Here is a 114,101-nt window from a genome sequence, read left to right as displayed (position 1 = left end):
ACAAGGAGATAGGTGGGATTACTGTGCGCCATCGGGGGCGCGCAGGTTCGGGAGGTGGCCAATGTCGGTCAGGAAACCCGTCAGCAAAGCGGCGAATTTTCCGGGTGCATCGACACAGGGCAAATGGCCAGAGCGGCGCATCAATTCGAACCGGGATCCGGGAATGAGGGCAACGGTTTCGCGCACCAGATCGGGGGGCGTGGAGCCGTCGTGGCCCCCCGCAATGCCAAGGCAGGACAGGCGTAGACCCGAGGTCGGTGTGTAAAAATCCGTTCCCGATATGGCGGCGCAGCACCCCAGATAGCCGCGCGGGTCGGTATCGAGGATGGCGTTGCCCCAACGGGTGGCCTCATCCGTGGCGCGAAATTCGGGAGCGAACCACCGCTCCAATGTCGGCACAACGATGCTTTCCAGACCGCCGTTGCGGATTTGGGTCATGCGGGTGTCCCACACGGCCGGCACGCCAAGTTTGGCGGCGGTGTTGGACAGCACCAACGCGCGGATCTGGTCGAGGCGCTTGATGGCCAGCCCTTGGGCAATCATTCCGCCGATGGAACTGCCGACAAACACCGCATCGCGCACGTTCAGCACGTCGAGCAGGCCTTCGGCGTCGGCAATCAGTTGCCCCATGGAGTAGGGCGCGGGCGGCACGTCGGACTGGCCGTGTCCACGCATGTCATAGCGGATGAGGCGCAACCCGTCAGGCAGGTGCGCAAGGGCCGCATCCCAGACCTCAAGCGTGACCCCCAAGGCATGGGAAAAGACCACCGCAGGGGCATCTTTCGGACCGGTGTCTACGACATTGATTTGGATTCCGTTGACTTCGACGCGCATCGCTTGTCCTGAGTTGGCAATCGTTTGATTGCCCTATTCAGTAGCGGCGCGCGTCGACGCATTCAATGAGCTACGGCAATCATGCCTGAAATTATCAGGCCGCCACCGAGGATCATTCGGGGGGTAAACTTCTCCCCCATGAACAATGCAAAGACGAGCACGAGTGCCGTCTCGACACCCACCAGGATGAGGTACAATTGGCTCATCGAGTTGTTTTTCAGAAGTGCGATCTCGCCAGATGCGGCGAGTGCAAGACCCGCGAGGATGAGTGCGGCTCCTCCCCAAGCGAATTGGATGCCTGAGACGAGTTTCATCCCCATGGTGGCAAGCGCGTAGCTTGACCCGACTAGGATTAAAAGAACGGATTGCGGTACTGCATAGGCAAACATATGGCCTCTTGTTGTTGTTAACGATGGCTCCAATATAACGCTGCGCCGCCGCATTACCTACAAGAATAAAATTCCTATTGCGTGACCCTGACGGCAACCTGAGCCAAAAAGCGCTCAATCACATCGCGGCTCTCGGATTCGTCAAGAAACGGCACATGTCCGCGATCTTTTACCTCGGCGAAAATCATATCGGGGCGGTGGCGTTGCATGTGCGCGGCACAGGCACGGGTCAAGAGATTGGAATTTTCTCCACGCAAAAGGGCAAGTGGCAGCCCGTCAAGCGCGTCAAAAAGCGGCCAGAGATCGGGTGTCTCGCCTGTGGCCCCCGCCGATTCCACGGCGTCACGCAGGCGGGGATCATAGCGCAATGCGAGACGGGTCGGGCCTTCGGTCCATAGGCGGCGTGCGTAGGTCAGCCATGCCTCCCGTGTGACGTTCGGGAATTGTGCGCCAAGGGCGACGGGGAGTTTTTCGGCGGCGTCGGCATAGCTGCGATAGGCACAGGGACGGCCAAGGTAGTCCATAATGTGTGCCAATCCCGCAGGATCCAATTCGGGGCCGATGTCGTTGAGCAGAACCCCCGACAGGCGCGATTTTGCGGTGGCGGCCAACACCATGGCAATCAGCCCGCCGCGCGATGTTCCCAGGATCGCGGCGCGGTCGATGTTCAGGTGATCGAGCAGGGCCAAAGCGTCCGCGCTCTCTTGGGCAATGGTGTAGGTTGCGGGGTCGGTGAAGTCAGAGGCGCCACGGCCACGGCTGTCGAGGCGGATCACCATTGCGCGGTCGGAAAAATGGGTCACGACGGGATCGAAATCATCCATGTTGCGGGTCAGGCCCGCGAGGCACAACAGCGGTGTGCCGCGCCCCTGTACGTCATAGGCAAGGGTGACGCCATCGGCGGTTTGGAATGTGGTGTGTGATGAGGTGGTCAAGTCGCTCTCCTGTGCCGCGCGGACCGCGTGGTCCGATGTGATCAGGCTTGCACGGGCGTGCGGGAGAGGGAAGGCCCTACATCAGGCTATTGAGAAGCCACCATCCGCCCGTGAAGTGAACGCACAGGATAAAGGCGTAGGTGGACATGACCAAAAGGGCTTGGTTCGGGGAGAGCGTTTGAATGTTTTCGCGCCGTTTGTGCAGCAGGCTCTGGATGCCTGCGCCTGCCAGAATGAGCATGGCAATCGATCCGTCTTTGAGCGCAGCGGAGAAAAATGCCGCTGTCATAAAGACGGTGATGAGGGTGCCCATGCGGGGCCAGAAGGCCTCCGAAATGGCGCGTACCACATGGCCGCCGCCAAAGGGAACAAACGGCAACAGCATGATGAAATTGAACGCCCCGAGCATGATCGCTGTGGAGCGGAACACATCCGCGACCGCGGGAAAGGGCGCGGCAAACGTGTGGAACAGGGCGAATGACAACACCATAGGAACAATGGCAATCGCGGGGGCGTAGAGGGCGACATAGCTCTCTTCGAGGGCGGTGTTGAACCGTTCGTCAGATCGCGGGGCGGCAAAATAGGGCAGGGGAACGAGGCGCACGCGGGCGACCTCATGGCCGACAAACCGGCAGGCCATCGCCGCGCCGATTTCATGCAAAAGAACGGCGAAAATGAACGCAAAGCCCATGAGGGGGGAGGTCACGGCGGCGACAACGGCGGTGATGCCAAACCCGACGACGACGCTCACCCCATCAAAACCGGAGGGCTGGATGCGGCCGTTATGGGCTGTAACGCCCTTGAACAAGGGGTAGGAAAACGCCCCCAAGGCCAGAGCAAGCATCAAAAATGACATATAAATCCCCAAGCTTTGCGTGGTTGGCATTCGGTCGAATTTGCGGTCGAAATGTGGCAAGAATGAGGCAAGCCGCACGGAACCTGTTGCCGATACTCTTAAAAACGGAGTGTTTCGAATTGGTTAACAAAAGGCGAAGTTCACGTGGGGTCGGTCGATCAGAGCGGCGGCCGCGTGCATTTGGGGGCCGCGCGCCGATGATCCGCCGGTAGGGGCAAGACAGACGAAAAAGCCCCGCATAAGAGCGGGGCCTGATCGATCGTCTGTGGTTGCAAATCCGGCTTACAGGTTGTCTTCCTGAGGCATGCCGAGAACGTGAAATCCGCCATCGACGCGAATGATCTCGCCTGTCGTGTAGGCCCCGCCATCGGAGTTGAGGTAGACGGCCGTGGCACCAACGGATTCAAGTGTCGCATTGGAGCGCAGCGGTGCGTTTTCCGTGGTGTGGCGGTAGGTTTTGCGCGCACCGCCGATGGCCGCACCGGCAAGGGTTTTCATCGGGCCGGGGGAGATCGCATTGACGCGGATACCTTCGGGGCCGAGGTCGTTGGCGAGGTAGCGTACCGAAGCCTCAAGGGCAGCTTTGGCCACGCCCATGATGTTGTAGTTGGGCGTCACGCGGTTGGAGCCGCCATAGGTCAGCGTGATGAGCGAGCCCCCGTCAGGCATCATCTCGGCGGCACGCTTGGCCACGTCGATGAACGAATGGCACGAGATGTGCAGCGAGTTTTTGAAGTTCTCCACAGAGGTGTCGCGAAACCGCCCCGTCAGCTCGTTCTTGTCCGAATAGGCGATGGCGTGGACGACGAAATCGAGCGTGCCCCATTTGGTTTTGAGCGCGGCAAAGGCCGCGTCCATTTGGTCGGGGTTGGTGACGTCCACGTCGACCATGGTGTCGGAGCCGACACTTTCCGCGAGGGGTTGAAGCCGCTTGCCAAAGGCTTCGCCCTGATAGGTGAACGCCAGTTCCGCGCCCGCTTCGGCACATGATTTCGCAATGCCCCAAGCAATGGAGCGTTCATTCGCAACGCCCATGACGAGCCCGCGTTTGCCTTTGAGAAGATCAGCCATGGTTCAACCCCTTTTTGTGTTGCTGCGTAATTGACCGTTTATAGGGGTAAGGTCAAGTTTTTGGAGCGACCTGACGCATTGAGGCCCGTGGCTTTTCTCCTCCAAAGCGCGCCCGACCGTCAATCTTGCTCCGCGAAGCCCGCGAGCACGCGCAGGGCGTCCATTTCGCGGCCATCGGGGACAAAGAGGTGATCGTGGAAAAAGCCAGAGACAGGGTTCACACCCATGTCGTGTTTTGCAAGCGCGGTTGTGATGCGGGCCAGAAACCCGACGGCCTCAAGGGACGAGTGGATATTCAACGTGATCATGCGGCATGGAAATTCATAGGCCAGACCATGCGCCTCGGCCGCGTCTTTCAACAAGATGAGCGTCGTTCCCTCGGCCTCCCGGAAGACCAGACGGGGGTGAAGCCCGTCGGGAATGACGCCGTCTGAAATTGTCACGAACACATACAAACCGTCACCGAGTTCTGCCGACATGCTTTTCAGGAGCACGTCCAGATTTGCCTCACCCACCATGCTGTCTTCCTTTTGTTAATGCGTTTCAAGACTGATCAGAGCCATGCCGGCCACGAGGCATGCGACACCTGCAACACTTGTCGCAGTCAGGTCCTGCCTGAAGACAATGATCCCGACCACAACGGATCCGACCGACCCGATGCCGGTCCAGATCGGGTATGCGATGCCTAAGGGCAGTGAGCGCATCGACCAAGACAAAGCACCAAGACTGGCGCACATCAATGCAGCGGTTGCGACGAGCACGCCAAGCCTGAAACTCCCCGAAAGGGATTTGAGACCCGCGGCCCATGCCACTTCCAACAGACCAGCGATGAGAAGCGAAATCCACGCCATAGCGACCTCCAACGTATCGGGTCGTCCCGGCAAGCCCGGTTCGCGTCAGGTCGTCCTGATCGGGCGTTGGTCCCTTTTTATCGCGTCGTTCGATTGAGCACAACGGGCGCGTGGTCGCGTGTTGAGGGCGCCCGAACAAAAACGACCGCACCCGAAGGCACGGCCATTTCGTCATTTGTTTGTCTTGCGGATCAGTCGCGGTATTTCGACAGCACCATAGACCCGTTCGTGCCGCCAAAGCCGAAGCTGTTGGTCATGACCGTATCAAGCCCTGCGTTGTCGACGCGGGTTGTGGCAATCTCGCCCGCGTTGATTGCGGGGTCGAGGGTTTCGACGTTGATCGATGGCGCGATGAAATCGTGCTCTAGCATCAACAGGCAATAGGCGGCTTCCTGTGCGCCTGTGGCCCCCTGGCTGTGGCCCGTCATCGATTTGGTGGACGAGATCAACGGCGTGCTGCCGTTGTATGCCTCTAGAGGCCCAAAGACGCGGCGCACGGCCTCGACTTCGCCGACATCGCCCACGGGGGTCGATGTGCCGTGGGCATTGATGTAGCCGACCTTGCGGTCCTCACCGAGGGTCGACAGGGCCACACGCATCGCGCGCTCGCCGCCCTCACCAGAGGGCGCCACCATGTCGGCCCCGTCGGATGTTGCGCCATAGCCCGTGACCTCGGCGTAGATTTTCGCGCCGCGTGCAATGGCGTGGGACAATTCCTCAAGCACGAGGATCGCCCCGCCGCCACCGATGACAAAGCCGTCACGGTTGGCATCGAACGCGCGGGAGGCTTTGGTTGGCGTATCGTTATATTTCGACGACATCGCGCCCATAGCGTCGAACAGGCACGACAGGGTCCAGTCCAACTCTTCGCCGCCACCCGCGAACATCACGTCCTGTTTGCCCATCATGATCTGCTCGGAGGCAGACCCGATGCAGTGCAGGGACGTGGAGCACGCGGAGGTGATCGAATAGTTGATGCCCTTGATCTGGTAGGCCGTGGCGAGGTTGGCCGAAATCGTCGAGCCCATGCATTTTGGTACCGCGAACGGCCCGATGCGTTTGGTGGCGCCCGACGAGAGCGCGGTTTGGTGTGCTGCGAACATCGCGGAGGTGGACGGGCCACCCGAGCCCGCAATCAGACCCGTGCGCGGGTTGATGATGTCGCTCTCTTCCAGACCGGAATCGGCGATTGCCTGTTGCATCGCGATATAGGCATAGGCCGCACCCGGCCCCATGAACCGCAGGGCGCGTTTGTCCACGTGGTCCTTGATGTCGAGTTTGACGTTGCCCGCGATCTGGCTGCGGAACCCGTGCTCGATCATATCCTCATTGGCGGTGATGCCCGATGTCCCTGCCTTGAGCGAGGCGAGAACTTCTTCGGCATTGTTGCCGATGGAGGAGACAACCCCCAGACCTGTAACGACGACGCGACGCATGGCGTGCTCCTTTTATTTGCTTGGCTCGGTTGTAAGGCAGGCGGGGAGGGGCGTGCAAGGGGGGGAGGGGATCCTGATGGGCATGTCCCTCTAAGCCTTAAGCTGTAGCTTTGCGAGCTTGAGGGTAAAATCATACGACAGCGATATCTGTTCGAGCTTTGAGAAACCAACTTTTTCCAACTCGGCAGCCATCGTCATAATGCTGTCAGCAACGTCTTGACGGGCAAACCATCTCTTGGCTTGATCTTGGGACATGCCGGCTTTGAGTGCCGCTTCGTTTGTTGTGGTGACGAGCGATTTCGCCCATTCAGGTTGTTTTATCCATGTGGGGTGCCGCGTGATGCCCTGTTGAATTTTCTCGACCGCGTCCTTTTCGGCGGTCTCATAGCGCCTGCGTGCCTCGTTTACCTTGCCGCGTAAGTACCCGCGGCCTGCGGCTACCATAAAAAAAATCGCGACGAGCGCCACAAATATACCCATTACTCAACTCCTTTGAGAGGCTCACGTTACAGCTATACTTCGGGAGTAAAGCCCGAAATACTGGCACCGTTTTTACAAACTACGCTAATTTATTATATGCAATTAAGTGGTTTGTTGGGCAGCCATCTGGCATTTTTGGCTCAAGCAACTTCTACACCATCCCCTTGTGATAAACCGTGCCATGCCGGTCAGGTTCTCCGTCCCGCCGCGTCCATATCCTTTCGGGTCTTTTTCGCTCGAATGCACGCATCGCGTTGCGCGTGTTGCTTGCGTTATAGTCTCGAAAATATGGCGCATGCGCTTTTGGCCGTTCCTTGTGGCGGCCCTTAAGGCATGTCCCGACACGAAAACAGGAAAGAGGTTCAAGTGACGACAGTCGATAAAAAACCGTCCGATTCCGTGCTCTCAACGGTTCTGGATGTGCTAAGCGAGTATAAGGTCCATCCTGACGCCAAGGTAACGATGGAACACGCCGAAGAGACAACGATTGGTGCGCTTGCGCTCGATAGTCTTGAGGTGTTGCAACTGGCGATGGATATCGATGACGCGCTTGGTGTCGAACTGGACACGGTGGAGTTGCCCCCCGAGGCCACCCTGCGCGATGTGGCCGAGCACTACCATGAGCTGAAAACGCTAAGTGACACCTATGCGTGACGATTTTGAAATACGTGGCGCGGAGGTTGTTGATGTTTTGACATCGCATCTGACGGCCCCGATCGATGCCGAGACAAAGTACACTGAAATCTCCGAGGCAACGGGGGTTGATTTGTCCTATGCGTCTGCGTTTATGGGCAAGCTGCCGGTGTTCATGCGCGATGAAGCGCATAAGGAGCAGCGCCGTCGTTTGGCGGTTTTGCTCGCGCAAAGCCGGCGCGATATGGAGGCCGCGATGTTGGCCTGTCTTGACGACATCGCCCCTGTCTTTCGCGACACGAGTGGCGAAATCGACCTTATGTCTGCCTTGGCCGCGCCCTTGTGGTCGGCGATGACCGACGTCATTTTGTCGGGTCGGGACGATTGCGACTGGATGATTGAGTCCGTGTCGGAATTGCCCGATTTGATGAACCCCGCGTTGTCGTTGCGGCGCCGCAAGGCGCTCGATGGCATGTTGAAAGAGGTGTCTGAAAAGGCGCCAGATCTCCTGTTTACAGCCATGCCGCTTTTGGTGCTGGGGCAGCGTTCGTTTACGGGGTCCATCGCCGCGTCACTGCATCAGGTTGCCGAGCGCAACAGTGGTGAGCGGTGGTGTGATATCGCATTTCCCGAAACCTTGGGCCACTCGGTGATTGAGTCGGCCTATCGCGAGGTTCTCACCGATACCGAAGTTGCGGGGTGCCCTCATAGCGCCGGTACGCGCCTGCGCTGCGTTATTTCGGACAGGGCATATTCCGACGAGTTCAACATCAAAAACCTCTATGGATTTGGAAGCCATTTGTGTCTCGGCAAGCAGATCAGCCAATTCGTGTGGTTTCATATCGGTGAAATGTTGGCCACCAGTGAGATGCGTGTGCGCCCCGGTGCGCTATCCATTGCGCATTTCCGGCCATTCAACATGCCGACCGAGTGCAAAATCGTACAGTCCCGATGATTGATCCCGTCTTGCGTCATTCCGCCGGACAAAAGGCGTTCGTGGAAAACGCCGCGTTCGAAATGGTCCGGCGCAACCGGTTTTCGCGGCGCGAGGCCTATGTGCTTCTCGCGGAACTGGCGCAACACGGATCACCGGCGTTTCCGGTGTTGAGCGATTTCATCCGGCGCAGTGACAATTCTGCGCGGATGACGGCGTTTCACGACACCCTGTGCAAGGACCATCGGGCCACCTCGCACGCCCTCAACGCGGCGCGTGCGGTCGTGACGGACAGTGCGACCGCGTACCTGTTGGACCCCGCGCGTCCCGTGTTTTTCAATTCACACGATGACAGCAAGCCGCTCATTGTCGTGTTTACGACGGCCTATAACAATTTCTACATGTCCAATGCGGTGCTTGCATCTTTGCTGACACAGGCGGGGCATCCGTGCCTTTTCGTGAAAGACCCGAGCGAATACCAGTTCACCACCGGCATTGCGGGGTTTGGCGAGACATGGGACACGTCGATTGACGCTCTCGCCGCGACCTTGCCCCGACTGGCAAAGGGGCGTCCGGTCATTGCCACAGGGTTTTCGTCAAGCGGGTTTTCGGCGGTTCTGGCCGCAATCGCGCTTAAGGCTGATGCCGTTGTCGGGTTCTCCATCCGCAACTCGCTATCCCCCCACAGCGCCCTGCCACGGTCAAGGCTGCTGACGCCCGCGATGTATGATCGCATCCCTGCCGCGCTCAAATGTGACCTCGCCCCCGTCCTTTCCGCCTCTGACACACAGGTGCGCCTGTATTACGGGGCGTTGAACGAGATCGACAAACGCCATGCTCTGTCCCTTTCCCATGTGCCACAGGTTTGTGTGAGCGAGGTCAAGGACACGGGACATACCTCCCCGCGTCCGTTCCTGCACGCAGGCACGTTGGTTGATACGATTGCCGCCGCGACAACCGCTCTGCCCCTTGGGCAAATGGCGCATGGATAAAACGTTTGTTCTGGGCGTGGGCGGGGCCAAATGCGGCACCACATGGCTTTACCACTACCTGTCCGCACTGGAGGGGGCGGATCTTGGAATGCGCAAGGAATACAACGCGCTTTTGAACATCTTTGGCCAGACTGACAGCACGTGGATCACGCGCCGGTCGCGTGTGAAAACGGCTCTCGCGCAGAAAACAGCCAGCCGCAGGTCGCAGGTCGAGCGGCTGCAATCCTCCCTGTGTAATTACGTCGATTACTTTGATGGTCTCCTGTGCAATGGTGCGTCCCTGACCGCCGATATTTCGCCCGCTTACGTCAGGCTTTCGGCTGACCACCTGTCCGAGGTTATCGCGGCGTTTCACGAGCGGGGGATCACCGTGCGGGTGGTTTTGTTATTGCGTAACCCTGTCGAGCGTTTGATTTCCCATGCCAAAATGATTGAGCGGTGGCGCACGATGTCGTCCTTTGCCTCCGTGCGGGACGGGGCGGGACTTGGGGAAATCTTACACCTTGTAGCGCGTGACCCCGTTCTCAATTTCAGTTACCGCCGCGCCGTCGAAACCGTTTTGCGTGCCACGGGCGCGGAGGGGCGGTTCATTTCGGCCATCGAAACGCTCACGACGCCCGAGGGCATCGCACGGCTGTCGGCGGCGTTGAAGACACGCGAAAATACAGGTTTCAAGGATGTGATCGTCAACAAGGGACGTCGTGTCGCACAGGACCAGACCGTCGCTGATGTGTGGCCGTTTTTGCGCGATGCGACACAAGACAGCCGCCTGTTCGGCCTGTCGTATTTCGACGACCCGCGTGTCACGCGCGCATGGGCGTGAGGCGCATAGCGCAGGCCGCACCGCAGTCCCGATCCGTATGGTTTTGCATCGCCCGATCGTCCCGCTGCCCACCGCCACGGTCCGTTGGTTTTGTTCCCCTTTTGACGGTGCCTGCGGCGGGCAAGCGCCAAACCAAACCTGTATCAAAGGCATAGTTTGCCCCTGTCCTGCGCCATGAACCGCGGCGCCGGTTTTGGTGCGTCTTGGTTAATCTGCGCGGCGCGGGCGGGTCATGTTCGTTAACGCGCGGTGAAATCCTGACTGGAAACTAAAGATAGCAAAAGCAATCCCTTAGAACCCGCGGATGTCTTTAGAGCGATATGATGGGCCGTCCTGATTGTGTATTAAGGCTTGCTTAGAATGCACAGTTCGGGACCTAATTCGAGGTCCTCCAATCTGTGAATGCACAAGATACACTAGAGGGAGTTCTCATGCATAGCACGTATAACAAAAAGGCGATCCTCGCGGGATCCGTCGCCACTGCGATGTTCTTCATCGCGGGCGCTGTTTCCGCGGATCCGTTGCCGGATTACACCGTCACACTCGATGGATATATCGAGAGTGGTGTCTCCGTTGACCTTAATTCTGTCAACGAATTGATGGTCGAGGGTGCGCTTGGCGCAACCAACACCGATCTGGTCCAGACCGCCGTATCGCAGCTTGCGAACGCCGCTGCACGCGTGAACGCGGGCGAGGGCCTTTCGATCGATCAGGCTTTTGATTCCGGCACGGAGGATCGTGGTATCGACCTGAACGCGGCCAACCGTGCTACGGCATGGACAACGCAGCTTGACGCCCTGATTGGTGCGTCTCAGGTTGCGATGTCGTCGTTCAACACGGCAGGGTTCGACGTGGTCGCGTCCGAGGACGCAGATGGTCTCGTCTTTGTCGACCAGACATTGTTGAACAGCTCCGCATACGTGATTTCCTCCGGGGATTCGTTCGAATTCAACATGAGCGCGTCCAACGTTCTTGATGCGGCGACCGCCTATGCGGGTACGGCCAAAATCGATAGCGCAGTGGCCAACCCCACGTTTGGCGAATTGATCGACAACCCCGACTACGTCGAGGGTGGTGATCTTGAGGCGCAAATCATCGACGACCGCGAGTTCCTCAATGGCACGCAACAGGCCGTTGTCTCGCTCAACACGCTGTCCGGTACGGCGGGTGCGAATACTCTGATCGAATTCGAGGGTCAGGTTCTCGACACAGAGTCGTTGATCAATGACGACATTGCCGTTCTCGACGATCCGGAGTTCACCCTGTCGGCAAACAACGCGGCATTTGCATTTGCGGCGCGTCCTGCGACGTCCGAATTTGTCGATCCGATGTTGGCAAACGAGCTCAACGATCCGTCGATCGCGAACCTTGATCAGGTTGCTGCGATCCAGTTGAACACCGTGTCTTTGGGCGATGCAGATAGCACCGCCGATTTCACGATGTATAAAAAATACGACTCTTCCTTTGATGACTACAGCGCGGCACAGTTTGCTGATTTCGATAACGATGCGGACGAATTGACCCTTCGCAACGTTGCTGTGGCGACAACCTATCCCGACATCTATGACGAATTCAGCGTCGATGGCCTCGATAGCCCGTGGATGGACGAGCGCCAAACCGGTGTCGGCAACGTCAAGATTGACGATGTCTCGCAAGTTGCCGCTCTGACGGTCAACCGGATTTCCCAAGCAGGCACAGGTGCTCTGGTGCTCAAAAGCGCCAGTGTGGATGCCGTCAGCATGGACGATATCAGCTACACACCGGCCGACTTCGAGCAGTATGTTGGCGATCTGGACTTCGGTGACGACGAGGATCAGGTTCTTGCACCCAACGTGATCGCGGCGATCACGAATGAGGGCGATGCCGAGCTGATCAACGGATCGCAAATCGCGCAGTTCGGCTTTAACGCCATTTCCACTGCCGGCGACCTTCTGAGCTGGAGCGATACGGAGCCCAATTTCTCCGGTATTGATCAGGAGATCAGCGAGGGCGTTGATATCGAAATTGGTGACAACAACCAATCTTACGGTCCCGATTTCGCTCTGAACACCACCCTTGTGGTAAGCGATGACGAGTACGCTGTTGTTGACGGTTTGACCCAAGCAGGCATTCTGTCGTTCAACACGATCAGCGCCGGCGGCAATGCCGATGCCGTTCTGGATCAGGACGCCAGCTATTACCTCGATGTTACCGACCTCAACCTGTTGGATGCCTATGGCGACGAAGGTCTGGCTGTCTCCGGTGTGACGCAAACGGCGTTGATGTCTGCAAACACCCTGAACGTCGCGGAGTCGCTCTATGCGGATGACATGGAGCAATACGACTATAGCGAGAATGATGGCTTTAATTTCAACAGTGCATGGCTTGAAGCCGATGACGAGATGCTGAGCGTTGACGGGTTCGACCAGATTGCACAGGTCAACTCGAACGTCGTGACAGCCGGATCTATCGACGACCATACGGATATCAGTCAAAACAACGACACCGACTATGGCTTCGATGGTATCAACGAAATTGATGTCGATGGTTCTGACGCCGACGAGATCAATGTTGCAGACGTGCTGCAGGCGGCGATCTTCAACTTCAACGGTGTCAATGTCGATGGCGACATCGGTGTGATGGGTGGTGAGGATGTTGGTGTGACGCAAAGCGCTGACGACCTCGACTATTTCATCGTTGACGATGGTCTCAACCGCTTGGAAGCGTATGTGGAGTATGGCGATGTGGCCCTGGCCTCTGTCGACCAGATTGCACAGTTCTCTGTCAACACCCTGTCCTCTGGCAACGTGTACGGCGCGTCTATCGCCCAGGACGTAGATGATCTCGGTGACGACGAAGCCGTGTTCGAGGCGAACACCCTGGTTGCCGAAGCCGACTATCGTGGTGATGCGTCTGTGTCGGACTCGTCGCAAGTGCTGGTGTTGAACCTCAACACCGTTTCTGCGGGTATCGTTTCCGGTACGGTCGTGGTGCAGGATGCCTATGACATCGAGATCGACAGCGATCGTTATTCAATGAACTATGTGCTTGCATCTGCGGATCAGGACCTTGGTGATTTGCGTAACGTCGGTGGGAACGCCTCCATCAATGGTCTGTCCCAGACGCTGTATTCGAATGTGAACAGCGTTTCGGCACAGTCGTTGTCCGGTGTGTCCATCAGTCAGGAAATCGACAGCTACTTCGGCTCCGACCTCGTGAACCTGGCGACGGTTGATAGTGATTGGGGCGTTGCCTCTGCGACCGGCATTGCTCAGACCGCGATCAACCGCGCGAACAGCATCGTCATGTCGAACCTCACCGTCGAATAAACCAATTGTTTCGGGGCCCTGTAACGGGGCCCCGAGTTCATTTTTGCGGGCAGATAGATGATGAACAAAACGCACTTACATACCCTTTGCCGGTCCATCGCGGTCGGTTTGGCATTGTCCACGCTTTCGAGTGTGTCCGTTGCCGGGGATTTTTCAAATCCGACACCGATCTCGACCGACAGCCTTCGGCAGATGGTCAGATCATCGGAAACCACCCGCGTCAGCGCGGGCAGTGGGAGCCTTCCGACATATTATACGCTTGGTGATTATTACGAGCGATATCAGTCAGGAACGGCGTCGGCCAACTCGGTGTTGTCGGGGAACACCATCATTTTGAACGGCGACAACAACACTGTGACGATGACGATGGACAATGTGGATATGACCCAGTCTGCCGATGGCGCCTGTGTGTCCACGACCAATACATATAACGACGCGAGCGGTTCCGACGTTGGTGTCACGACTGACTGCGGATTAGGAACTCCATAATGATTAAACCACTTATGATTGCCACGCTGTGCGCGGGCCTTGCGGCCTGTTCGCCAGCGGTTGAATTCGACCAGACCGCGCCGCCCCAAAATGCGCCTGAAATCCGTGGTCCGATGCCGTATCTGACAACGACACCGGCCAATGCCGCGTTGGAATGCGTGAGAGCGAAACGCTCCAAGGGACAGGATTTGCGTATCGGCGTGGGCGAGGTGACCGATGGCACGGGCGCACGTACCTTTACGGATGGCTCCTCCACCTTGCTGTCGCAGCGCCCTGACATGATGGTCGCTGTTGCGTTGAAAAAATCCGGCGTGCGCGTCATGAACCGTAACGCGACAAAGGTCGCGGAATGGGAACTGGCCCAGTCGATGGAACAGCGTCTGGGTGAGGGGCGTGACGAGATCATCGAAGGCGACAGCTTTAGCTACCGCCCTGTGGTTGCGGGGTCGTTGATCGGCACCACCCATTTTATCACGGGTGCGCTCACTGAAGTGAACTGGAATGTGAATTCCACCGACGAGCGCGCCAATATCGTCGGTGCGTTCAAAGAGAGCAAAGAATACTCGATCAGTGTCGCGATTGACCTGATGGTGACAAACACCAAAACGACAGAAATCGAATTGGCCCGGTCATACACCAAACAAATCGTCGGCAAAGAAGTCAGCCGTGGATTGTTCCGGTTCTTCGAGGTCGACAGCAACGGTGTGTTGGGGCCTTTGGAATTGTTTGACTACAGCTCCGGCGAACAACGCAACGAGCCGCTGCACCGCGCGGTGCGTTGGTTGGTCGATGTTGCCACATACGACATCACATCCACGTTGACGCACACCGAAAAAGCCTGCGCATCCGCGCTTGCCCCCAAGGTCGTGGCCCCCGCCAAACCCGTGACGATCGCCGACGCCGCCACCACCACCGCTGCCGTGGCGCGTCCGATGGTTTCGAAGCGCGACTAATCAGACATTTGGAAATTGACATGAAATTCAAGAACACAACATTTGCACGGGCGGGGATCGCCCTGTTGGTTGCGGCCACCCTTGCAAGCCCGCTTTCGGCCGAACTTCTCAACGGTCCCGCGTCCAAGGCAAAAAGCGACAAGAGCGCGCAGGGCATTCCGAGCTACACCCAGATCACGCGGATTTTCGAAAACTGGAGCCTTCAGTGCCGCGAGAACACATCCGGTTCCGTTTGTTATCTGGAAACCGCTGTGCGTCAGAACGAGCCAAAGGTGCGTGAGATTCTTGTGATGCGCCTGTCTCTCGCGGCGGATGGCGGGCTGCGGGCAAGCATCGTGACGCCGAACCGCGTCAAACTTGACCGTGGGGTCGAGTTGGCCGTGGGCGGTGTGGACTTCAAGGCGCCGTATATGATTTGCGGCCCTGTGAATTGCAACGCATCGCTCCCGTCGCAAGAGACCCTCGCCGAATTGCTCGCCACAAACGATGTCATCGAAACGCAGTTCTACATTCTGGCCCCCGCGGATCAGGGCGGAGAAAAAGGTGTGAAACTTGCGGTGAGCCTCAATGGCATCGCCGATGCACTCGGCCAGTTGCGCGTTTACGCCTCCGAGTGATCATAGAGACGAAAAGGGACCAAATATGAAAAATGTAACACTTCTCGCCCTGTCCCTGACAGGTGTTATGGCAATCTCCGGCTGTACGCGCATCGAGTATTGCGAGGAAATTTCCGCCCCCTATGTAAAGGCGCAAAATACCTACAATAAATTCGAGGTCGACGCCGAAGAGTGCGTGATGCGCCCCGAGCCTGTCGTGCTTGAAGATAGCGATGAGGAGACGCCCGCGCCGCGTGATTCCACGCCTGCCGCGCCCCGTAGTTTCCCCGAATTGGGGCAACCTGCCACGTTGGACAGCAGCGTTTACTAAGATACGACCCGAGCGCGGGGGCGTTGGTTCAACGGCCCCGCCCTGCGGGCGCTTTGCGTCCGCCGGCCGGACCGGCACGTCACAACGGTCTGACAGACCGCGACGAACCTGCGGCGTCACTCAGCACACATATAAACGAAATTCACGTTCGACCTCTGTCGAATGCTTACACATTACGGATGGGTTAAATGGAGACGGATCAATACGCCACCAAGCACGAGTTCAATTTCGGATTGGACCTTCTCAAGGCCACCAAAACATATAGCGCCAAGCCGTCTTTTGTCCTGACGGAGGCGCAGGTGCCGTTCGCGAAAATGGGACGCCTGATGGTCCTGTTTGCCCTGCACCTGCATGCCAAAGGGGTCAAACGTGGCTCGCTTGTGTCCTTGAGCTCGATGGATGCCGTCACCCATTTCGCCATGTTCGGCGCGGTATCGTTGTTGGGCGGGGTTTCGGTCTGGGGGACCCAGGCGGCGTTGCGGTCAAATCTGAAGATTGCCTTTAAAGTCCACGCCCGCAAGATGGATACCCCTGTCACAAAGACCGAAATCCGGGTGGACGAAAGTTGGTCACGTCTGCCCGAGGGTGTCACCGATGTGTCGGGGCTCGCGTTCAAGGGGTATCCATCGCCTGACGCACCGGCCATGATTTACCAAACCTCGGGATCGAGTGGCACGCCCAAGTTTCTCGTTGGCACGGCAAAGAATGTCACCGACCGGATCTGGGCGCGCTTTGCGCTTGATATGGCGGCCCCCGAGCGCCAGTTGCTGTTGACGCCCGTGGGGGCGCATATGTTCCTGACCGAAACGGCACGCAGCTTTGTCGTCGGGGCGCAAACCTCGGTGGGTCTGCCGCCTGAGGTGGCGTTCGCCAGAAAGATAGATCGCGTGTTCGGGAGCCCGCGACAATTGGAGACCTGGTTGGGGGCCTATATTCCGGGTACGGGCGAAAAGCTCAAGATGGCCTACTCAACAGGGGCGGAAACCCAAGTCCCTGCGCGGCGCCGGTTGCTTGAGTGCTTCGACACGGTCCGGATCGGCTATGGCTCGGCAGAGCTTGGCGCGGCTGTCTGCGGGCACCTGATCGACGCGACGACAGTTGGCGACCGGACGGTCGGGCGCATTCTGCGCGGTGCCTCCGTCGAGATTGTGGACGAAAACGATGTCCCGCTACCGGTTGGCGAAGAGGGGATGATCCGTGCGAAGGCGCCCACGATGGTGTCTCGCTATCTCGGGGATGCGGCCCGAACCGCCAAAGTGTTTCGCGACGGGTGGGTCTATTCGGGTGATATCGGGCGGATCACGGATAACGGCTGTCTGGAACTGGTCGGGCGACAGGATCACCGCATGAACTTCGGCGGCATGAAGTTGGATGCGCTGACCCTCGAACGGATCGTGTCACAGGTGGCGGGCGTGGTTGAATGTGCGTGTTTTTCCTACGGCGAGGCGGATCATATCTCGGCGCGCCTTGGTCTGGCTGTGGTGTCTGATGACACCGTCCCGCAGTCTGATCTCATCGAGAGCATTTCCCGTGAATGCAGCACACGGATGGGGCCGTTTGCCGTCCCGTCCGAGATCTTGTTCCTCGATGAAATGCCCCTTGGAGCAACCGGAAAACTGCAGCGTGCCGTGCTGCCAACTCTTGTGGGGACCAAACAATGACCGATCGCCTCTCTCGCGCTGTTAAAACCTTTGCGTGCTCTGCAGTGTTTTGTGCGCTGTTGTCTCAGGCGGCGGCTGCCGATGTTACCATTCAGGTCGGATACGGACCCGGTGGTGCGACCGATGTCTATTCCCGTATTGCCAGTCGCCATTTGTCGAAATACTTGCCCGGCACACCCGATGTTAACGTGGTCAATGTCCCCGGCGCCGGCGGCAAGCGTTTGTTGAAAATGGCCCATGCGGCGTCCGAAACCGATGGATCGGTTATCTATGCCGTCGGTTTCACTGTCGTGACGCGCACGGTTATGCAAGACAGCTTTGATGGCAACGAGATTGCGAAACTCAGCCCGCTTGGATCTTTCGGGCGCGATTTTCCGTTCTGTTGGAGCGCCAAAAACGTCGCACCACTGGATCGCGCCGCATTGGTGGCCCCCGGGACGAAATACGGTGCGACCGGCAAAGGCAGTTCCACCTACGCGCTGCCGATGGGGATCAAACAGGCGCTTGGCGCCGACTTCAATATCGTGCTTGGCTACAGTGGCGCGGCTGAAGTGTTTGCTGCTCTGGAACGCAACGAAGTCGATCTGGTCTGTGGTGTGGATCCCACCAACCCCGACCAGTTCCGGGTTGCGGCAAGTTTCACGCGGGAGGGTCTTGATCCGGCCCCCGCATACCCTGTGATCCTCGATATGATCGAGGATGACGCCTCTGTCGAATTGATCACGGCGCTGACGGATCAGACCTATCCCTCCATCCCGTTTTTTGTGGCCGCACAGACCGGCGCAGACACGCTCGCGCTCTATCGTGAGGCGTTTCAAAAGCTGTTGGTTGATCCGGAGTTTCTCACGGATATGGCGGCGACAAAGTTGGACCTGAACCCGCTTGCGGCGGTGGAACTGGATGCGCTGATCGACAGTTACGCCACAATGGATGAAGCGCTGCGTGACCGTATCATTGCGCTGACAGAGTGACCCTGTCGGGCCGCCGTCATGGACTATGTGTTTCTCGCCCTCGCGGAAGTGGCCGACCCGTTCCGGATGGCAATGCTTTTCGCGGGGGTCGTGATCGGTCTTGTTGTCGGTGTTGTCCCGGGCATCGGCGGGGTGTTCGGACTGACGCTTTTGCTCCCTTTGAGTTATGCCCTTGATCCCTATAGCGCGTTTGCGTTGTTGTTGGGGGTGTCGGCCGTCACCACCACATCCGACACCATTCCCGCCGTTCTCATGGGGATTCCGGGGACGGTGGGGGCCGTGACCACGGTTCTGGACGGCCATCCGATGGCAAAGGCGGGGCAGGGCAATCGGGCGCTTGGGGCGGCGTTTGCGTCCTCCGTCATTGGCGGGCTGTTCGGCGCGGGCGTTCTGATTGCCTGCTTGCCGGTCCTGCACCCGCTGCTTTTGCTGCTGCACACGGCGGACTTTTTTGCGGTCAGTTGTGTCGGGCTTGTTCTGGTGGCCTCGGTATCGACGGCCAACCGGCTCAAGGGCTTTGTCGCACTGCTCATCGGCCTGTTGGCGTCCTTTGTGGGTCTTGATCCGGTGACGGCGACCGAACGCATGACCTTTGACACCCTGTATTTGTGGGACGGGTTTGCCACGGGGGCGGTGTTTCTGGGGCTGTTTGCCGTGCCGGAACTCATCGCCCTACTGGAGCGCGGCGGGTTGCCCAACGTGCCGGTGAAAACCTCGCGCTCGGAATTGCTCGGGGGGGCGGGTGAGGCACTCCGGCATTGGCGGGTCATCGTGAGGTCGAGCGCGATCGGCGCGGTGATCGGCGCGGTTCCGGGGGTTGGCGTGACGGTTATCGACTGGATTGTCTACCGGTTGGAAGAGGGGTGGGGACGGCGTGCGGGCGAGCCCCGTTTCGGCGAGGGCAATATCCGCGGTGTGATCGCGCCCGAAAGTGCGAACAATGCCAAGGAGGGTGGTTATCTGATCCCCACACTTGCGATGGGGGTCCCCGGATCGGCAACAATGGCGATTTTGCTCGGCGCGTTTATGATCCACGGCCTGACCCCGGGTCCCGATATGTTGGGGGTCAACCTGCCGGTTACGATCTCATTTGTGTTCTATATCGCAATCGCCAATATCCTCGGTGCGGCATTGTGTTTTGCCTTTGTGCCGCAACTGTCCGTTATCGCACGTATTTCCGCGCCGACATTGGTGTCGGTTTTACTGGCCGTCGTCACGCTTGCCGCGTTCCAGTCCCGCAACGACCTTGGTGATTTTGTGGTCTTTGTCGGGGCCGCTTTGTTGGGGAATGTGATGCGGCTGAACGGTTGGCCGCGCCTTGTGTTGGCGCTCGGGTTCGTGTTGGGCGGTGTGGTCGAGCGGTATTTTTTCCTTGCGTGGCAAGCGGAAGGTCCGGCCATCATGTTGCGACCGAGCGTTATCGTGACGGTGGTTTTGTCACTGCTTTTGATCTCCGGCTTTGCCAGAACGCCCAAGCGTCAGGCGCCGCCGCCCCCGCCCACAACGGCACAGACGACACCGCGGGCAGGGTCTTCGGCGGCAGATGTCGTGATGTCCGTGTTCTTTTTGCTGTGCTCTGTCGGGGTTATCGCGAGCCTGCGGACCGCCCCGTTCGAGGCACGGATGTTTCCCGTCGGGGTGGCGGGCCTGTGCGGTGTGATCTCGCTTTACAGTGCTGTGGTGTGCCGGCCGCGGCGGCGAGGGTGCCGCGCAGGTGGGGCAAAGTTGCCTGATCCCGTGCAATCCGCGCACTGGTCGCTACGCGTCTTTGCCTGTGTGGGGATGACGATCGGACTGGTGTATTTGGTTGGCCCGTTCACAGGTGTGTTCGTTGGCGTTTTCCTGTCCGGAATTGTGATGGATGGACGCGCCAGTGTGTCCGTTCTGCGCGCGGGGATCGCGACCGCATTGATTTATGTGCTGTTCCAATACATCGCCCACACGTTATGGCCCACCCCCCTGTTTTATAGGTGAGACGAGATGACAACGAGTCCTGATCCCCGCATGCCAAACGCGACAGGGCGCAACTCCGGCGCCCCTGCGCCCGCTGCGCCGTCTGCCAAAATCGTGTTTGCCGCCGGTTTGGCCGCATTCCGAAAGAGCGGAGTGGAGGGGGCTCTGGCCTATTTCGACGCGCTCGATCCCGTTGCACTGAAACGGTTCGCGGCCGTGCCTCCCGCTTACAAACTGGCCCTTCTGGCCCGGTTCGCGCTCGCTCAATGCCCCGAAACGGCATTGGTTCTTGCGAACAATGCCATCGAGCGGGACGTGACCTGTGTCGATGGTTGGTTGAGCGCAGGTGTGGCGCAACACCGGCTCGGCCTTGTCGAGGGGGCGACCAACGCCCTCAAGATTGTCGGCCAATCGCCAACCGCCAAGGCACAGCAAAAAGTCGAGGCGGGCTATCTCCTTGCGCAGCTTGGCGATCACGACCTCGGGTGGTCCGTGGCTTATCCTGCGTTTGTGGCGCTCGGGCGTCCGCTCGCGCAGGCGCCCTTGATCTTGTATATCGCGCAGCAGGTTGCCGAATGGCCGGTGTGTGACGAGATCACGCAACAGTTGTCACACGCCTATGCGCAGGGGCGGTTTGACGAGGCCGGCGAAACGCCGCGCACCCATCTGAACTGGTGTGCAAACGAGGCGTGGAATGCAAAAGTCATCGCGGCCCACGGGCGCCGGAAAACACCCGGTCACGGCGGAGCACCCTGTGCCACGACACCCGCCCCCTTGGCAGGGCGCAGGTTGCGTGTCGCCTATATGTCCGCCGATTTCCGCGAACACCCCATGTCGCGGTGGGTCAAGGGACTGTTTCGCCACCATGATCGCGCACAGGTCGAGTTGTTTTTGTATTGCACGGGCGTGGATGACGGATCCCGGCTCAGGCGGGAAGTTTTGAGCACGACGGAGCATCGCTACAGTTTGGCCAATCTGACGGATGCGGATGCGGCACGGCTGATCAAGTCACACCGGATTGACGTGCTGATTGATCTGACGGGGGCCACGCGCGGGTCGAGGTTGAACATTTTGAGCTACCGCCCCGCGCCCGTGCAAATCCATTACATCGGATTGCCCGGAACATCGGGATCGCCCTATGTCGATTATGTGGTGGCGGATGACTATCTGGTGCCGCAGTCCTCGAACCCGATCTATCCCGAAAAACTGATCCGTCTAAGCCAGACGTATCAGGTCAATGACTATGCCGCGATCCTGCGACCCGCCGCCCCGACGCGTGCCTCACAACGGCTCCCCCCCGCTCCGTGTAAGGTGATGGGGATGTTCAACGGTCACGAGAAAATCAGTGCGCAGGTTTGGGACGTCTGGATGCAAATCATGCAAGAGGCGCCCGATGCGGTGTTGTGGATGTTGGACCCCGGTCCCGCGGTGCAGCAAAAACTGCGTACGCGGTGCGCCGACAGCGGTGTCGACGCCGCACGTTTGGTGTTTGCGCCGAAGGTGCCACAGGCCGGACATCTGGCGCGTTTGGCGCTATGTGATGTCATGCTTGATCCTTGGCCATACTGTGGCCACACGACAACGAGCGATGCCCTGTTCATGGGGGTTCCCGTGGTCACGCTTGAGGGGACAAATTTCGCAAGCAGGGTGAGCGGGAGCCTGTTGCGCAGTCTCGGTTTGTCCCGATTGATTGCCAAAACAATCCCCGAATATGTGGCGATGAATGTCGGGTTTTTGACAGGGTCAGACACTGTGGCCGGCGTCGAAACGCTGCTTGGCGATGGCGGGATGATGTCGGGCCTGTATGACACCGCAACAAAGGCGCAGGAGCTCGAAGCGGCATATCGTGCGGCATATGCGTGCGCCTGTCGGGGTGAGACACCGCAGCATATCGATGCGGCACGCGTGCGTTTGACAGACTTTTGCGGGTCGAAGGGGGAGGTGTAAGCAGGCGCGCGGGGCGGGGGAGGGCGGCAAGGGCCGCCGTCGTGCCAGAGCGCCATACAAAAACGGCGAAGCTTTCGCCTCGCCGTATTCCAGTGTGATCCGCAGGTTGCCCTTAGCTTTCGGACAACGCGACCTTCATATCCTTGACCATATAGATCACTTCGCCGTCGGCCTCGACGATGCCGTCCGCCACGCCCATGGTCAGGCGGCGGGTTTGCATCGCTTTGGTGAAGTCGATTTTGTAGGTCAGCATTTTGCGGTCAGGACGCACCATGCCGGTCAGTTTGACTTCGCCCACGCCAAGCGCATAGCCACGCCCCTGCCACCCGCGCCACCCGAGGTTGAACCCCGTGAGCTGCCACAGGCCGTCAAGGCCAAGACAGCCGGGCATGATCGGGTTGCCGGGGAAGTGGCAGTCAAAGAACCACAGGTCGGGCGTGATATCGAACTCGGCCACGATGTGACCCTTGCCGTGGGTGCCACCATCGGCGGATACCTCGGTGATGCGGTCCATCATCAACATGGGGGGGGCGGGGAGTTGGGCATTGCCCTCCCCGAACAGCTCGCCGCGGGCGCATTTCAAGAGGTCGTCTTTGTCAAAGCTCGTAGGGTAATCGGCCATTAGGCGTGCCTTTCTGTCGGTCTTTTTATAGGTCCTGTTCCATTTACCATTGCCTTTGGGGGCCGCGCAAGGGCGGGAGATCGGGGACGTGACCGGCCGCATTGCGGGTGGTCTTTGGGAAACTCATTGAAAAAGGGGGGCAAAAGCCTTTATATTGGTTGGCAATGTGACAGAACGCGAGCCAACATGACCCAAACGACTGACATTCAGATCCAGCGCGGCGAAGCGTGGCTGTCCACCGCCGATGTGCGACCGACACGTCAGCGTGTGGCCTTGGCGACCTTGTTGGTGGGGGATGGCCACGACAGTCATGTGACGGCCGAGAGCCTGTTTGCCGCCGTTTGCGAGGCCGGTGAAAAAGTGTCGCTTGCCACGGTGTATAACACGTTGCGGGCCTTTTGTGCGGCGGGCCTGATGCAAGAGGTCACCGTGGATGGAACGCGCTCGTATTTCGACACCAACATGACCGAGCACCCGCATTTCTTTTGGGAAAAATCGGGCGAGTTGACCGATGCCCCCGCCGATCAACTCGAAATTACCCGCCTGCCGGAGCCACCCGCAGGGATGGAGATTGCCTCTGTCGACGTGGTGATCCGTTTGCGCGCCAAATCCAGCTGACCCGCCTTTTTTTATATGTCGCGACCTTGGCAAGCTGTGGCTTGGCCGCACCGGCATGGGCGCAGGGGGCTGTTCCGCTGTTCTTTGTCGACGCACCGGGGGCGCAGACCTTTTCGATCTCCTTTACCGAGCGCCAGTTCAACGCAGATGAGGTCTGGTTTGTGACCGGCACCTGCCGCGATACGCCTGACCCCGCGCCTGTCTATGTCACTCCGTTGGAATTGGATGCGGAGCTCAAGGTCTTCTTGTCGCGCTACCGGTTCACCGCCGTGCGCAGCGTGTGCATCGTGAACCAAGAGGCCGCGCCGCCCGCGTTTTGGGCCGCTTATGAGAAAACGCAGGAGCAAAAGTGATGGATGTGTTTGTGGGCGAGGACGGGCAGACCCGTTGCGCATGGTGTGCGGCGCATCCCGAGTATGTGCGCTACCATGACGAGGAATGGGGCTATCCCGTCACCGATGATGTGCGGCTGTTCGAGAAAATCTGTCTCGAGGGGTTCCAGTCGGGGCTGTCGTGGTGGACCATTTTGCAAAAGCGCGAGAATTTCCGCGCTGCCTTTGCGGGGTTTGATATCCATAAAGTGGCGGCGTTTGATGAGGCTGATGTGGCGCGCCTGTTGAATGATGCGGGGATTGTGCGCCATCGGGGCAAGATCAATGCCGCGATCAACAATGCCGCCCGTGCAATCGAGGTGACGGCAGAGTTCGGATCACTTGCCGCATATTTCTGGTCGTTCGAACCCACCGCGGCACAGCAATTTGCGGAAAAGGGCGGTGAGTTTTTTGCCGCAACGACCGCGACGTCCATCCGTCTGTCCAAGGACCTCAAGAAACGCGGTTGGGCCTTCGTCGGGCCGACCACCTGTTATGCCTTTATGCAGGCGATGGGGATGGTCAATGATCACGCGGACACCTGTGTCAGCCATGCCAAATCCGAGCGCACCCGCGCCGGTCTGTCCCGCCCCGCACCCGCCTAGCGCGTCAGCAGACAGGCCAGGCCGCGCAACCAGACACGGATCGCGGCGGCGGTGCCATTGGCGTCGAACCGGTCAAGGCTGTCGCGCGTCCATTGGCTTTCCAGTGCGGCAAGCCACGCATCGCGTTCGGCGGCTTTGTCGGCGGGCAGGGGCAGGGCGCGTGCCGCCCCTAACAGTTGGCGCAGATCCTGAATGTCGCGCATGATGCGAAAGGCGTGCATCATCGGTCCGGTCAGCTTGGGGACATCGCGCCACGATTGACCGAATATGGCCGTCACGCGCTGTCCTGCGCCCAGACAGTCATAGGCAATGCAGCCCGCGTACCCGCGTGCCGCCAGATCGGCGTGGATGGTGCAGCGATGTTGATCGAGGTGCTTGCACCCCTCTCCGGCGTCTTTGTCATGGGCAAAGTACTCCCCCTTGTCAAAGGCGAAGGCGATACAGCACAGGGCGGCGCAATTGGTGCAATCCGGGGCGAAATCGTCGGAACTCATGGGAGGGTTGTCCCCTCCCGCGCCCTGTCTGTCAAAACAAAAGGCGGTCCGCATTGCTGCGCACCGCCTCTTTTGTCGGATTTTGTCGACTGTGTGTGGTCGGGGCTTAGGCCACGATCTCCACCAGTTCGATGTCAAAGGTCAGATCTTCGCCGGCCAGACGGTGGTTGGCGTCGAGGACAACTTCGTCGTCGGAGACGCTGACAACCGTCACGGGGACAACCTGTCCTTCGGGAGATTGCATTTGAAGTTGCAGGCCAACCTCAAGCGGAATTTCGGCGGGGATCTGTGCGCGGGGCACCGCTTGTTGTGCTTCGTCGTGGCGCGGGCCATAGGCCTCGAGGGCTTCGGCGACGATGGTTTTCTTTTCACCGACGGCCATGCCGGGCAGGTGTTTGTCCATCCCCGGGATGATCTGGCCGGAGCCGACTTCGAACTCGAGCGGGTCGCGCCCCTGCGAGCTATCGAAAACGGTGCCGTCTTTGAGGGTGCCAGTGTAGTGGATGCGAACCTTGTCGCCGGATTTAACTTCGCTCATATTGAATTCTTTCGTGCCGAGGTGGGTTTTGAGGGTGCCGTGTGCGACCCTCTACGATTGCGGCACAAGATAGGGACTGGGGCTGTGATGTAAAGGCGTGCGCGGGGAAAGGTTTTTCCGGTGCATAGCGACGTGGCGGGATGTGCGCCCTGCGCGTGCAGATGCATCCACGGCTTTGCCTCGACGGACGACCGTTAAAACCACTGCCCCGGTTCGATGAGGCCAAGCGACAAAAGCTGTTGGCTGTGCCATTTGAATTCGGTCGAATTGTGCCACATGAACGTATCGATATCAAAGGTCGACCCTGCGTTTGCCTTGAGCGCCTTGGCGGTGCGAAACGATCCGATCGCCGCCGTGATGTTGTTGTGCCACGGGCAGGCGTAGGTGTTGTATTCCTCGTCATTGAACAGGTGTGTTTCGGACAGCTCCAATCCCTTTTTCGCCTGAAAGAGTGACATGCGGTCGATGCGGCGGCGGCTTGGCTCTACGTGCTCTTCGTAACGCCAACGCAAGCCGCCAAAGAAATCGAGTTGCCGGTCTTTTGGCCCGTCCTTGCCATTGCGCCCCAACGCATAATAGCCCGAACGGTCAAGGTGGGCATCTTCCAACGAGACCGCGGTGGGGGTGTCCCACAGATTGCCCGCGTAGAGATCAATCACGTAGCTCAACATCGCGCCACGGCGTTCCTCGGTATGGAACGTCAACAGGTCGCCGATGGTGCGTGTCTCGCAAAACGGGAAAAACAGGTATTCGGCATTGTAGCAGTAATAGAACCAAATATCAGGGGCGGCTGCGATCAGTGTGTTGACGGCGCGGGTCAGCATATTCTCGGCGCGGGTGTTGTAGCGAATGCGCACGACTTTGGTCAAAATGCCCCTTGGAACGTCGATTTCATCGGGGGCAAACAGGATCACCGTTGCGAATCCCTGCGCAAGGTGATGGCGCAGGGTCGAGGCAACTTCGATCTCGTCCTCGGCAAAGATCAACGCGACAGGCCCCTTGGCAAGGCTGTCTTTGCTGTCTTTCAGGAATATCTCTAGGCTCTCGTACCGCATGGGGCTCCGACTCACATGGCGCTAAGTGTCCACGATTGCGGTAAAAAGGCCATGAAGAGGCGTGGATTGCAAGCAAACGGGACACAATCGGGCGGGGGACGCCAAACATGGGGCGAAATCGCCGCACCCGCGAGCCCCCACCGCGCGAGGCCGCGCAGAGGGGCGTGGCCGTCCCGGTACGCCGCACGGCAGGGGCAAAACCCGTTTGCCCCAAAACCACCCCTGCTATAGACAGGCGCCTTAATTCCCTCATTAGACGCGGACCCGAAACCATGGCCGAGACCAAAAAGCTTTTCATCAAAACCTACGGTTGCCAGATGAACGTTTACGACAGCGAGCGCATGGCCGAGAGCCTTGGCGGGTCGGGTTATACCGAGGTGTCGAGCCCCGAAGAGGCGGATATGATCCTGCTCAACACCTGCCACATCCGTGAAAAGGCTGCCGAGAAAGTCTATTCCGAACTGGGCCGCATGAAAGAGCTCAAACTCTCCAACCCGAACCTCAAAATCGGTGTCGCGGGCTGTGTGGCACAGGCCGAGGGCGAGGAGATCATGCGCCGCCAACCCGCGGTTGATCTGGTCGTGGGGCCGCAAAGCTATCACCGCCTTCCCGAGCTTGAAGCGAAAGCCCGCAATGGCGTCAAAGCCCTCGACACCGATTTCCCCGAGGAAGACAAGTTCGAGATGCTCAAGGCGCGCCCCAAAGCCAAACGGGCGCCCGCCGCGTTTTTGACGGTACAAGAGGGCTGTGACAAATTCTGTGCCTTTTGCGTTGTCCCCTATACGCGCGGTGCCGAGGCGTCCCGTCCTGTGGATCGCATTTTGCGCGAGGCCGAGGATCTGGTGGCGCGCGGCGTGCGCGAGATCACGTTGTTGGGGCAAAACGTCAACGCCTATCACGGTGCGGGCCTTGACGCCGATGGCGGTGGCGTGTGGGGTCTTGCGCGGCTCATCCATCGTCTGGCCGAGGTCGACGGGTTGGAGCGTATCCGTTTCACCACATCCCACCCCAACGACATGGAGGACGACCTGATCGCCGCCCATGGGGATTGTGAAAAACTGATGCCGTACCTGCACTTGCCTGTGCAATCGGGCTCTGACCGCATTCTGAAGGCGATGAATCGCAAGCACACCGCGCAGGACTATTTGCGCCTGTTGGAGCGTATTCGCGCCGCGCGTCCTGACATTGCGCTGTCCGGTGATTTCATTGTCGGCTTTCCCGGTGAAACCGATCAGGATTTCGAGGACACGATGACCCTCGTGCGCGAGGTCGGCTATGCCTCGGCCTATTCGTTCAAATACTCCGCCCGCCCCGGAACGCCCGCCGCCGAAAAAGGGGACAAGATGGTCGAGGCGCATGTGGCCGCCGAGCGGCTGCAACGGCTTCAGGAACTGATCACCACGCAACAACGCGCATTCCAGACCCAAATGGTGGGCCGCGAGGTCTCGGTGCTGTTCGAGCGTCAGGGGCGCGAAGCGGGCCAGATGGTTGGTAAATCCGAATATCTGCACGCCGTTCACGTCACCGGGACAGTCGCGATTGGCGAGATCAAGCGGGTTAGAATCGTAGAAAGCGTGACGAATTCACTGGGGGGCGTTCTGGTCCCTTGACCTCAAGTCAGCCTGAGGGGCCTCAAAAGTTGGGCGCACAAGCAACAATTGCCGCCAAATGGCGCAAAAGTTTCCCTGCGGGACACAATATGTAGTAAATGTTTCTTCACAAACCCACGAAGTTTGCTATCCTTCGCAAGTAAAGGGTGTTCTTGAGCGGGTGCGTGGTTTCGTGTCGGTCCCAAGGCACTGGCAACACTGAAATTGTGGGGGACAGCCAGCTGTGTTGAACCAAGTTATGAAAAAAGGCCTCGCCGCTGCCGCCATAGCGGCTCTTGCCGTTTCGGCAACCGCCGCGTCCGCGCAATCCCAACTGCAAACGGGCGAAATCTACGCGCCGACCATCTGGATCGATCCCGATGGATGCGAGCACTGGGTTATGGACGATGGCTTTGAGGGCTACATGGATCTCAAGGTGAACCGCCAGGGCCTTCCAACCTGTCACAAGGTTGAATCCTGCGCCGTGATGAATTCGGACCAATTGTTTGCCACCGACAAATACGCAATCACCGCAAGTGGCCAACAGCGTCTTCAGCAGTTCTTTTCGCAAGCGGGGGCAACGGCCTACATCATCATCGGTCACACCGATAGCCGCGCCTCTGACGAATACAACATGCGTCTGAGCTACAACCGCGCCAACGCGGTGGCTAAAATTGCGTCGCAAACAGGTGCGCGGATCGCCGATGTTCGCGGCTACGGCGAGCGTATGCCGATTGCCTCCAACGGCACATCGAGCGGCATGGCGCAAAACCGTCGCGTCGAAATCATCTGCGTGAAATAAGGAGCCGGACCAATGAAAAGCATTAAGACAGCAGCACTTCTGACCGGCTTACTTCTCGTCTCCGGTTGCGCCGAAGGTGTCATTGCCGGTTTGTCCGGCGAGGGCGGTCGCGGTAAGGTCAAAACCGACAAAACCCGCGACTATGGCCAAGGGGACGGTCCAAACGGGTCGCACCTGTCGAATCTCGTGGCCGGCATCTGGGTTGATCCGCAAGGCTGTGACCACTGGATTATCGATGACGGTGTCGAGGGCTACCTGTCCCAACGCGTCGACAAATACGGCAAGCCGATTTGCTCGGGCATCGCACAGCCAAACATGGCGGTCGGCCCCTATAAAGGCAGCCAGACGGTCTCCGATCCGCTCTAAGCGACGGACATCACAACGTTTCAAAGGCCTCCGCATCACGCGGGGGCCTTTTTGCTATGTGGGTTTTCGCGGCGTTTTCGTGTGGGCGCGGAGCGGTACATATGACGTTTTTGCAAAGTTGGTCCGTCGGGCCTTGCGTTGCCCGCTGTCCCTTGGCACGATCATGGCGACATCCCTTTCGGAGACGGAGAACCATTTGGGCACGAGCGCTTTGACCCCCCCGAACACACAAGTTGGCGCCCATGAGACGCTGTTGGAATTCCATGACAACCGGTTGTTGATTGATCTGTGCGGTGCATTCGATCGCAACCTTGCCCAGATCGAACAGCAGCTAGAGGTTCAAATTGTGCGGCGGGGCAATATGTTGGTTGTGATGGGGGATCTCCCCGCACGAGAACAGGCCGTGGCCACGCTTCAGGAAATGTATGCCAAGCTCGAAGTGGGGCGCGAGATTGACGCCGGGGGCATCGACGGCATGATCCGTATGGGCGAGGGCGTTGTGCCGTCCGGACCGGCGGGGCATCAGATCGAAATGTTCAAAGGCGGACAGGTCGAGATCAAAACCCGCAAGAAAATGGTCGAGCCGCGCACAGCGGGGCAAAAGGCCTATGTTCAAAGTCTGTTTGATCACGAGATGGCATTTGGCATCGGTCCGGCGGGGACGGGTAAAACCTACCTCGCGGTGGCGGTGGGTGTGAACATGCTCATCAATGGCAAGGTCGATAAAATCATCCTGTCGCGTCCGGCGGTCGAGGCCGGCGAGCGGCTCGGGTTTTTGCCCGGTGATATGGGGGAAAAGGTCGACCCGTACATGCAGCCGCTTTATGACGCGCTCAATGATTTCATCCCGCCAAAACAACTTGCACGTATGCGCGAAGACAAAACGATCGAGATCGCACCGCTTGCGTTCATGCGCGGACGCACGTTGAGCCGCGCGTTTGTGGTGCTCGACGAGGCGCAAAACGCCACGACCATGCAGATGAAAATGTTCCTGACCCGGATGGGCGAGGGGTCGCGCATGGTGATCACGGGCGACCGCTCTCAGGTCGATTTGCCGCGTGGTCAAACATCGGGTCTGCGCGATGCCGAGCGTATTCTCGCGGGGGTCAAAAAGATCTCGTTCAACTATTTCACCTCCAAAGATGTGGTGCGTCACCCGCTTGTCGCGGCGATCATCGAGGCCTATGAGGCCGACCAGGAGACCTGAGGCCGGCGTCGAAATCGCACTGGGAACTTGGTGCGATCGAGTATAAAGCCGTTCCAAATGGCCTGTAATGAGAGTGACACCACAGCGTGACAGTTGACGTATTGATTGAAGACGCCCGTTGGGACGCCGTCGGGATCGAAGCTCTGGCGCATGCCGCCGAGCACGCGACCCTCACCCGTCTTGGCCTCGACCCCGAGGTCTGCGAAGGCTCGGTTCTGGCCTGTGATGACGCAAAGATCAAAGAGTTGAATGCGCAGTTCCGCGAAAAGGACAAGGCGACGAATGTGTTGTCATGGCCCGCCGCCGAACGCGCCACGCCAAATGCGCGCCCGCCGCGCCCCGAACCCGACTTTGACGGGACCGTGGAGCTTGGTGATATCGCGATTTCCTTTGACACATGCGCGCGTGAGGCAGAGGAGACAGGCACGCCGTTTGCCCATCACGTTACGCATCTGATCGTTCATGGCCTGTTACATGTGTTGGGATATGATCACATCACGGACGCAGATGCGGATATAATGGAAACGACCGAGACAGAGATACTTGAATCTTTAGGGGTTCCGGACCCATATTAGGGGCCAGCCCGCGTCATTGGGCAAGATATGTTGGAAAGGGAATATGGGCGACACAGAGCCTGGGTCTTCTACGGCAGCGCAGAGCGCGCCAACGGAACAACCACACAGTTACACAGAGCCGCAAAAAGGGTCGGGACTTTTCACCCGTATTTTTTCCGGTTTTTCTTCCACTTCCTCTGACGAGACAGAGCTATCGGTGCCGGACACCGCCCCCGCCGAGGCGGAGCGCGCCCGTTTGGGTATGCTCAACCTGCGTCATATGCGGGTGGACGATGTTATGGTGCCAAAGGCCGACATCGTTGCCGTCCCCGCCGACATCAAAAAGGACGACTTGGTGGCCAAGTTCCGCGAAAGCGGCAACACGCGCCTGCCTGTCTTTAAGGGGACGCTTGATACCCCTATCGGCCTTGTCCACCTCAAGGATTTCGCGCTTATTCACGGCTTTAGCAATAATGGCGGGCGCTTTAACCTGTCCAAAATGATCCGTCCGTTGCTGTTTGCGCCGCCCTCCATGCCGATCGGCGTGTTGTTGCAAAAGATGCAAAGCGACCGTCGTCATATGGCCTTGGTCATTGACGAATACGGTGGTGTGGACGGTTTGGTCACGCTTGAGGATCTGGTGGAACAGGTCATTGGCGAGATCGAGGACGAACATGACATCGAAGAGGACGTGTTCTGGACCCAGACGGGACCGGGCGCGTTCATCGCGCAGGCAAAAGCCCCGCTCGACGAGTTCGAGCAAGCGGCGGGCATGAGCTTTACCGACGAGGTCGACGACGAGGAAATCGACACAATCGGTGGCTTGGTCTTTTTGCTATCGGGGCGCGTGCCTGCGCGTGGCGAAATGATCCCCCACCCCTCGGGGGCCGAGTTCGAGATTATGGATGCCGATCCGCGCCGCATCAAACGTGTGCGCGTGCGCTTGCCACAAGCGGCGCAATCTGGCGACGCCTAGACGCATCGTGTCGCGTTTGCCCCGCCTTTTGTCCCACCCGTTGTCCGCCATTGGCGCAGGCGGCGTGGCGGCATTGGGGCAGGCCCCGTTCGGTCTTTGGCCGCTCTCGCTTTTGGCGTTCGCGGGTGCCATCGCGGTCTGGCAGCATAGCCCGACACCGCGCCGCGCCGCGTTTCGCGGATGGGCCTTTGGCCTTGGCTATTTCGGTGTGGCGCTCTCGTGGTTGGTGAACCCGTTTCTGGTCGAGCCATCGGGGACCGCGTGGATGATCCCCTTTGCGCTGTTTTTCATGTGTGGCGGATTGGCGCTTTTATGGGGCGCTGCGTTCTATGTGGCCAAACGGTTTGGCATCGGGGTACTGGGCCTTGTCGGCCTATGGGCCTTGGTCGAGTTGGGGCGCGGCTACCTGTTTACGGGGTTCCCGTGGGGGCTTGCGGCGTACATCTGGCTCGACACCCCGCCTGCGCATCTGGCCGCATGGGTCGGCCCCTACGGATTGACGGCGCTTACGCTGTTGGCTGCGGCCCTGCTCGCCCGTGCCGCGCTTTCGCGAACACTGGCCGCACGGCTCACGGCCATTGCGGGCCTGTCGGTGCTGTTTGGCGCCGGCGCATGGATCGAGAGCCGCCCTTTGGTGGCTGACAGCATGGCGATGGTGCGCGTGGTGCAGCCCAACGCGCCGCAAGCGCTCAAATGGGATCCACGTTATATCCCGATCTTTTTCGACCGTGCGTTGGACATGTCCGACCCCGAGGGGGCGGATCTGGTGATCTGGCCCGAAACGGCAGTGGCGCCGGTTCTTGACGGGGCAGGGGAGGAATTGCGCGCCCTCAACGCGCGGGTCGCCCCCGCCCGTGCCATCACCGGCATACGCCGCGTGTCGGGCTATCGCGGATATAATTCGGCGGTGGTGATCGACGGACAAGGCGAGGTTGCCCAAGTCTATGACAAGCACCACCTCGTGCCGTTCGGTGAATATATTCCCTTTCCGCGCCTCCTCTCGGCGCTCGGGTTCTCGACATTCACGGCGGGCGAGGGTTACGGTTTTTCAGCGGGAGAGGGGCCAACGCTGATGGATTTTGGCCCGCTTGGCATGGCGCTTCCGCTGATTTGCTACGAGGCGATTTTTCCGCGGGACCTGCGCGGTACGGCGCGCCCCGACTGGTTGCTCCATATGACCAATGATGCGTGGTTCGGCACGTTCTCCGGCCCGCAACAAAGCCTCGCACAGTCGCGGTTTCGCGCCATCGAGACGGGATTGCCGATGGTGCGCGCGGCCAATACGGGGATTTCGGCGGTGATTGACGCGCACGGTGACATCCGCCGTTCCATTCCGTTGGGACAGGCCGGTGCCTTTACCGCCGCTCTGCCTGTGGCGCTTGCGCCAACACCTTATACGCGCACAAAAGAATGGCCCTCTTTACTATTGATTGTGATGTTAATGCTACTAGGTGCGGTGAAGCGCTGGGGCGGTAGGGATCGGGAAACCGATTGACGCGGTGTCGACGCAGCTATATCGCATTTTAAATATCGGCTCTCACAACGGCTTCCTGACGTGAGGGCGACAACCATTGGAGCACGTTCCCTATGTCTCGCAAAGACTACATTTTCACTTCGGAATCCGTTTCCGAGGGCCATCCCGACAAAGTTTGTGACCGCATTTCCGACGCCGTACTCGACGCGTTCCTGACCGAGGAACCCGAGGCCCGCGTGGCCGCCGAAACCTTTGCCACCACCAATCGCGTCGTCATTGGCGGCGAGGTGGGGCTGAGCGACAAAGGCAAGCTGACCGAATATATGGGCAATATCGATGCCATCGTGCGCGAGTGTGTCCGTGACATCGGCTACGAGCAGGATAAATTCCACTGGAAGACGCTCAAGGTCACCAACCTGTTGCACGAACAATCCGCTCATATCGCGCAGGGCGTCGATGCGAGCGGTGACAAGGACGAGGGCGCGGGCGATCAGGGGATCATGTTCGGCTATGCCACCAATGAGACCGAGGCATTGATGCCTGCGCCGGTTCAATATGCCCATGCGATTTTGCGCCGCTTGGCCGAGGTGCGTAAAAACGGCACCGAGCCACGCCTTGGCCCTGATGCGAAGTCGCAGCTGTCGGTGAAATACGTCGATGGTGTGCCGGTTGGTATCTCGTCTCTTGTTCTTTCCACTCAGCACCTTGATGAGAGCATGACAAGCGCGGATGTCCGCGATCTGGTCGCGCCCTACATCACCGAAGTGCTCCCCGACGGGTGGCTCACCGACGAGACGGTGTGGCACGTCAATCCCACGGGTAAATTCGTCATTGGCGGCCCCGACGGTGACGCTGGCCTCACAGGGCGCAAGATCATCGTGGATACCTATGGTGGTGCGGCCCCGCATGGCGGCGGCGCGTTTTCGGGCAAGGATCCGACCAAGGTGGACCGCTCTGCGGCCTATGCGGCGCGGTATCTGGCCAAAAACGTGGTGGCAGCGGGACTGGCGGATAAATGCACCATCCAGTTGAGCTATGCGATTGGTGTCTCCGCGCCCTTGTCGATCTATGCCGACCTGCATGGGACGGGTGATATTGCCCCCGCCCTGATCGAGGCTGCGATCCCCAAAGTGATGGACCTCACGCCGCGCGGCATTCGTACCCATCTCGATCTGAACAAGCCGATCTACCAACGCACCGCCGCCTATGGTCACTTCGGGCGAGCACCCGAGGCGGATGGCGGGTTCTCATGGGAGCGCACGGATCTGGTCGATGCGCTGACAAAGGCCGTCTAACCGAGGGCTTGCCCATCAGACGTGGATTTGCGAAAAGCCCCGCTAATTAACGCGCCTCACCGCGGTGTCGATCACGATGCAGCGTGAGGCGCGATCCATGATTTGATCTGTCGGGACCGTGCAATCACGCGCAAATCCCCCAATAGATCGCGGCGCTTGAGCGGGGCTTTTCGATGTCTGACGAAACCAAACATAAATCCGGATCTCCGTGGCGCAATTTCTACGGGCGCATCCACGGCAAGACGCTCAACAAGGCGCAAAAGGACTACCTCAACGAGGACCTGCCGCGTGTGTCCCCGGGTCCTGTGTCATGGGAAGAGAACCCCGACCGGATCCAGCTTGACATGGAAAAGCGGTTTCACGGCAAACCGGTCTGGTTAGAGGTCGGGTTTGGTGGCGGCGAGCATTTGGTGCATATGGCACAGCTCTATCCCGATGTCGAAATCATCGGATGCGAGCCTTACGTGAACGGTGTGGCGATGTGTCTGAGCCGGATGCGCCGCGAGGGCGGGGTTGAAAATATCGCCATCCATGCGGGCGATGCTCGTGACCTGTTTGATGTGCTGCCCGATGGCTCGATTGAAAAAGCGTTCCTCAACTATCCCGATCCGTGGCCCAAGGCGCGCCATCATCGCCGCCGTTTCGTGACGCCTGAACACCTCGCTCCGTTGCACCGTGTGTTGAAAACAGGCTCGGAGTTCCGCGTGGCCACCGACATTCCCGATTATGTGCGCCAAACCATGGAAGAGGTGCCGCAGGCAGGGTTCGAATTTCTGGGCGATCACCCGGAGGATTGGAACACCGCGCCGCATGACTGGATTTCGACCCGTTATGAGAAAAAGGCCCTGCGCGAGGGCCGCACGCCGCACTATATGAGCTTTCGGCGCAGCTGACTTGCGCCGCTTTGGCGGGCCGTATGAGAAATGCGTGTCCGCCCAAGTCGCGGATGGACCCCCCTGTTCGGTTGCGCTATCAGTTTGGCGACAAAACGAGGAGTTCCCATGTCCGCTCACGGCAATCCCATCCCGATGATCTCTCGCAAATGTGGCCCCCTGAAAGGGACGGCCGCGGTGCCTGGTGACAAATCCATCTCACACCGTGCGTTGATTTTTGGCGCATTGGCGGTTGGCGAGACAAAGATCACGGGGCTGTTGGAGGGCGAGGACGTGTTGGACACGGGCAAAGCCATGCAGGCGTTGGGTGCGGATGTGATCCGCCACGGCGAGGGCGCATGGTCGGTTCATGGCGTCGGCGTCGGCGGGTTCTCCGAGCCTGAACAGGTGATCGATTGCGGCAATTCCGGCACGGGTGTGCGGCTCATTATGGGGCTTGTGAGCACCTATGATTTTGCCACGACTTTTACCGGCGACGGCTCCTTGCGCAAACGTCCTATGGCGCGGATCACCGATCCTTTGGCTCTGTTCGGGGCTAAATCCTATGGTCGCTCTGGCGGGCGTTTGCCGCTGACGATTGTCGGGACATCCTCGCCGGTTCCTGTGACCTACGAAACCCCGATGCCTTCGGCGCAGGTGAAAACCGCCGTGCTGTTCGCGGGCCTCAACACCCCCGGTGAAACCGTGGTGATCGAGAAAGAGGCCACCCGCGATCACACCGAGCGGATGCTCAAAGGGTTCGGCGCCGATATTACGACCGAGACGACACCGGAGGGCTACAACAAGATCACGCTCAAGGGGCAGCCGGAGCTGCAACCACAAGTGGTCGCCGTGCCGCGTGATCCCTCGTCGGCGGCCTTTCCCGTCTGTGCCGCGCTGATCGTCGAAGGATCAAACATTCTCGTCCCCGGGGTAAGCCAGAACACCACGCGCAATGGCATCTACACCACGCTTGTGGAAATGGGGGCCGACATCACGTTCGAGAACCCGCGCACCGAGGGCGGTGAACCCGTGGCCGATTTGCGTGTAAAATATTCCAAACTCAAAGGCGTCGAGGTTCCACCCGAGCGCGCGGCGTCGATGATCGACGAATATCCCGTGTTGTCCGTTGTTGCGGCCTTTGCCGAGGGCACGACCACCATGCGCGGCGTCAAAGAGTTGCGCGTGAAAGAAAGCGACCGTATCGACGCGATGGCGCGGGGCCTTGAGGCCTGCGGTGTCGAGATCGAAGAGGACGAGGACACGTTCATCGTCCACGGGCGCGGACCGAAGGGTGTCAAAGGCGGGGCCACCTGTGCCACGCATATCGACCACCGCATTGCGATGGCGTTTCTCGTCTGCGGTATGGCCAGTCAAGAGCCCGTATCGATTGACGATGGCTCCCCCATTGCGACGTCCTTTCCCGTTTTCGAAAGCCTGATGACGGGTCTGGGCGCACAGGTCGACCGCACTCCCGCATGACGCGCCCGCGGCGATATCGGGCGGCGGTGATCTTTGGCTTGATCGCCTTTGTGGCCTTTGTCGTCGAGGCCGTGATTTTGCAGGCCTATGTGCGTCCTGCTGTGATGATCTATGAACCGGTTCCGACCTTGACCGATGTCGGGCAGGGTGCGGTGTTGATGCTTGTGCCCGAGATCGTGATGCCGCAATCCGCGCTTGCGCCCTACACGCGGGGCGACCTGTTAAATCTGCAAGCAGCGCTCATGATGTCCGGCCTGACCGACCTGTACCGGCTTTGCCTGATGTATTTTGATTCCGTGTTTTTGCTCGGATTTCTTGGTGCGGTGTGGTGTGTCTCGCCCGCACGGCGGGCTGTGCGCGGTACAGCACTTATGTTTCTCCTTGCGGATTTCACCGAAAATGCTCTGATCTTAAAGGCTTTAGAGCAACCCGGGAGCGGTCTTTTGTACCCGCCACTTGGCGTTGCGAGGGAGCAGGTATTGGACGGGCTTATGGAGCCGAGCCCGATTTTTGCCGTCACTGTGGTAAAGTGGGGCTTGCTCTTGATCTGTCTCTTGGCCATGTTTGTCCTCCAAGTGAGGAAAAAAGCATGAGTTTTTGTGTCGCAATTGACGGACCTGCCGCCGCAGGAAAAGGCACGGTTTCCAAAGCTGTCGCCAGACATTTCGGATTTCCCCACCTTGATACGGGGCTGTTGTACCGTGCGACGGGGGCAAAGACCTTTGAGGGGCTGTCGCCTCTGGAGGCGGCGCAAAGTCTCACGACGGCGGATCTGGAGCGCGATGATTTGCGCTCGGGGGACGCCGGGCAAGCGGCAAGCCGTGTCGCGGCGATCCCTGACGTGCGCAGTGCCTTGGTTGATTTCCAACAGGCGTTTGCACGACGGATCGGTGGGGCGGTGTTGGATGGCCGCGACATCGGCACGGTGATTTGCCCCGATGCCGAGGTCAAACTCTACATCACCGCCTCCGATGAGGTTCGCGCACGCCGCCGCCACGCCGAATTGGTGGCAAAGGGCGAAAACGTGACCGAGGCGGAAGTCCTGGCCGATCTGCGTGAACGTGACGAGCGCGATAGCGCCCGTTCTGCGGCCCCCCTCAAGCCCGCCGAAGATGCCACGGTGATCGATACCTCGGGAATGTCGATCGACGAAGCCGTGGCCAAGGTCATCGCATTGGTTGAGGCGGCGCGAGCCGCATCGTGAAGGTGTGCGGTTTGTAACGCCACGTTTGTACGGTGCGTATTTGGTGCGTTAATGCGCTCTTGTTGTGCAGTAAAGATCTGAAGTCCATTAACATATTGAAAATATTGTGTTTGTTCTGTGCGTGTCCGCAGGGCCGCTTTTCGAGGCACCTTGCGCCCGTGTGATTTGCATCCATATGAGGTGTCAGATCAACAAAGGATACTCCCATGTTTATGGACAAACTCGACTGGCGCTATGCGGTCAAAAAAATGGACGCGAGCAAACCCGTTTCCGAAGAAAACGTTGCCCGGATTCTCAAGGCGATCCAGATGGCTCCGACATCGTCGGGATTGCAGCCGTTCAAAGTGTTCGTGATTACCAATCCGGACATTCGCGCCAAAATCCGCCCTGTGGCATGGGATCAGGCGCAGATCACCGATGGCTCGCACCTGTTGGTTTTCGCGGCATGGGACAACTACACCGAAGAGCGCGTTGAGGCCGTTGTGGCGCAGCACGCCGAGGAACGCCCCGGAACGCGTGAGGCACTCGACGCCTATTACGACAACCTCAAAGCGGGCTATTTGCCCCGTGATGCGCGCACCAATTCCGAACATGCCGCGCGTCAGGCCTACATCGCGCTTGGCTTTGCTTTGGCGGCTGCGGCGGAACTGGGCGTCGATAGCACGCCGATGGAGGGGTTCGACCCCGCCGCTGTGGACGAGATCCTTGGCCTCAAGGCGCAGGGGCTGACATCGCTGACGCTATTGCCGCTCGGTACCCGCGCCGAAGAGGGCGACTGGTTGCAAGGTATGAAAAAGGTCCGCAAGCCGCACGATGTGCTGTTCGAGCACCTCGACTAAGGATCACACTGCGTGGTTGTCCGATGTTGTCCGAAACCGAAACTCCCGTTTGGGCATGATATCCGATAACCCGCCCCAAACGGGCGCATTGCCTTGCCACGAATGCCGTTTTCGCCTATATGCGCGATTGTCTAAGGACCGTTAAGAGTCGTTGGCATGGGTGAGTAGGGACCGAGGCACGCCTCTGGTCCTTATTATTTGTGTTTTTCACCCTGTCGCGCGGCGCTTTTGAAGCGGCCAAAGACGCAATGAAACTAAGACCTGCGGAGACAACCGCAAGGCCCGAATAACGTTTGAAAAGGAAATTGAGACCACATGGCTCAGAACGTATCTATGGAAGACTTCGAAGCTCTTCTCGCAGAAAGCTTTGAAATTGACACGCCCGAAGAGGGTTCCGTTGTCCGCGGCAAGGTGCTTGCTATTGAAGCAGGTCAGGCCATCATCGACGTAGGCTACAAAATGGAAGGTCGCGTCGACCTCAAAGAATTCGCAAACCCCGGTGAAGCTCCTTCTGTTGCTGTTGGCGACGAAGTTGAAGTGTTCCTCGACCGTGTCGAGAACGCCCGTGGCGAAGCTGTCATTTCGCGTGACAAAGCCCGTCGTGAAGAAGCTTGGGACCGTCTGGAGAAAGCCTACGCCGCTGAAGAGCGTGTTGAAGGTGCCATCTTCGGTCGCGTCAAAGGCGGCTTTACGGTTGATCTCGGCGGCGCCGTTGCCTTCTTGCCCGGCAGTCAGGTTGACGTGCGCCCCGTGCGCGATGCCGGCCCGCTTATGGGTCTCAAGCAGCCGTTCCAGATCCTCAAGATGGACCGTCGCCGTGGCAACATCGTTGTCTCGCGTCGCGCAATCCTCGAAGAGTCCCGTGCCGAACAGCGCGCTGAAGTCATCGGCAACCTCACCGAAGGTCAGGCAGTCGAAGGCGTCGTCAAGAACATCACCGAATACGGTGCGTTTGTTGACCTCGGCGGCGTTGACGGCCTGCTCCACGTCACAGACATGGCATGGCGTCGCGTAAACCACCCCTCCGAGATCCTCACAATCGGTGAGACGATCAACGTTCAGGTGATCAAAATCAACAAAGAGACCCACCGTATCTCCCTCGGCATGAAACAGCTGCAGGACGATCCATGGGATGCTGTCGAGGCGAAATACGCGCTCGAAACAACACACACAGGTCGCGTGACCAACATCACCGACTACGGTGCATTTGTTGAGCTCGAGCCTGGTGTTGAGGGTCTCGTGCACGTGTCCGAGATGTCCTGGACCAAGAAAAACGTACACCCCGGCAAAATCGTGTCTACCTCGCAAGAAGTGGAAGTCATGGTTCTGGAAATCGACAGCGCCAAGCGCCGCGTTTCCTTGGGTCTCAAGCAGACCATGCGCAACCCATGGGAAGTTTTCGCGGAAACACATCCCGAGGGCACGCAGGTCGAAGGCGAAGTCAAAAACATCACCGAATTCGGTCTGTTTGTTGGCCTCGAAGGCGAGATCGACGGCATGGTTCACCTCTCCGACCTGTCATGGGAAGACCGTGGCGAAGACGCGATCCAGAACTACGTCAAAGGCGACGTTGTTAAGGCCGTTGTCACCGAAGTCGACGTCGAGAAAGAGCGTATCTCCCTCTCGATCAAAGCTTTGGATGACAGCTTCTCCGGCGCAGTCGAAGGCGTTAAGCGCGGTTCGATCGTGACCGTTGCCGTAACTGCCATCGAAGAGGGCGGCATCGAGGTCGAGTATGAAGGTGCGAAATCCTTCATCCGTCGCTCCGACCTGTCGCGTGACCGTGCAGAGCAGCGCCCTGAGCGCTTCCAGATCGGTGACAAGCTCGATGTGCGCGTGACCAATGTGGACCAGAAAACCCGTCGTTTGGGTCTGTCCATCAAAGCACGTGAAATCGCAGAAGAGAAAGAAGCCGTCGAACAGTTCGGGTCCTCTGACTCCGGCGCGACACTCGGCGATATTCTCAGCGGCGCTCTCAAAGGCGGCAACGAGTAAGCCACGCGCTTATACGTTCGATGATTGGAAACGGCCTCGCATCAGCGGGGCCGTTTTCGTCTGTCGCGATCCCGAATCGTACGTGGCTTGCCGCGGCGCGGCGCGGGTCGCGGGGTATCCAATGGTCGGATATCTGACTAAATGCGTGAAATTTTGACCGTTTGTCAGAGGATTAGGCCGAAAAAAATTGATTTCGTGCATGGGAGACTATTCCCCGATTGAAATCCCCATCCTATAGTCGATGCATGCTCGCATGCCGATACGGTCGGCGCAAACACGACGAAGGGGAGACGATATGATCCGGTCTGAATTGATCCAGAAGATCGCGGATGAAAACCCGCATCTTTATCAGAGAGATGTTGAGCGGATCGTGAACACGATCTTCGAAGAAGTGATCGAGGCAATGGCCAATGGCGACCGTGTGGAGCTGCGCGGATTTGGCGCCTTTTCCGTCAAGCAACGTGATGCCAGAATGGGCCGCAACCCGCGCACAGGTGAAAGTGTCCCTGTCGAGGAAAAACACGTCCCGTTCTTCAAGACCGGAAAGCTGCTGCGCGACCGCCTGAACGACGAATAAAAGGAGCGCACAATGCGCTACATCCGATACGCTTTTCTCGCCGCGATTGCCGTGGCCCTGATCACATTGGCTTTGGCCAATCGGAGCATGGTCACGCTTAACCTGCTTCCTGCCGAATTGGCGCAACTGGTCGGGGTTGGCTATGCCATCACTGTTCCGCTGTTCTCTGTGATCTTTGCGGCGGTTGTCGCGGGCCTTTTGATCGGGTTCTTTTGGGAATGGATGCGCGAAGGCAAACATCGCGCCGCCGCACGCGATAACCGTTTGGCCAAAGAGCGCCTTGCGCGTGAGGTGTCCAAGCTGAAAACCGCAAAGGCCAAGACCGAGGGTGACGAAGTGCTCGCCCTGCTCGAAGGCTAATCTGGACACATGGACACCCGGGTCAAGATTTGCGGGCTCAACACGCCCGATGCCGTCGCGGCCTCCGTTGAGGCGGGGGCAGGGTACCTCGGGTTTGTGTTCTTTCCCAAAAGCCCCCGCAATGTCGATGTCGCCACCGCCCGCAGGTTGGCGCTTGATGTGCCTGTCGGGGTGGCCAAGGTCGCGTTGGTTGTCGACCCCACGGATGCGGAGCTTGAACGGATCACGGGCGACGTCCCCGTCGACATGATCCAGTTGCACGGTAAGGAAAGCCTCGAGCGCGTCACCGAGGTGCGCACGCGCTTCGGCTTGCCCGTGATGAAGGCCGTGGGCGTCTCTGGCCCTGCCGACCTTCAGGCGCTCAATGCCTATGGCATGGTCGCGGACCAAGTGTTGGTGGATGCCAAAGCGCCCAAAGGGGCGGATCTGCCGGGGGGTAACGGATTGGCGTTTGACTGGCGTTTGATTTCAAAACGCGGATGGAATGCGCCGTGGATGCTCGCGGGTGGTTTGACACCCGATAACGTCGCATTGGCGTGTCAGATGACCGGTGCGAAACAGGTCGATGTGTCATCGGGCGTGGAACGCGCTCCGGGGATCAAAGACCCTGCCAAAATTCACGCCTTTATCGCCGCGATCCGCGCCGCATAAGCCGCGCCGCGCGAGTTTCAGCCCCAAAGGTGCGCCATGCGCTTTACCGCATGACCCGCGTGAGCTACATCCCAATGGACCCCAGATTGGAGCATCGCAATGAACGATCTTTTCAACTCCTTCATGAACGGCCCTGACGAAAAAGGCCGCTTTGGTAACTATGGCGGGCGCTTTGTCTCGGAGACACTGATGCCGCTGATCCTCTCGCTCGAAGAGGAGTACAACAAGGCCAAGGATGATCCGGATTTCTGGGCGGAAATGAACGACCTGTGGAAACACTATGTCGGACGCCCGAGCCCGCTCTACTTTGCGCAAAAGATGACCGAAGAGTTGGGGGGCGCAAAGATTTACCTCAAGCGTGACGAGCTCAACCACACGGGTGCGCATAAGATCAACAACGTGCTTGGCCAGATCATTCTGGCGCGGCGCATGGGCAAAACCCGCATCATCGCCGAAACGGGTGCGGGTCAGCACGGTGTGGCGACCGCAACGGTCTGTGCCAAATTCGGTCTGAAATGCGTGGTTTATATGGGCGCGCATGATGTGGAGCGCCAACGTCCGAACGTGTTCCGGATGCGTCTTTTGGGGGCCGAGGTCGTCCCTGTCACGTCCGGTCGCGGCACGCTTAAAGATGCGATGAACGATGCGCTGCGGGATTGGGTGACCAATGTGCGCGACACGTTCTATTGCATCGGTACGGTCGCCGGCCCGCACCCCTATCCTGCGATGGTTCGCGATTTCCAGTCGATCATCGGCAAGGAAGTCCGGTGGCAGCTGCCCGAACAGGAGGGCGAGGGGCGTTTGCCCGATACGTTGATTGCGGCCATTGGCGGCGGGTCTAACGCGATGGGTCTGTTCCATCCGTTCCTTGATGATGAAAGTGTCAATATCATCGGCGTTGAGGCGGGCGGCAAGGGTGTCGATCAAAAGATGGAGCACTGTGCCTCGCTTACGGGTGGGCGCCCCGGTGTGCTCCACGGGAACCGCACCTATTTGCTGCAAGATGATGACGGCCAAATCCTCGAAGGGTTCTCGATCTCGGCGGGTCTTGATTACCCCGGAATTGGCCCCGAGCACGCGTGGCTTAACGATACGGGGCGCGCAAAATATGTCTCGATCACCGACAAAGAGGCGCTTGAGGCGTTCCAGTTCTCGTGTCGTACCGAGGGGATTATCCCCGCGTTGGAACCGTCCCACGCTCTTGCCCATGTGATGAAAATCGCGCCGACCCTGCCCAAGGATCATATCCTCGTGATGAACATGTGCGGGCGTGGCGATAAGGATATCTTTGCCGTGGCCCGTCACCTCGGGTTTGATATCGCCGGAGATGAGGGGCGAGACGCCGAATAACGGTTCTATTTTGACAAAAGCCCCGCGATTGCGGGGCTTTTTGCATCTTTGGATCAGGCAGGATGCCCTGTGCCGCGTACGGATCGTAATGCGGAGCGGGCTTTAGGGTTTGAATTTGTCGCGCAGCTTTTCAAACGGGCTACGGGTGTCATCGGATGGGGCTGTGTCCGCTTTGATGGCCTTGGCGTCTGCGGGGGGCTTTTTGCCCGTCGATGGGCGCGGGGGGGCCACACGTAACGCCACCGCGTTGGAAAATTTACCGCCATCGCCCACCGCCAGTTCGGGTGCGCCGTCAGAACATCCACGGATCACATCGTCGAGCCACCCGAGTTCGGCCTTGGCAAAATCAGACAGAACATAGCCCGCCACACGGTCCTTGTGACCGGGGTGGCCGATGCCCATGCGCACGCGATCATAGTCCGCGCCGATGTGTTGGTGAATGGAGCGCAGCCCGTTGTGGCCCGCGTGGCCGCCGCCCGTTTTGACGCGCACTTTGCCGGGGGCAAGGTCCAATTCGTCGTGAAACACCACAACGTCGGCGGGGGTGAGTTTGTAAAACCGCATGGCCTCGCCCACGGATTGACCACTGAGGTTCATAAAGGTGTCAGGTTTGAGCAGGATCACCTTTTCACGGCCCAGGACGCCCTCGGACACTTTGCCCTGAAACTTGCCACGCCACGGTGCAAACCCGTGGTCCTCGGCGATACGTTCGACCGCCATAAAGCCGATATTGTGACGGTTTCCCGCGTATTTCCCACCGGGGTTGCCGAGGCCGACGAACATACGCATCTGATGGTTCCTTTGGGTCGTGAGGTGAGGGGGGCGCCATATGTGAGGGGCGAGTAAATTTCGAAACGCGCGCGGCGTCAATGCGAAGTCGGGCCTTTTCACCGCCAAAGGCGCGGGAGCGGCAGTCCGGTAACGAAAAACGCGAGAGCTTTCGCCCCCGCGTTTCAAATCGTGCAAAGCCGTCTGGCGGAGGATTATTCCTCTGCGGCGTCTTCTGCAACGTCTGCGTCGTCATCATCGCCCGAGCTGCTGCCGAGACCGGCAGGGGCGGCGATGTTTGCAATCACGAAATCGCGGTCGATCACGGTGCGCGCACCCTCGGGCAGTTTGATGTCGGAGATGTGGTAAACATCGCCGATTTCGCCGTTGGAAACGTCGAGTGTGATGTGATCGGGGATATCGCCCGCCGTCACCATCAATTCGACTTCAGTGCGGATGTGCGTGATAACGCCACCTTTTTTGATGCCGGGTGCGACGTCTTCGCCTTCAATCTGAACGTGAATGAACAGGTTGACGCGCGAGGTGCGCTTGAGGCGCATGAAATCGACGTGCGTGGGCAAGTCTTTGACAACATCGCGCTGAACGCCGCGGCAGATGACGCGAACGTCCTCTTGGCCTTCGACCTTCAGGTTGAACAGTGTGGACAAGAAGCGGCCTGCTTTGAGGCGCTTGAGCAGCACGTTGAACGGAATGTTGATCGGAAGCGGATCGTTGTCGCCACCGTAAACAATACCCGGAACAAAGCCTTCGCGACGCGCCTGACGAGCGGCGCCCTTGCCTGTCCCCGTACGTTCAGCGGCAATAAGATCAGGAATCTCACCAGCCATAATAAATCTCCAATGTTTTAGGGCGGGCCTCCTCCAAGGCTGTAGACCCGCGTGAAGTCGCGCGTATAGGCGAGAATCCCGTTGATTGGAAGCCCTGTTTTTTTGTCCCGTAGCGGGGGGTGCAAAAATGGGTGTTGCTTGGGGCTGATTTCATCAGTAGCGTTTTGGTCAAAGCGCTTTGACCCGCATCGGACGGGCTCGCCATAAAAGCGCTCAGGGAGAGTTCATATGTCGATTATTAACGCCGTCCGCGTGTCACGCGCGCCGTTCGCAGGTCTTGGTGCTATCGGAGCGTATTGGGGGGCATTCGCGGCGATGGCTCCGGAAATCAAGGCTCAGGCAGGCGCATCTGACGGCGCTTTCGGGCTTGCCCTCATGGGGGCTGCGGTCGGCGGTATGGCCATCATGTATGCGGGGCCACGTGTCGCGCAGGCGTTAGGGCGGTTCACTTTGCCGTTCTTCATTCTGGTTCTGGTTTTCGTGATGCAATTGCCGATGTTTGTGCATTCTGTCTATGCGCTGTTTCCAGTGATGATGTTGCTCGGGATCTCGATGTCCGGCCTCGACATCAATGCCAATATGCGCCTGTCGCAACTCGAGGAGCGCCATGGGCTTCACCTTATGAACGTCAATCATGCGATGTTTTCGCTGTGTTTTGGCGTGTCTGCGTTTGTGGTCGCGAGCCTGCGCCAATCAGGGTGGGGGGTGAGCGATGTGCTTCCGGTGATGGGGGGTGTCGTGTTACTTTTGGGGATGCCGACGTGGGAGGGGAAATCGTGGCGCCCCGTCGAGGATGATCCGGTTGGCACCCCGGCACCGGGGCAGTTGCCGTGGCTTCTTGTCGGGCTCGTCGCGGTCATGCTGTTCGTGTCATTTGTCGGTGAAAACGCGATCGAGGCATGGTCGGCTTTGTTCATCGAGCGCGAATTGGGGGGCGCCCCGGGGGATGGGGGCTTTGGCCCGACGACACTCGGGCTTGTTATGGCGGCGGTTCGATTGCTCGGACAGGTGACGACAGAGCGCCTTGGCGAAGAGCGTGTGGTGTTCTGGTCGGGTGTTTTCGGTGTTGTCGGCGCGTTGGTTATTGCCGCCGCCCCCAATCAGGCGGTGGTGTTGTTCGGGATCGCCGTGACCGCCGTGGGCATGGCCGTTATTGTGCCGACTGCAAATTCCCTGCTTGGGAAACTGGTCCATCGTCAACATCGCGCCCTTGCGATTTCGCGGGCCTGGTTGTTTGGCTTTGCGGGCTTTTTTATCGGGCCATCGCTTATCGGTCTGGTGTCCGAGGGCTTTGGCCTGCGGATCGCATTCGTATGCGTGGCCATGATGGTGGCGGTCATTATTCCCGCTGTTATGGTCATCCATAACCACCGCCGCCAATCGGTGTAAGGCGGACGAAAAACGCCCGCCATAGCAATGTGTGGCGGGCGTTGATGCGGTTTTACGGGGGGTGACTTAGGCCCAACGGCCCGCGAAATCTTCGGGAACCAAGAGGATGTCACGGTCCACCTCGTTGATGTCGCGTCGCCCGCATAGCGCCATTGAGGTGTCCAACTCTTTATGGATCACCTCGAGCGCCTTGGTCACGCCCGCTTCGCCCATTGCCCCCAATCCATAGACATAGGCGCGGCCTATCATGGTGCCTTTGGCACCCATTGCGACGGCTTTGAGTACGTCCTGGCCGGAGCGGATGCCGCTGTCGATGTGGACTTCGATTTTGTCGCCAACGGCGTCGATGATCTGTTCCAGCATCCGGATGGAGCTTAGCGCACCGTCAAGCTGTCGCCCGCCGTGGTTGGAGACGATGATGGCGTCCGCGCCAACTTCGGCGGCCTTTTTGGCGTCCTCGACATCAAGGATGCCTTTCAGGATGACCTTGCCGTCCCACATTTTGCGCAGCTGCGCGATACGGTCCCAATCAAGGGCGGGGTCAAAGGCCTCTGCGGTCCATGAGGACAGCGACGAGGGGTCGGTGACGCCTTTGGCGTGGCCGACAATATTGCCAAAGAACCGCCGTTTGGTGCCGAGCATTTCCAGACCCCACTGCGCCTTGGTCATCATGTTGGCGATGGATTTCACGGTCAGCTTGGGCGGGGCGGACAAGCCGTTTTTGAGGTCTTTGTGACGTTGGCCCATGATTTGAAGGTCGACGGTGATGACAAGCGCGGAGCAATTCGCGGCCTTTGCGCGATCAAGCAGGCGGCGCATGAAATCGTCGTCCTTGAGGGTGTAGACCTGAAACCAGAACGGTTTGTCCGTGTTTTCGGCTACGTCCTCAATCGAACAGATCGACATGGTGGACAGGGTGAACGGCACGCCGAATTTTGCTGCGGCTTTCGCCGCTTTAATCTCGCCATCGGCGCGTTGCATCCCCGTCAACCCGACAGGGGCGAGGGCCACGGGCATTGTGACATCCTGACCGATCATCCGGGTGGCGGTTGTGCGCCCCTCCATATTCACAGCGATGCGTTGGCGCAGGCGGATTTTTTCAAAATCAGTGACGTTTTCGCGGAATGTTTGCTCTGTCCACGCACCACTTTCGCAGTAGTCGTAAAACATTTTCGGCGTGCGTTTTTTGTGCAGCCGCTTGAGGTCGTTGATGTTCGTAATGACGGGCATACCGTTCCCCTATCCCTCGAATTGGTTTGGATTGCCGACCAATTTGCACTTTTGCGCGTGAAATCCAAGCGCAAAGAAAGCTAGTTGCAAATCATTCTCAAAAAGATTACCTGTTGGCGGTAACAAATCTAACAATCGAAGTGTGAGCGATAGAATGAGCGTGATCTGGCTCGGAATTTTGGCGTCCCTCGGGGCCGGTTTGATGACGGGTGTCGGTGCGATCCCTGTTTTGTTCGGAAAAACGATGTCGCAACGGGCCAACGACACCATGCTCGGGTTCGCGGCGGGGGTGATGATTTCCGCCTCGTATTTTTCGCTTATCGTGCCGGGTTTGGACGCGGCGGACGACCTTTACGGGGTTGTGTGGATTTCAGCCGCTATCGCTGCGGGCGGGATTGCCCTTGGGGCGATCCTTGTGGCGGTGCTTAACGAAACGCTCCCGCATGAACACTTTATCGTCGGCCCCGATGGCGCCGACCCCGGAGCCTTGTCAAAAATCTGGCTGTTTGTCATTGCGATTACCATCCATAACTTTCCCGAAGGCATGGCCGTCGGGATCGGGTTCGGCGGAGGAAATGTTGCCAATGGTCTCAGCCTCGCCACGGGCATTGGCCTGCAAAACGCCCCCGAAGGGCTCGCGGTTGCCGTCGCGCTGCGCGGGCAGGGGTATTCGAAAAAGAGCGCCTTTTTCATTGCACTTCTGACCGGATTGGTCGAGCCGGTTGGCGGGGCGTTGGGCGTTGCGTTGATCCATGTGTCGCAACATGTCCTGCCGTGGGGCCTGACGTTTGCAGCTGGGGCGATGCTCTATATCATCAGCCACGAAATCATCCCCGAAACCCATCGCAAGGGCTACCAGAACTACGCCACAACGGGGCTGTTGGTGGGGCTGATTATGATGATGTTCCTGGATGTGACGTTGGGCTAACGCGAGTGTGGCGGGGGTGTTTTGCAACATCCCCGTTTTACAGGGCATCGTATTGCGTCAGAACCTCATCAAAACTTTGGGACAAAAACTCGATTGAGAGCGACAGGTCGCTTAGATCCGCCCGTTCGACGGTTTGGTGCGCAATGACGTCGAACAGACTTTCAAGGGCCACCCAATCCTGCCAGATCGAAAACATGGTCTGTCCGATCGCGTCGTTCGGTGGCGGGGCGATCTCGCGTGATTGATCGCCAAAGGTGATGGCGAATATATTGGCCTGAAGCTCCAAAACAGCATTTTGTAGGTTGGTGATCTGTTTTGACGCGGCCTCGCCACCGCCGGCAACGATACTCAAGCACGCCTCTTTTCCGGCCTGCTGTAGCCACAGGTTCTGTTCCCCCGCGAACGAGAGCTTTCGCGCCACGGCCACGCGATCCGCGGTGGCATTCACGGTCGTTTTCAACTCCAGAGAATGGAAAATACTGCGCCAGTATTTCGTTAGGCTTTCGGACTTGAATGTCAGTTTTAAAATATCTTTGTCGCTGAGTGCGTCTCCGGCCAGAAAGGGATCGACCTTTTTCAAAAGGCCTTTGAATACCATTTCGACGGCGGACAATTGTGTTGTGATGGTTCCATCGGTTATGGCCGCTAAACCTGTTTCGGGGTCACCATTTTTAAGGGTGGAAAAGGCATGTTGCATTGCACCGCGTGTCTGGGTTGCAATGGCGCGATTTGCCTCGGGGTTCACGTCGAGATGCGCAAGGCAGACGCTGCGCACCAACCGGTGGGCAAGCGGTCCTTGGTGGGCGACAAGGATGACGTGCCCCTCATACCCGTCCCGTGCGTGGGCCTGACCGACGCACAACGATAGCCCGAGCCACAACAGGCCTGTCCAAGCCATGATGGCTCGTGTCAGGGCGTGTTTTGACCTTTTAAGTGCTGTGCGCTTGGGCATTTGGTCCCGATCTATTCACTGACGTTCCGTGCGGCACTTCAGTGACGCTTGATCGCTCCTAAACAGTGCGCGATTCCGGTTTCGATACAATTAATGCCGGTCTGCTCATCAAAAGACCCGCCACCGGGGCACCTGGGCGGGTCTTTGCATTGTCGTGATAAAAGGGTCGAGCCTATGCGTTCCACGCTTTGTCGGCTCCGCCCAATCCACCGATTTGTACGCGGGTGGGCAGGCCCATGCGGTCCAGAAGGGTGAAGAAGGGTTTGGGGTCCAACTCCTCGACGTTCACCATCGTCTTTGCGTCCCATTCGCCTGTGGCCACGAGCAGGGCGGCGGCAACAGGGGGCACACCTGCGGTATAGCTGATGCCTTGGCTGCCGACTTCCTCATAGGCCACTTTGTGGTCTGCGACGTTGTAGACAAAGACCTCGACGTCTTGGCCATCCTTGGTGCCTTTGACCAAATCGCCGATACAGGTTTTCCCCGTGTATTCGGGCGCGAGAGAGGCGGGGTCGGGCAGGCAGGCTTTGACCACTTTGAGCGGGACGACTTCCTGACCTTCGGCGGTGATCACGGGCTGCTCGGACAAAAGGCCGAGATTTTGCAGCACGGTGAACACATTGATGTAGTGGTCGCCAAATCCCATCCAGAACCGCACATCGGCCTGAGGGTAGTTGGCCGAGAGCGAATGCACCTCGTCGTGACCCGACATATAGGCCTTGCTCGGGCCGACCACGGGCATGTCCCATTCGCGGCCAACCTCGAACATCTTGTTGGTTTGCCACGCGCCGTTTTGCCACGAATAGACCACGCCCGTGAATTCACGAAAGTTGATCTCGGGGTCAAAGTTGGTGGCGAAATATTTGCCGTGGGAGCCTGCGTTGATGTCGACGATGTCGATGGAGGTCACCTCGTCCATGAAAGTGTCGATGGCAAATCGCGCAAAGGCATTCACAACACCGGGATCAAAGCCCGCGCCCAAAATGGCGGTGATGCCGTTATCGGCGCAGCGGTCACGGCGCAGCCATTCGTAGTTGCCGTACCACGGAGGCGTCTCACAGATTTTGTTGGGCTCTTCGTGAATGGCGGTGTCGATATAGGCCGCACCCGTCTCGATACAGGCCTCAAGCACATGCATGTTCACAAATGCGGTGCCCACATTGATCACGATCTGCGCGCCTGTCTCACGGATGAGGGCCGCCACGTGGTCGGACTTGCTCGCGTCAACGGCGTGCGCGCGTAAAACGCCGTCCTCTTTCATCGCTCCTTTGGCGTGGACCGATGCGATGATGTCGTCGCATTTGGACGGGGTGCGGCTTGCGATATGGATATCGCCGAGCACGTCATTGTTTTGCGCACATTTATGCGCCACGACCTGAGCGACGCCACCTGCGCCGATGATGAGAACGTTCCGTTTCAACTGTCTAGAACCCCCTGTGGTTGGGACATGGAAAATGCGGCTCAACCGAGAGCCGCGACAAAGTCTTCATACCCGAAATCGCGGGCAAGTCGAACCGTTCCGTCGAGTTCACGAATGGCGATTCCCGGCATCTTGAGGCCATTGAACCAGTTTTTTTTGACCATCGTGTAGCCTGCGGCGTCCTCGATCGTGACTCGGTCCCCGATTTTGAGCGGTGCGTCGAACTGGCCCTCGCCAAAAATGTCGCCCGCCAAACAGGTTTTCCCCGCGATTTGGTAGCTGTGGCTTCCCTGTGCGGGCAGCTTTGCGGTTTCGCGGTAGATCAACAGATCGAGCATATGGGCCTCGATAGAGCTGTCGACGACGGCGATCTTTTTGCCGTTGTCGATGATGTCGAGCACCGAGGTTTCAAGTGTGGTCGAGCGGGTAATCGCCGCCTCCCCGGGTTCCAGATAGACCTGCACGCCCATCGCGTCCGAGAAGGCCTTGAGCCGGTCGGCCAAGCTGTCGAGCGGATAATCGTCGCCGGTGAAATGAATGCCGCCGCCAAGCGAGACCCAGTCGAGACGCTTGAGAAACGCACCGAATTCGCTCTCGATCCGTGTGAGTTGGGCCGAAAACAGGTCAAAGTCGCTGTTTTCGCAATTGTAGTGGATCATCACGCCGTTGATGCGCGCTTCGGCCTGTTCCAGACGCGCCATGTCCCATTCGCCCAGACGCGAAAAGGGCCGCGCAGGGTCGGCCAGATCAAAGCCGGATGTGGAAAAGCGCGGGTTGAGGCGCAACCCACGGGCGATGCCCTCGGATTGTGCAGAAAAGCGGTCGAGTTGGCCCAGCGAGTTAAAGATGATCTTGTCGGCAAACCGCACCGCGTCGTCGATCTCGTCATCCGCCCATCCGACAGAATAGGCGTGGGTTTCCTTGCCGAATTTCTCGGCCCCCAGGCGTAATTCGTAGAGCGAGGAGGAGGTGGTGCCGTCCATGTAGTCACGCATGAAATCGAACACGGGCCATGTGGAAAAACATTTGAGCGCCAAGAGGGCTTTGGCCCCCGAGCGGTCGCGCAAACGGGCAATTTTTTCCAGGTTCGGCAAAAGCCGTTCCTTGTCGATCAAATAGTATGGTGTCTGGATCATGCCGGTTTCATCCCGCGAAATCTGCGTTGAAGGGTGGAAATATGGTGATTGCGCCCCCCGCGCAAGAAAAAGCTGACATATTGGTGTTCGTGCAGGGGCGGTTGTTGCCTCTTGCGCCCTTGTGCGCAACGGTGGATTGTCGGCGCAAAACTGGAGGTCACAATGGCCAAATGCACCGATCCTGCCTTGTTGGAAATTGCTGCCCGCTTTTCCACACCGCGTTTTGTCGACGAGAGCAAAGCGGCGATGCCCGCACTTCGCAAGGCCGCCACACAGGCGCGGCGCGGTTTGGTGGGGCGCCATGCCGCAGATGTCGAGGTGACCGAATTGGGCGCGATGCGGCGGTTCACGCCAAAGGCGGGCCTTGATCGCTCCTGTGTGATTATCTACGTCCACGGTGGCGGGTGGGTGAACTGCGACAGCATCACCCACGGTGCGGTTATGACCGATCTGGCGTACCTCACGGGCCACGAGGTGCTAGGCCCCGACTATCCGCTTGCTCCTGAACACCCTTACCCCGCAGGGCTTGATCACGTGATGGATCTGGTTGCGAAAACCCGTGCGGCGCGGCCCAATGTCAAACTGGTGTTGGCGGGCGATAGCGCGGGTGCGAACCTCAGTTTGGCCGTTGCGGCCAAGCTGCGTGATACGGGGCAGGAGGGAGCGGTGTCGGCGCTGTTGCTGTGGTACGGATGTTTTCGTGCCAAATTCGACACGCGGTCACATGCGGCGTTCGGTGGGGGTGAATTTGGCCTGACGACCGAGGCGATGCAGCGCTGTTGGGAATGGTATCTCGACGGGCAGGACGCGGATACGGCCCCCTACGGGGATCTCGGCGCACTTGATGTCACGGGGTTGCCGCCCGCGTGGATGTGTGAGGCCGAGTTGGATTGTCTGGCCGATGATACCCGTTGGCTTGCCGCACTCTACGCCGGGGCGGGGATTGATCACAGCTACGATCTGTTCACTGGCGTCAATCACGGGTTCAACCATTTCGGCCAGTTCTATTCGCCGTCCTTACGCTCTATCGAGCGGGCCGCGCATTTCCTCAAACGACCCTAACGCGCTGATAAACCTCCGCTGTAAAACGACAAAGGGAGCCGTGCGGCCCCCTTTGTGCATTGCGTTTTTCGTCGGGTCAGGCGCGGTGTGCGCCGTCGGATAGCGTTTTGACAAAGGCCGCCACATCCGCCACGGATTTACCGTCCGCGATCTGTTTGACGATGGCCGAGCCAACCACGGTGCCGTCCGCAATCGACGCGATTTCCCGGGCTTTTTCGGGTGTGTTGACGCCAAAGCCGACAATGACGGGCAGGTCGGTCTGTGCCTTGATCCGCGCCACTTCGGGGGCCACATCGGTGCTTGAGGCTTCGGCCGCTCCCGTCACGCCCGTCACGGACACGTAGTAGACAAAGCCGGAGGTGTTTTCCAACACCTTAGGCAGACGCTTGTCGTCGGTGGTGGGCGTGGCCAACCGGATAAAGTTCAGACCCGCCGCCTGCGCCGGAATGCACAACTCGTCGTCTTCCTCTGGGGGCAGATCAACGATGATCAACCCGTCAATACCCGCCTCATTCGCCTCGACCAGAAACGTATCCACACCACGGCTGTAGATCGGGTTATAATAGCCCATCAGCACAAGCGGGGTGGTGTCGTCGGTTTCGCGAAACGCCTTGGCAATGGCCAGGGTTTTGGTCAGGGTCATTCCGTGATCAAGGGCGCGTTGGCCCGCCAACTGGATCGTTTCGCCGTCCGCCATCGGGTCGGTAAAGGGCAGGCCAAGTTCGATGATGTCAACACCCGCCGCTGGTAGCGCCTTGACGATTTCGAGCGACGTTTCCTCATCGGGGTCGCCGGCCATGACATAGGCCACAAAGGCTTTCTTGCCCTCGGTTTTGAGTTGAGCAAATTTGGCATCGATACGGGTCATTGGGCGCTCCCTTGGAAAACTTCCCGTCGGGTTTCGCCGATCTTACGCGCAAGTGCAATGGGCTAGGCTTGCGCGAGGGTCCATTGCGGCTTAGACACGCGTGGAATTTGTAGACAAAGGAGGCCGATATGGGCTTCAAAATGGGTATCGTGGGTCTTCCGAATGTCGGCAAGTCCACGCTTTTCAACGCACTGACCAAAACCGCCGCCGCGCAGGCCGCGAACTTTCCGTTCTGTACGATCGAGCCGAATGTGGGCGAGGTCGCGGTGCCGGATCCACGCCTTGACCAACTGGCCGGGATCGCAGGGTCCAAACAGATCATCCCAACGCGCATGACCTTTGTGGACATCGCGGGTCTGGTCAAAGGCGCGTCCAAAGGCGAAGGGTTGGGCAACCAGTTCCTCGCCAACATCCGTGAGTGCGACGCCATCGCCCATGTGGTGCGCTGTTTCGAGGACGGCGATGTGGTCCACGTCGAGGGCCGCGTCAATCCCGTGGACGATGCACAGGTCATCGAGATGGAATTGATGCTCGCCGATCTGGAAAGCATCGAGAAGCGCCGCGCCAACCTCGTGCGCAAACTTAAAGGCAACGACAAAGAGGCCGCGGTTCAGGACCGGCTTTTGGCCGCCGCCCAAGCCGCGCTTGAAAATGACCAACCGGCCCGTTCCGTTGTGGTCGATGCCGACGACATGAAACAGTGGAAAATGCTGCAACTGTTGACGCAAAAGCCGATCTTGTACGTGTGCAACGTCGAGGAAGATAAGGCCTCCAACGGCAATGCGCATTCCGATGCCGTGGCCAAAATGGCCGCCGATCAGGGCGCGGGTGCGGTTGTCATCTCCGCCAAGATCGAAGAGGAAATTTCCCAACTCGACGCCGAGGAAGCCGAAATGTTCCTGGGCGAAATGGGTTTGGAAGAAGCCGGTCTCGACCGCCTGATCCGTGCGGGTTACGAGCTTTTGCATCTCGAAACCTATTTCACGGTTGGCCCCAAAGAGGCCCGCGCATGGACGATCCCGAAAGGCACCGCCGGCCCCGCCGCCGCAGGTGTCATTCACGGCGACTTTGAAAAGGGGTTCATCCGCGCCGAAACCATCGCCTATGACGACTATGTCGCCTGTAAGGGCGAAGCGGGCGCCAAAGATGCGGGTAAAATGCGTGCCGAGGGCAAATCCTATATCGTTCAGGATGGCGACGTGATGCACTTCCTCTTCAACACCTGATCTGTATCGCATACTCTCAAAAAAGGCCGCTCCATCGGGGGCGGCCTTTTGCGTTACATGCGTGTTTGCATGGCGTTCAGGAGGCGGATTTTCCACCCTTTGAATGGCGGCTCGGTGACGAACATCCCGTTCCATTTCGCCTGTCGCATCACGGGTTTCATGTGGGAAAATGTCTCGAATCCCGTCTGTCCGTGATAGGCGCCCATGCCCGATGCGCCGACCCCGCCAAAGGGCAGTGTGTCGACACTGACGTGGATTACGGTGTCGTTGACCGTCACCCCGCCCGAGATCGATCCGTTGAGCCAAAGGTCCTGTTCATCCTTGTCGTCGGCAAACACATAAAGCGCCAAAGGGTGATCGCGTTCGGCGACAAAGGCGAGTGCTTGTTCGGGGGTGTCGTAGGGAATGAGCGGCAGGATCGGGCCAAAGATTTCCTCGCGCATCATCGCGGTATCAAGTGGCGGATCCAACACCACAACCGGTGCGAATTTTCGCGATCCTGCGACAGGTTCGGTTGGTTCATTCGACAGGATTTGCGCCCCGCGTGCCTTGGCCTCGTCGCGCATGGCGTGCAACCGTGCCAGATGCCGCCCGGAGATGATCGCGGAGTAATCACCGCTCGCCGCACCTTCGGGATACAGGCGCATCAACGCCCCGAGGATTGCATCGGCGGTTGTTTCCATCTTTTTGCGCGGGACCAAAACGTAATCCGGTCCGACACAGACCTGTCCCGCGTTGGCGGTCTTGCCCCATGCAATGCGTCGCGCCGCGCGATCCATGTCTGCCGAGGGCATGAGCACAACGGGCGATTTCCCCCCCAGTTCGAGCGTCACAGGTGTCAGATTGCCCGCCGCTGCCTGCGCCACCTTGCGCCCCACGGCGGTCGACCCCGTGAACAGCAAGTGGTCAAAGGGCAGGGCGGAAAATGCCGCCGCCACATCCGCCCCTCCCGTGATCACCGTGGCCACGTCCGGCGGGAATGCTGTGGCAATCAGACGTGCCAACACGTCCGAAGTGCGCGGTGTCAATTCCGAGGGTTTGATCATCACGCGGTTGCCCGCCGCCAGTGCCGCCGCCATCGGCGCAAGGGCGAGGTAGACGGGGAAATTCCACGGGGCAATGATGCCGACAACGCCGAGCGGTTGTGGGCGGATTTCACACTTTGCGGGTTTGAATTGTAGTGGCGTTTTCACCCGCCGGACCCGCATCCACCGTTTGAGATGTTTGCGGTTGGTGCGAATGTCGGACAGCGACGTGGCGATGTCAAAGGTCCGGCACTCTTGCGCCGAGCGGTGGGAAAAATCAGCACTCATGGCGGCGATCAATTCGGCCTCATGGGCAAGCAGGGCCGCCTCAAGCGCGTCCAGTTGCGCGATGCGCCCATCGGCCCCGAGAGCCGGTGCGCTCCTGTGCGCGGATTTCATGATCTCGAATGCGGATGTCGGATCGGTCATGTCGCCCCCTTATGTGTTACGGCTACACAACCGTAGCGCAACACAATTGGGAAGGCCGAATGCGCGCCCGCCCCTCCTTGACGCAGCGTTCCCAAACCTGCGTGCGGCGCTAATCGCAAGTAAAACGTCCTCGGGGTGGTTTTTCAACTTGTCACCCACAGGTGAGGCCATTAAACGGGTCGACGGAGACGTGGCCGAGTGGTCGAAGGCGCTCCCCTGCTAAGGGAGTAGGCGGGAAACCGTCTCGAGGGTTCGAATCCCTTCGTCTCCGCCACAATCCCCTTTAAGTTATTGTTCTTAATTCAGAAACCAAAGGGCGATTGTTGCTTTGCATGAAGCATCGCAGCAACAGGGCCAGTTTGCTTTCAAATTGGCCCTTTGGAAGATCGTTAGAGGCAGGCTTGGGGATGACCACAAGCAATGCTTCGGGATTGTCAAAACAGGCACCCGCAGCAACAGCCGTTTGTCGCAAGGTCTGGTCCCCGCGACCCGAACCATATGGCGGGCAGGCCCCCTCGCATTGCGTCGTGCCCTGCGGTCCCTGACAGCCCAACAACATGCGCCCCCGTTCGCGGCCTCGGGGAACTGCCCCCGATCACCGACAACGGATCATCCGCAATCCTGATGGTGTGCCAATCCCCCTTTGATCGTGAGGGATTGGCAATAGGTCCTTTAACCGAGGACCGATTTTACCGCCCTGACTGTGGCCTCAACCACGGTGTCGGCGTCTTGTGTGGTCAAGCAGAATGGCGGAGCAAAGCCGAGGATGTCGCCTTGTGGCATGGCGCGTCCGATTACCCCGTTGGACAAAAGGGCGGCGGCGAGTGCGTAGCCGATCTTGTCATCGGGGTCAAAGAACGTGCGGCTGTCGCGGTCTTTGACAAACTCGACGGCGCATAACATGCCCTCGCCGCGAATGTCGCCGACGTGTGCGTGGTCGCCCAAGGCCTCGGTCATGGCGGTATTGAGGTATGCCCCGACGTGGCCCGCGTTGTCGATCAGGGCCAGATCATCCAGCATTTTGAGGTTGGCAACCCCCGCCGCCGCACCAATCGGGTGGGCGGAATAGGTCCACCCGTGACCGATGGGGCCGTTCTCGTCCGTGCCTTGCTCAAGCACCTTCCACATCTTGTCCGATACGATCGACCCCGATAGCGGTGCATAGGCGGAGGTGAGGCCTTTGGCGATGGTGATGAGGTCGGGTTTCATGCCGTAGTGGTCGGAGCCAAACATCGACCCCAAGCGCCCGAAACCGGTGACAACCTCGTCGGCCACCAGTAAAATGTCGTGTTTATTCAGGATGTTCTGGATTGCCTCCCAATAGCCTGCGGGGGGCGGCACGATGCCGCCTGTGCCCAACACAGGCTCGCCGATAAAGGCGGCGATGGTGTCCGCGCCTTCGGCCTCGATCAGGGCTTCAAGCTTCGCCGCGCAATCGGCGACAAAATCCGCCTCGGACAGATCAAGGTCGTCGCGGCGGAAATAATAGGGCGCCTCGGTATGGAGGACGCGATCGAGCGGCAGGTCGAATTTCTTTTGAAATGCCTCCAGTCCCGTGAGCGATCCGGTCATCAGGCCAGAGCCGTGATAGCCGCGATGGCGCGAGATGATCTTCTTCTTCTCGGGGCGACCCAAGATGTTGTTATAATACCAGATTAGTTTGACATTGGTCTCGTTGGCGTCTGACCCTGATTGGCCGAAATAGACCTTTGACATGTGATCGGGCGCGCGGTCCAACACCATTTTCGCCAGTGTGATCGAGGCCTCAGTGCCGTGGCCGACATAGGAATGGTAATAGGCCAGTTCGCGGGCCTGATCGGCGATGGCCTCGGCAATTTCCTGACGTCCGTAGCCGACATTGACACAGTACAGCCCCGCAAACGCATCCAGCAATTCGGTGCCGTCACGGTCCACAATATGCACGCCATGCGCGGTTTTGATCACGCGGCTCGGGGTCTCGCCCCGCGCGTGTTGGGCGAGATGGGTGGACGGGTGAAAGAAGTTTTCGCGGTCCCATTGAGAGAGTTTGTCGTTCGTCAACATATGCTATTTTCCTTGTCGGCTTTGTGTCTGCTACGTGTCGGCTATTTGTCGGGCATCGCGCGCTGTCGGGCCTCAGGCCCAGTCGCGGCAGATGTATTTCACATCCATGAATTCCTGCATGCCCCGGCTCGCGCCCTCGCGGCCCAGACCCGATTGCTTGACCCCGCCAAAGGGGATCGGAGCGCCGGTGACCTGTGTGCGGTTCACCGCGACCATGCCGTATTGCAGCGCCCGTGACAGGCGGTAGATGCGGCGCGGATCGTGGGAGTGGACATAGGCGATCAGCCCGTATTCGCTATCGTTGGCGCGGGCCACGACCTCGTCTTCGGTGTCGAACGGCGTGATCGGCGCAACGGGGCCAAAGGTTTCCTCGTGCATGATCGCCGCATCGTCCGGCACATCGGTGAGCACAGTCGGTTCATAAAACAGCGGCCCGAGGCCGGAGACCGCCCCGCCACAGGCCAGGGTCGCGCCCTTGGCCACAGCGTCCGCAACATGCGCCTCCTGCTTGGCAATCGCGGCGGCATTCATCAGCGGGCCGATGTCGGGATTGTCGATGCCAACCCCGAGGCGCAGCGCCTTGGTCGCCTTGATAAACCGCTCGCAAAACGCCTCATAGATCGGGCGTTCGACATAGATGCGGTTCGCGCCGAGACAATCCTGACCCGAGGTGGCGAATTTGGCCTTGATCACTTCCTCCACCGCGCGGTCGAGGTCGGCGCCCTTGAACACGATCACCGGCGCATGGCCGCCCAGTTCGAGCACAAGCTTTTTCACGGTGCCGGCACATTGGCGGTACAGCAGCCGCCCGACCTCGGTCGAGCCGGTAAAGGACAGCGCCCGCACGCGGGGGTCTTCGGTCCACGGTTTCACAAGGGTGGGCGCGTTTCCTGTCAGGACGTTGAACACACCCGCGGGGATGCCCGCACGTTCGGCCAGTTCCGCCAGTGCAAGCGCCGAGTAGGGGGTTTCTCCGGAGGGATGGGCCACAACGGTACAGCCCGCCGCCAAAGCCGCAGCCGCTTTGCGTGTGAGCATGGCCGTTGGAAAATTCCACGGCGTGATCAGTGCGACGACGCCCATCGGTTCGTACCAAAGCTCCATTTCCGCATCGGGCAGATGGGAGGTCACGCCTTCGATATTCGGGCGGCGGGCCTCTTCGGCATAAAAGTCGACGAAAGAGGCGGCATAGTCGATCTCGCCACGCGCCTCGGACAGGGGCTTGCCCTGCTCATAGACCATGATCCGCGCAAGGTCCTCTTTCGCGCTGATGATCAATCTGTGCCAACGGCGCAGGGCGGCGGCGCGTTCCTGTGGTAACAGATGTGCCCAGACCGAAAACGCGGCATGGGCGCAATCCACGGCCTGTGTGGCCTGCGCCGGTGTCAGGGCCGCCACATCGCCCAGATGCGCCCCCGTGGCCGGATCGGTGACGGCAAAGCTGTCGCCTGTCTCGCTTGAGGTCCATTTGCCGTTCACATAGGCAAATCCACGCAACAGGCGTTTGTCTTTGATGTCGGTTCGGGCAGAAATGGCTGTATCGAGCATGTCGGGCCTCCTTTGCGTGCCAGTGTGGCAGGGGCAAAAAGAAGGGGAGACCAAATCGTCGGCCGTGAGCGGAGAAAGTGGCCGGATTTCGCTGCGGCGCAGTCCATTCGGACTGTTGTGCGGTTTGGGTTATGTGTCGTTGTCCATGAACAGACCCAAGGGCGGCGGGCCGCCCCCTTTGACCTGTTTGGTGACAATGTAGGTGAAATACCGCGCGATGCCGATGCGGGCGTCCAGTAGCGTATCAATGAGGCGCTGATAGGCGTCGATGTCGCGGGTGACGATCTGTAACAGGTAATCAAAGCCGCCGCCCAAGGCCCAACAGGCAATGATTTCCTCATGCGTCTGTAACGAGGCCTCGAAGGTCTGGAACGAGGCCTGTGTGTGGTCGGCCAGTTCGGCGGCGACAAAGACGGTGACGGTCGGCCCCAGTTTGCGCAGGTTGATCTCGGCACGGTAGCCGTCGATCAATCCGGCGTTTTCAAGCTTTTTCAGCCGCTCCCATGCGGGGGTGGGCGACAGGCCGATTTTCCCGGCCAGTGCAGCTTTGGAGATCCGGCCTTCGCGGGCCAGAACGCGCAGAATGTCGAAATCGCGGGCGTCGAGTTTGATCATGGGACAGCTTTACGTTGAAATGACCGTGCCTGCATCCCCCGATTGCGCGGCAACGTGATTGGCAATAGCCGTGTCCTGAACGCCTGTGCCGGTGAGGTCACAGATCGTGATCTGGTGGGCAGCGGTACGTCCGGTGGTGCGTCCGGTGATGATCCGGCCGAGCTCCGGCGGGGGCGCGGTCATGCGGCCTTGTGCGCGGGCGGCGCGTAGCTCGCCCATGGTCGCGCATTGGCTCACGCGGTCACAGACATAAAGCGTGGCGGCGTCGAGCGTCTCGGGGGTGATCTCGGTTTTGCCCGCCTGATCCGACCCCATCGCGGTGATGTGCAGCCCGTCGTGGAGCATGTCGGCGGTGATGAGTGGCGTGGTGGCGGGGGTCGTGGTCACGACGAGTTGGCTTTGCGCCACGAGGGTGGCGATGTCGGTGCGCACCTCGACGCCTGCACCTGTCGCCTTTGCGATGTCGTCGGCACAGGCGCGGGCTTTGCGGGCATCCCGCCCCCAAACCAGACAGCGGGCAAAGGGGCGCACCAGATGGGCCGCTTGCATTTGCAGCCGTGCCTGTGCGCCCGTGCCGATCACGCCAGCGGTCTCGACCTCGGGGGCAAGGTGGCGCGCGGCGACCGCGCCCGCAGCGGCCGTGCGCAGGGCGGTGAGATAGCCGTTGTCGAGGAACACGGCCTCCACCAGACCTGTCTTGGCACTGAGCAGGATCATCATCCCGTTGAGCGAGGGCAGGCCCCGCGCGGGATTGTCAAAGAACCCGGGCGATATTTTGAGGGCAAAGCGGTCAAATCCCGGCACATAGGCGGTTTTCACATCCACCTCGCCGTTATGCGCCTCGATCGCCATCGACAACACGGGCGGCATCACAACGCCGCCATCGGCCAGGGCGCGAAAACCGTTTTCGATGACGTCGACGAGGGGCAGGTCGAGCGTGACACAGCGGCGCAGTTCGGTTTCGGTGAGGATGCGGATATCAGCCATATGTCAGCCCTTTGTCCTGTCCTTTTATGGTGTGACCGCCCAGAGTGACGTCCTGTCCGGTGATGACGCGGGTGAACTGCGCCATGTCGACGTTGCGGCCCGTCAGGACCGTCCCCATCTGCGGGCTTGGCGCGATTTTACCCGCCATGAGCGCGGCGATGGCAACGACCGATGCGCCCTCGGCCACCATGCGGTCTTTATGGTAGAGAGCCTGCATCGCGGCGTAGATTTCCGCCTCGGTGACACGCACCACATCATCAAGCAGGTCGCGGCACAGCGCAAAGGAGTACCGGTTCCCGAGCCCGATGCCGCCCCCGAGACTGTCGGCCAGCGAGGGGTGCTCCTCGACCTGCACGGGGCGGCCCGCGTCAATGGAGGCGGCCATCGCCGCGCCGCGTTCCATCGAGATGCCGATGAGGCGGATGTCGGGGCGGATCGCCCGCGCGGCCACCGCCATGCCCGCCGCAAGCCCGCCGCCGGACAGCGGGATCAGCAGTGTATCAAGGTCGGGGTGGGCGGCGAGCATTTCGAGCGCAATCGTGCCTTGCCCCGCGATCACATGCGGATCGTCAAAGGGTGGAATGTCCACGAGGTCGTCCGTGTGCGACAGGCGTGTGGCCCCGGTCTGTGCATCGTCTTGCGAGCGGCCATGGATATGGACCTCTGCGCCCAGGGCGCGGATGCCCTCCACCTTGTTGTGCGGCACCAGTTGCGACATGCACACCACCGCGCGCAGTTTGCGGGCGGCGGCGGCAAAGGCAAGAGCGCGTCCGTGGTTGCCGGTCGAGCAACAGATGACGCCCGCGGTGCCGTGCGGCAGGTTGGCCACGGCATGGACCGCGCCGCGCAATTTAAAGGCGCCCATCGGTTGACAGGTTTCGAGTTTGAGCCAGAGCGCCCCGCCAAGGCGGTTCGAAAGCATGGACGGGACAAGCGGGGTATCCGACGCAATGCCGTCTATCGTGCGGGCCGCCGCGAGGATGTCACCGAGTGCCAACATCACGGCCTCATGGCGTGCGCCAGGGTCTGCACGGGGGCGGGGCGAGAGGTCACGGACATCGCGGGTGGATGGACCGAAAGCGATTTCACAGGGCGCTCCTGTTGATTTTGATTGACCCGATAGGGGTCTGCGTTCCAGATGATGTACACAACAGGCGGGTGAATCACCCTCCTGTCAAGGATAATGCCGAAAATAGTGGCGTAATAGGCACTTATTTTGCGGGTTTAAATATAGAAAAGCAAAAGTTGTACACAAGATGGGAGGCCAACATGCCCAGAGAAGTCGCCACGTTTTCCAGTGCCGAATACGACAGACGCATCCGGTTGACCCGCGATGCGATGGTTCAGGCGGGCATTGATGTTTTGTTCGTGACCAACCCGTCCAACCAGAACTGGTTGACGGGGTATGACGGGTGGTCCTTTTATGTGCATCAGGGGGTGATCCTGACGTTGGAGGATGATCCGATCTGGTGGGGCCGGATGCAGGACGCCAACGGGGCAAAGCGCACGGTCTGGATGGAGGATGACAGGATTTTCCACTACGCCGACCGCTATATTCAGGCGACCGATATCCACCCGATGGAAGACCTCGCCTCGCATCTGCGGATCATGGGCTATGGTGACAAGCGGATCGGGATCGAGATGGAGACCTATTACTTCACCGCGCGGGCCTTTGCCGTTCTGGTGGAGGGGCTGCCGGCCGCCGAACTGGTCGATGCCTCCTCTTTGGTGAACTGGAACCGTCTGATCAAATCCCCCGAGGAACTCGGCTTTATGCGGCGGGCCGCGCGGATTTCGGAGCTTGTCATCGAGCGCGCCGTGGAACTGGCGGAGCCGGGAATGCGCAAGCATGATCTGGTGGGCGAATTGTTCAAAACCGCGGTACAGGGCGAGGCCGACAGTTGGGGGGATTACCCCGCGATCGTGCCGCTGTTGCCCTCGGGTGCGGATGCCTCCGCGCCGCATCTGACGTGGAACGGTGAGGCGCTCAAACGCGGCGAGGCGACCTTTCTGGAGCAATCGGGCTGTTATCGCCGCTACCACGCGCCGCTGTGCCGGACGATCTTTTTCGGCAAGCCGCCGCGCTATATGAGGGACGCCGCCGAGGCCCTGACCGAAGGGTTGAACGCGGGGATCGAGGCCGCCCGTGCGGGCAATCGCGCCTGTGATATCGCCCGTGCGCTGGATGCCGAATTGCTCAAGGTCGGGATCGAGCGCCCGAACCGCTGCGGCTATGCGGTGGGTCTGTCGTATCCGCCCGATTGGGGCGAGCACACGGTGTCGCTGCGGGCGTTTGACGAGACGGTTCTGGAACCGGGGATGACGTTCCATTTCATGCCGGGACTTTGGATGGACGGGTGGGGCATGGAGACCACAGAGACCATTTTGATCCGCGAGGACGGTGCGGCGGAACCGCTGTGCAATGTGCCGCGCAAGCTGTTTGTGAAGGACTGATCATGTCCGGTCTTGCGCGGTGCCGCGCTATTCTGGGGGATTTGATTGCCTTTCCGACCGTGTCCTCACAGAGCAATCTGGGCGCGATCAGCTATATTGCCGAACGGTTGGAGGCGGCGGGGGCGCGGGTTGAGGTGTTGTCGGATCACAGCGGGCAAAAGGCCAATCTGTTCGCGACCCTCGGGCCGGAGCGCCCGGGCGGGTTGGTCCTGTCGGGTCATACGGATGTGGTGCCGGTCAAGGATCAACCGTGGAGCAGCGATCCGTTTGCGATGGTGGAGCGTGACGGGCGGCTTTACGGGCGCGGGACCTGCGATATGAAAGGGTTCATTGCCACCTGTCTGGCCAAGGTCGATGTGCTCGAACGGGCGGCCGCGACCCGTCCGGTCCATTTTGCCTTTACCCATGACGAGGAGGTCGGATGCCTCGGTGCGCGTGATCTGGTCGAGGTGTTGCGCGGACGCGAGGTGCGCCCCGCCATGGTGCTGATTGGCGAGCCGACCGAAATGCGGGTGGTCGAGGGCCACAAGGGGTGTTGCGAATACACGGTGACGTTCACGGGCGCGGAGGGGCATGGATCGACGCCGGAAAAGGGCGTGAATGCGGTGGAGTATGCGGCGCGGTATATCAACCGGCTGTTGGAGTTGCGCCGCGCCCTGATCGCGCGGTGTCCTGACGGATCGCGGTTTGAGCCGCCCTATACAACGATCAACGTCGGCGGGTTGAGTGGTGGTTATGCCCATAATGTGATTGCGGGCAAGGCGGTGTTGGAGTGGGAAATGCGGCCCGTGGGCGCGGCGGATCAGGCCTTTGTTCTGGGTGAGATGGCCCGTTATGTGGCCGATGATCTGTTGCCGGACATGCGGGCGGTGGCGCAACAGGCCGGAATTTCAACACAGGTGATCGGCGAGGTGGCGGGGCTTGAACCGATGGATGACAATGCCGCCCGTGATCTTGTGTTTCGCCTGACGGGGGCAAACAGGGCGGGGGTTGTTCCGTTCGGCACAGAGGCGGGATTGTTTCAACAGATCGGCATGGCTACAGTGATTTGTGGTCCGGGCTCGATTGATCAGGCCCACAAGCCCGATGAGTATATCGCACTCGAGCAGTTGCGTCAGTCGATGGCGATGTTGGAGCGGTTGGGAGAGGTCTATGGTGGATGACGATACGGTGATGAGCACAAACGACGGCCCCCTGACGGCACGCGACCGGTTCGACAAGATCCACGATGATATCCGCAGCCGGATTTGCCTGTTGGACTATCCCCCCGGAATGAAATTGTCCGAGGTGGAACTGGCCGAGGAGTTCGGGATTTCGCGCACGCCCCTGCGCCGCGTTCTGGCGCGTCTTGAGGATGAGGGGCTTGTGCGCTCCGTGCATGGGGTCGGCACGATTGTCACGGATATCGAGATGGAGGAACTGGCGCAGGTCTACCGGTTGCGCAAGGAGCTTGTGCTGTTGCAGACCTCGCTCGATGTGGTGGCGCCCGATGCGGCCTATATCGCGCGTGTCGAGGCGCTTTTGGCCCGCGCACAGGCGCTCGAGACCGCCCCCTCCGCCACGGCGTTTTCGACGCTCGACCGCGATATGTTCCTGACCTTGCTGGAATTGACCGCCAATGCGCCGCTGCGCACCCTGTCGAAGCGGCTGTATTTTCGCACCGCGCGGATCTGGCTGCAGCAGGTGACGGCCTCAAAGATCGACCTGATGCAGGAGATTGCGGTCTATGCCCGCGAGGCGCACGATATTCTCGAGGCGCTCAAGCTTGGCGATCTCGATGCGGTGGGGCATATGCGGCGCGGGCATATTTCGCTCAGTTTCGCGCGTATGATCAAATGATGTCCCCATGGGGCGGACCGCGCCGTGGTCTGGACAAACCTGTGTGCGCGGGGTTTGGTGTTGCACCATGTCACATTGGCCCCTGACCCCCGACGATATCACCCGTCCTGCCTATCGCAGTCTCGCCAAAGCGATTGCGGCGGCTATCAGTGCGGGCAATTTGCGTACCGGCGACCGTCTGCCCACGCACCGCCAACTGGCGTGGGAACTGGATGTGTCGGTGCAAACCGTGAGCCGCGCCTATGAGGAGCTGATCCGTGCCGACCTTGTGGTCGGTGAGGTCGGGCGGGGGACATTCGTCAACTCCTTGCAGCCCGACACCCTCGAGACCCCGTGGCACAGCACCGCCGCCACGCTGCCGCGGTTTGATCTCTCGATTATGACGCCTGTGGCCTTGCCGGAGGTGGATCGGGCATGGGCGCAAACCCTGTCGGACATTTCGGGCGATTTGGGGCCGGACATCACTTACGAATTGCGTCCCGAAATCATCGCCGAGCGCTATGCCGACATGGCAACGGGATGGTTGGCACGGTGCGGGCTTGTGGTGGGAACGCGCCGCGTATTGATCACCAACGGGATGACACCCGCGATGTTTGTCGCGCTGTCTTCGGCGTTGGTCCCCGGGGACATCATTGCCACCGAGGCCCTGACAACCCACACCCTGATGCAGGCGGCGCGGCTATTGAACCTGCAACTGCAAGGGATTGCCTGTGATGAGCGCGGCATGATCCCCGAGGCACTCGCGGCGGCGGTCGAGGAGGCCGCGGGTCAGATGAAAGCCGTGTTTCTCATGCCGGCAGGGGCCGGTCCCAATCCGCGCGTCATGGACAGGACGCGCCGCGATGCATTGGCGAAAGTGGCGCTTGAGACCGGTTTGACGGTGTTGGAAAGCGACCCGCTCGGTCCCTTGCCCGCGCGGCGGGTCGCGCCGGTTTCAAGCATTGTCCCGCGACAGGGGTTCTATTTCACAGGGCTGACCAAATGCCTCTCGCCGGGTCTGCGGCTCGGGTTTCTGGTGATGCCCGAGGGCCTGTTCGAACATGTCACCAACCGCCACTTGTCGACATCGTGGATGGTGACGCCGCTGATTGCGGAAATTGCGCGCCACTGGATCGAAAGCGGGACGGCGGACAGGGTTTTGGCGGTGCACCGCATTGAACTGGCCGCCCGCAACCGCCTCGCGCAGTCCATTCTGGGGCCGCAGTGCGAGGGGGGTCTGCACAATCTGCACCGTTGGCTGCACCTGCCGCCACAGGTGGATGAGGACACATTTATCAGCCGCGCGTCGGAGCAAAGTGTCGCCGTGGCGGCGGGATCGGGCTTTGCTGTGACGGATCACCGCCCTGCGGTGCGGGTGTGTTTGGGGGCCGGAGGGCGGCGAGATCTGGAGCGTGCGCTGCGTACTCTCGCTCAGGTTGTGCCTATAATTTAGCCCCAAGCCCCCGTTCGGGGCGTCTCTACATGCCTCAAATTGTCATGGTTCAATATAAGCATTGACTTGCATTGCTCAGCCCCAGAGGTTTCGGGTGAGCCGCGTTCGCACGCAATTGCAAAGTTGTGCGGCATAAAAACAAGCCCGCTGTCGCCGTGTGATGGCGGTGTCGGGCATGACAAAAGAGGATACGTTCAATGACATATCAAAAGATTTTCGCCTCCAGTGCTATGGCCTTGCTGCTTGGGACCGCAAGCGTTTCGGCCGATACGTGGCGCTATGCGTTCGAGGAGGCAATGGACGAAGTCCAGGGCAAATTCGCCCAGAAATTCAAGGCCGAGATCGAAGCCAATTCCGATCACGAGATTCAGCTTTTCCCGTTCGGAACGCTCGGTGAATCCGACAGCATTATGGAGCAAACCCAGTCGGGGATCCTGCAATTCGTCGATCAGTCTCCGGGCTTTACCGGCGCGTTGATCCCCGAAGCACAGGTGTTCTTTGTTCCGTATCTGTTGCCACAGGACACGGCGACACTGGCGACGTTCTTTGAGGAGTCAAAGGCGATCAACGAGATGTTCCCGCCGCTTTACGCCGAGCAGGGTCTGGAGCTTTTGACCATGTTCCCCGAGGGCGAGGTGATGATGACCACCACGCAGCCGGTCACGGGGCCTGACGATCTCGACGAGGTGAAGTTCCGCGTGATGACCAACCCGCTGTTGGTCGAAAGCTACAAGGCCTTCGGTGCCACACCGACACCGCTGCCGTGGGGCGAGGTCTACGGTGCGCTGCAAACGGGCATCATTCAGGGTCAGGAAAATCCGGGTTTCTACATCGAGTCGACCAAAATGTACGAGGTGACAGACCACATCACCCGCACGGGTCACAACAACTTCACGACCGCCGTGATGGCGAACAAAGATTTCTTTGATGGTCTGTCGGCGGAAGATCAGGCCCTGGTCAACAACGCGATCGATGCGGCGTTTGACTATATCATCGAGTATCAGGAGGGCCTGACCGAGGCGTCACTGGAAAAGGTGATGGCGGCCAAACCGTCCATGACCATCACCACATTGACCGAGGAGCAACGCGCCCCGTTCAAGGCGACAGCGGATTCGGTTGAGGCGGAGTTCCTCGAGATCGGTGGGGATCAGGCCGGTGCCATTCTTGATCAACTCAAGGCCGATCTGGCTGCGGCTGCGGCGCAATAAAGAAACGCATCGCCGGAGCGCAGAGCGCATAATCTGTGCTCCGGTCGCTGATACGGAAAGGGTCGGGCCGTCGTTACGCATGGCGTGACCGTTTTCCCAAAAATGATAATACAGGGATGAGCTCGTGACGTCTGACAATCTCGTGACACCTGACAATGAGGACGCCCGGACGGGGGATCCTGATCTCTTGGCTCCACTGGCAGCCTCGCCCATTGACGAAGATATCGACGATTCCAGTTATGTCTCCGGTCTGCCCGGCTTTCTCGGCGTGATCGACGGCGCAATTGCGCGGATCGAGGCGGTGCTTCTGGCGCTTGGTGTGTTGTTGATGGCATTCAACACCATGGCCAATGTGGTCGGACGGTTTGTGTTCGGGCAAAGCCTGTTCTTTTCCGAAGAGGTCAATCGCGCGTTGATCGTGTTGATCACCTTTGCGGGGATTTCCTATGCCGCGCGCCATGGGCGTCATATCCGCATGTCGGCCTTTTTCGATGCGCTCAACCCGCCGATGCGCAAGGCGTTGATGGTGGTGATCGCCGTGGTGACCTCGGCGACGATGTTTATGTTGGCGTGGTATGCGGTCGATTATGTGATGGCACAGGCATCGCGTGGGCGCCTCTTGCCGGCGCTGCAGGTTCCCGTGTGGTGGATCATCGTCTGGGCGCCGCTCGGTTTTTTCCTGACGGGGCTGCAGTACGCGCTCACCGCGATCAAGAACTGTATCGACAAGGATATCTGGCTGTCGACCAGTACCATGGAAGGCTATTCCAACGATGATGCGGAGGAGGTCTAGACCATGACACTTGCAATTTTCGGCACGATGATTGTGCTTCTCCTGCTCGGCTTTCCGATGATGATCCCGCTGATCGCAGGGTCGCTGATCGGGTTTGTCACCCTGTTTCAGGGCTTCGGGCAACTTGATACAATGGTGCAGCAAATCCTTGGTGGCATCCAACCGGCAAGTCTGATTGCCGTGCCGATGTTTATCTTTGCCGCCGACATTATGACGCGCGGGCAATCAGCCACGCGGCTCATTGATCTGGTGATGACCTTTGTCGGCCATATCAAGGGCGGGCTTGCGGTCACTACCGCCACGGCCTGTACGTTGTTCGGTGCGGTGTCCGGCTCGACACAAGCCACGGTGGTGGCTGTCGGCGGACCACTGCGCCCGCGCATGATCAAGGCGGGGTACAAGGACAGTTTTGTTCTGGCGCTCATCGTCAATGCCTCCGACATCGCCTTTCTGATCCCGCCGTCCATCGGCATGATTATTTACGGTGTGGTTTCTGGCACCTCGATTTCCGAACTGTTCATCGCGGGGATCGGGCCGGGTCTTTTGATCCTCGTGTTGTTCTCGATCTATTCCTACATCTACGCCGTGCGCAACAATGTCCCGACCGAACCCAAGGCCACATGGGCCGCGCGTGGCCGTGCCGTTCAGCGCGCGCTTTGGCCGCTCGGTTTTCCGGTGATCATTGTCGGCGGTATCTACGGCGGCATCTTTTCCCCGACCGAGGCGGCGGCGGCCTGTGTGCTGTATGCGCTTTTGCTCGAAATGGGCATCTTTCGGGAAATGAGCGCCAAGCAGCTCTATGCCACGGCCAAATCGACGGGGCTGATCACGGCGGTGGTCTTTATCCTCGTGGGGGCAGGGGCGGCGTTTTCCTATGTCATCAGTTTTGCGCAAATCCCGCAGCAGGTGTTGGGCAGCATCGGTATCAACGAAATGGGGCCGTATGGCGTGCTGTTCACCATCTCGGTCGCCTTTTTCGTCGGCTGTATGTTTGTGGATCCGATTGTGGTGATCCTGATCTTTGTGCCGATCTTTGCGCCTGTGGTGCAATCCGTCGGGTTGGATCCGGTTCTGGTCGGGACGATCATCACGCTTCAGGTTGCAATCGGCAGCGCCACGCCGCCGTTCGGATGTGATATTTTCACGGCGATTGCGGTGTTCAAACGGCCCTATGCCGAGGTTATCAAAGGCACGCCGCCGTTCATTTTCATGCTTTTGTCGGTCTCGGTTCTGTTGATCTTCTTTCCACAGATTGCGCTTTTCTTGCGTGATATCGCCTTTGGCAAGTAAGGAGCCATGCCCATGTTCAAGAAAATCCTCGTGGCCCATGACGGCTCTAACGGTGCGGATGCGGCGCTCGAACAGGCTGCGGGTCTGTGCAAGTTGACGGAGGCCGAACTGGTCGTCCTGACGGTCTACCGCCACCACTCGATCCTTGAGGCGTCCATCTCGATGGTGCGCGGCAACGGGGAAAAGTCGGGGAACCTTGACGATGCGATGAAATCCGCGGCCCGTGAAGTGGGCGAGCATTCAAAGGCGTTGGTCCGGACGTTAGGGGTGTCAAAGGTTCAGGCCTTTATCAAGGGCGGGCCTGCGGCACGAACGATCGTGTCGTTTGCCAAGGAAAAAGGGTGCGACCTGATCGTGATCGGGTCGCGTGGCGTCGGGGCCGCCGAGGGCTATATGCTCGGCTCGGTCAGCCACAAAGTGACAAGCATCGCGCAAATCCCCGTTCTCGTGGTGTGACCGGGGCCAATACGAGAGCGGGCGAGGGGCAATGTGTGCCGCGCCGCGCATGCCATGCCAAGCGCCTGACAGTGTGCTAAGCTGCGCGTATGACCACGCCAGACATATATGATTTCCGCCCTGTGACGTTGGATGATCTCGGGTTGCTGCGCGGGTGGCTTTGCCAACCGCATGTGCGGGACTGGTGGGACGCGGGTGCGCCCTATGATCAGGAAAAACTAAACGACCCGCGTGTGTCGCGGTGGATCGTTTCGGCGCAGGGCCGCCCGTTTGCATTCATGCAGGACTACACGGTGCATGGGTGGGGCGATCATCATTTTGCCGCACTGCCCACGGGGTCGCGGGGCATCGACCAATATATTGCAGACCCCGCGATGATCGGCATCGGGCATGGGTCCGCGTTCATCGCGGCCCGCATGAAAACCCTGTTTGACGCAGGTGCGCCCGTGATTGCGACCGACCCGCACCCTGAGAATGCGCGCGCGATTGCGGTCTACAAAAAACTGGGGTTTGAGCCGTTCGGGGCGCCGCAGGACACGCCGTGGGGGGTGATCCTGCCGATGTGGGCGCGGCGGGAGGTGTGACCTGTCACGCCATGTCGGGTGCGCCGTGCGGGCGACTTTGGCCCGTCTGAATGCCGGTTGGTTTAGTTGTCTTTGGCGGCGCGGACCCATGCGACGATGGTGTCGCGGGCCTCGTCATCCATGTCGATTGCATTGGGGGGCGGCATGGCGCGGCTGAGACCCGCGTGCAAAAGCACCTGATCGGCGTGGCGGGCAACATCGCTTTCGGTTTCCAGAAAGACGCCCTTGGGCGCCCATCTCAACCCGTCCCATGACGGCTCGCGGGCATGGCACATCGAACAGTTGCCGACGATGGTGTCATAGGCGTCCTCGAACCCCTCGGCGGAGGCGAACTGTTGCTCATAGGGTGTCAGGTCGCGGGCCTCGGCCTCCTCATAGGTTTCGCCGGTCGAGGCGGTCGACAGCCATGCGATGATGATGAACAAAATGACGGTGACGGCCCATGTCCAGTTTGGCCCCTTGCCGGTTTTGTGCAGCGTGTTGAAATAGTGACGGATGGTGACGCCCGTCAAGAACACGAGACTGGCGATGATCCACGCGAAGTCGGTGCCAAAGGCCAGCGGGTAGTGGTTGCTGAGCATCAGGAAGATCACGGGTAGGGTGAGGTAGTTGTTATGGGTGGAGCGCAGTTTGGCGATCCTGCCGTATTTGGCGTCGGGGGTCCGCCCCTCTTTGAGGTCTTTCACAACGATGCGTTGGTTCGGCATGATGATGAAAAACACGTTGGCCGTCATGATCGTCGCCGTAAACGCACCAAGGTGAAGCAGGGCGGCGCGGCCTGTGAAGATCTGGTTGTAGCCCCATGACATCACAACGAGCATGACGAACAGCAGCAACATCAACAGTGTCGGTGTCTCGCCCAGTTTCGATTTGCACAAAAAGTCGTAGATGATCCACCCGATGGTGAGAGAGCCGCCGGAGATCAGGATGCCTTGCCACAGCGCGATGTCGGCCTTGGTCGGGTCGAGCAGGAACAACTCGCCGCCCATCCAGTAGACGATCATCAACAGGGCCGCGCCCGACAGCCATGTTGTGTAGCTTTCCCATTTGAACCAGATGACGTCATCGGGCATGCGCGGGGGGGCGATGTTGTATTTTTGAACAAAATAGAACCCGCCGCCGTGGACCTGCCATTCTTCGCCCGAGACACCCTTGCGGCGATCGCTCGACGGGCGCAGGCCGAGGTCGAGTGCGATGAAATAGAACGATGCACCGATCCAGGCCATTGCGGTGACGACGTGCAGCCACCGCACCGCAAACGCGATCCAGTCCCAGATAATTGCCAATTCAAACATGGATGTCTCCCAAAGACGAAATACTCAAACCACTCTAGGTTAATTTCAAGTGTTCAGGTATTGTCTGTAAATACCAAGCAGCATCAAAAAAAGCCGAATAATGTCCTACCTCGATAACATCCGCACGTTTGTGCGAGTCTATGAATTAGGCAGTATGTCCGCCGCAGGGCGCGATTTGCGTATTTCCCCGGCGGTGACCTCGTCGCGGATTTCACAGCTCGAGGTGCATCTGAGTGTGCGGCTGTTCCAACGCACCACCCGTAGTCTGACGCCGACCGAGCATGGCAAGGCCTTTTACGGCGGGGCCTGTGAAATCCTCGAGGCGGTGGAAAACGCCGAGGCACAGGTGGTGAATATCACAGAGAACCCCAAAGGTCCACTTTATGTCGCGGCCCCGCTCGGGGTCGGGCGCCGCCTGATCGCGCCGCTGATCCGCGAATTTCTGAACACCTATCCGGAGGTCAACATCCGGCTGCGATTGACCGACCGCAAGGTGGATCTGACCACCGAGGGTCTTGATCTGGCGTTCTTTCTTGGCCAGCCGGAGGATAGCAACCTGCGCATTCGCAAGATCGCGGATATCGAGCGCATTCTATGTGCCTCACCCGCCTATATCGAGGCGCATGGAAACCCTGCTACGGGGGCGGAACTCATTGCGGACAAGCATGAGTGTTTGAACCTGCGGTTCCCCGGGGCGACCGAATTCCAATGGCGGCTGATCACCGACGAAGGGCCGAAGCGGTTTCGTGTGGGCGGACGCTACGAGTCCGATGACGGGGACGTGCTGACCGATTGGGCGCTTGCGGGAAATGGTATCGCGATGAAACCGATCTTTGAGGTTCTCGACCACCTCAAAGAGGGGCGGCTCATTCCTGTGGCCACGAAAACGCCACCTGAACCGATCCAGATGGCGTGTCTCTATACACATCGAAGACGCCAAGACCCTAAAACGCGGCTCTTTATGGAGTTCGTGATCGAGCGGATCAGCGAAGCGGTGCGCAACAGTTCATTGACGGCTCAACTGCCGCGATAGGTCGAATAGCCGAACGGCGAGAGCAAGAGCGGGACGTGGTAATGCGACGCCTCGGACATGCCGAACCGCAGCGCAATGACGTCCAAGAACCGTGGCTCTTCGGGCGGGATGCCAATCGCGTCAAGATACGCACCTGCGTGGAACACCAATTCGTAGACGCCGACCTCAAATTCAGCGGCGGGTAAAATTTGCTCATCCGTGCGCCCGTCGGCATTGGTGACAAGTGAGGTGATCTGTGTGCGGGTGTCGCCGTCCACCTTGTACAGGTCGATTTTCAACCCGCTCGCAGGGCATCCCCGCGCCGTATCAAGCACGTGTGTCGTTAAGTATCCGGACATAGATTGCCTCTCCTTTGAGGTTTGCGCGATGAGAGTTGAGAGTCGCATAATAATAGGCAGACTGCACGGCAATGCGCAAAAAGCGCGAAGCAAAAGGCTCCTTATAATTTTTTTTGATAATAGAATAAATTATTTGGTTTACTGATGTAGCAATCTTGAGAGGAAACATCCTGTGTACCGCTACCCCCGCGATATGACCGGCTATGGCGCGACGCCTCCGGCTGCAAACTGGCCGAATGGCGCAAAGATCGCCGTTCAAATCGTCCTCAACTACGAAGAGGGCGGTGAAAACAACATTCTGCATGGCGATGCCGCCTCCGAGGCGTTCCTGTCCGAGATCACCGGCGCACAGCCATGGGCCGGTCAGCGCCACTGGAATATGGAATCGATTTATGAATACGGGGCGCGCGCAGGGTTCTGGCGTGTGCACCGGTTGCTCGGGGATCTCCCCGTGACCGTTTATGGTGTCGCCACCGCGCTTGCCCGTGCGCCCGAACAGGTGGCCGCGATGATTGCGTCCGGTTGGGAAATCGCCAGTCACGGTCTGAAATGGGTCGAGCACAAAGACATGCCCGAGGACGAAGAGCGCGCCCAGATTGCCGAGGCGATCCGTCTCCATACCGAGGTTGTCGGCACCCCGCCACGCGGGTGGTATACGGGCCGCTGTTCCAACAATACCGTGCGCCTGACGGCGGAGACGGGTCAGTTTGCCTATGTCGCGGACAGCTACGCCGATGATGTGCCGTACTGGATGCAGTTTGGCGATGTGGACCAGTTGATTGTGCCTTACACGATGGATTGTAACGACATGCGGTTCGCCATTCAGGCGGGTTATACCACCGGTGATCAATTCGAATCCTACCTCAAAGACAGCTTTGATATGCTCTATGCCGAGGGCGAAAGCGGTCAGCCGAAGATGTTGTCCATCGGTTTGCATTGCCGTCTGATCGGTCGCCCCGGGCGTGCGGCGGCCTTGGCGCGTGTGTTGGACTATTTCAAATCCCATGACGGTGTCTGGTTCGCCACCCGTCTCGAGATTGCCGAACATTGGGCCAAAGAGCACCCGCCTGTGCGAACAGTGCGCCCGTCGGAGATGGACCGCGCGACCTTTGTGGCGGAATTCGGCGGCGTGTTCGAGCATAGCCCGTGGATTGCCGAGGGTGCATATGCGGGCGAGCTTGGCCCGAGCCACGACACCGCTGCGGGCGTTCATAGTGCGCTTGCGCGGGTGTTTCGCGCCGCCACCGGGGAACAGCGTCTCGGGGTTTTGAACGCGCACCCCGATCTGGCCGGAAAACTCGCCGCGGCCAAGCGTCTGACGGCGGAGTCGACCGCCGAGCAAGCCGCCGTGGGGCTTGATGCCCTGACCGATGCAGAGCGCGAAACGTTCACGCGGCTCAACGATGCCTATACCGCGAAATTCGGGTTCCCGTTCATCATCGCGGTGCGTGACAACACCAAGGCCACGATCATGGAGGCGTTTCAGCGCCGTATCGACAATGACCGCGAGACCGAGTTCGCACAGGCCTGCAAACAGGTGGAGCGGATCGCGCAATTGCGCCTGATTGAAAAGATGTCCCGATGAGCACCACGATCCGCCTTGAACCCCTGACTGCCGAGGCGTTTGCGCCCTTTGGCGATGTGTTGGACACCTCCGGTGCGCCGGACAAAATGATCAATGCGGGGCTGTGCGGGCGCTACCACGACCGTGCAACGCTTGATTTCTCGGATGGCAAGGCGGGCATCAGCCTGTTCGATGCCCAGGTGCGCACCTTGCCGCTGACCCTCGATATGATGGAGCGTCACCCCGAGGGCAGTCAGGCGTTTTTGCCAATGAGCCACACATCCTTTGTCGTGATCGTCGCCCCCGATGCGGGCGGCAAACCCGGGCAACCGCGTGCCTTTGTGACCACTGCGGGTCAGGGGATCAACTTTCACCGTGGCACATGGCACGGGGTTTTGACGCCCATCCATGCGCCCGGATTATTTGCTGTTGTTGACCGGATCGGGTCCGGCGCAAATCTGGACGAGTACTGGTTTGACACACCTTTTACGATTGGAGGCACGACCTAATACGACGCACACGCCAAATCCGCCACAAAGACGGAATGGCAAACTCAGGAGAGGGACACAATGACTGACACTTCAATAGGGACGCCGGAGCAACTGCGCGATCCGAATTATACACCACCTATGATCAAGGCTGTGCCATTGGGCATTCAACACGTTCTGGCGATGTTCGTCTCCAACGTGACCCCCGCGATCATCGTGTGCGGGGCGGCCGGTTTCGGTTTCGGATCAAACAGCCCCGATTTTCCACAAATGATTTACATGATCCAGATGTCGATGTTCTTTGCGGGCATCGCAACCTTGTTCCAGACCATCGGGTTCGGTCCCGTTGGGGCGCGGCTTCCGATCGTGCAGGGGACATCCTTTGCGTTCATTCCGATCATGATCCCGCTTGTCGCGGGCAAGGGCGTTGATGCGATTGCCGTGTTGATGGGCGGTATTCTGGTGGGGGGGCTGTTCCATGCCATGCTCGGCCTGTTCATCGGCAAAATCCGTTTTGCGCTCCCGCCTTTGGTGACCGGATTGGTGGTCACAATGATCGGTCTGGCCCTTGTAAAGGTCGGCATTCAATATGCTGCGGGGGGTGTGCCGGCGATTGGTACGCCTGAATACGGATCCGGTGTGAACTGGCTGATGGCGGGGACCGTGATCCTTGTCACCTTGGGGTTGAAATTCTTTGCGCGCGGCATGTTGTCCGTCTCCGCGGTTCTGATCGGTCTTTTGGTCGGGTATGCCGTGGCGTTCATGTTGGGTCAGGTCAATCTTGGCAACATCGGTCGCGCGGCAAGCTTTGCCCTGCCCAACCCGCTGCATTTCGGTCTCGAATTCTCGGTCGCTGCGATCATCGGGTTTTGCGCGATGTCGTTTGTGTCTGCGGTTGAAACCGTGGGGGATGTTTCCGGCATCACCAAAGGGGGCGCAGGCCGCGAAGCCACGGACAAGGAGATTCAGGGCGCCACATTCGCAGACGGATTTGGCACCGCGGTTTCGGGTCTGTTCGGTGCGCTGCCAAACACCTCGTTCAGCCAGAACGTTGGCCTGATCGCGATGACGGGCGTTATGAGCCGTGGGGTTGTGACCATTGGTGCGATTTTCCTGATTGTCTGTGGTTTGATCCCGAAAGTGGGCGCAATCATCTCGTCGATCCCGATCGAGGTTCTCGGCGGGGGGGTGATTGTGATGTTCGGCATGGTTGTCGCGGCGGGGATTTCGATGCTCTCCGATGTGCTGTGGAACCGCCGCAACATGGTGATCTTTGCGATTTCCCTGTCACTGGGTCTGGGGCTGCAACTGGAGCCTGATGCGCTGCAATACTTGCCCGGCACGCTGAAAATCCTCGCCACAAGCGGCATTCTACCGGCGGCTGTAATCGCGATTGTTCTCAACCTGATTTTGCCCGAAGAGCTGTCGGACGAAGCGACCGAAGAGGTTTCGGGTGGGATGTCCGGTCACGGCGAAGGATCGCTTGGCTCCAAAGCCAAATAATCCGGTGCAATTGGCAAAACGAAAGGCCCGGTCGCGAGACCGGGCCTTTTTTGATGTGCTGTGTGCCGAGGTTATGAAAAGGGACGCAATTTCATGTGGCGATTGACGTCTTTGTATAGCAGGTAGCGGAACTGCCCCGGGCCACCCGAGTAGCAGGCTTGCGGGCAGAACGCGCGCAGCCACATGTAGTCGCCCGCCTCGACCTCGACCCAGTCGTTGTTCAAACGGTAGACGGCCTTGCCCTCCAGAACGTACAGGCCATGTTCCATGACATGGGTTTCCAAAAACGGAATGACCGCGCCCGGTTCAAAGGTCACAACCGTGACATGCATATCGTGACGCAGGTCGGCCGGATCGACAAAGCGTGTCGTCGCCCACTTGCCATCGGTATCGGGCATCACGGTCGGCGCGATATCGTTTTCGTTGGTGATGATGACGTCGGGCATGTCCAGACCGTCGACCGCCTCATAGGCTTTGCGGATCCAGTGAAAGCGCAACATCGCATCGGTTTTGTTGTGCAGCGTCCAGTTGGTGCCCGGCGGCAGGTAGGCATAGCCGCCCTCATCCAGAAGGTGCTCGTGGCCGTCCACCGTCAGTGTCGCTTGCCCCTCGACCACGAACAACACGCCTTGGGCAGCGGGGTCCAGTTCGGGGCGCTCTGAGCCGCCCTGTGGCGAGACTTCCATGATGTATTGCGAAAAGGTTTCGGCAAAACCGCTCAGCGGGCGTGACAGCACCCAAAGGCGTGTCTTGTCCCAAAACGGCAGAAAGCTTGTCACGATGTCGCGCATCGTTCCCTTGGGAATGACGGCATAGGCATCGGTGAAAATGGCGCGGTCCGTCAGAAGTTGGGTCTGGCTCGGATGCCCCCCCGTCGGGGCGTAATACTTGGGTGACATAGTGGCTCCTAATCGCTCAAACTATGGGGCGTGCGTGAAGGCGGGCGGGGACAGGCCCCGCCCGAAGGGCTTAACGGGCTTTGAGTTCAAGCCGGCGTGCGTGCAAAACCGGTTCTGTGTAGCCGGAGGGCTGTTCGCGTCCTTTGAACACCAGATCACAGGCGGCCCGGAACGCGATCCCGTCCAATGCAGGGGCCATCGGTGTGTAGCGCGGGTCGGTCTTGTTCTGACGGTCCACCACCACGGCCATCTTTTTCATGATTTCCATCACCTCGTCGGTCGAGGCGATGTCGTGGTGGAGCCAGTTGGCAATGTGTTGCGCCGAAATGCGACAGGTTGCGCGGTCTTCCATCAGGCCGACATCGTTGATGTCCGGCACCTTGGAACAGCCGACGCCCTGATTGATCCACCGCACCACATAGCCAAGGATGCCCTGCGCGTTGTTTTCAATTTCGCGGGAGATCTGGTCTTTGGTCCAGCGGCGGTATTGCGCCACGGGAATATCAAGCACGGCATCGACGTGGGCGCGACGCCCCCCCTTGGCCAGTTTGGCCTGAACCGCAAAGACGTCGATCTGGTGATAGTGCAGCGCGTGCAGCGTGGCCGCCGTGGGGCTTGGCACCCATGCACAGTTGGCGCCCGCTTTGGGGTGGTCGATTTTCGAGCTGAGCATATCCGCCATCTTGTCGGGAACGGCCCACATGCCCTTGCCGATCTGTGCCTTGCCCGACAGGCCGCATTCCAGACCGATATCGACGTTCTGGTCCTCGTAGGCGGAAATCCATCCCTTGCGCTTGATGAAATCCTTGCGGCTGAACGGTCCGGCCTCCATCGAGGTGTGGATCTCGTCGCCGGTGCGATCGAGAAAACCGGTGTTGATAAAGGCAACGCGGGATTTGGCGGCGCGGATGCATTCCTTGAGGTTCACACTGGTGCGGCGTTCCTCGTCCATGATCCCGAGTTTGACGGTGTATTGCGGCAGGCCAAGTGTGCGCTCGACATGGGAGAAAATCTGATCGGCAAAGGCGACCTCTTCGGGGCCGTGCATCTTTGGCTTGACGACATAGACCGACCCGTGGGTCGAATTGCGCATGCCGTCCGATTTCCTGAGGTCGTGCATGGCGATCAGGGTCGTGACCATTGCGTCCATCAGCCCCTCGAAAATCTCGCCCCCGTCCCGATCCAGAATCGCGGGGTTGGTCATCAGGTGACCGACGTTGCGCACCAACAAAAGTGCGCGCCCCTTGACCGTCATCGCGGTCCCGTCACGACCGGTGTAGGTGTGGTCGGCGTTCAATGCGCGGGTGACGGATTTGCCGCCCTTTTCAAAGGTTTCGGATAAATCGCCCTTCATCAGGCCCAACCAGTTGCGATAGGCGACGATCTTGTCCTCGGCATCGACGCAGGCCACGGAGTCCTCGCAATCGATGATGGCCGACACGGCGGATTCAAGGCGGACATCGGCGAGGCCGGAGGGCGTGGTTTTGCCAATCGGATGGGTGCGGTCGAACACCAGTTCAACGTGAAGCCCGTGGTTGCACAGCGCCACAGAGGATGGGTCGGACGCGTCGCCCGTGTAGCCCTCGAACTTGTCGGGATCGACCAACGGATAACCGTCCACCAACAGCGCGCCGCCCTCGACGGTGTATTGTGTGGCCTTGCCGTGGCTCGTGCCGGTGATGGCAAAGGCCTCGTCCAGAAACACGCCTGCGCGGGCGACAACGCGGGCCCCGCGCCCCGTGTCAAACGGGCCTGTGGCGGGTGGCAACGACCCCATTGCATCGGTGCCGTAGAGCCCGTCATACAGGCTGCCCCAACGGGCATTGGCGGCGTTCAGGACAAAGCGGGCATTTGTAATAGGCACGACCAGTTGCGGCCCCGCGATTGTTGCGATTTCGGGATCGACGTTTGCCGTCTCGATGGAGAAATCATCGCCCTCGGGGAGAAGATATCCGATCTCGGTCAGGAAGGCTTTGTAGGCGTCTTCGTCATGTGCCGTGCCGCGCCGTGCGATATGCCACGCGTCGATCTGCGTTTGGATTGCCGCGCGTTTTTCAAGCAAGCTGCGGTTGGTGCCGCCAAATTCATGCGCCAATGTCGACAGGCCGGACCAAAAGACATCAGCGTCCACACCCGTGTCAGGGAGGGCTTCGGTCTCGATGAAGCGTGCCAGATCAGCGTCGACCTGCAAGCCGTGGCGGATCTCGAGGTGGGGAGGAGTGCTGTCACTGGGCATGGATATCTCTCACATTCTTGGTGTCATCATTTCACACGTGTCATCCGTTGGATGGCGACAGTGCATGAGCGGTGGTTGCCTTACGACATAGCATTGTGCGGGACGCCACGTCATGCGCCATTCGGCGGAATCAGCCTGTCGTGGTGAGGAAAGAGTTTCAAGAAAATCAAAACAATTGCGGCTGCTCTGTCGTGAAATGCGTAAAGATAAAGAAAGAATGAACAATTTTACATCTATTTATCCGCGGGCCATGCCCCCTGTGCGCCACGGGGCGGTTTGGGGTCTTTTGCGCGACGCTGTCTTTCCTGCGTTGCTCTGTTGTTTTCGATTTTTGTAACGAAACGAGAGGCTTCCTCGCGTGGCGTGGATGTTTGCGGCCTGTGGCGCTGTTGCGGTTACAGATTGCGCCATTTGCACAGGTGCGCGCATGGGGCGGGCGAATTGCCGGCCACAGGCCGCGCGGCCAATGGTCAAAGGGGGTTCGCGTGTATCTCAAAGAAACAGACGTGGACTTCGATAGTGAAAATGGCTATTTGTTGGGCAAGTACGCGGTTTTCGCCGCTATCGGTTGCATTATTGTGTGCATGCCTGTGCCGCGGTTTGTTTTTGTTTTGACTATGGTTGTGTTGAATTAGGCTAGGGCTGTTATTTTTTTCTTCATTGGGGGGCCAATGGCTTATTTGGGCGACACTGTTTCGAGACGACGCACGCGACTGCCTTCGATTTACCGATCGGGCGGAAAGCGTGTCTTTGACCTTTTGTTTGTTTTGGTTGCAGCGCCAATTGTTTTTCCGCTTGTTCTGGTTTTTGCACTGATTATCCGGCGCGATGGCGGGCCTGCGTTTTTCAAACAGTCGCGCGTCGGCAAAAACGGTAAATTGTTCTCCTGTTTGAAGCTGAGAACAATGGCCGTAGATGCGGATAAACGTTTGGCTGATTTATGTGCGGCTGACCCTGATATTGCGGCAGAATGGACCGCGTTCCAAAAGCTGGCCAATGATCCGCGTATCACGCGGTTCGGCAAATTCCTTCGGGCGACGTCACTGGATGAATTGCCGCAGTTCTGGAATATTCTGGTGGGGGACATGAGCCTGATCGGCCCACGCCCGTTTATGCCAGAACAGGAAGCCTTGTATTCCGACAGCCGCTCCGCCGCCTATTTCAAGTTGCGCCCCGGCGTGTCCGGTGCGTGGCAAGTGTCCTCGCGCAATGCCTCGACATTCGCCGAGCGGTTCGAGTTTGACGAAGAGTACTATGCAAACCTGAGCTTTGCCGGTGACATCAAGACCGTGTTGAAAACGGTTGTTGTTGTGCTGCGCCATCAGGGCAGCTGAGGGGGCGACGCCCCAAACAGATGCCCCGACCCAACAAGAACGGCGCCCCCCCCCGCAAAGGAGGAGGCGCCGTTTTTCGTGTGATAAGGGGGGCGGGTCAGGCGTAGGTGACGTTCGCGTCGCGCAGTGCGGCGATGATCCCGCGCATTTCGGCCAAACCGCGCATCCGCCCGATCAACGGATATCCCGGATGTGTGCCGGCGCCGATGTCCGACAGCAACTCATGGCCGTGGTCGGGGCGCCACGGCAGGTTGGTATCGCTGCGGCCGACCTCTTTGCGCCGTGCCTCTTCCGCCAGAAGGGCGGCGATGAGGGCGACCATATCGGTGTCCCCCTCAAGGTGCGCGGCCTCCTCGAACGATCCATCGGGATCTTTGCGCACATTGCGCAGGTGGACGAAATGAATGCGCTCGGCAAAACGGCGGGCGATGGCGGGGACGTCATTGGCGGGGTTCGCGCCGAGCGATCCCGCGCAAAGCGTCAGCCCGTTTTCCACCGCGTCCTGTTGGTCGAACACCCACGCGATGTCGTCGGCGCAGGACACCACACGTGGCAAGCCGAAGATGTCGCGCGGCGGGTCATCGGGGTGTACGCAAAATGACATGCCGAGGTCTTGGGCCGCGGGGATGACTTCCGCCAGAAAGCGGGCGTAGTTGGCACGGATATCGTCGCGCCCGATCCCGTCATAAAGGGTCAGGGCCTGTTTCAGGGCGGGGACATCGTAGCGGTCATAGGCACCGGGGAGGCCCGCCATCACGGCGTTGATCAAGGCCTCGCGATCATCCTCGGTCGAGGCGTCGAACCACGCTTTGGCCCGTGTCTGAATGTCGGTGCTGAAATCGGCCTCGGCCCCGTCGCGTTCCAACATATGCAGTTCGAGTGCCGCAATCTGTGCCTGATCGAACCGGAGGCTCGTGCCGCCGTTGGGCAACGGGTTGGCCAATGCGGTACGGGTCCAGTCGATCAGTGGCATAAAGTTGTAGCAAATGGTCGTCACGCCCTCTGCGGCGAGGTTGGCCATGCTTTGGCGGTAGGTCGCAAAGAGGCCGGACAGGTCGCCGTCGCCACGTTTGATCCGCTCGTGGATCGGGAGGCTTTCGACCACGTTCCACATTTGCCCGTGACCTGCCTCGGCGATCAGTGATTTGCGCGCCGCGATGGCGGAGCGCGACCAGACCTCGCCATACGGAATTTCGTGCAGGGACGTGACAATGCCGCCCGCACCCGTTTGTGCGATCTGCGACAGGGCGATTTTGTCCAATGGCCCGTACCAGCGCCAGCTTTCTTGCATTCGAAGTCTCCGTGTAAAAAGGCACCGTGCCGCGGTGATGTGAGTGACGTGGCAGGGCGCACCGTGTAGAGGCCACTGTATCACGCGCTGATCCGCACTTCTAGTATGTTAGTTGGAGATTTTAACTTTGCCGGCGACTTTTCGTTGCGCGGGACAGGGGCGGCGTGCGGCCATATATGACGCGCGGCCTAGATCGTCGAAATCGGCGGATTGGTCTGTTCGACTACGGTCTCCATCGCCACATAGGTCGAGGTCGACACCACATGGGGCAGGGCCGAAATACGTTGGCCCATCACGGCGCGATAGGCCTCGATATTGGTTGTGCGCACTTTGAGAAGATAATCGTATCCCCCCGCAATCATGTGGCATTCCGCGATTTCGGGGACCAGTTTGGCCGCGGCGTTGAACTCGCGCAGGGACTTTTCACGGGTGTCGGCCAGCTTCACCTCGACAAAGGCCACATGGCTCAACCCGAGCTGTGTGGTGGAGAGAACGGCGCGGTATCCGGTAATGATGCCATCGTCCTCCAACCGCTTGATTCGCGCGGCGACGGGGGTCTTTGACAGGCCCACCCGCGCACTGAGTTGCGTGATCGGCATCCGTGCATCGGTCGTCAACAGGTCGAGAATCTTACGGTCAAAGGTATCAAGCGCGGTTTTCATGTGGACTGCCTTTTGGCTAAAAAATGGTCAACCTGACTACAAACCCTACATCAATAGGGCGCCAAGCGCGAGGGCAAAGCCGTAGTATGAGGGAAATGTATTCCTCCAGAACTGGTACACCCTATGAATGCTGCCTTTGTCCCCTTCGCCGTGTCTGACCCGCTCGCCACTGGAAAATGCCGCCCCGAGGCGGAGGTTCTGGGCGATTTGATCGCGCGGGCCGCCCTGTCAGACGAGATGCGTGCCGCCACATCGCGCCGTGCGGCCACTTTGGTGACGCGCATCCGCAAGGAATCCGCGCCAACACTGATGGAACATTTTCTGGCCGAATACGGGCTATCGACCCGCGAAGGGGTCGCGCTGATGTGTCTGGCCGAAGCGATGCTGCGTGTGCCGGACCGCGAAACAATGGACGACCTCATCGAGGATAAAATTGCACCGTCTGACTGGAGCCGTCACCTCGGGGCGGCGTCCTCGCCGATGGTCAATGCCTCGACATGGGCCTTGATGCTGACGGGGCGCGTTCTGGATGATGAAAAGCCGGGATTGGCGCGGACATTGCGCGGCGCAATCAAACGGTTGGGCGAACCGGTGATCCGCACCGCCGTGTCGCGCGCGATGAAGGAAATGGGCCGTCAGTTCGTATTGGGTCAAACCATTGACGGGGCGCTTGAACGTGCGGCCCGTCAGGAGGCGAAAGGGTACACCTACAGCTACGACATGTTGGGTGAGGCGGCGATGACCGCTGCCGATGCGGGGCGCTATGCCAAGGCCTATGGGGCCGCCATGACCCATATCGCGGCGCGGTGTGACAAGGGTTCGGTGCGCGACAACCCCGGAATTTCGGTAAAACTGTCGGCGCTGCACCCGCGCTATGAGGTGGCCAAGGAAGACCGCGTCATGGCCGAACTTGTGCCGGTTGTCCGTGATCTGGCGCGTCAGGCCCGTGCGGCCAATATGGGCTTTAACATCGATGCCGAGGAGCAAGACCGTTTGGTGTTGTCGCTCAAGGTGATCCATGCCGTACTGTCCGACCCCGAACTGGCGGGGTGGGACGGGTTCGGTGTCGTGGTTCAGGCCTACGGGCGCCGTGCGGGTGCGGTGATCGACTGGCTCAATGCCACGGCGGTTGCCCTTGATCGCAAGCTGATGGTGCGGCTCGTGAAGGGCGCCTATTGGGACACGGAGATGAAGCACGCCCAGGTCGAGGGCCATGCCGATTTCCCGCTGTTCACCACCAAATGCGCCACGGATGTCAGCTATATCGCCAATGCGAAAACGCTGCTTGGCTATGCCGACCGCCTGTATCCGCAATTCGCCACGCACAACGCCCACACGGTCGCTGCCATTTTGGAAATGGCGGACGGGCAGGCCTATGAATTCCAACGGCTGCACGGCATGGGGGAGCGGTTGCATGACATCGTGTTGCGCGATGAAAAGGCGCGATGCCGGATTTACGCCCCCGTCGGGGCGCACCGCGATTTGCTTGCCTATCTGGTGCGTCGCCTGCTTGAAAACGGAGCGAATTCGTCGTTCGTCAACCAGATCGTTGATGAGGATGTCACCCCCGAAGAGGTCGCGCGAGATCCGTTCGAGGTGCTGCGCGAACATGCGGTCCATGACGGGCTTGTTGCCCCGTCGGCGCTATTCGGGGCCGAGCGGGCCAACTCGCGCGGGTTCGATTTGACGGATGAGACGGTCTTGGCCGAGATCTATGCCGCGCGTGATGCGGCTGTGTTGCCCGCTGCCGCACCGCGGACTGTGGGGGCGGCCACGGGGGACACTCGCGATGTGGTGAACCCCGCAACGGGCGCGCCGGTCGGCACGGTGATCGATGCGGATCCCGAAACGGTGGCGCGGGCGCTGGATGCAGCCACGCCGTGGGCCGCGCCTGTGGCAACCCGCGCCGATGTTTTGCGCCGCGCCGCGGATCTTTATGAGGCCGACTTCGGGGTGATCTTTGCCACACTGGCCCGTGAGGCCGGTAAAACGCTGTCCGATGCGGTGGGCGAGTTGCGCGAGGCCGTTGATTTCTTGCGGTATTACGCGGCCCGCGCCGAGGAGTTGGGGGACGTGATCCCGCTCGGGCGTGTGACGGCCATTTCGCCGTGGAACTTCCCTCTGGCGATTTTCACGGGGCAAATTGCGGCGGCATTGGCGGCGGGCAACGCGGTGTTGGCCAAACCGGCCGAGCAAACGCCGGCCATCGCGACGTTGGCCGTGGACTTGTTGCACAAGGCGGGCGTGCCGCCCGCGGCGTTGCAGCTTCTGACGGGGGCGGGGGCCACCGTTGGCGCGGCGTTGACCCGTGACCCGCGTGTGAATGGCGTGGTCTTTACCGGCTCGACCGCCACGGCGTTGCGCATCCGTGCGACCATGGCCGAGCACCTCGCGCCAAATGCACCGCTGATTGCGGAGACGGGCGGGTTGAACGCGATGATCGTCGACAGCACCGCCTTACCCGAGCAAGCCGCCCGTGACATCGTGGCCTCCGCGTTCCAATCGGCGGGACAGCGGTGTTCGGCGCTGCGGTGCCTGTATGTTCAGGAGGACATTGCGCCCGCGTTGATTGCGATGATCAAGGGCGCGATGGACGAAATGGCCGTGGGTGATCCGTGGGCGTTGGCCACGGATGTCGGCCCTGTCATCGACGCCACGGCCCGTGACCAGATCAGCACCTATATCGGGGAGGCCATTCAGGGCGGGCGGCTTTTGTATCGCACCTTGCCGCCCAAGGACGGTACATTCGTGGCGCCCTGCCTGATCAAGGTCGATGGGATTGCCGATCTGGAGCGCGAGGTTTTTGGCCCCGTGTTGCATGTCGCAACGTTCAAATCGACCAAGCTTGATGAGGTGATCGACGCGATCAACACACGTGGCTACGGGCTGACCTTCGGGTTGCACACCCGTATCGACAGCCGTGTTCAGGAAATCGCGGACAAAATGCATGTGGGCAACGTCTATGTGAACCGTAACCAGATTGGCGCGGTCGTCGGCTCGCAACCCTTTGGTGGCGAGGGCTTGTCGGGGACAGGACCAAAAGCCGGTGGCCCCCTCTACCTGTCGCGTTTTTGCGCGGGGGTGGCGGGCGTGTCGGCGGGCGATTGGGACACCAACGACACAGGCGAGGAGTTGCAACAGTTGATCCATGAGGCGGCGCGCGGTGTGGACGACATGACGCGCCACGCGGTTGCCATGCCGGGGCCAACGGGAGAGGCGAACACGCTGACAACCCTGCCGCGCGGCCCGGTCCTGTGTTTGGGGCCGACCCGGGCAAGTGCCGAGGCACAGGTTCTGGCCGTTGAGCGGTTGGGCGGGATTGCCGTTCACACCAACGGCCGCCTTGCCGCACAGGTTCTGGAGACGCTCGACGGTATTGCGGGGGTGATCTACTGGGGCGCGGATGCACAGGACTATGCGCGTGCTTTGGCGCGGCGCGATGGGCCGATTGTGCCGCTTGTCACCACCGTGCCGGATGCGGGCCACGTGATGCACGAGCGCCATTTGTGCGTCGATACCACCGCCGCAGGGGGCAACGTTGCCCTGATCGCGGGGACATGATCCGCCGCGTTTGACCCCATCGTTACTGCCATTGCCATTGCCGTTGTCACACGCCGCATTCGGGTCGTCCGGATGCGGCGTGTTTCGTGTGGGCCGCCTTTAATCACGTCTGTTGTGACTTCGTCACAGACCACACCCGCGCAATAGCGGTAGAGGTGCGTGCGGCCCGCACCATGTGGGCCAAAGATATGAACGCGCGCGTCCCCAAAACGGGAAAGGAATGTACCCATGAGGCTCTTGATGATTGCGGCCACGATTGGCCTGTGGCCCCTGATGAGCATGGCCGATACAGCAACCGATACTGTGGTTTCTGCGTCGACCGTGACCGAATGGAAAGCGGTCTATGGCCGTATCGAGGCCCGTGATCTGGTGCCTGCGCGCGCCCGTATCGGCGGCACGTTGGTGGCGTTGTCGGTGTCCGAGGGTGATCTCGTCGAGGCGGGACAGACCCTTGGGCAGGTTTACGACCAGAAGCTCGACTTTCAACTGAGCGCGATTGATGCACAGCTGAGCGCCCTCCAGACCCAATTGGGCAATGCACAGGCGGAATTGACGCGTGGTGAGAGCCTTTTGGAGCGGGGCGTGACCACGGCGCAGCGGTTGGATGCCTTGCGCACGCAAGTGGGTGTGTTGGAGGGCGAGATCGCCGCAACAGGTGCGCAGCGCAGCGTGATCGAACAACAGGCCGCGGAGGGTGCGGTGCTTGCCCCCACGACCGGCCGTGTGCTCAACGTGCCTGTGACAAAGGGCGCGGTCGTGATGCCGGGCGAAGCGGTGGCAAGTATCGGGGGCGGCGGGTTCTACCTGCGCCTTGCGATTCCCGAACGGCACGCGAATGCCTTGGCCGAGGGGGCGCAGATCGTGATTGACAGTGCGGGGCAACCGGCAAGCGGGACCTTGGTACGGGTCTACCCCCAGATTGAAAACGGTCGCGTGATTGCGGATGTCGAGGTCGACGGGCTGTCATCGGCGTTTGTCGATGCGCGCGTTCTGGTGCGTATTCCGGTTGGTGAACGCGCCGCGATTACGGTGCCTGTGGTGTCGCTCATCACCCGTTCGGGTATGGATTTTGTCCCCGTGCGTGACGGCGACGATGTTGTGTTGCGTGCGGTTATTCCGGGGGATGTGCAGGGCGATGTGGTCGAGATCGTCACGGGGCTTGCCGTGGGTGACGTGATCGTCCCCGCCGATGGGGAGTGCTGTGATGAGTAACCCCGACGTGAAAAAATGGAAACTCGGCCTTGCGGGGGCTTTGACGCGGGCCTTTATCAGCTCGCCGTTGACCCCGCTGTTGATTATCGTGGCTCTGGCCGTGGGGCTTGTCGCACAGAGCAGCCTGCCGCGGGAGGAAGAGCCGCAAATCTCTGTTCCGCTTGTGGATATCCATATTCAGGCCCCGGGCCTGAAAGCCCCCGATGCCGTGCGCCTCGTTACCGAACCGATGGAAACCATCGTTAAGGGGATCAGTGGCGTCGAGCATGTCTATTCCCAGACCTCGGACGATTACACGATGGTCACCGCCCGCTTTGTGGTCGGGACCTCCGCCGATGCCGCGATTTTGCGCGTCCATGACAAAGTGCGTGCCAATATCGACCGCATCCCTGTGGGCATCCCCGAGCCGCTTATTGTCGGGCGCGGGATCGACGATGTGGCGATTGTATCGCTGACCCTGTCGCCCAAAGCGGGGCATTACGAGATTACCGCCAATGAATTGACCCGTATTGCGCGTGAATTGCGCGGCGAGATTGCGAAAATCTCCGATGTTGGTCTGTCCTATATCGTAGGCGAAGCGCCAGAGGCGATCCGCGTTATGCCCGATCCGGACCGTCTTGCGCTATACGGTGTGACGCTGCAACAGCTCGCGGGAAAGGTGCAATCGGCCAACACATCCATGAACACCGGCGCGCTGCGTGATGGCGGCCAGATGATTGATCTGGTGGTTGGGGAAACCCTGACCTCGCCCGCGCAGATCGGTAGCCTGTTGGTCACCACCCGTGATGGGCGCCCCGTCTACGTAAGCGATGTGGCGGATGTGGAATTTGTCTCCAACACCTCCGATCAAATCGTGGCCTCCGTCACCAAAGAGGACGGCACCGTACACCGGATGCCGGCCGTGACGCTGGCCGTGGCCAAGCGTGCCGGGTCGAATGCGGTGATCCAGGCCGAAGAGATCTTGCACAAGGTCCATATGGCCGAAGGGTCAATTATACCCGACACCATCCACGTCGAGATCACCCGCGATTACGGTGAGACGGCGGACGAGAAAGCCAACGAGTTGTTGTTCCACCTTGGTCTGGCCACCGTGTCGATTATCGGTCTGGTTCTGATCGCGATCGGGTGGCGCGAGTCCATCGTGGTGGCCATCGTGATCCCCGTGACGATCCTGCTGACGCTGTTTGCCTCGTGGATCATGGGCTATACGCTTAACCGCGTGTCGCTGTTCGCGCTGATTTTCTCCATCGGGATTTTGGTCGATGACGCCATTGTGGTGATTGAAAACATCGCCCGCCATTGGGGGATGAAGGACGGGCGAGATCGCAAGGATGCGGCCATTGATGCCGTCGCCGAAGTGGGCAATCCGACGATTGTCGCGACGCTGACAGTGGTTGTGGCGCTTTTGCCGATGCTGTTCGTGTCCGGTCTGATGGGGCCGTATATGTCGCCCATTCCCGCCAATGCTTCCGCCGCGATGATCTTTTCGTTCTTTGTCGCGGTGATGATCACCCCGTGGTTGATGTTCAAAATCGCGGGCAATGCACCTGCGCATGGGGGGGGGCATGGTGAGGATGGCAGCGATCACGGTGGCGATCACGGCGGGGTGTTGGGCCGTGTCTACGCCAAAGTGGCCAAGCCGATCCTCGCCTCCAAAGGGCGCTCCGGTCTGTTTTTGCTCGTGACGGCGGTGCTGTCGTTCGGGTCGCTGGCGGCGATCTACACCAAGGATGTGACCGTTAAATTGCTGCCGTTTGATAACAAATCCGAACTGTCGGTGGTGATCGACATGCCCGAAGGTTCGTCGGTGGAACAAACCGATGCGGTGGCGCAATCCATCGCCCGTCTGGTTGTGGACCTGCCCGAGGTCATATCGGCGCAAACCCATGCGGGGACCGCCGCCCCGTTCAACTTCAACGGTTTGGTACGGCACTATTATTTGCGTGAACGGGCCAACATGGGGGATGTGCAGATCAACCTGACGGCCAAGCATGACCGCGAGCGCACGAGCCACGAGCTTGCCTTGGTCATCCGCGAGATGATTGCGGAATTGGACGTGCCTGCGGGGACCAATCTCAAAACGGTCGAACCGCCTCCCGGACCGCCCGTGATGGCCACGCTTCTGGCCGAGGTCTACGGGCCGAATGCCGAGGCGCGCCGTGCCTCGGCGACCAAAATCCGCGAAGCCTTTGAGGCGGTGCCGTTTGTTGTCGATGTCGATGACAGTTTCGGGGTCCAGCCACGCCGCCTGCGGGCGACCGTCAACACTGATAACCTCGAGTTCTTTCAGGTCGAGGAACAAGACGTGTTTGACACGATGGCCATTCTCAATGGCGGGACCACCGTCGGCTATTCGCACCGTGGTTCGGGGCGCCATCCGATCCCGATCACGGTTGAACGCAGCAAGGGCGTGCGTGTGATGGATGAAGCGTTTTTGTCGACGCCGATCCCCGCCAACGTCTTGCCCGGTGCGCGGGGTGTGGTCGAGCTTGGGGATGTCATCGACGTGCGCGAGGAAGCCGTATCTTTCCCGATCTTCCGCCGCAACGGGCGCTTTGCCGAAATGGTCACCGCCGAACTTGCGGGTGATTTCGAGGCGCCGATCTATGGCATGTTTGCGGTGTCGGATGCGCTCGACGCGATGGAGTGGGAGGAGGGCGAAAAGCCTGTGATCTCCTACTACGGCCAACCCGATGACGAGAGCCACCCGACGCTGTTGTGGGACGGGGAATGGGAAGTGACCTATGTCACCTTCCGCGATATGGGGGCGGCCTTTGCCGTGGCGTTGTTGGGGATTTATATCCTCGTGGTGGCGCAATTCGGCTCGTTCCGTTTGCCGCTTGTGGTGCTGACACCGATCCCGCTGACGTTCCTCGGGATCATCTTTGGTCACTGGTTGCTCGGGGCGCCTTTCTCGGCCACCTCGATGATCGGCTTTATCGCGCTTGCGGGGATTATCGTGCGCAACTCGATCCTGCTCGTGGACTTTATTCGCAACGCGGATGAGGGGGTCGATAAGGTGCAAATCCTGATCGACGCGGGTGCGATCCGGTTCAAACCGATCCTGCTGACGGCCATTGCCGCGATGATCGGGGCCGTGGTGATCCTTGCCGATCCGATTTTCCAAGGGCTTGCGATCTCGTTGTTGTTCGGTCTTTTGACCTCGACCTTGCTCACGGTTCTGGTGATCCCCGCGATCTACCGCGTGTTCAAAACCTGACACGCACAGGTCCCGTCCCAACGGCCGAACGCCCCCGCGTCACATCCGGTGCGGGGGCGTTTTCATGTCCGCTTTATTGACAGGCGGAAACCGCGACCCTAAGTAGTCTGCATTCTCAGGGCGGGGTGAAATTCCCCACCGGCGGTGATAGCCCGCGAGCGCTTCGGGTCTCTTTTCGAGACCCTTGGGTCAGCAGATTCTGGTGGAATTCCGGAGCCGACGGTCATAGTCCGGATGAGAGAGGATGAACGACCCGCAATTGTGCGGGGCGACCTTTATGCTCTGGGATTCTGTCTGCTTGAGAGGATCATGAGCCATGACAAAATCCCCAAAATTCGCATTTATCAAAGCCCGTTGGCACGCCGGTATCGTCGATCAGGCGCTTGTCGGGTTTCAGGCCCGTCTGGCCGAGTTGGGTGTGGATGCCACCGTCGAGGCCTTTGATGTACCCGGCGCATTCGAGATGCCGCTTGTCGCGCAACGGCTTGCGCAGACGGGGGGCTATGATGCGATTGTTGCCGCAGCGTTGGTTGTTGACGGCGGGATTTACCGCCACGATTTTGTGGCCCAGGCTGTCGTTTCCGGTCTAATGGAGGCGCAGTTGAAAACGGGTGTGCCGATGTTGTCGGTGTCGCTGACGCCGCATCATTTCCAACCCAAATCCGAGCATGAAAATTTCTATTTCGAACATTTTGTCGGCAAGGGACGCGAAGCGGCGGACGCGGCGGTTCAGATCTGGACGTTGAATGCCGCGATTGACACGCCCGCAGTGCTCGCGGCGCAGTAACGCAGATTAGCCAAGCCATTCGCCGCCCCGTGCCGACCCCGCGCGGGGCGGCTTTGTGTTGATCAGTTCATGACCGTATGGGTCGCTGCCACGCTGTTGCAAATCACCACGCCTGCATTTTTGAGGTCGTTCTCGCGGGCTTTCTTGAGGGCGTCTTTCGGGGAAAACCCGTGGTCGATCCACCGTTGGGTGAGGCGGTTGCGCAATGTGTCGTCGTCGACGCTAAGCATGATTGTCATGTCCCAAAGCGGGTGAAGGTCGCGCCAGAGATCATCCCCGAGCAAGAGATAGTTGCCCTCGACGATGATGATGTCGGCGTCGGGCCGCAACAGGCCTGCATCCTGAACCACACCGTCGATGGCGCGATCGAACAAAGGGTATTTGGTGACGGTTCCGTCACGCAGCCCGCGGACCAGTTGCACGAAACCCACAACGTCAAAGGTTTCCGGCGCCCCTTTGCGGGCGCGCAGATCCCGTTCGTCGAGCCAGTCATTGTCGCGGTGAAACCCGTCCATCGGCACGACCTGTGCGCGCGGGCCAAGGGCCTGTGCCAATGTCTCTGCGAGGGTGGATTTCCCCGAACCGGGGGGGCCGGCAAGGGCGATGAGCGTCTGCTCCCGCCCTTGCGCGATCCGTTCAATTTCGGCTTTGAGGTCCGTGGTTTGCATGGCTCATGCCGCCTGATCTTCGGTGGGGGCGTCGATGGCTCCGGTCATAAAGGCCACCGCATCGGACATGGTGTAGTCCTTTGGATCAATGACGCACAGGCGCTTGCCCAAGCGGTGGACGTGGATGCGGTCGGCGACCTCGAAGACATGTGGCATGTTGTGGGAGATCAGGATGATCGGAATGCCGCGCGAACGCACTTCCTGAATCAACTCCAACACGCGGCGGCTTTCCTTGACGCCGAGGGCGGCGGTGGGTTCGTCGAGGATCACAACCTTTGATCCGAACGCGGCGGCACGGGCCACGGCGACACCTTGGCGCTGACCACCCGACAGGGTCTCGACCGACTGGTTGATGTTCTGGATCGTCATCAGGCCCAGTTCCGACAGTTTGTCGCGGGCGAATTTTTCCATCGCGGGGCGATCGAGTTTGCGAAACAGTGATCCGGCGATGCCGGGTTTGCGCAACTCGCGGCCCATGAACATATTGTCGGTGATCGACAGGGCAGGGGACATGGCGAGGGTTTGATAGACCGTTTCGATTCCCGCGTTGCGCGCATCATTGGGCGAGCTGAAGTTGACGGTTTGGCCATCAAGGGTCACGTCGCCCGCGTCGGGTTGAACCGCGCCCGAGAGCGCTTTGATCAGGGTTGATTTACCCGCGCCGTTGTCGCCGATCACGGCGAGGATTTCCCCGGGATAGAGTTCGAAATCACAGTGATCGAGGGCGACGACTTTGCCGTAGCGTTTAACGAGATTGCGGGCTTTGAGAATGGGTTCCATTATGCGGCCACCTTTCTGATCCATTGGTCAACGGCCACAGCCGCGATGATAAGAGCGCCGATGAGCAGGTATGTCCACTGTGCATCCGCCCCCAAAAGGCGTAGGCCAAGCGTGAACACCCCCACAATGAGCGCCCCGAAGAGCGTGCCGAGAATGGACCCGCGGCCGCCAAAGAGCGAGATGCCGCCAATCACCACGGCGGTGATGCTTTCAATGTTGGCAAGCTGCCCCGAGGTTGGCGATACCGATCCGATCCGCCCGATCAGCGCCCAACCGGCAAAGGCACAGATAAGGCCGGAGATCACGTAAACGGAGATCAGCGTGCCTTTGACGTTCACGCCCGACAGTTCTGCCGCCTCGGGGTCATCGCCCACGGCATAGACGTGGCGCCCCCACGCGGTGTGGCGTAGCACATAGGCCAGAACGGCGACGAGCAGGACCATAAAGAACACCCCAAAGGTGAACACCGCGCCGCCGATTTTGAACTTGGTCGCAAAGAATTGCAGCATCGGCGCGTCTGCGGCGATCTCCTGGGCGCGGATGGTTTCATTGGCGGAGTAGAGAAAGTTGGTGGCCAGAACGATTTGCCACATTCCGAGCGTGACGATGAACGGTGGCAGTTTCATTTTGGCAACGAGATAGCCGTTGATATAGCCACAGACCGCGCCGACGCCGAGACCGGCAAAGATCGACACACCCACAGGCATCCCGTAGCGGAATGTGAACGTGCCCATCACAACCGAACTGAGCACCATGATTGCCCCTACGGACAGATCAATACCTGCGGTCAGGATGACGAGCGATTGCGCGGCGGCCACGATACCGACGATTTGCACCTGCTGAAGGATCAGCGTCAGCGCAAAGGGCGAAAAGAATTTCGAGCCAAGCAAGAGGCCGAAGACCACAATAGACGCCACCAGAACGATCAATGGGACCAGAGCCGGCGTTGTGTGGAGTTGGTGTTGAATGCGGGCGACGGCCCCTTTTTGATCATCGCCGAAATTGGCAACCGTTTCGGACCCTTTGCCCGTGATTGCTGCCTCGTAGTTGTCGCTAGACATAACTGCCTCCCAATATGACCAACGCTTTGTGGTCATCCCCTTTTGCATAGGGGCGGACATTTCTGCCCGCCCCTGCTGTTATGTGAGTGATGCTGCGGCCGAAAGACCGGTCATCTTAGCCCCAGCAGAGGTCCATGCCTTCGGCGACGGATTTGGACGGGACGCCATCAACAGGCTGATCGGTGATCAAGGCCACGCCCGTGTCAAAGAAATCCTTGCCTTCGGTGTTTGCAGGTTTGGTGCCATCAGCGGCCCATGCGGCAATCGCTTCGATCCCTTTGGAGGCCATCAGGAGCGGGTACTGTTGGGATGTGGCACCGATGACGCCGTCTGCGATGTTCTGGACGCCAGGGCAACCGCCGTCAACGGAAACGATCAGAACGTCGTTCTCGCGGCCGATGGATTTGAGGGCTTCGTATGCGCCCGCAGCGGCAGGTTCGTTGATGGTGTAGACCACGTTGATTTCGGGATCGGAGGCGAGAAGGTTTTCCATGGCTTTGCGCCCGCCCTCTTCGTTGCCTTGCGTGACGTCATTGCCGACGATGCGGGCATCATCCTCATCACCCCATTTGTTCGGGTCGCCAAGGTCAATGCCAAAGCCCTGAAGGAAGCCTTGGTCGCGCAAAACGCCAACGGTCGGCTGCGATACGGCCAGATCAAGCATGGCGATTTTTGCGGTCGCGGCGTCGTCACCCAATTTGGCGGCGGCCCATTTTCCGATCAACTCACCGGCTAGGAAGTTATCGGTGGCAAAGGTGGCGTCTGCGGCGTCAATCGGGTTGAGCGGCGTGTCGAGCGCAATCACCAGAAGGCCTGCATCGCGGGCCTGTTGAACGGATGTGGTGATGGACGAGGTGTCGGACGCGGTGATCAGAATGCCTTTTGCGCCATCCGCGATGCAGGTCTCGATTGCGGCGACTTGGGTCTCGTGGTCGCCATCGACTTTGCCCGCAAAGGATTTCAATGCGACGCCAAGCTCGGCGGCTTTGGCCTCTGCGCCTTCCTTCATTTTCACAAAGAACGGGTTGGTGTCTGTTTTGGTGATAAGGCACGCGGAAACATCGGCGGCGAATGCGCCGGACGTCATGGTTGCGAGCGCAATAGCGGTGCCTGCGAGTAGTGTTTTCATGGTTAGTCCTCCCAAAGTACGAACCCCGCCGGTGTGGCGCTCAGGTTCGATGAATAAACCGTTTCCTCTAACGGAATGCGCTCACCTGAACCGATTCTCGGTCACCCGTCAATAAATAAATCAAATTGACTTATTAAAAATAGTCGGGCAGTTTTTCCACGATGGGAGGACCGTTGGTGGACAAAAACGAAGTCAAGGACTTGCGATCCGGTGTAAACCAGATTGGCGTGCGCGCGCTCAACGAGCGGCTCGTAATGTCGCTTATTCAGCGGCACGGCGGTATGCCGGGCAGTGAACTGGCCAAACGCACAGACCTGTCGGCGCAAACCGTGTCCAATATCCTGCGTAAACTCGAAGCGGACGGATTTGTCCGTCGCGGTGAGCCGCAGCGTGGCAAGGTTGGAAAACCGTCGATCCCGATGGAGATCAACCCTGACGGGGCGTTGACGTTCGGTCTAAAGATCGGGCGACGCACCGCGGATCTGGCGGTAATGAACCTCGCGGGTGATGTGCTTGGCCAGACCATTGTGACCTACCGCTATCCTATGCCCGACCTGATTTTTGCCTATTTGCGTGACGGTATGGCCGAGCTGTCCGAGGCCCTTAGTCCGGCTCAACGCGCGCGCATTTGCGGTATCGGGATCGCCGCGCCGTCGGAAATCTGGAGTTGGACCGATGCCCTCGGGGCGCCTGAGGATTTTGAAATCTGGCGCGATATTGATTTCGCCGAGGAGATTGCAAAGTTCTCTGATCTGCCGCTGTTCACCGAAAACGACGGCACGGCTGCGTGCCGCGCCGAATATGTTTTCGGTCGGGGTCGGGCCTTCCACGACTACGCCTATTTCTTTATCGGATCGTTCATTGGCGGCGGGATCGTGCTTGATTCCAAAGTCATCGAGGGGCGCCAGCGCAATGCGGGTTCTTTGGGGTCGCTGTCCGTCCCCAACGGCGATGGTAAAGAGTGCGCCTTGCTTGATGTCGCCTCGCTTTATTTGTTGGAGGCGGCCGTGGCAAAAGCGGGGGGGGATAGGGACAAAATGTGGACCATGCCGCAAGATTGGTCGAGCTTTGGTGCCTGCCTCGACGATTGGATTGCGACCTCGGCAAAGGCGCTTGCCCATGCGGCACGTACCGTTGTGAGCGTCATTGATTTTGACGCGGTGATGATTGACGGCGCGTTTCCCGATGATGTGCGTACGCGTTTGGTTGCGCAAACGCGCCTTGAGTTCGAGCGCCTTGATCTGCGCGGGATTTGTGCGCCGCGTATCGAACCTGCGCGGGTGGGGGGCAATGCCCGTGTGATCGGCGCCGCCGCATCCCCCATCCTGTCGCAGTTCTTTTTGAACTAAAGCAGTCCGGCCGCATCCAATGCCAGTGGCGAAAGCCCCGCGCCGCCCCGTCGTGCATAGGCGTCAAGCTGTGCGCGCATCACCGGATCCCAAAAGTCGGTGATATGAGCGGCCACTTTTGCGGCCTTGTCCGTGTCGGGTTGCGTGGCGAAAAACGCCGCAATCTGGTTCACCATGCGCACCATTTTATCATCGGTCAAAATGTCGTTTCCTCATCCTTGCCCGCATAAAAAATCAACCCGTCCGGCGCAACGGTGCACAGGCTCATGCCGCATTTTCTGGCTTGGGTCACGGCCGCTTTGGTCGGGCGCGACACCGAATAGAGCGCGGGAATGCCGGCGTGGGCGCATTTTTGAACGAGGTCGATGGACAGCCGTGCCGTCATCACCACCCCGCCACAGGTCACATCCGTATCGCCCATTGCGCCGATGAGTTTGTCGAGCGCATTGTGGCGGCCAACGTCCTCGCGCAGTGTGACCAACCCGCGGGCGTCGAAATAACCCGCGGCATGCATTGCGTGCGATTGTTTGCGCATCACCTGACGGGTGTCGAGCGCGGTCACGGCGTCACGCACACGGCACGCCAATGCGGGGTTTGCGGGACCGACTTTGGGTGGTTCGGCCATCGCCATGTCGAGGCTTTCGATCCCGCATAACCCGCAGCCCACCGGCCCGACCGAGGCCCGCCGTCTGGCGTCAATGGCGGCGGCGCGGTCCGCGGGAATGCGGCCCCGGACCTCGATGCCATTGGGGTGGGGAATGACCTCGATGGCGCTGACGTGGTCATGGCGTGTGACGATCCCTTCGCCAACTGCAAACCCGCACAAAAGCGCGGGCAGATCGCGCGGTGTCGCCATCAAAACCGCCACAGTCGAACCGTTGAGGACAAGCGCGATTGCGACCTCATCGGGTAGGGTTCCGGTTTGACCAATCATTCGCCGGCCTCATGGATCCGGCGCGATTGTGCCGCCTGAAACCGGTAGTCGGTTTGCCATGTGCTCGGCCCGTTGGAGAGCGCCACTTGCACGGCTGTCACTTTATACTCGGGGCAGTTCGTGGCCCAGTCGGAGTGATCGGTTGTCACCACATTGGCCTGTGTGTCGGGGTGGTGAAAGGTGGTGTAGACCACGCCGGGCGAGACACGTTCGGTGAGCGTGGCACGTAGCGTTGTCTCCCCCGCACGTGAGGCCAATCGTACGTGATCGCCTTCGGTGATGCCGCGCGTTTCGGCGTCGTGGGGGTGGATTTCCAAAACGTCTTCGTTGTGCCACACGGTATTGGCTGTGCGCCGCGTTTGCGCCCCGACATTGTATTGCGACAGGATGCGCCCCGTGGTGAGCAACAGCGGAAAGCGTGGGCCGGTTTTTTCATCCGTTGGCACGTATTCGGTGATGATGAACCGCCCCTTGCCACGCACAAATCCGTCCACATGCATGATCGGGGTGCCCTCTCGGTGGTCCTCATTGCAGGGCCATTGGATCGAGTTTTTCGCGTCCAGAAGCGCGTAGGTCACGCCCGAAAACGATGGCGTCGTCGCGGCAATCTCGTCCATGATCTGTGACGGATGGGTGTAATTCCAAGTGGCGCCACAGGCATTGGCGAGCAATTGCGTCACCTCCCAATCCGCATAGCCCGCCTTGGGCGCCATGACACGGCGCACGCGGTTGATGCGGCGCTCGGCATTGGTGAATGTGCCGTCCTTTTCCAGAAACGTCGAGCCGGGTAGAAACACATGGGCATAGTTGGCGGTCTCGTTGAGGAACAGGTCGTGCACGATCACGCAATCCATGGCCGCCAACCCTGCGGCCACGTGCGTGGTGTCGGGGTCGGATTGCAGGATGTCTTCGCCTTGGATGTAGATGCCTTTGAACCGTCCCGCGACGGCGGCGTCGAGCATATTGGGGATGCGCAATCCGGGTTCGGGGTCGATCTCAACGCCCCATGCTGCCTCGAAAACGGCCCGCACGTCGGCGTTTTTTACGTGGCGGTATCCGGGCAACTCGTGGGGAAAGCTTCCCATATCACAGGCCCCTTGGACGTTGTTTTGTCCGCGCAACGGGTTCACACCGACGCCCGGCCGTCCGATGTTGCCGGTGAGCATGGCAAGGTTGGCGATGGCCATGACCGTGGTCGAGCCCTGACTATGTTCGGTCACGCCCAGGCCGTAGTAAATTGCACCGTTGCCCCCCGTGGCAAAGGCCCGTGCGGCGGCGCGTAGATCGCCCGCGTGGACACAGGTCAAAAGAGCCGTGGCCTCGGGGCTGTGGCGCGGATCAGAGACGAAATCGCGGTAGGCTTCGAATGCGTCCCAGTCACAGCGAGTGCGGATGAAATTTTCATCATAGAGGCCTTCGGTGACAATCACATGCGCCAATGCCGTGACCACGGCCACGTTGGTGCCGGGTTTGAGCGGAAGGTGATGCGCCTCACCCATATGTGGCGTTTGCAACAGGTCGATGCGGCGCGGGTCCACCACGATGAGGCGCGCCCCTTGGCGCAGCCGTTTGCGCAGACGTGAGGCAAACACCGGATGCCCGTCCGTGGGGTTGGCGCCGATGACAATCGCCACATCCGTTTGTTCGACACTGTCGAAATCCTGTGTTCCCGCCGAGGTGCCAAAGGCCTGTCCCAATCCGTAGCCCGTGGGCGAATGACAGACCCGCGCACAGGTGTCGGTGTTGTTGTTGCCAAACACCGCACGGGTGAGCTTTTGCACCAGATAGGTTTCCTCATTAGTACACCGGCTCGACGTGATCACGCCGATGGCGTTTTTCCCATGGGTCGCCTGAAGGCCCATAAGGCGGGAGGCGGCGAACCCGAGCGCCTCGTTCCATGAGACCTCGCGCCACGGGTCATTGATCGCGTCACGGATCATCGGGCGGGTGATCCGGTCGGAATGTTCGGCGTAGCCATAGGCAAACCGCCCTTTGACGCACGAATGGCCACGGTTGGCGCGGCCGTCTTTGTGCGGCACCATGCGCACCATCTGGTCGCCGTTCAGCTCTGCCTTGAACGAACAGCCGACCCCGCAATAGGCACAGGTGGTCACGACCGAACGTGTCGGCGTGCCAAGGTCGCGTACGGATTTTTCCTGAAGCGTCGCGGTGGGACAGGCCGCAACACAGGCGCCGCAGGACACGCAGTCGGAAGACAGGAAATCATCCAGAGATGTGCCGGCCGAAACGCGGCTGTCGAACCCGCGCCCCTCAATGGTCAGCGCGAATGTCCCCTGCACCTCTTCGCAGGCCCGCACGCAACGCGAGCAGACGATGCACTTGCTCGGATCATAGGTGAAATACGGATTGCTCTCATCCACGGGACGCCAATCGGCGGCCTCGTCGAAATGGTTCTCGCCGGCTGTATACCGCACATCGCGCAACCCGACCATGCCCGCCATATCTTGTAATTCGCAATCGCCATTGGCCGAACAGGTCAGGCAGTCAAGCGGGTGATCGGAGATATAAAGCTCCATCACGCCGCGGCGGATTTTCTGCACCTTGGCGCTTTGGGTGCGCACGATCATGCCCTCTGCCACGGGGGTGGTACACGATGCGGGCGTGCCGCGCCGCCCGTCGATTTCGACCACGCACAACCGGCACGACCCGAATGCCTCGACGCTATCGGTGGCGCACAGCTTGGGGATTTTGAGCCCCGCCTCCATCGCCGCGCGCATGACGGAGGTGCCGGTCGGGACGCGGATCTCGATGCCGTCAATGGTCAGGGCGACGGGCGTCCCGTCGTGTTTCGGCGTGCCGTAATCGATGTCGTCCCACGGGATGATGATGTCCGTCATGGCGCGACCTCCCGTCGGGGCAGTCCAAAGTCCTCGGGCCATCCGTTCAGGGCCGACAGGACGGGAAAGGGTGTAAAGCCGCCAAGCGCACACAGCGATCCATCGCGCATGGTTTCGCACAGATCCTCAAGCAACCCGACCGCGGCCGCGTCTCCGTCCAGAATGCGGTCCACGGTTTCGGTGCCGCGTACAGCCCCGATGCGGCATGGTGTGCATTTTCCACAACTTTCAATCGCGCAAAACTCCATCGCGAACCGCGCCAGAGCGCCCATGTCGGCACGGTCGTCAAACACCGTGATCCCTGCGTGGCCGATGAGGCCACCCGCCTGATCAAGCTCTTCGTAACCCAGTTTGGTGTCGAATTGATCGGGCCGCAGATAAGCCCCGAGTGGCCCGCCGACCTGCACTGCTTTCACGGGATGTCCGCTTGCCGTTCCGCCGCCAATATCGTTCACAGCCTCGTCTATGGTCATGCCAAACCCCGCTTCGAACAGTCCGCCGTACCTGATGTTGCCCGCAAGTTGTAGCGTCACCGTGCCTGTGCTGCGCCCGATGCCAAAGGCGGCGTAATGTGTCGCGCCCTTTTCGAAAATAACCGGAATGGTCGCGAGGGAAATGACGTTATTGACCACGGTGGGCTGCCCCATAAATCCCGAAAGCGCGGGCAGGGGCGGTTTGGCACGCACCGTGCCGCGCTTGCCCTCAAGCGAGTTGAGTAGTGCGGTTTCCTCACCACAGACATAGGCCCCCGCGCCGACACGGACCTCGATGTCAAAGGCGTGGCCCGACCCGAGAATGTCATTGCCAAGCAGGCCTCCCGTGCGGGCGGTTTCAATCGCTTCGCGCAGCACGCGGATGGCCACGGGATATTCGGAGCGCAGATAGACATAGCCGCGTGTGGCCCCCACAGCGAGACCCGCGATCACCATGCCCTCGATGAGGGAAAACGGGTCGCCCTCTATCAACATCCGGTCCGCAAAGGTGCCGCTGTCGCCCTCGTCGGCGTTGCACACGATGTACTTTCGGGGCGCATGTGCGGTGCGCACGGTTTCCCATTTGATCCCCGTTGGAAATCCCGCGCCGCCGCGTCCGCGCAGACCCGATGCCATGACCGTTTCGACCATCGCCGCAGCGGTCATGGCGAGCGCGGACTTCAACCCGGACAACCCGCCGTGCGCGACGTAGTCGTCAAGGCAAAGCGGGTCGATGACGCCGCAGCGGGCAAAGGTCAGGCGCGTTTGGCGGGCGAAGAACGGCAGTTCGGCCACAGTGCCGAGACACTCCATTTTGCCCGCCATCAGGGCGGGAACATGGGCGGGGGTCACAGGGCCAAAGGCACGGCGCACGCCGTCCGTTTCGATCTCGACCAAGGGTTCCAACCAGACCATCCCGTGCGAGCCATTGCGCACGATGTCGACATCCATACCGCTCGCATTGGCGTAGGCGGCGATGCTCGACGCGACCTCGTCGGCACCAAGGGCAACGGCCGCGCTGTCGAGGGGGATATAGATCCTCATGCGCCGATCTCCGTCATAAGGCTTTGGGCGCACACCCGCCCGCGTGGCCGCCCATCGACCAAAGCCGCAGGACCACAGGCGCAGAGGCCAAGACAATAGACGGCCTCGACGGTGACAGAGCCGTCGCGGGTGGTTCCGAAGCCCTTGAGGCCGAGCCGGTCGAGCAGGTCGGTTTGCGTCCCGGCGGCCCCGACCGACTGACAGGCCTCGGCGCGGCACAGCTGGATGACATGGTGTCCGTTCGGACGGGTTTTGAAGTCGTGATAAAAGCTGACAACACCGTGCACCTCGGCCCGCGTCAGGCCGAGGGCCTCCGCCAGGGGAGCGACCGCATCGTCAGGGATATGTTGGAACTGTGCCATTATGTCATGCAAAACAGGCAAAAGCGGGCCTTCGGATGCGCCATGCCGCGCGATGATATCGTGCAGGAGAGTTTGGGAGAATGCGGTGTTGGACATGGCGGGCCTTTGGTGGGTCATCTGGAATGAAAGTAGATCAAAAGATTGAAAAACTCAATTGACCTTAGAGTATGGCAATCTGTGCCGCTGTGGCCATGAGGGCCGTGAGGGCAGGGGTTTGCGCGGCCCGGCGCGGGGCGGCGACCCCGACCATCGGCCCTTTTGATTGGCGGTCGTTTGGCGGCTCGATCGGGATGATCCGCAAGTTGTTGCCTGTGCTCAGGAATTCGGCCAGATCGCGCGACAGGACCGTCACCCACCCCGTTTCCTGAACCATGCGGGCCAGAACGACGGTGGAGTTCGCGTCAAGGCGCACATCGGGGGTCACGCCCGCGTTGTGCAGGTGGCCGCTGATGATCCTGCGGTTTTGCATGTCGGGTGTCAAAAGGCACATCGGCAATCCGTCAAAGTCGGCCCATGTCATGGATGCACGGGTCGCCAGAGCGGTATCGTCGCGGGTGAGGGCAACCGGGGTTTCGATGTAGACGGGTTGCGTCACAACGTCCCCAAGTGGCTCATTGTCGATATAGATCAGGCTTGCATCGACCTGATGTGTCTCCATCATTGACAGGATATCCGCCGACGTGCGGGACATAATCGTAAAGCGGACATTCGGGTGCTTTTGACGCATTCGAGCGGCCAGACGCGCGGCCCATGTGAGTGCGGACGGGATCACGGCGAGGCGGATTTGCCCTGTGAGATCCGCGCCTGTTCCGTGCATTTCATCGCGCAACTGGCGGGTGTCGGCCGCGATCCGCTGCGCCCAGTGCAGCGCCCGTTTGCCCTCGGGCGTCAGCCCCCCGAAGCGCGATCCGCGTAAGATCAAAGTGACGCCAAGCTGCTCTTCGAGGTGCTTGATGCCGCTTGATAATGTCGGTTGTGAAATGCCCAGAGAGGCGGCCGCGCGACCGAAGTGTTCCTCGCGGGCCACGGCGATGAACATGTCCAACTTGTCGATCATGTTTTAATTTCCTGATTGATTGTTGTAAATCTGATAGAGTAAACCCAACAAAAAGAAAAGCTGTCACGGCGGTCTGCGCCGTGTCGGACTTTTGTCTGCTTTCTGTCGGACCCTTGTTCGACCCGCAATAATTTGGAGTATCCCCATGAAGACCCGTGCCGCCGTCGCCTTTGAGGCGAACAAGCCCCTCGAAATTATCGAAATCGACCTTGATGGTCCCAAAGAGGGCGAGGTTCTGGTGGAGATTATGGCAACGGGAATTTGCCACACCGATGCCTATACGCTCGACGGTCTGGACAGCGAGGGGATGTTCCCCGCGGTTCTGGGCCATGAGGGGGCGGGCATTGTGCGGGCCGTGGGTGCGGGCGTGAAATCGGTTCAACCCGATGATCATGTGATCCCGCTTTACACGCCGGAATGCCGTCAGTGTAAATCCTGTCTGTCGGGCAAAACCAATCTGTGTACCGCGATCCGCGCGACACAGGGCAAGGGCGTGATGCCCGATGGCACCTCGCGCATGAGCTACAAAGGCGAGACAATTTACCACTACATGGGCTGTTCGACCTTTTCCAATTTCATCGTCGTGCCAGAGATTGCCGTGGCCAAGATCCGCCCCGATGCGCCGTTCGACAAGGCCTGTTATATCGGCTGTGGCGTGACCACGGGGGTCGGCGCGATCACCAACACGGCCAAGGTCGAGGCAGGCGCGAATGTCATCGTGTTCGGGCTTGGCGGGATTGGTCTCAACGTGTTGCAAGGTGCGCGGATGGTGGGTGCGGATAAAATCATCGGCGTGGATCTGAACAACGACAAAAAGGCATGGGGTGAACGGTTCGGCATGACCCATTTCGTCAACCCGTCCGAGATTGACGGCGACATTGTCGAGCACCTCGTGGCGCTGACCGATGGCGGTGCGGATTACACGTTTGATTGCACCGGCAACACCACCGTGATGCGTCAGGCGTTGGAGGCGTGCCACCGTGGGTGGGGTGTCTCGACCGTGATCGGCGTGGCCGAAGCGGGCAGGGAAATCTCCACCCGTCCGTTCCAACTGGTCACGGGGCGCGTCTGGCAAGGCACGGCGTTCGGCGGCGCGAAGGGGCGCACGGATGTACCGAAAATCGTGGATTGGTACATGAACGGCAAGATCGAGATTGATCCGATGATTACCCATGTTCTCACGCTTGACGAGATCAATAAGGGTTTTGATTTGATGCATGCGGGTGAAAGCATCCGTTCTGTTGTGGTATTTTGATCTATGGCGATTGAGGTCATTTCCGAGAACCGCAGCCACGGCGGCACGCAGGGCGTCTACAGGCACGCCTCATCCGCAACGGGGACAGACATGGAGTTTTCCGTGTTTGTGCCGGATCATGCGGCGGGGGCGCGCTTGCCCGTGGTGATTTACCTGTCGGGGCTGACCTGTTCTCAGGCCAATGTGACCGAAAAGGGCGAGTTTCGCGCGGCCTGTGCCGCGTTGGGCCTGATCTTTGTCGCGCCTGACACCTCGCCGCGCGGTGAGGGGGTGCCGGATGACGCCGAGGGCGCCTATGATTTCGGCCTTGGTGCGGGCTTTTATGTCAACGCGACCGAAACGCCGTTTGATCAGCATTACAAGATGCGCGATTACATCGAGCGCGAATTGCCTGACCTTATCGGGGCTGAATTTGCCGCCGATGCCTCCCGCATGTCGATCATGGGGCATTCGATGGGCGGGCATGGTGCGCTGACCATTGCGTTGCGCAATCCCGAGCGGTTTCGGGCCGTGTCGGCCTTTGCCCCCATCGTGTCGCCGCTCAGCTGTCCGTGGGGCGAAAAGGCGCTTTCGGGATATCTCGGTGCGGATCGTGCGACGTGGCGGGCCTATGATGCCTGCGCGTTGATCGAGGACGGGGCGCGGGTTCCCGATATTCTGGTCGATCAAGGGGCCGCGGATAATTTCCTCGAAACGCAGTTAAAACCCGACCTGTTTGCCGATGCCTGTGCTGCGGCGGGGCAACCACTGAGCTTGCGGATGCAGGCCGGCTATGACCATTCCTATTATTTCATCTCGACGTTTATGGCCGAGCATCTGGCGTGGCACGCGGCGCGGCTTGGCGTGTGAGGGGCGGGACGTGTGAGGCGGTAACGGTCGCCAAACGGGAAAACGCCCCGCGTGTGGCGCGGCGTTCGGCATGTGGAGTGCCCGCGAGGCGTCCGGTTCCCGGGCGGGGCCTTATGCGTGGTCGCCTGTGGTGGTGTTGATGAGCCACCCGCCAGGTCCGGCGATGCGATCGGGGAGGGCGATGATCATGACTTCACGCAGCGCGATAACGGTCATTGCGGCCATTGCGATTTGATCGAAGCTGAGTGTGGTGAAGTCCATGTCGTCTCTCCCGTTGCTGTTGATCCTGTTCTGGCGATCAATCTGGGCGCAAATGCGGCGGGGTTGGGACGCAGGGACGGCGAACACCTCAATTTGGAACGGTTGCGTTAACTTTGTTGTGGGTCATCGACGCCAAGCGGGTCGGTGGGGTAGCCAACGCCCGTCAGATACAATCCGTGGGGCGGACAGACCGGACCACAGGCGGCGCGGTCGCGGGCCTCGAGGGCGGCGGTGACATCGTCGGGTGTCCATCGCCCCGCGCCGACCCGTTCGAGTGTGCCGACAAAGGAGCGCACCTGATTGTGCAGGAAGCTGCGGGCGCGAAAATACAACCGCACCTCTTTGCCGTGGGGGGCGTCGAACACCTCAACCCGTGCTGCATCAAGGGTTTTATTGGGGCTGTCCGCCTGACACATGGTCGAGCGAAACGTGGTAAAGTCGTGATGGCCGATCAGGCGGTCGGCGCCCAGTTGCATGGCGGCGGCGTCGATGTCGTGTTTGACGTGCCACGCCAGACCGTCCTCATGCACAAGCGGCGCACGGCGTGAAATCATCCGGAACATATAGCGGCGCTCAAAGGCCGAAAAGCGCGCGTGCCAGTCGTCGGCCACCCGCGCCACTTTGACGATGGCGATGGGTTTGGGTTTGAGATGTTGGTTAATCGCCGCCGCAAGGCTGAACGGGTCCCAGTCCTTTGCCATATCGCAATGTGCCACCTGACCCATCGCATGTACGCCCGTGTCGGTGCGTCCCGCAGCCCCGATGGTCGGGCAATCGGGCTCCAATACGCGCAGGGCGTCCTCGATGCTTTGCTGTACCGAGGGGTGTTCTTTTTGACGTTGCCACCCCGAAAAGGGGGCGCCGTTGTATTCGATGAGGAGGGCATATCTGGGCATGACCGTGCTTTAACGCGAAGCGCCCCGTTGGTCTAGACATTCGCGCCGCTTTGCGTGGCCCCTTTGCATCGCCCCTGCGCGTTCCTATGTTAGGCATAACAAATGGCGGAAGGGCAAAGCCTTGTTCATAAACGATATCGCGGATCGCATTCTGCGCAGTGTGGAAACGGTGCAGGACGGCGTCAATGAGGCGCTGTTCGAACCCGTGATCCGTTTGGGTGTCACGGGGTTGAGCCGCGCGGGCAAGACGGTGTTCATCACCTCGCTCGTGGCCAATTTGCTCAACCGTGGGCGGATGCCCCAACTGGGCGGGGCGGCGGCGATTTCGGCCGCCTATTTACAGCCCCAACCCGACGACACGGTGCCGCGGTTCGATTATGAGGCGCATTTGGCCGCCCTGACCGCGCCCGAGCCGCATTGGCCCGAAAGCACGCGGGCAGTGTCCGAATTGCGCCTGTCGTTCAAGGTACAGCCAACGGGGTTGCTTGGCGCCATTTCAGGTCCGCGCACGGTGCATCTGGATATTGTCGACTACCCCGGTGAGTGGCTGTTGGACCTGTCGATGATGGACAAAACCTATGCCGAATGGTCGGCGGAGGCGCTGACCGCGGCACAGGCCCGTTCCGAGGGCGCGGCGTTTGTGGCGGCCCTCGCGGGTGTCGATATGAGCGCCAAGCACGATGAAGTGGCGGCAAAATCATTGGCCGACCCCTTTGCCGCCTATCTCAAAGCCGCCCGTGCGGCGGGCTATTCCGATTGCACGCCGGGGCGGTTTTTATTGCCCGGCGAAATGGCGGGATCCCCGGTGTTGACCTTTGCGCCTTTGCCACAGGGCGATGCGCCGCGCGGATCATTGGGCCGTGAATTCGAACGCCGGTATGAGGCCTATAAACGCGAAGTCGTCCGGCCGTTTTTCCGCGATCATTTTGCCAAGATCGACCGTCAGGTTGTTTTGGTGGATGCGTTGGGGGCCATCCATTCCGGTCCCAAAGCGGTCGAGGATTTGCGTCGCACAATGGCGGATATTCTAAGCGCCTTTCGCCCCGGTCGGGTGGGGCGGCTGTTTGCGCTTTTGGGGCAAAAGAAGGTCGAGAAAATCCTGTTTGCCGCGACCAAGGCCGATCACATCCACCACAGTCAGCACCCGCGCCTGACGGCCATCATGGAGGCGCTTGTGCGCGAGGCCCGCGACCGCGCGGATTATGCGGGAGCGGCGACATCGGCCATGTCCATCGCCGCGCTTCGTGCCACCGTCGAGGAGACCCGCGAACACGGGGGGCAGACACTGGACCTCGTGCGGGGCCGTGTGGCGGACGGCAAGGGCGGCAGCAAACAGGCGGCGTTTTACGCGGGCGAGTTGCCGCAAGATCCCGCGCATATCCTCGCCCCTGCGCGCAAGGGGGACGAGAAATGGCTCGATGGCGATTATGAGGTGATGCAGTTTTTGCCTGCGCCGCTGACGTTGCGCCCCCATGAGGGGCCGCCCCATATCCGTCTCGATCGCGCGGCGGATTTCCTGATCGGAGACAAGCTATGAGCGACAAGAAACGCAGCGGTCCGGTGTTGATCGAGCTTGACGATACACCGAACGTCACCCCCGCAAGCGCCGATCCCGTCCCCGACATCACCCCCGTACGCAGCCCCGCGGCGATGGAACGTGTGGCGGTGATGGCGGCGAAAAAGCCAAGCGTTTTGGCGCGGTGGTTCTGGCGTCTCTTTGGGGCGTTGTTCGTGTTTGTTCTGACGCTTGGCGCCTATGATTTCGTGGCGGGGCTGATCGCCCGCAATCCGGTTCTTGGCTATGCGGCGCTTGGTCTGACGGCGGCGTTTGTCGCTGTCTTGTTCGCGATTGCGCTCAAGGAACTGTCGGCCTTTGCGCGGCTCAGGCGCATTGATACGCTGCACAAGGCGGCCGAGGTGGCGATTGCCAATTCGGATGTCAAAGCGGCGCGGGTCGTGACGGCGAAACTGCTCGACGTTTATAAGTCCCGCGATGAACTGGCGTGGGGGCGCGAGCGGTTTGCGGAACGTCAGGCAGAGGTGTTTGACGCCGATGGCGTGTTGCATCTGGCCGAGCGCGAATTGCTTGTCCCGCTTGATGCCGCCGCACGCCGCGAGGTCGAGGTGGCCGCGCGTCAGGTCGCCACGGTCACGGCTTTGGTGCCGCTTGCGCTTGCGGATGTCTTTGCCGCGCTGACCGCCAATTTGCGGATGATCCGTCGGATCGCGGAGATTTATGGCGGGCGCTCGGGGACGCTTGGGTCATGGCGGGTCACGAAATCCGTGTTGACGCATCTGGTCGCCACGGGGGCCGTTGCGGTGGGCGATGATCTCATTGGCACGATGGCGGGGGGCGGCGTGATGGCCAAGGTGTCGCGCCGGTTCGGCGAGGGGGTCGTCAACGGTGCGCTGACTGCCCGCGTTGGCGTGGCCGCGATGGAGGTCTGTCGGCCCTTGCCCTATTTGCGCGCGGCAAAGCCATCGGTGTCGGGGTTGGTCAAACGCGCGTTGACGGGCCTGTTTTCCAAGGGCGACGCGGCCTAAAACAGGCTCGGGGGCGCATCGGGGTCCTGGTCGCGGTGGACAATCCCCATGCGCAAGGCCCGCCCGATGCGGTGCGCCAGAGCCGACCATTTTGCGGCAGCGTCCGCGTCGATCTCTTGGGTCAGGGTCTCGTCAAACAGCCCGAGCCAGAGGGCGAAATGGGCCGCGCGGATCTCATCGGCGGCCATGTGGGCGCGTTGTGGCGAGCCGTCATAGACGCGCTCGTTCAGGATCGCATTGCGCCAGAACCGTGCGATTTTTTCCTCATGCTCGGGCCAGTTTTCCACATGTGCCGCGAACACCGGGCCAAGCGTGTCGTGGCCGCGCACGCGGGCATAGAACCGTGCGACAACGCGGGCGATGTCGTCGGGCGAGATGTCGAATTTGGGCGGGAGGGCGGAACGGGTGTTGGTCATAGGTGGTCCTTTGGCTGCGGGACATGTGTGGAGCACAATGCGCGGCGGTGCAATGCGGCAAGTAGGCTTGCCCCGCTGTGCTTGCGTGCCTATAACGGGCGCATGAATTTCATGGCTATCGCAATTCTACGAATTATAAGCCCGGCGCTCTGATCCATGTGATCGTGTGAGACGCCGGGACAAGGCGCTCGGGTTGACCCGCGCCGCGCTATGAGCCTTAGCCATTCTCCCTTTCAAGGACCGAACTGATATGTGTTCCGACGCGACCACGCCCGCCGATAACGGGCCCGACTACAAAGCCACTTTGAACCTGCCAAAGACCGATTTCCCGATGCGGGCGGGTTTGCCCAAACGCGAGCCCGACTGGCTCAAACGGTGGGAAGAGATCGGTGTTTATGACCGCCTGCGCGAGAGTGGCAAAGCCGAAGGGCGCACGCCGTTTGTGCTGCACGATGGCCCGCCCTATGCCAACGGTCATTTGCACATCGGTCACGCGCTTAACAAAACCATCAAGGACATCATCGTGCGCAGCCACCAGATGATGGGGTTTGACGCGCGCTATGTGCCCGGTTGGGATTGTCACGGTCTGCCGATCGAGTGGAAGATCGAGGAAAAATACCGCCAGAAGGGCAAGGACAAAGATGACGTTCCGGTCATTGATTTCCGTCAGGAATGCCGTGCCTTTGCCGCCGAGTGGATCGACGTGCAACGCGCCGAATTCAAACGGTTGGGCATCACCGGCAAATGGGACAAGCCCTATCTGACGATGGATTTCCACGCCGAGGCGGTGATTGCCGACGAGTTTATGAAGTTCCTCATGAACGGCACCCTCTACCAAGGCTCCAAGCCTGTGATGTGGTCGCCCGTCGAAAAGACCGCGCTGGCCGAGGCCGAGATCGAATACCACGACCACAAGAGCCACACGATCTGGGTGCCGTTTGCGGTGAAATGTGCGGATGCATTCCCCGATACGGACGTATGCATGACCACCGACCTGCTATCGGCCCGCGTTGTGATCTGGACCACCACCCCGTGGACCATTCCGTCGAACAAGGCGGTCGCGTTCAATCCGAAGATCGCCTACGGCCTCTACCGTGTCGATGCGACCGAAGAGGAAAGCTGGACCGCGCCGGGCGAGCTGTACCTCTTTGCCGATGCTTTGGCCGAGGACGCTCTGGGCAAATCCCGCGTCACCGCCTTCACCCGCCTGCGCGATGTCAGTGGCGACGAGCTTGGCGCGCTGACGCTTGCCCACCCGTTTGCGGGCCTTGAGGGCGCGGACGGCTTTTGGGATTACGATGTGCCAATGATCGACGGCGACCACGTCACCGATGATGCGGGGACGGGGTTTGTTCACACCGCGCCGAGCCACGGGGCCGACGACTACGAGTGTTTCGTCAAACGCAACTGGATCGACCGCATGACGCATAACGTCGGTGAGGACAGTGAGTTCCTGCCACATGTGCCGTTCTTTGCCGGTCTGCGCGTGATCGACCACAAGGGCAAAGAGGGCAAGGCCAACACCGCCGTGATCGCCAAACTGGTCGAGGCGGGGGGCATCATTGCGCGCGGGCGCGTGACGCACTCTTATCCACATTCGTGGCGCTCCAAAGCGCCCGTGATTTTCCGCAACACGCCACAGTGGTTCGCCTCGGTGGACCGCAAAATCGACGATGGTATGGGCGACTACGGCGATACGATTCGCGCCCGTGCGCTGACCTCGATCGACCAACTCGTCAAATGGCACCCGCAAACGGGTCGCAACCGCCTGTATTCGATGATCGAGAGCCGCCCGGATTGGGTGCTGTCGCGTCAACGCGCGTGGGGCGTGCCGCTGACCTGTTTCACCAAAGTGGGCGCATTGCCGACCGAT

Annotated in this window: 108 protein-coding genes, 1 tRNA gene and 2 riboswitches (2 of these 111 only partly in view); of the genes, 63 read left to right on the top strand and 46 right to left on the bottom strand. The window is 59.9% G+C overall.

What is annotated here, in order from left to right:
• From ACN0Q0_RS02725 to ACN0Q0_RS02680, 10 genes are all read right to left on the bottom strand, one after another.
• A protein-coding gene (locus ACN0Q0_RS02725; protein ID WP_417241812.1) for an alpha/beta fold hydrolase crosses the window boundary here: on the bottom strand, positions 1-32 show its 5' end (the start). It extends 724 nt beyond the left edge of the window; 32 of the gene's 756 nt are visible here — the first part of the coding sequence; the start codon lies at positions 30-32; its stop codon lies off the left edge, out of view.
• Positions 19-834, bottom strand: a complete 816-nt coding sequence (gene pcaD / locus ACN0Q0_RS02720; RefSeq protein WP_417241811.1) for a 3-oxoadipate enol-lactonase — start codon at positions 832-834, stop codon at positions 19-21. Before pcaD ends, ACN0Q0_RS02725 begins: the two co-directional genes overlap by 14 nt.
• Before the next feature lie 62 nt (positions 835-896).
• On the bottom strand, positions 897-1,223 hold the full coding sequence (locus ACN0Q0_RS02715; protein ID WP_062217187.1) for a hypothetical protein: 327 nt from the start codon (positions 1,221-1,223) through the stop codon (positions 897-899).
• Positions 1,224-1,297: 74 nt separating this feature from the next.
• The gene (locus ACN0Q0_RS02710) at positions 1,298-2,158 is read right to left on the bottom strand and encodes an alpha/beta fold hydrolase (RefSeq protein ID WP_417241810.1); all 861 of its coding nucleotides are present in this window, start codon (positions 2,156-2,158) and stop codon (positions 1,298-1,300) included.
• 76 nt (positions 2,159-2,234) lie between these two features.
• Complete coding sequence (locus ACN0Q0_RS02705) at positions 2,235-3,014, bottom strand: hypothetical protein (RefSeq protein ID WP_417241809.1); 780 nt, start codon at positions 3,012-3,014, stop codon at positions 2,235-2,237.
• A 282-nt stretch (positions 3,015-3,296) separates the two neighbouring features.
• Complete coding sequence (locus tag ACN0Q0_RS02700; protein ID WP_417241808.1) at positions 3,297-4,085, bottom strand: enoyl-ACP reductase FabI; 789 nt, start codon at positions 4,083-4,085, stop codon at positions 3,297-3,299.
• A gap of 119 nt (positions 4,086-4,204) precedes the next feature.
• Positions 4,205-4,603 (bottom strand): ACT domain-containing protein, encoded by a 399-nt coding sequence (locus ACN0Q0_RS02695; protein ID WP_417241807.1) that lies wholly within the window; start codon positions 4,601-4,603, stop codon positions 4,205-4,207.
• A 15-nt stretch (positions 4,604-4,618) separates the two neighbouring features.
• Positions 4,619-4,936, bottom strand: a complete 318-nt coding sequence (locus ACN0Q0_RS02690) for a DMT family transporter (RefSeq protein ID WP_417241806.1) — start codon at positions 4,934-4,936, stop codon at positions 4,619-4,621.
• 191 nt (positions 4,937-5,127) lie between these two features.
• Positions 5,128-6,372 (bottom strand): beta-ketoacyl-ACP synthase I, encoded by a 1,245-nt coding sequence (gene fabB, locus ACN0Q0_RS02685; protein WP_417241805.1) that lies wholly within the window; start codon positions 6,370-6,372, stop codon positions 5,128-5,130.
• A gap of 90 nt (positions 6,373-6,462) precedes the next feature.
• Entirely contained in the window at positions 6,463-6,852 is a 390-nt protein-coding gene (locus ACN0Q0_RS02680; RefSeq protein WP_417241804.1) for a hypothetical protein, read from the bottom strand.
• Between the two features lie 366 nt (positions 6,853-7,218).
• On the opposite strand from ACN0Q0_RS02680, the gene ACN0Q0_RS02675 reads away from it, so the two are divergent.
• The 13 genes from ACN0Q0_RS02675 to ACN0Q0_RS02615 all read left to right on the top strand — a co-directional run bounded on the left by ACN0Q0_RS02675 (position 7,219) and on the right by ACN0Q0_RS02615 (position 22,443).
• On the top strand, positions 7,219-7,506 hold the full coding sequence (locus ACN0Q0_RS02675) for an acyl carrier protein (RefSeq protein WP_417241803.1): 288 nt from the start codon (positions 7,219-7,221) through the stop codon (positions 7,504-7,506).
• Positions 7,499-8,440 (top strand): hypothetical protein, encoded by a 942-nt coding sequence (locus ACN0Q0_RS02670; protein WP_417241802.1) that lies wholly within the window; start codon positions 7,499-7,501, stop codon positions 8,438-8,440. Before ACN0Q0_RS02675 ends, ACN0Q0_RS02670 begins: the two co-directional genes overlap by 8 nt.
• Positions 8,437-9,411: a hypothetical protein gene (locus tag ACN0Q0_RS02665; protein WP_417241801.1), complete on the top strand. Its 975-nt coding sequence runs from the start codon at positions 8,437-8,439 to the stop codon at positions 9,409-9,411. Before ACN0Q0_RS02670 ends, ACN0Q0_RS02665 begins: the two co-directional genes overlap by 4 nt.
• The gene (locus ACN0Q0_RS02660; protein WP_417241800.1) at positions 9,404-10,234 is read left to right on the top strand and encodes a hypothetical protein; all 831 of its coding nucleotides are present in this window, start codon (positions 9,404-9,406) and stop codon (positions 10,232-10,234) included. The genes ACN0Q0_RS02665 and ACN0Q0_RS02660 overlap by 8 nt, the downstream gene beginning before the upstream one ends.
• A 431-nt stretch (positions 10,235-10,665) precedes the next feature.
• Positions 10,666-13,542 (top strand): hypothetical protein, encoded by a 2,877-nt coding sequence (locus ACN0Q0_RS02655; RefSeq protein ID WP_417241799.1) that lies wholly within the window; start codon positions 10,666-10,668, stop codon positions 13,540-13,542.
• Between the two features lie 57 nt (positions 13,543-13,599).
• Positions 13,600-14,031, top strand: a complete 432-nt coding sequence (locus tag ACN0Q0_RS02650; protein WP_417241798.1) for a hypothetical protein — start codon at positions 13,600-13,602, stop codon at positions 14,029-14,031.
• Positions 14,031-14,984, top strand: coding sequence for a CsgG/HfaB family protein (locus ACN0Q0_RS02645; RefSeq protein WP_417241797.1), 954 nt, complete (start codon positions 14,031-14,033; stop codon positions 14,982-14,984). Before ACN0Q0_RS02650 ends, ACN0Q0_RS02645 begins: the two co-directional genes overlap by 1 nt.
• 20 nt (positions 14,985-15,004) lie before the next feature.
• Positions 15,005-15,601, top strand: coding sequence for an invasion associated locus B family protein (locus ACN0Q0_RS02640; RefSeq protein WP_417241796.1), 597 nt, complete (start codon positions 15,005-15,007; stop codon positions 15,599-15,601).
• Between the two features lie 25 nt (positions 15,602-15,626).
• Positions 15,627-15,911, top strand: a complete 285-nt coding sequence (locus tag ACN0Q0_RS02635) for a hypothetical protein (protein WP_417241795.1) — start codon at positions 15,627-15,629, stop codon at positions 15,909-15,911.
• Positions 15,912-16,099: 188 nt separating this feature from the next.
• Positions 16,100-17,572: a class I adenylate-forming enzyme family protein gene (locus ACN0Q0_RS02630; protein WP_417241794.1), complete on the top strand. Its 1,473-nt coding sequence runs from the start codon at positions 16,100-16,102 to the stop codon at positions 17,570-17,572.
• Positions 17,569-18,543 carry a Bug family tripartite tricarboxylate transporter substrate binding protein gene (locus ACN0Q0_RS02625; RefSeq protein WP_417241793.1) on the top strand — a complete coding sequence of 325 codons (975 nt, stop codon included), beginning with the start codon at positions 17,569-17,571 and terminating at the stop codon, positions 18,541-18,543. The genes ACN0Q0_RS02630 and ACN0Q0_RS02625 overlap by 4 nt, the downstream gene beginning before the upstream one ends.
• A gap of 18 nt (positions 18,544-18,561) precedes the next feature.
• Entirely contained in the window at positions 18,562-20,517 is a 1,956-nt protein-coding gene (locus ACN0Q0_RS02620) for a tripartite tricarboxylate transporter permease (protein ID WP_417241792.1), read from the top strand.
• Positions 20,518-20,523: 6 nt separating this feature from the next.
• Positions 20,524-22,443 carry a hypothetical protein gene (locus ACN0Q0_RS02615; protein ID WP_417241791.1) on the top strand — a complete coding sequence of 640 codons (1,920 nt, stop codon included), beginning with the start codon at positions 20,524-20,526 and terminating at the stop codon, positions 22,441-22,443.
• 112 nt (positions 22,444-22,555) lie between these two features.
• Here the strand turns inward: ACN0Q0_RS02615 and fabA are convergent, their stop codons facing one another.
• On the bottom strand, positions 22,556-23,065 hold the full coding sequence (gene fabA, locus ACN0Q0_RS02610) for a bifunctional 3-hydroxydecanoyl-ACP dehydratase/trans-2-decenoyl-ACP isomerase (RefSeq protein WP_417241790.1): 510 nt from the start codon (positions 23,063-23,065) through the stop codon (positions 22,556-22,558).
• Positions 23,066-23,251: 186 nt separating this feature from the next.
• Here fabA and irrA point away from each other — a divergent pair, with 186 nt between their 5' ends.
• Genes irrA through ACN0Q0_RS02595 form a run of 3 tightly spaced genes read left to right on the top strand, consistent with a single transcriptional unit; the run spans position 23,252 to position 24,659 of the window.
• Positions 23,252-23,683, top strand: a complete 432-nt coding sequence (irrA, locus tag ACN0Q0_RS02605) for an iron response transcriptional regulator IrrA (protein WP_417241789.1) — start codon at positions 23,252-23,254, stop codon at positions 23,681-23,683.
• Positions 23,684-23,709: 26 nt separating this feature from the next.
• On the top strand, positions 23,710-24,036 hold the full coding sequence (locus ACN0Q0_RS02600) for a hypothetical protein (protein ID WP_417241788.1): 327 nt from the start codon (positions 23,710-23,712) through the stop codon (positions 24,034-24,036).
• Complete coding sequence (locus ACN0Q0_RS02595; protein ID WP_417241787.1) at positions 24,033-24,659, top strand: DNA-3-methyladenine glycosylase I; 627 nt, start codon at positions 24,033-24,035, stop codon at positions 24,657-24,659. The genes ACN0Q0_RS02600 and ACN0Q0_RS02595 overlap by 4 nt, the downstream gene beginning before the upstream one ends.
• Here ACN0Q0_RS02595 and ACN0Q0_RS02590 read toward each other — a convergent pair.
• The 3 genes from ACN0Q0_RS02590 to ACN0Q0_RS02580 form a co-directional block, all read right to left on the bottom strand.
• Positions 24,656-25,153 (bottom strand): hypothetical protein, encoded by a 498-nt coding sequence (locus ACN0Q0_RS02590; protein ID WP_417241786.1) that lies wholly within the window; start codon positions 25,151-25,153, stop codon positions 24,656-24,658. The genes ACN0Q0_RS02595 and ACN0Q0_RS02590 overlap by 4 nt on opposite strands.
• 106 nt (positions 25,154-25,259) lie before the next feature.
• A complete protein-coding gene (locus ACN0Q0_RS02585) occupies positions 25,260-25,691 on the bottom strand; it encodes an FKBP-type peptidyl-prolyl cis-trans isomerase (protein ID WP_417241785.1) in 432 nt (143 codons plus the stop codon).
• 194 nt (positions 25,692-25,885) lie between these two features.
• A complete protein-coding gene (locus tag ACN0Q0_RS02580) occupies positions 25,886-26,746 on the bottom strand; it encodes a glycosyltransferase family 2 protein (protein ID WP_417241784.1) in 861 nt (286 codons plus the stop codon).
• A 272-nt stretch (positions 26,747-27,018) separates the two neighbouring features.
• Here ACN0Q0_RS02580 and miaB point away from each other — a divergent pair, with 272 nt between their 5' ends.
• The 18 genes from miaB (at position 27,019) to trpB (ending at position 44,339) form a co-directional block, all read left to right on the top strand.
• Positions 27,019-28,356, top strand: a complete 1,338-nt coding sequence (miaB, locus tag ACN0Q0_RS02575; protein ID WP_417241783.1) for a tRNA (N6-isopentenyl adenosine(37)-C2)-methylthiotransferase MiaB — start codon at positions 27,019-27,021, stop codon at positions 28,354-28,356.
• A 238-nt stretch (positions 28,357-28,594) separates the two neighbouring features.
• On the top strand, positions 28,595-29,137 hold the full coding sequence (locus ACN0Q0_RS02570) for an OmpA family protein (RefSeq protein WP_417241973.1): 543 nt from the start codon (positions 28,595-28,597) through the stop codon (positions 29,135-29,137).
• A 12-nt stretch (positions 29,138-29,149) separates the two neighbouring features.
• Entirely contained in the window at positions 29,150-29,503 is a 354-nt protein-coding gene (locus ACN0Q0_RS02565; protein ID WP_417241782.1) for a hypothetical protein, read from the top strand.
• A gap of 196 nt (positions 29,504-29,699) precedes the next feature.
• Positions 29,700-30,710: a PhoH family protein gene (locus ACN0Q0_RS02560; RefSeq protein WP_417241781.1), complete on the top strand. Its 1,011-nt coding sequence runs from the start codon at positions 29,700-29,702 to the stop codon at positions 30,708-30,710.
• Between the two features lie 86 nt (positions 30,711-30,796).
• Positions 30,797-31,285: an rRNA maturation RNase YbeY gene (gene ybeY / locus ACN0Q0_RS02555; RefSeq protein ID WP_417241780.1), complete on the top strand. Its 489-nt coding sequence runs from the start codon at positions 30,797-30,799 to the stop codon at positions 31,283-31,285.
• A gap of 43 nt (positions 31,286-31,328) precedes the next feature.
• Positions 31,329-32,240 carry a transporter associated domain-containing protein gene (locus ACN0Q0_RS02550; RefSeq protein WP_417241779.1) on the top strand — a complete coding sequence of 304 codons (912 nt, stop codon included), beginning with the start codon at positions 31,329-31,331 and terminating at the stop codon, positions 32,238-32,240.
• 7 nt (positions 32,241-32,247) lie between these two features.
• Positions 32,248-33,735, top strand: coding sequence for an apolipoprotein N-acyltransferase (lnt, locus tag ACN0Q0_RS02545; RefSeq protein ID WP_417241778.1), 1,488 nt, complete (start codon positions 32,248-32,250; stop codon positions 33,733-33,735).
• Between the two features lie 36 nt (positions 33,736-33,771).
• Positions 33,772-33,819: riboswitch (SAM-SAH riboswitch) on the top strand.
• An 8-nt stretch (positions 33,820-33,827) separates the two neighbouring features.
• Complete coding sequence (gene metK, locus ACN0Q0_RS02540; RefSeq protein WP_417241777.1) at positions 33,828-35,009, top strand: methionine adenosyltransferase; 1,182 nt, start codon at positions 33,828-33,830, stop codon at positions 35,007-35,009.
• A 173-nt stretch (positions 35,010-35,182) separates the two neighbouring features.
• Positions 35,183-35,902, top strand: a complete 720-nt coding sequence (gene trmB / locus ACN0Q0_RS02535) for a tRNA (guanosine(46)-N7)-methyltransferase TrmB (RefSeq protein WP_417241776.1) — start codon at positions 35,183-35,185, stop codon at positions 35,900-35,902.
• A 108-nt stretch (positions 35,903-36,010) separates the two neighbouring features.
• Positions 36,011-37,363 (top strand): 3-phosphoshikimate 1-carboxyvinyltransferase, encoded by a 1,353-nt coding sequence (aroA, locus tag ACN0Q0_RS02530; protein WP_417241775.1) that lies wholly within the window; start codon positions 36,011-36,013, stop codon positions 37,361-37,363.
• Positions 37,360-37,956, top strand: coding sequence for a hypothetical protein (locus ACN0Q0_RS02525; protein WP_417241774.1), 597 nt, complete (start codon positions 37,360-37,362; stop codon positions 37,954-37,956). The genes aroA and ACN0Q0_RS02525 overlap by 4 nt, the downstream gene beginning before the upstream one ends.
• Entirely contained in the window at positions 37,953-38,567 is a 615-nt protein-coding gene (locus ACN0Q0_RS02520; RefSeq protein ID WP_417241773.1) for a (d)CMP kinase, read from the top strand. Before ACN0Q0_RS02525 ends, ACN0Q0_RS02520 begins: the two co-directional genes overlap by 4 nt.
• A gap of 206 nt (positions 38,568-38,773) precedes the next feature.
• Positions 38,774-39,406: a nitroreductase family protein gene (locus tag ACN0Q0_RS02515; protein ID WP_417241772.1), complete on the top strand. Its 633-nt coding sequence runs from the start codon at positions 38,774-38,776 to the stop codon at positions 39,404-39,406.
• A gap of 315 nt (positions 39,407-39,721) precedes the next feature.
• Positions 39,722-41,401, top strand: coding sequence for a 30S ribosomal protein S1 (gene rpsA / locus ACN0Q0_RS02510; RefSeq protein WP_417241771.1), 1,680 nt, complete (start codon positions 39,722-39,724; stop codon positions 41,399-41,401).
• A gap of 295 nt (positions 41,402-41,696) precedes the next feature.
• Positions 41,697-41,978, top strand: coding sequence for an integration host factor subunit beta (gene ihfB, locus ACN0Q0_RS02505; RefSeq protein WP_417241770.1), 282 nt, complete (start codon positions 41,697-41,699; stop codon positions 41,976-41,978).
• A 12-nt stretch (positions 41,979-41,990) separates the two neighbouring features.
• Entirely contained in the window at positions 41,991-42,338 is a 348-nt protein-coding gene (locus tag ACN0Q0_RS02500) for a DUF1049 domain-containing protein (RefSeq protein ID WP_417241769.1), read from the top strand.
• A gap of 9 nt (positions 42,339-42,347) precedes the next feature.
• Entirely contained in the window at positions 42,348-42,989 is a 642-nt protein-coding gene (locus ACN0Q0_RS02495; RefSeq protein ID WP_417241768.1) for a phosphoribosylanthranilate isomerase, read from the top strand.
• 99 nt (positions 42,990-43,088) lie between these two features.
• A complete protein-coding gene (gene trpB, locus ACN0Q0_RS02490) occupies positions 43,089-44,339 on the top strand; it encodes a tryptophan synthase subunit beta (protein ID WP_417241767.1) in 1,251 nt (416 codons plus the stop codon).
• A gap of 102 nt (positions 44,340-44,441) precedes the next feature.
• On the opposite strand, the gene pth is transcribed toward trpB, so the two are convergent.
• Both pth and ACN0Q0_RS02480 read right to left on the bottom strand, forming a co-directional pair.
• A complete protein-coding gene (gene pth / locus ACN0Q0_RS02485; RefSeq protein WP_417241766.1) occupies positions 44,442-45,128 on the bottom strand; it encodes an aminoacyl-tRNA hydrolase in 687 nt (228 codons plus the stop codon).
• Between the two features lie 194 nt (positions 45,129-45,322).
• Positions 45,323-45,955, bottom strand: coding sequence for a 50S ribosomal protein L25/general stress protein Ctc (locus ACN0Q0_RS02480; protein WP_417241765.1), 633 nt, complete (start codon positions 45,953-45,955; stop codon positions 45,323-45,325).
• A 228-nt stretch (positions 45,956-46,183) separates the two neighbouring features.
• Between ACN0Q0_RS02480 and ACN0Q0_RS02475 the strand changes: the two genes are divergently transcribed.
• Positions 46,184-47,344 (top strand): MFS transporter, encoded by a 1,161-nt coding sequence (locus tag ACN0Q0_RS02475; RefSeq protein WP_417241764.1) that lies wholly within the window; start codon positions 46,184-46,186, stop codon positions 47,342-47,344.
• A gap of 66 nt (positions 47,345-47,410) precedes the next feature.
• Here ACN0Q0_RS02475 and ACN0Q0_RS02470 read toward each other — a convergent pair whose 3' ends face one another.
• Complete coding sequence (locus ACN0Q0_RS02470; RefSeq protein ID WP_417241763.1) at positions 47,411-48,574, bottom strand: alpha-hydroxy acid oxidase; 1,164 nt, start codon at positions 48,572-48,574, stop codon at positions 47,411-47,413.
• Between the two features lie 154 nt (positions 48,575-48,728).
• Between ACN0Q0_RS02470 and ACN0Q0_RS02465 the strand changes: the two genes are divergently transcribed.
• The gene (locus tag ACN0Q0_RS02465; RefSeq protein ID WP_417241762.1) at positions 48,729-49,502 is read left to right on the top strand and encodes a ZIP family metal transporter; all 774 of its coding nucleotides are present in this window, start codon (positions 48,729-48,731) and stop codon (positions 49,500-49,502) included.
• Positions 49,503-49,539: 37 nt separating this feature from the next.
• On the opposite strand, the gene ACN0Q0_RS02460 is transcribed toward ACN0Q0_RS02465, so the two are convergent.
• From ACN0Q0_RS02460 to ACN0Q0_RS02450, 3 genes are all read right to left on the bottom strand, one after another.
• A complete protein-coding gene (locus ACN0Q0_RS02460; RefSeq protein WP_417241761.1) occupies positions 49,540-50,400 on the bottom strand; it encodes a hypothetical protein in 861 nt (286 codons plus the stop codon).
• A gap of 226 nt (positions 50,401-50,626) precedes the next feature.
• Positions 50,627-51,874 carry a saccharopine dehydrogenase NADP-binding domain-containing protein gene (locus ACN0Q0_RS02455; protein ID WP_417241760.1) on the bottom strand — a complete coding sequence of 416 codons (1,248 nt, stop codon included), beginning with the start codon at positions 51,872-51,874 and terminating at the stop codon, positions 50,627-50,629.
• A gap of 41 nt (positions 51,875-51,915) precedes the next feature.
• Positions 51,916-53,010, bottom strand: a complete 1,095-nt coding sequence (locus ACN0Q0_RS02450) for a carboxynorspermidine decarboxylase (protein WP_417241759.1) — start codon at positions 53,008-53,010, stop codon at positions 51,916-51,918.
• 162 nt (positions 53,011-53,172) lie between these two features.
• Between ACN0Q0_RS02450 and ACN0Q0_RS02445 the strand changes: the two genes are divergently transcribed.
• Positions 53,173-54,072, top strand: coding sequence for an alpha/beta hydrolase fold domain-containing protein (locus ACN0Q0_RS02445; RefSeq protein ID WP_417241758.1), 900 nt, complete (start codon positions 53,173-53,175; stop codon positions 54,070-54,072).
• A 76-nt stretch (positions 54,073-54,148) separates the two neighbouring features.
• Here ACN0Q0_RS02445 and trpA read toward each other — a convergent pair whose 3' ends face one another.
• Complete coding sequence (gene trpA, locus ACN0Q0_RS02440; protein WP_417241757.1) at positions 54,149-54,940, bottom strand: tryptophan synthase subunit alpha; 792 nt, start codon at positions 54,938-54,940, stop codon at positions 54,149-54,151.
• A gap of 128 nt (positions 54,941-55,068) precedes the next feature.
• Between trpA and ychF the strand changes: the two genes are divergently transcribed.
• Positions 55,069-56,166 carry a redox-regulated ATPase YchF gene (gene ychF / locus ACN0Q0_RS02435; protein ID WP_417241756.1) on the top strand — a complete coding sequence of 366 codons (1,098 nt, stop codon included), beginning with the start codon at positions 55,069-55,071 and terminating at the stop codon, positions 56,164-56,166.
• Between the two features lie 53 nt (positions 56,167-56,219).
• Here the strand turns inward: ychF and ACN0Q0_RS02430 are convergent, their stop codons facing one another.
• A complete protein-coding gene (locus ACN0Q0_RS02430; RefSeq protein ID WP_417241755.1) occupies positions 56,220-57,620 on the bottom strand; it encodes a coniferyl aldehyde dehydrogenase in 1,401 nt (466 codons plus the stop codon).
• A gap of 184 nt (positions 57,621-57,804) precedes the next feature.
• Between ACN0Q0_RS02430 and ACN0Q0_RS02425 the strand changes: the two genes are divergently transcribed.
• Positions 57,805-57,894 (top strand) — tRNA-Ser (locus ACN0Q0_RS02425).
• Positions 57,895-58,292: 398 nt separating this feature from the next.
• Here the strand turns inward: ACN0Q0_RS02425 and ACN0Q0_RS02420 are convergent.
• The 5 genes from ACN0Q0_RS02420 to eutB all read right to left on the bottom strand — a co-directional run bounded on the left by ACN0Q0_RS02420 (position 58,293) and on the right by eutB (position 63,813).
• The gene (locus ACN0Q0_RS02420) at positions 58,293-59,663 is read right to left on the bottom strand and encodes an aspartate aminotransferase family protein (protein ID WP_417241754.1); all 1,371 of its coding nucleotides are present in this window, start codon (positions 59,661-59,663) and stop codon (positions 58,293-58,295) included.
• A 72-nt stretch (positions 59,664-59,735) separates the two neighbouring features.
• Positions 59,736-61,211 (bottom strand): NAD-dependent succinate-semialdehyde dehydrogenase, encoded by a 1,476-nt coding sequence (locus ACN0Q0_RS02415; RefSeq protein WP_417241753.1) that lies wholly within the window; start codon positions 61,209-61,211, stop codon positions 59,736-59,738.
• Between the two features lie 129 nt (positions 61,212-61,340).
• The gene (locus tag ACN0Q0_RS02410) at positions 61,341-61,823 is read right to left on the bottom strand and encodes an Lrp/AsnC family transcriptional regulator (RefSeq protein ID WP_417241972.1); all 483 of its coding nucleotides are present in this window, start codon (positions 61,821-61,823) and stop codon (positions 61,341-61,343) included.
• 12 nt (positions 61,824-61,835) lie between these two features.
• Positions 61,836-62,813, bottom strand: a complete 978-nt coding sequence (locus ACN0Q0_RS02405) for a cyclodeaminase (RefSeq protein ID WP_417241752.1) — start codon at positions 62,811-62,813, stop codon at positions 61,836-61,838.
• The gene (gene eutB, locus ACN0Q0_RS02400) at positions 62,806-63,813 is read right to left on the bottom strand and encodes a hydroxyectoine utilization dehydratase EutB (RefSeq protein WP_417241751.1); all 1,008 of its coding nucleotides are present in this window, start codon (positions 63,811-63,813) and stop codon (positions 62,806-62,808) included. Before eutB ends, ACN0Q0_RS02405 begins: the two co-directional genes overlap by 8 nt.
• A gap of 269 nt (positions 63,814-64,082) precedes the next feature.
• Between eutB and ACN0Q0_RS02395 the strand changes: the two genes are divergently transcribed.
• The 9 genes from ACN0Q0_RS02395 to ACN0Q0_RS02355 all read left to right on the top strand — a co-directional run bounded on the left by ACN0Q0_RS02395 (position 64,083) and on the right by ACN0Q0_RS02355 (position 72,869).
• Positions 64,083-65,267 carry a M24 family metallopeptidase gene (locus tag ACN0Q0_RS02395; protein WP_417241750.1) on the top strand — a complete coding sequence of 395 codons (1,185 nt, stop codon included), beginning with the start codon at positions 64,083-64,085 and terminating at the stop codon, positions 65,265-65,267.
• Positions 65,268-65,269: 2 nt separating this feature from the next.
• Positions 65,270-66,430, top strand: a complete 1,161-nt coding sequence (gene argE / locus ACN0Q0_RS02390) for an acetylornithine deacetylase (RefSeq protein WP_417241749.1) — start codon at positions 65,270-65,272, stop codon at positions 66,428-66,430.
• The gene (locus ACN0Q0_RS02385) at positions 66,420-67,106 is read left to right on the top strand and encodes a GntR family transcriptional regulator (protein ID WP_417241748.1); all 687 of its coding nucleotides are present in this window, start codon (positions 66,420-66,422) and stop codon (positions 67,104-67,106) included. Before argE ends, ACN0Q0_RS02385 begins: the two co-directional genes overlap by 11 nt.
• Before the next feature lie 67 nt (positions 67,107-67,173).
• Positions 67,174-68,538: a PLP-dependent aminotransferase family protein gene (locus ACN0Q0_RS02380; protein ID WP_417241747.1), complete on the top strand. Its 1,365-nt coding sequence runs from the start codon at positions 67,174-67,176 to the stop codon at positions 68,536-68,538.
• Positions 68,539-68,768: 230 nt separating this feature from the next.
• Complete coding sequence (dctP, locus tag ACN0Q0_RS02375; protein ID WP_417241971.1) at positions 68,769-69,746, top strand: TRAP transporter substrate-binding protein DctP; 978 nt, start codon at positions 68,769-68,771, stop codon at positions 69,744-69,746.
• Positions 69,747-69,942: 196 nt separating this feature from the next.
• On the top strand, positions 69,943-70,539 hold the full coding sequence (locus ACN0Q0_RS02370; RefSeq protein WP_417241970.1) for a TRAP transporter small permease: 597 nt from the start codon (positions 69,943-69,945) through the stop codon (positions 70,537-70,539).
• Positions 70,540-70,542: 3 nt separating this feature from the next.
• The gene (locus ACN0Q0_RS02365; RefSeq protein ID WP_417241746.1) at positions 70,543-71,829 is read left to right on the top strand and encodes a TRAP transporter large permease; all 1,287 of its coding nucleotides are present in this window, start codon (positions 70,543-70,545) and stop codon (positions 71,827-71,829) included.
• A gap of 12 nt (positions 71,830-71,841) precedes the next feature.
• Positions 71,842-72,285, top strand: coding sequence for a universal stress protein (locus ACN0Q0_RS02360; RefSeq protein ID WP_417241745.1), 444 nt, complete (start codon positions 71,842-71,844; stop codon positions 72,283-72,285).
• An 89-nt stretch (positions 72,286-72,374) separates the two neighbouring features.
• Complete coding sequence (locus ACN0Q0_RS02355) at positions 72,375-72,869, top strand: GNAT family N-acetyltransferase (RefSeq protein ID WP_417241744.1); 495 nt, start codon at positions 72,375-72,377, stop codon at positions 72,867-72,869.
• A gap of 62 nt (positions 72,870-72,931) precedes the next feature.
• Here ACN0Q0_RS02355 and ACN0Q0_RS02350 read toward each other — a convergent pair whose 3' ends face one another.
• On the bottom strand, positions 72,932-74,164 hold the full coding sequence (locus ACN0Q0_RS02350) for a urate hydroxylase PuuD (RefSeq protein ID WP_417241743.1): 1,233 nt from the start codon (positions 74,162-74,164) through the stop codon (positions 72,932-72,934).
• A 100-nt stretch (positions 74,165-74,264) separates the two neighbouring features.
• On the opposite strand from ACN0Q0_RS02350, the gene ACN0Q0_RS02345 reads away from it, so the two are divergent.
• Positions 74,265-75,197, top strand: coding sequence for a LysR family transcriptional regulator (locus tag ACN0Q0_RS02345; protein ID WP_417241742.1), 933 nt, complete (start codon positions 74,265-74,267; stop codon positions 75,195-75,197).
• Here ACN0Q0_RS02345 and uraH read toward each other — a convergent pair.
• On the bottom strand, positions 75,182-75,535 hold the full coding sequence (uraH, locus tag ACN0Q0_RS02340; protein WP_417241741.1) for a hydroxyisourate hydrolase: 354 nt from the start codon (positions 75,533-75,535) through the stop codon (positions 75,182-75,184). The two genes, ACN0Q0_RS02345 and uraH, sit on opposite strands and share 16 nt — an antisense overlap.
• 172 nt (positions 75,536-75,707) lie before the next feature.
• Here uraH and puuE point away from each other — a divergent pair, with 172 nt between their 5' ends.
• Genes puuE through ACN0Q0_RS02325 form a run of 3 tightly spaced genes read left to right on the top strand, consistent with a single transcriptional unit; the run spans position 75,708 to position 79,090 of the window.
• Positions 75,708-77,120 carry an allantoinase PuuE gene (puuE, locus tag ACN0Q0_RS02335; RefSeq protein ID WP_417241740.1) on the top strand — a complete coding sequence of 471 codons (1,413 nt, stop codon included), beginning with the start codon at positions 75,708-75,710 and terminating at the stop codon, positions 77,118-77,120.
• Entirely contained in the window at positions 77,117-77,608 is a 492-nt protein-coding gene (locus ACN0Q0_RS02330; protein WP_417241739.1) for an ureidoglycolate lyase, read from the top strand. Before puuE ends, ACN0Q0_RS02330 begins: the two co-directional genes overlap by 4 nt.
• 60 nt (positions 77,609-77,668) lie before the next feature.
• Positions 77,669-79,090 (top strand): uracil-xanthine permease family protein, encoded by a 1,422-nt coding sequence (locus ACN0Q0_RS02325; RefSeq protein WP_417241738.1) that lies wholly within the window; start codon positions 77,669-77,671, stop codon positions 79,088-79,090.
• 71 nt (positions 79,091-79,161) lie between these two features.
• Here ACN0Q0_RS02325 and ACN0Q0_RS02320 read toward each other — a convergent pair whose 3' ends face one another.
• Entirely contained in the window at positions 79,162-79,989 is an 828-nt protein-coding gene (locus tag ACN0Q0_RS02320) for a bifunctional allantoicase/(S)-ureidoglycine aminohydrolase (RefSeq protein WP_417241737.1), read from the bottom strand.
• Between the two features lie 70 nt (positions 79,990-80,059).
• The gene (locus ACN0Q0_RS02315) at positions 80,060-82,225 is read right to left on the bottom strand and encodes a malate synthase G (RefSeq protein WP_417241736.1); all 2,166 of its coding nucleotides are present in this window, start codon (positions 82,223-82,225) and stop codon (positions 80,060-80,062) included.
• A gap of 671 nt (positions 82,226-82,896) precedes the next feature.
• On the opposite strand from ACN0Q0_RS02315, the gene ACN0Q0_RS02310 reads away from it, so the two are divergent.
• Positions 82,897-83,559, top strand: coding sequence for a sugar transferase (locus ACN0Q0_RS02310; RefSeq protein ID WP_417241735.1), 663 nt, complete (start codon positions 82,897-82,899; stop codon positions 83,557-83,559).
• Positions 83,560-83,656: 97 nt separating this feature from the next.
• Here ACN0Q0_RS02310 and uxuA read toward each other — a convergent pair whose 3' ends face one another.
• Entirely contained in the window at positions 83,657-84,850 is a 1,194-nt protein-coding gene (gene uxuA / locus ACN0Q0_RS02305; protein WP_417241734.1) for a mannonate dehydratase, read from the bottom strand.
• Between the two features lie 188 nt (positions 84,851-85,038).
• Positions 85,039-85,512, bottom strand: coding sequence for an Lrp/AsnC family transcriptional regulator (locus ACN0Q0_RS02300; protein WP_417241733.1), 474 nt, complete (start codon positions 85,510-85,512; stop codon positions 85,039-85,041).
• 123 nt (positions 85,513-85,635) lie between these two features.
• Between ACN0Q0_RS02300 and putA the strand changes: the two genes are divergently transcribed.
• The 4 genes from putA (at position 85,636) to ACN0Q0_RS02280 (ending at position 94,292) form a co-directional block, all read left to right on the top strand.
• On the top strand, positions 85,636-89,073 hold the full coding sequence (putA, locus tag ACN0Q0_RS02295) for a bifunctional proline dehydrogenase/L-glutamate gamma-semialdehyde dehydrogenase PutA (RefSeq protein WP_417241732.1): 3,438 nt from the start codon (positions 85,636-85,638) through the stop codon (positions 89,071-89,073).
• 228 nt (positions 89,074-89,301) lie between these two features.
• Complete coding sequence (locus ACN0Q0_RS02290) at positions 89,302-90,285, top strand: efflux RND transporter periplasmic adaptor subunit (RefSeq protein WP_417241731.1); 984 nt, start codon at positions 89,302-89,304, stop codon at positions 90,283-90,285.
• Positions 90,278-93,505, top strand: coding sequence for an efflux RND transporter permease subunit (locus ACN0Q0_RS02285; RefSeq protein WP_417241730.1), 3,228 nt, complete (start codon positions 90,278-90,280; stop codon positions 93,503-93,505). Before ACN0Q0_RS02290 ends, ACN0Q0_RS02285 begins: the two co-directional genes overlap by 8 nt.
• 107 nt (positions 93,506-93,612) lie before the next feature.
• Positions 93,613-93,755: riboswitch (FMN riboswitch) on the top strand.
• 66 nt (positions 93,756-93,821) lie between these two features.
• Positions 93,822-94,292: a 6,7-dimethyl-8-ribityllumazine synthase gene (locus tag ACN0Q0_RS02280; protein WP_417241729.1), complete on the top strand. Its 471-nt coding sequence runs from the start codon at positions 93,822-93,824 to the stop codon at positions 94,290-94,292.
• A 62-nt stretch (positions 94,293-94,354) separates the two neighbouring features.
• On the opposite strand, the gene ACN0Q0_RS02275 is transcribed toward ACN0Q0_RS02280, so the two are convergent.
• From ACN0Q0_RS02275 to ACN0Q0_RS02260, 4 genes are all read right to left on the bottom strand, one after another.
• Positions 94,355-94,960, bottom strand: coding sequence for an AAA family ATPase (locus ACN0Q0_RS02275; protein ID WP_417241728.1), 606 nt, complete (start codon positions 94,958-94,960; stop codon positions 94,355-94,357).
• A gap of 3 nt (positions 94,961-94,963) precedes the next feature.
• The gene (locus tag ACN0Q0_RS02270) at positions 94,964-95,740 is read right to left on the bottom strand and encodes an ATP-binding cassette domain-containing protein (protein ID WP_417241727.1); all 777 of its coding nucleotides are present in this window, start codon (positions 95,738-95,740) and stop codon (positions 94,964-94,966) included.
• Positions 95,740-96,801, bottom strand: coding sequence for an ABC transporter permease (locus tag ACN0Q0_RS02265; protein ID WP_417241726.1), 1,062 nt, complete (start codon positions 96,799-96,801; stop codon positions 95,740-95,742). The genes ACN0Q0_RS02270 and ACN0Q0_RS02265 overlap by 1 nt, the downstream gene beginning before the upstream one ends.
• Positions 96,802-96,916: 115 nt before the next feature.
• Positions 96,917-97,930: a sugar ABC transporter substrate-binding protein gene (locus tag ACN0Q0_RS02260; protein WP_417241725.1), complete on the bottom strand. Its 1,014-nt coding sequence runs from the start codon at positions 97,928-97,930 to the stop codon at positions 96,917-96,919.
• A gap of 176 nt (positions 97,931-98,106) precedes the next feature.
• Here ACN0Q0_RS02260 and ACN0Q0_RS02255 point away from each other — a divergent pair, with 176 nt between their 5' ends.
• Positions 98,107-99,279, top strand: a complete 1,173-nt coding sequence (locus ACN0Q0_RS02255; RefSeq protein ID WP_417241724.1) for an ROK family transcriptional regulator — start codon at positions 98,107-98,109, stop codon at positions 99,277-99,279.
• Here the strand turns inward: ACN0Q0_RS02255 and ACN0Q0_RS02250 are convergent.
• From ACN0Q0_RS02250 to ACN0Q0_RS02225, 6 genes are all read right to left on the bottom strand, one after another.
• A complete protein-coding gene (locus ACN0Q0_RS02250) occupies positions 99,276-99,479 on the bottom strand; it encodes a formate dehydrogenase subunit delta (RefSeq protein ID WP_417241723.1) in 204 nt (67 codons plus the stop codon). The genes ACN0Q0_RS02255 and ACN0Q0_RS02250 overlap by 4 nt on opposite strands.
• A complete protein-coding gene (gene fdhD, locus ACN0Q0_RS02245) occupies positions 99,476-100,213 on the bottom strand; it encodes a formate dehydrogenase accessory sulfurtransferase FdhD (protein ID WP_417241722.1) in 738 nt (245 codons plus the stop codon). Before fdhD ends, ACN0Q0_RS02250 begins: the two co-directional genes overlap by 4 nt.
• Positions 100,210-103,071 carry a formate dehydrogenase subunit alpha gene (gene fdhF, locus ACN0Q0_RS02240; protein ID WP_417241721.1) on the bottom strand — a complete coding sequence of 954 codons (2,862 nt, stop codon included), beginning with the start codon at positions 103,069-103,071 and terminating at the stop codon, positions 100,210-100,212. Before fdhF ends, fdhD begins: the two co-directional genes overlap by 4 nt.
• Complete coding sequence (locus ACN0Q0_RS02235) at positions 103,068-104,588, bottom strand: formate dehydrogenase beta subunit (RefSeq protein ID WP_417241720.1); 1,521 nt, start codon at positions 104,586-104,588, stop codon at positions 103,068-103,070. The genes fdhF and ACN0Q0_RS02235 overlap by 4 nt, the downstream gene beginning before the upstream one ends.
• Positions 104,585-105,046 (bottom strand): NAD(P)H-dependent oxidoreductase subunit E, encoded by a 462-nt coding sequence (locus ACN0Q0_RS02230; protein WP_417241719.1) that lies wholly within the window; start codon positions 105,044-105,046, stop codon positions 104,585-104,587. Before ACN0Q0_RS02230 ends, ACN0Q0_RS02235 begins: the two co-directional genes overlap by 4 nt.
• Positions 105,047-105,110: 64 nt before the next feature.
• On the bottom strand, positions 105,111-106,007 hold the full coding sequence (locus ACN0Q0_RS02225; RefSeq protein WP_417241718.1) for a LysR family transcriptional regulator: 897 nt from the start codon (positions 106,005-106,007) through the stop codon (positions 105,111-105,113).
• 145 nt (positions 106,008-106,152) lie between these two features.
• Here ACN0Q0_RS02225 and ACN0Q0_RS02220 point away from each other — a divergent pair, with 145 nt between their 5' ends.
• On the top strand, positions 106,153-107,262 hold the full coding sequence (locus ACN0Q0_RS02220; protein WP_417241717.1) for an S-(hydroxymethyl)glutathione dehydrogenase/class III alcohol dehydrogenase: 1,110 nt from the start codon (positions 106,153-106,155) through the stop codon (positions 107,260-107,262).
• A 3-nt stretch (positions 107,263-107,265) separates the two neighbouring features.
• On the top strand, positions 107,266-108,111 hold the full coding sequence (fghA, locus tag ACN0Q0_RS02215) for an S-formylglutathione hydrolase (protein WP_417241716.1): 846 nt from the start codon (positions 107,266-107,268) through the stop codon (positions 108,109-108,111).
• 111 nt (positions 108,112-108,222) lie between these two features.
• On the opposite strand, the gene ACN0Q0_RS02210 is transcribed toward fghA, so the two are convergent.
• Both ACN0Q0_RS02210 and truA read right to left on the bottom strand, forming a co-directional pair.
• Positions 108,223-108,372, bottom strand: coding sequence for a hypothetical protein (locus tag ACN0Q0_RS02210; protein WP_417241715.1), 150 nt, complete (start codon positions 108,370-108,372; stop codon positions 108,223-108,225).
• 107 nt (positions 108,373-108,479) lie between these two features.
• Positions 108,480-109,268 carry a tRNA pseudouridine(38-40) synthase TruA gene (truA, locus tag ACN0Q0_RS02205; protein ID WP_417241714.1) on the bottom strand — a complete coding sequence of 263 codons (789 nt, stop codon included), beginning with the start codon at positions 109,266-109,268 and terminating at the stop codon, positions 108,480-108,482.
• Between the two features lie 121 nt (positions 109,269-109,389).
• On the opposite strand from truA, the gene ACN0Q0_RS02200 reads away from it, so the two are divergent.
• Positions 109,390-110,805, top strand: coding sequence for a YcjX family protein (locus tag ACN0Q0_RS02200; protein WP_417241713.1), 1,416 nt, complete (start codon positions 109,390-109,392; stop codon positions 110,803-110,805).
• Complete coding sequence (locus ACN0Q0_RS02195; RefSeq protein WP_417241712.1) at positions 110,802-111,812, top strand: YcjF family protein; 1,011 nt, start codon at positions 110,802-110,804, stop codon at positions 111,810-111,812. The genes ACN0Q0_RS02200 and ACN0Q0_RS02195 overlap by 4 nt, the downstream gene beginning before the upstream one ends.
• On the opposite strand, the gene ACN0Q0_RS02190 is transcribed toward ACN0Q0_RS02195, so the two are convergent.
• Positions 111,809-112,228, bottom strand: coding sequence for a group III truncated hemoglobin (locus ACN0Q0_RS02190; protein WP_417241711.1), 420 nt, complete (start codon positions 112,226-112,228; stop codon positions 111,809-111,811). The genes ACN0Q0_RS02195 and ACN0Q0_RS02190 overlap by 4 nt on opposite strands.
• Before the next feature lie 250 nt (positions 112,229-112,478).
• Here ACN0Q0_RS02190 and ileS point away from each other — a divergent pair, with 250 nt between their 5' ends.
• Positions 112,479-114,101, top strand: the 5' portion of a protein-coding gene (gene ileS, locus ACN0Q0_RS02185) for an isoleucine--tRNA ligase (RefSeq protein WP_417241710.1). It continues 1,335 nt past the right edge of the window; only the first 1,623 of its 2,958 coding nucleotides appear in the window; it begins with the start codon at positions 112,479-112,481; its stop codon lies off the right edge, out of view.

The organism is Celeribacter sp. (assembly GCF_048259695.1).
Classification (GTDB): domain Bacteria; phylum Pseudomonadota; class Alphaproteobacteria; order Rhodobacterales; family Rhodobacteraceae; genus Celeribacter.
The sequence above is the reverse complement of the archived record's forward strand: the minus strand, read 5'-3'. Positions and strand labels throughout refer to the sequence as shown.

Coding starts and splice junctions, on each gene's coding strand:
- irrA (WP_417241789.1), top strand. CDS start 23,252: ATGACCCAAACGACTGACATTCAGATCCAGCGCGGCGAAGCGTGGCTG.
- ACN0Q0_RS02700 (WP_417241808.1), bottom strand. CDS start 4,085: ATGGCTGATCTTCTCAAAGGCAAACGCGGGCTCGTCATGGGCGTTGCG.
- ACN0Q0_RS02655 (WP_417241799.1), top strand. CDS start 10,666: ATGCATAGCACGTATAACAAAAAGGCGATCCTCGCGGGATCCGTCGCC.
- ACN0Q0_RS02565 (WP_417241782.1), top strand. CDS start 29,150: ATGAAAAGCATTAAGACAGCAGCACTTCTGACCGGCTTACTTCTCGTC.
- ACN0Q0_RS02640 (WP_417241796.1), top strand. CDS start 15,005: ATGAAATTCAAGAACACAACATTTGCACGGGCGGGGATCGCCCTGTTG.
- ACN0Q0_RS02290 (WP_417241731.1), top strand. CDS start 89,302: ATGAGGCTCTTGATGATTGCGGCCACGATTGGCCTGTGGCCCCTGATG.
- ACN0Q0_RS02470 (WP_417241763.1), bottom strand. CDS start 48,574: ATGCCCGTCATTACGAACATCAACGACCTCAAGCGGCTGCACAAAAAA.
- dctP (WP_417241971.1), top strand. CDS start 68,769: ATGGCCTTGCTGCTTGGGACCGCAAGCGTTTCGGCCGATACGTGGCGC.
- ACN0Q0_RS02680 (WP_417241804.1), bottom strand. CDS start 6,852: ATGGGTATATTTGTGGCGCTCGTCGCGATTTTTTTTATGGTAGCCGCA.
- putA (WP_417241732.1), top strand. CDS start 85,636: ATGAATGCTGCCTTTGTCCCCTTCGCCGTGTCTGACCCGCTCGCCACT.
- ACN0Q0_RS02690 (WP_417241806.1), bottom strand. CDS start 4,936: ATGGCGTGGATTTCGCTTCTCATCGCTGGTCTGTTGGAAGTGGCATGG.
- ACN0Q0_RS02715 (WP_062217187.1), bottom strand. CDS start 1,223: ATGTTTGCCTATGCAGTACCGCAATCCGTTCTTTTAATCCTAGTCGGG.
- ACN0Q0_RS02590 (WP_417241786.1), bottom strand. CDS start 25,153: ATGAGTTCCGACGATTTCGCCCCGGATTGCACCAATTGCGCCGCCCTG.
- ACN0Q0_RS02280 (WP_417241729.1), top strand. CDS start 93,822: ATGACAAAATCCCCAAAATTCGCATTTATCAAAGCCCGTTGGCACGCC.
- ACN0Q0_RS02580 (WP_417241784.1), bottom strand. CDS start 26,746: ATGCGGTACGAGAGCCTAGAGATATTCCTGAAAGACAGCAAAGACAGC.
- fghA (WP_417241716.1), top strand. CDS start 107,266: ATGGCGATTGAGGTCATTTCCGAGAACCGCAGCCACGGCGGCACGCAG.
- ACN0Q0_RS02310 (WP_417241735.1), top strand. CDS start 82,897: ATGGCTTATTTGGGCGACACTGTTTCGAGACGACGCACGCGACTGCCT.
- ihfB (WP_417241770.1), top strand. CDS start 41,697: ATGATCCGGTCTGAATTGATCCAGAAGATCGCGGATGAAAACCCGCAT.
- ACN0Q0_RS02500 (WP_417241769.1), top strand. CDS start 41,991: ATGCGCTACATCCGATACGCTTTTCTCGCCGCGATTGCCGTGGCCCTG.
- ACN0Q0_RS02695 (WP_417241807.1), bottom strand. CDS start 4,603: ATGGTGGGTGAGGCAAATCTGGACGTGCTCCTGAAAAGCATGTCGGCA.
- argE (WP_417241749.1), top strand. CDS start 65,270: ATGTCCGGTCTTGCGCGGTGCCGCGCTATTCTGGGGGATTTGATTGCC.
- ACN0Q0_RS02415 (WP_417241753.1), bottom strand. CDS start 61,211: ATGCTCGATACAGCCATTTCTGCCCGAACCGACATCAAAGACAAACGC.
- ACN0Q0_RS02345 (WP_417241742.1), top strand. CDS start 74,265: ATGTCCTACCTCGATAACATCCGCACGTTTGTGCGAGTCTATGAATTA.
- ACN0Q0_RS02325 (WP_417241738.1), top strand. CDS start 77,669: ATGACTGACACTTCAATAGGGACGCCGGAGCAACTGCGCGATCCGAAT.
- ACN0Q0_RS02210 (WP_417241715.1), bottom strand. CDS start 108,372: ATGGACTTCACCACACTCAGCTTCGATCAAATCGCAATGGCCGCAATG.
- trmB (WP_417241776.1), top strand. CDS start 35,183: ATGTCTGACGAAACCAAACATAAATCCGGATCTCCGTGGCGCAATTTC.
- ACN0Q0_RS02630 (WP_417241794.1), top strand. CDS start 16,100: ATGGAGACGGATCAATACGCCACCAAGCACGAGTTCAATTTCGGATTG.
- ACN0Q0_RS02355 (WP_417241744.1), top strand. CDS start 72,375: ATGACCACGCCAGACATATATGATTTCCGCCCTGTGACGTTGGATGAT.
- ACN0Q0_RS02705 (WP_417241809.1), bottom strand. CDS start 3,014: ATGTCATTTTTGATGCTTGCTCTGGCCTTGGGGGCGTTTTCCTACCCC.
- pcaD (WP_417241811.1), bottom strand. CDS start 834: ATGCGCGTCGAAGTCAACGGAATCCAAATCAATGTCGTAGACACCGGT.
- ACN0Q0_RS02330 (WP_417241739.1), top strand. CDS start 77,117: ATGAGCACCACGATCCGCCTTGAACCCCTGACTGCCGAGGCGTTTGCG.
- ACN0Q0_RS02465 (WP_417241762.1), top strand. CDS start 48,729: ATGAGCGTGATCTGGCTCGGAATTTTGGCGTCCCTCGGGGCCGGTTTG.
- ACN0Q0_RS02585 (WP_417241785.1), bottom strand. CDS start 25,691: ATGAGCGAAGTTAAATCCGGCGACAAGGTTCGCATCCACTACACTGGC.
- ACN0Q0_RS02645 (WP_417241797.1), top strand. CDS start 14,031: ATGATTAAACCACTTATGATTGCCACGCTGTGCGCGGGCCTTGCGGCC.
- ACN0Q0_RS02360 (WP_417241745.1), top strand. CDS start 71,842: ATGTTCAAGAAAATCCTCGTGGCCCATGACGGCTCTAACGGTGCGGAT.
- ACN0Q0_RS02615 (WP_417241791.1), top strand. CDS start 20,524: ATGACAACGAGTCCTGATCCCCGCATGCCAAACGCGACAGGGCGCAAC.
- ACN0Q0_RS02450 (WP_417241759.1), bottom strand. CDS start 53,010: ATGATCCAGACACCATACTATTTGATCGACAAGGAACGGCTTTTGCCG.
- ACN0Q0_RS02395 (WP_417241750.1), top strand. CDS start 64,083: ATGCCCAGAGAAGTCGCCACGTTTTCCAGTGCCGAATACGACAGACGC.
- uraH (WP_417241741.1), bottom strand. CDS start 75,535: ATGTCCGGATACTTAACGACACACGTGCTTGATACGGCGCGGGGATGC.
- ACN0Q0_RS02275 (WP_417241728.1), bottom strand. CDS start 94,960: ATGCAAACCACGGACCTCAAAGCCGAAATTGAACGGATCGCGCAAGGG.
- aroA (WP_417241775.1), top strand. CDS start 36,011: ATGTCCGCTCACGGCAATCCCATCCCGATGATCTCTCGCAAATGTGGC.
- truA (WP_417241714.1), bottom strand. CDS start 109,268: ATGCCCAGATATGCCCTCCTCATCGAATACAACGGCGCCCCCTTTTCG.
- metK (WP_417241777.1), top strand. CDS start 33,828: ATGTCTCGCAAAGACTACATTTTCACTTCGGAATCCGTTTCCGAGGGC.
- ACN0Q0_RS02430 (WP_417241755.1), bottom strand. CDS start 57,620: ATGACCGATCCGACATCCGCATTCGAGATCATGAAATCCGCGCACAGG.
- ACN0Q0_RS02265 (WP_417241726.1), bottom strand. CDS start 96,801: ATGTCTAGCGACAACTACGAGGCAGCAATCACGGGCAAAGGGTCCGAA.
- ACN0Q0_RS02190 (WP_417241711.1), bottom strand. CDS start 112,228: ATGACCAACACCCGTTCCGCCCTCCCGCCCAAATTCGACATCTCGCCC.
- ACN0Q0_RS02350 (WP_417241743.1), bottom strand. CDS start 74,164: ATGTTTGAATTGGCAATTATCTGGGACTGGATCGCGTTTGCGGTGCGG.
- ACN0Q0_RS02385 (WP_417241748.1), top strand. CDS start 66,420: ATGGTGGATGACGATACGGTGATGAGCACAAACGACGGCCCCCTGACG.
- ACN0Q0_RS02460 (WP_417241761.1), bottom strand. CDS start 50,400: ATGGCTTGGACAGGCCTGTTGTGGCTCGGGCTATCGTTGTGCGTCGGT.
- ACN0Q0_RS02405 (WP_417241752.1), bottom strand. CDS start 62,813: ATGGCTGATATCCGCATCCTCACCGAAACCGAACTGCGCCGCTGTGTC.
- ACN0Q0_RS02380 (WP_417241747.1), top strand. CDS start 67,174: ATGTCACATTGGCCCCTGACCCCCGACGATATCACCCGTCCTGCCTAT.
- ACN0Q0_RS02285 (WP_417241730.1), top strand. CDS start 90,278: ATGAGTAACCCCGACGTGAAAAAATGGAAACTCGGCCTTGCGGGGGCT.
- ACN0Q0_RS02635 (WP_417241795.1), top strand. CDS start 15,627: ATGAAAAATGTAACACTTCTCGCCCTGTCCCTGACAGGTGTTATGGCA.
- ACN0Q0_RS02570 (WP_417241973.1), top strand. CDS start 28,595: ATGAAAAAAGGCCTCGCCGCTGCCGCCATAGCGGCTCTTGCCGTTTCG.
- miaB (WP_417241783.1), top strand. CDS start 27,019: ATGGCCGAGACCAAAAAGCTTTTCATCAAAACCTACGGTTGCCAGATG.
- pth (WP_417241766.1), bottom strand. CDS start 45,128: ATGCGTATGTTCGTCGGCCTCGGCAACCCCGGTGGGAAATACGCGGGA.
- ACN0Q0_RS02320 (WP_417241737.1), bottom strand. CDS start 79,989: ATGTCACCCAAGTATTACGCCCCGACGGGGGGGCATCCGAGCCAGACC.
- ACN0Q0_RS02420 (WP_417241754.1), bottom strand. CDS start 59,663: ATGTTGACGAACGACAAACTCTCTCAATGGGACCGCGAAAACTTCTTT.
- fabA (WP_417241790.1), bottom strand. CDS start 23,065: ATGGCCGATTACCCTACGAGCTTTGACAAAGACGACCTCTTGAAATGC.
- ACN0Q0_RS02475 (WP_417241764.1), top strand. CDS start 46,184: ATGTCGATTATTAACGCCGTCCGCGTGTCACGCGCGCCGTTCGCAGGT.
- ACN0Q0_RS02300 (WP_417241733.1), bottom strand. CDS start 85,512: ATGAAAACCGCGCTTGATACCTTTGACCGTAAGATTCTCGACCTGTTG.
- ACN0Q0_RS02670 (WP_417241802.1), top strand. CDS start 7,499: ATGCGTGACGATTTTGAAATACGTGGCGCGGAGGTTGTTGATGTTTTG.
- ACN0Q0_RS02525 (WP_417241774.1), top strand. CDS start 37,360: ATGACGCGCCCGCGGCGATATCGGGCGGCGGTGATCTTTGGCTTGATC.
- ACN0Q0_RS02650 (WP_417241798.1), top strand. CDS start 13,600: ATGATGAACAAAACGCACTTACATACCCTTTGCCGGTCCATCGCGGTC.
- ACN0Q0_RS02520 (WP_417241773.1), top strand. CDS start 37,953: ATGAGTTTTTGTGTCGCAATTGACGGACCTGCCGCCGCAGGAAAAGGC.
- ACN0Q0_RS02270 (WP_417241727.1), bottom strand. CDS start 95,740: ATGGAACCCATTCTCAAAGCCCGCAATCTCGTTAAACGCTACGGCAAA.
- fdhF (WP_417241721.1), bottom strand. CDS start 103,071: ATGACGGACATCATCATCCCGTGGGACGACATCGATTACGGCACGCCG.
- trpB (WP_417241767.1), top strand. CDS start 43,089: ATGAACGATCTTTTCAACTCCTTCATGAACGGCCCTGACGAAAAAGGC.
- ACN0Q0_RS02220 (WP_417241717.1), top strand. CDS start 106,153: ATGAAGACCCGTGCCGCCGTCGCCTTTGAGGCGAACAAGCCCCTCGAA.
- ACN0Q0_RS02195 (WP_417241712.1), top strand. CDS start 110,802: ATGAGCGACAAGAAACGCAGCGGTCCGGTGTTGATCGAGCTTGACGAT.
- ACN0Q0_RS02665 (WP_417241801.1), top strand. CDS start 8,437: ATGATTGATCCCGTCTTGCGTCATTCCGCCGGACAAAAGGCGTTCGTG.
- ACN0Q0_RS02225 (WP_417241718.1), bottom strand. CDS start 106,007: ATGATCGACAAGTTGGACATGTTCATCGCCGTGGCCCGCGAGGAACAC.
- eutB (WP_417241751.1), bottom strand. CDS start 63,813: ATGTTGGCACTCGGTGACATCCTCGCGGCGGCCCGCACGATAGACGGC.
- ACN0Q0_RS02260 (WP_417241725.1), bottom strand. CDS start 97,930: ATGAAAACACTACTCGCAGGCACCGCTATTGCGCTCGCAACCATGACG.
- uxuA (WP_417241734.1), bottom strand. CDS start 84,850: ATGCAAGAAAGCTGGCGCTGGTACGGGCCATTGGACAAAATCGCCCTG.
- ychF (WP_417241756.1), top strand. CDS start 55,069: ATGGGCTTCAAAATGGGTATCGTGGGTCTTCCGAATGTCGGCAAGTCC.
- ACN0Q0_RS02495 (WP_417241768.1), top strand. CDS start 42,348: ATGGACACCCGGGTCAAGATTTGCGGGCTCAACACGCCCGATGCCGTC.
- ACN0Q0_RS02550 (WP_417241779.1), top strand. CDS start 31,329: ATGGGCGACACAGAGCCTGGGTCTTCTACGGCAGCGCAGAGCGCGCCA.
- ACN0Q0_RS02230 (WP_417241719.1), bottom strand. CDS start 105,046: ATGTCCAACACCGCATTCTCCCAAACTCTCCTGCACGATATCATCGCG.
- ACN0Q0_RS02445 (WP_417241758.1), top strand. CDS start 53,173: ATGGCCAAATGCACCGATCCTGCCTTGTTGGAAATTGCTGCCCGCTTT.
- ACN0Q0_RS02620 (WP_417241792.1), top strand. CDS start 18,562: ATGGACTATGTGTTTCTCGCCCTCGCGGAAGTGGCCGACCCGTTCCGG.
- ACN0Q0_RS02315 (WP_417241736.1), bottom strand. CDS start 82,225: ATGCCCAGTGACAGCACTCCTCCCCACCTCGAGATCCGCCACGGCTTG.
- trpA (WP_417241757.1), bottom strand. CDS start 54,940: ATGACCCGTATCGATGCCAAATTTGCTCAACTCAAAACCGAGGGCAAG.
- ACN0Q0_RS02235 (WP_417241720.1), bottom strand. CDS start 104,588: ATGAGGATCTATATCCCCCTCGACAGCGCGGCCGTTGCCCTTGGTGCC.
- fabB (WP_417241805.1), bottom strand. CDS start 6,372: ATGCGTCGCGTCGTCGTTACAGGTCTGGGGGTTGTCTCCTCCATCGGC.
- ACN0Q0_RS02365 (WP_417241746.1), top strand. CDS start 70,543: ATGACACTTGCAATTTTCGGCACGATGATTGTGCTTCTCCTGCTCGGC.
- rpsA (WP_417241771.1), top strand. CDS start 39,722: ATGGCTCAGAACGTATCTATGGAAGACTTCGAAGCTCTTCTCGCAGAA.
- ACN0Q0_RS02625 (WP_417241793.1), top strand. CDS start 17,569: ATGACCGATCGCCTCTCTCGCGCTGTTAAAACCTTTGCGTGCTCTGCA.
- fdhD (WP_417241722.1), bottom strand. CDS start 100,213: ATGATTGGTCAAACCGGAACCCTACCCGATGAGGTCGCAATCGCGCTT.
- ACN0Q0_RS02660 (WP_417241800.1), top strand. CDS start 9,404: ATGGATAAAACGTTTGTTCTGGGCGTGGGCGGGGCCAAATGCGGCACC.
- ACN0Q0_RS02515 (WP_417241772.1), top strand. CDS start 38,774: ATGTTTATGGACAAACTCGACTGGCGCTATGCGGTCAAAAAAATGGAC.
- ACN0Q0_RS02480 (WP_417241765.1), bottom strand. CDS start 45,955: ATGGCTGGTGAGATTCCTGATCTTATTGCCGCTGAACGTACGGGGACA.